Raw genomic sequence first — 115,343 nt, 5'->3', positions numbered from 1 at the left:
TGCCGCCTGCTCCACGCCAGGTTTATGCAAATGAGCCACACCGTTAAGCTTGCCAAGTATGGAGCTGCCCACACCCAGGCTGGCGTTAATACTGGCCGTCATGGACAGGTCAAGCAATACGCCCGCCAGCATGTCGTCGCGCCCATCGAGAGAGACACCTCCCGTTCCACCGATAAGGTCGGAGCGATTTTCACTCTGCGCGAGCCAGCGCGCGGTTTCACTGGTTGCACCACGCTGAGACAGCGCAAACACTGAAGCGCCTTTAGGCTGAGGGGTCCGGAACGCGTCGGCATGCATCGATATAAAAAGATCGGCGCTGTATTTGCGGGCCAGAATGGTGCGATTCCGCAGCCCGATATAGTAGTCTCCAGTACGGGTAAGCTTGGCGGTATAGCCCGGCTGTTTATTGATCATATCCTCAAGAATATGAGCCATTTTCAGGACGACATCTTTTTCCCGCGTACCCCTTGGACCGATGGCTCCCGGATCTTCTCCACCGTGGCCCGCATCAATAACCACGATCACGTCGCGCTTGCCGGCTGAGTTGTGGGTTACCGTTGGCTTGGTGGCTTTTTCCAGCCGGCTGCCACTTTCATCAATAAGATCAAGTACAAGGCGATGCCCATACTGCTGATTGGGCTCCAGCTGAAAGCTCCTGGGCTTGATATCGCTGGCAAGATCAAGAACCACTCGCAGATCGGTACCGTTACGCGTCGCACTGCGGATGCGCTTTACAGGACTGCCTGTCAGGTCAAGTTTCGCAAAGTCCGTTTTCAGTCGGGTGTTTTTCAGATCAATCACCAGGCGCGACGGGTTAGTCAGGGCGAACATGTTGTGATCGACCTTGCCCTCGGTATCCAGTACCAGGCGGGTATGATCTGGCGCCGGCCAGATGCGGATCCCCTCAACTTCAGTGCCAGCGTGAGCCGGCATGGTTACCGTCAGCAACCACAATGCCATCAGGGACACCAGGGTTGTCATTGTTTTCATTGTCAGCTCGAGTCTTTTCATACGGCTTGCCTGTTTATCCGGTTTCGGCCAATCAATGGCCCGGCCCGATCAGTTCCAGTTCATTCAAAAGTGACGCGCCCAATTCAGAACGCGCCCGGACAACTGCCGAACGGCCTTCGCCCTGATGTTCAAGGTGGATTTCGAGATCCGGTTGCGGCAAAAGCCCTTCACCACGTTCGGGCCATTCAATAAGACAAATGCTCTGGCCATTGAAGTAATCCCTGATACCCATGTATTCCAACTCTTCAGGGTCGCCCAGCCGGTACAAATCGAAATGATAGGTCGGCGGGGCCAAGTCTTCGTATGGCTCAACAAGCGTGTAAGTGGGGCTCTTCACCGCACCCTCATGCCCCAGACCTCTGATAACACCTCGGCTGAGAGTGGTCTTACCCATTCCAAGATCGCCTTCGAGAAATATCGTCAGCCCCTGGTCTGACTCTTTTGCCAGACGAGCCAGCTCACGACCCAGGCTTTCGGTCTCGGCCTCGTCTTTCAGAAACAGCCTGCGCTCGTTCCCGAAAATGCTCATTCCTCCTCCTCGCTGCCGTTGCTGACCGGCTCTGCTTCCCGGAAAACTTGCGGCAGTGCATCGATTACGTCCGTGGGTATCAATCCCATATACCCCTTGTCAGCCGAGGCTCTGCAGGCGGCTTCAAGATGCACCACAGCTCCCAAAACGGCAGCATGGACAGGTGAACCCGTCAACTGGGCATAAAGTGCTCCGACGATTCCTGACAACACATCTCCCATGCCACCTGTCGCCATCCCCGGATTACTGCCGCCGGCAACATCTACAACGTCCAAGCCCGATGCGATAATCGTCCCTGCCCCCTTGAGCAAGATCACACCACCGTAGAGGGACTGCAGCTTGTTAGCTGCCGCCATACGATCCGCTTCTATCTCCGGAACCAGGCAATTCAGCAACCTTGCTGCTTCCCCCGGATGCGGCGTCAAAATCTGATTACTGGCCGGCATTGCGACTCGGGACGCAAGCAGATTCAGGGCATCGGCATCCAGAACACGAGGCTTACCGCTTTCAACCACCTGCTGCAGCATTTGCTGGCCCCAGGCGCTCTGCCCCAAACCCGGCCCACATACCACTACCGTTGCGGCGTTCAGCAGTGCTGGCAGTTCCGAGCCATGAATCAGGCCGTGAACCATGATCGAAGGGCACCGCGCCAAGGCCGCCGTCATGTGCTCAGGGCGCGTTGCCAGTGAAACCAACCCGGCACCTGAACGCGCTGCAGCTTCTGCGGTCAGCAATCCGGCACCGCCAAACCCCCGGTCTCCGGCCACCACCAGAACATGTCCAAAGCGACCCTTGTGAGCGTTTGCCGGACGAACGGGCAACCAGTCGCGAACGGTAGGCCAGCGCCGAAGCATGGCTAACGGGCTCTCGCCGCTATCAGCGACGCTGGCACTCACATTGAGCGCTTCAAAAACCACGTCACCACACATTGCCGCGCCCTGCCCGGTATACAGGCCAGCCTTGCGACCGGTAAACGTGACCGTCATGGCAGCCCGCACCGCCTCGCCCTTAACAGCACCGGTGGTGGCGTTCAGCCCGGAGGGCACATCCACCGCCAGCACAGGAAGCCCGGAACGGTTGCACTGTGCAATCACTGCCGCAAATGGCTCTCTGGGCGCACCGGAGGCACCGGTTCCAAGCATTGCGTCAACAATCAGCTCTGCAGTCTCAAACAACCGCTCCAGCTCTGGCTCGCCGATATCCGCCAATTCCAGAACCTTTACACCATCCGCGACAGCCTTTTGCCAGGCTTTTCGGGCATCTCCGTCCAATTTCTCCGTGGGAGCAACCGCAACGCAGTGCACAGTAAAACCGTGCCGAACGGCATTTGCCGCTATCAAATACCCATCGCCACCGTTATTTCCTGCTCCACACAAGACCAGCAAGGGGCTCACACCAGGCCAGCGCACAACCAGCCGGCGAAATGCCGCGCGGGCTGCAGACTGCATCAGCTCAAAACCGTCAACGCCCTGTTGTTCAATTACATATTGATCAATGCGACGCACAGAATCGGCGGAAAACAGCGCATCTGATAAACTGCCTCCAGCGTGCTGTGGCATGAGCCTTTGCTCCCGTTACAGAAACCGGTTTAAGAAAATTGGCCAGCTACCTGTAAAGCATAGCAAAACCTTGGGAAAGGTCATAACTTAATCAAATTAAATCTCCGTACCCTCCCGCTTTAAAAGCTGGGTATAAACAACGGTATCTATGAGCAAGACTGACACTGACACACCTTCAGCACCGGAACTGGCTGATTTACCGGCACTTATCCGACAATGGTCCAGAGATCTCGGATTTTCGGATGCTGGCATCACGACGGCAGATACCGGTGAACATGCCCGGCACCTGCAGGATTGGCTGGACAAGGGATATCAAGGCGAGATGGCGTATATGGCCCACCACGGGGACAAACGCTATACCCCGAAGTCGCTGGTGCCGGGCACAACTCGTGTTATATCTGTACGCATGGATTACATGCCCACGCCTGACAGCCCGAAAGAAGCGCTCACTAACCGGGAAAACGCCTACGTCACTCGCTACGCTCTTGGCCGTGACTATCACAAACTGATCCGGAAGCGGCTGGCAACTCTGGCGAAGAAGATTGACGATGCGGTAAGCGGATATGATCACCGGGCCTTTGTAGACAGCGCTCCTGTGCTGGAGCGAGCACTCGCACAGAGGGCTGGCTTGGGCTGGATAGGCAAGAATAATATGCTGATACACCCGAAGGCAGGTTCCTTCTTTTTTCTTGGTGAAATATTCACCAGTGCGCCCTTGCCAGTCGACCCCGCCTTTGAAACCGACCACTGCGGCAGTTGTTCCGCCTGTCTGGACATGTGCCCGACCGATGCTTTTGTTGGGCCACGCAATCTGGATGCCAGGCGCTGCATCAGTTACCTCACCATTGAGCTCAAAGGCAGTATTCCGGAGGAATTGCGCCCTTTAATGGGCAACCGGGTGTTTGGCTGCGATGACTGTCAGCTCGTTTGCCCCTGGCAGAAGTTTCAAAAACCCACCCATGAGGATGACTTTCAACCCAGGCACGGCTTGAATAACAGTTCTCTGGCAGAGCTGTTTTTGTGGACTGAAGAGCAATTTCTGAAGCGAACGGAGGGCTCAGCTATTCGTCGTACGGGATATGAGGGGTGGTTGCGCAATCTGGCGGTTGGGCTGGGTAACGCGCCTTCGACGATTCCGGTCATTGAAGCTCTTAAACAGCGCGCGAACTATCCTTCGGATATGGTCCGCGAGCATGTTCAGTGGGCTTTGGCGCAACACGGTTTATAGTTTGAAAAAGTGCTCGCGGTAGTGGCGCAGTTCGTTGATTGAATCGCGAATGTCGTCCAGTGCCAGGTGACTGCCTTGTTTCTTTACGCCTTCCAGCACATCCGGGCGCCAGCGGCGGGCCAGCTCTTTTACGGTGGAGACGTCAAGGTTGCGGTAGTGGAAGAAGTCTTCCAGTTCGGGCATGTATTTCACGAGGAAGCGGCGATCCTGGCCGATGCTGTTGCCGCACAGGGGGGATTCGCCTTTTTCCATGTATTCTTTGAGGAAGGCGAGGGTTTGCTGTTCGGCTTCGGCTTCTGAGACTTTGCTTTCGCGGACGCGTTTGGTGAGGCCGCTTTCGCCGTGGGTCCGGGTGCACCATTCGTCCATGGCGTCGAGCAGGCTATCGGGTTGATTAATCGCGACAACCGGGCCTTCAGCCACCAGATTCAGTTCTGAATCGGTGATGATGGTGGCCATTTCGATGATGCGTTCTTTTTCCGGATCAAGGCCGGTCATTTCCAGATCAATCCATACCAGATGGGTGCCTGCAGACATTCTGCTTTCCTCATTCATCAAACATCGGTGGTGGGTGGGGCTGCCTTTCACCTACCGGGAACCGCTACAAGCACATCCCTGTGCACTTGACTCCGGCCATCCATGGCCTCCGACATTCCCGGTAGGTGAAAGGCAGCCCCACCCCGTAATTTGGTGTTATATCACGCATGAACCAGCCAGATTAAAGCCGATCAGGCTTTATTACCGTATGATGGCACAGCAACGTCACCACTTTCATCCGTGTTAACTGAGACCCTATGGCAAAACGGCAACTGAACAAGCAACAGCAATTCCGGATCAAGAAGGTTCAGGAGGAACGTGCGGCCCGCGCAGCTCGCAAGGAGAAGTCGGTTCAGGCGCAGGCTGAAGCCGGTGAACTGGGGCCTGAGCAGGAAGGGTTGATTATTGCCCACTACGGGCAACAGCTTGATGTGGAAGCCTTGGAGGGTGACCGCAAAGGCGATGTTGTGCGCTGCTTTGTTCGGGCGAATATTGATAGCCTGGTGACGGGTGATCGGGTTGTCTGGCGGCCTGGCAAGAATGAAACGGGTGTGATTGTTGCCCGCTGTGAGCGTGAGAATCTGCTGCAGCGGCCGGATAATTTTGGTGCGGTGAAGCCTGTGGCGGCGAATATTGATCACATTATTCTGGTGATCGCGCCGGAGCCGGAGCCCCATGACAATCTGATTGACCGGTATCTGGTGGCCTCTGAGATTACGGATATTCCTGCCGTTATTCTGTTGAACAAAACCGATCTGATCACCGATCAAAACCGGGAGCAGATTGATGCTCTGCTGGCGCGCTATGCGGAGCTGGGTTATGAGATTGTGCGCACGTCAGCGGTGCAATTCGATGGTGGACCTTCGCCGGAAGTTGAGGCGTTGGTGAAGGACAAAACCAGTGCCTTTGTGGGGCAGTCAGGGGTTGGCAAGTCGTCGATTATCCAGACGCTGATGCCGGATGAGGCGATTCGTGTGGGTGCGGTTTCTGAAAGCACCGGCAAGGGCGTTCATACCACCACGACGGCGAAGCTCTTCCACCTGCCTATGGGTGGCGATCTGATTGATTCGCCGGGTATCCGGGAGTTTGGTTTGTGGCACATGACACCACAGGAAATCGAGTATGGGTTTCGTGAGATTCGCGAGGTGATCGGCTACTGCAAGTTCCGTAACTGCCGGCACATGGGTGACCCCGGGTGCGCCATTGATGCTGCGGCTGAAGCGGGCAAGTTGAGTCCGCAGCGGCGGCGAAGCTTTCACCGCATTCTTCAGGATATGGCGGAACAGCAATCCCGGGGATTGAAAGCCGACTGAACGTCTACGCTCCACAGCCTACCAGTTCAGTTCACCCGGAGCAGGCTTGGCGCTTTCCTTTAGCCAGTCGCCGCTTTCAAGGTTTTCCATGGCTTCTTTCTGCTCTTCTTCAGAAGGCACCGTAAGATCAATCAACGGAGCGCCTTGGGCGCTGGCGCTGCTGTGGATACTGTTCACGGTTTTTTTGTTGAGCACGATGATTGAAATTCTGCGATTCACGGGCGCCGTGGGTTCGTCCTGATCAAACAGCACGGAATCACTCAGCCCCACCACTCTTGCAATCTGCTGGGCGCGCACTCCGCCGGCAACAAGGGCACGGCGGGCCGTGTTGGCGCGGTCTGCCGACAGTTCCCAGTTGGTATATCCCGGGCGACCGCCAAATGGTGTGGCATCGGTATGGCCCGTGATGCTTAGCCTGTTATCCACTGAGCCGAGCGTTTTTGCCAGTTCGAAAAGGATTTCCTGCGAGTAGTACTTCAGCTCTGCCTTGCCACTATCGAACATGGGGCGGCCGGAGCGGTCGACTATCTGGATTCGCAGGCCTTCGTCAGTAATGTCGATCAGCAACTGCTCTTTGAACTCCTGCAGCGTTTCGTTCTCCTCTATTCGCTGTTTCAATTCCTGAAACAGCTCTTCCATGCGGCGCTGTTCAAGTGATTCCGAGAGGGTGTCCACCACGTTGTCGCTGATTTCAATCTGGCCGGACTCAATGTTCGGGCTGGCTTCGTTAACCACGGAGGCGCTGCCTTCAAGATCCACCGGGCTGGGAGACCCGCCTTCAGTGAAGCCAACCGGGTCGCGAAAATAGCCTTCCACTGCTTTTATCTGTTCCGGCGATGCGGTTGCTGTCAGCCAGAGCACGAGAAAGAACGCCATCATTGCCGTCGCAAAGTCGGCAAATGCCACTTTCCAGGAGCCACCATGGTGGCCTGCGGCAATGACCTTTTTACGCTTGATGATTATCGGCTGCTGTTCCACAAGTACGCTCCGGGGTCAGCCTGTGTTATTTGGCACGCACATGATCGTTCAGTTCCTGAAACCCAGGGCGCTTATCTGTGGGCAAGGCTTTTCTACCAAACTCGATGGCCATTTGGGGTGCCTGCCCCGACACTGTGGCAACAATAGCGGATTTGACGCACTCGTAGGCTTTGAGTTCGTATTTCGCGGCGTGCTCCATGGCAATGGAGGTGGGCCCCACAAAGCCATACCCCATCCAGATACCCAGGAAGGTTCCCACCAGCGCCGCTGCCACACTCAGACCAATGCGCTCGGGCCCTTCGCTCAGGAAGTTCATGGTGATAACAATGCCAAGCACCGCCGCCACAATACCAAGGCCCGGCAAGGCATCCGCAATTTTATTCACAGCATGTGCCGGCTCTTCAAGTTCATGCTGGCGGCTGTCAATTTCGTTTTCCATCATGCCTTCAAGTTCATGGGTCGCCATATTTCCGGCGCTGATAATCCTCAGATAGTCGGTAATGAAGGCAAGCAGTTCTTTTGATTTCATAATTGCCGGATAGCGGCTGAAAATCTGGCTGGACTCGGGGTTGTCGATATCTTCCTCAATGGACATGACGCCCTGCTTGCGGGATTTATCAAAAATCTCATAGAGCATACTCAGCAAGTCCATGTAATAGGACTTGTTGAAGGGGGAGCCGGTCAGCAGGCGCAAAATGCCGGCAAACACTTCTTTCACGGTATGCAGCGGGTTGGCAATAACAAACGAACCGATGGCTGCGCCGAAGATAATGAGCAGCTCTGTTGGTTGCCACAACACCATAAGGTTGCCGCCATGGAGGACATACCCACCAAGAACGCTGGCAATGACAATAATCGAGCCAATAATAAGTAGCATGAGAAGAATGTACGCCTTTTTTTATTGAGGTAGCGGTCGGTGCCGGTCATGATCACGCATTTTCCGGTCTGATAATAGCAAGCCCCTGCAATATCCGCGAAACCGTGAAACAAATTCTATACATACCAGCGGCTGCACAACACTCTTGTCGCAGTATTTGGTAAACTTCCCGCCTTTGAGCGCAGAGGGTTCCTTTAAATGTTCGACAAGCTGTTTATCCTGAGCCAGTACGTAACGCCGCAACTTGCGGTTTCACGCCTGGCCGGTCGCCTGGCAGATAACGACCAAAACCCGGCGCTTAAAAATCGGGTCGTTAAATGGTTTGTGAAGCGCTATGGCGTGGACATGAGCGAAGCCGCCGAGCCGGATCCAACAGCGTATCCCAGCTTTAATGAATTTTTTACCCGGGCTCTGAAGCCTGGCATCCGCCCTGTTGCCGAGGGAGACAACACATTTGTAAGCCCTGTAGACGGCGCCATCAGCCAGCTTGGGCAGGTTTCCGGTGACCGGATTTTCCAGGCCAAGGGCCAGTCGTTCAGCCTGATTGAGCTGCTTGGTGGCGACACACAGCGAGCTGAAGCTTTCAATGAAGGCGTATTTTCAACGATTTACCTCTCTCCAAAGGATTATCACCGCATTCATATGCCGTTGGCAGGTAAGCTTCGGGAAATGGTTTACGTTCCGGGCAAGCTGTTTTCGGTAAATCCGGCCACTGCGGAGAATGTTCCCAATTTGTTCGCCCGCAATGAGCGGGTCGTTTGTATTTTCGATACGGCTGCCGGGCCTATGGCGCTGGTCCTTGTGGGCGCGATGATTGTGGGCAGCGTGGAGACTCCCTGGGCTGGAGTTGTAGCGCCTAACAGCAGTGGCGTGAAGGCGATCACCTATGAAGGCGAGAGTGCTATTTCGTTTGCTAAAGGCGAGGAGATGGGGCGCTTTCGCTTGGGCTCTACGGTGGTGATGGTTATGCCCAAGGGCAGTGTAAGCTGGGATGCTGAGCAGATTGCGGGAAAACGGGTTCGTATGGGCGAGGCGTTTGGTAAGGTTGGCGCTTGATCGCGCTTTCGCCTGCCTGAAACGGAGTCCAGCACTGCCGGAGACCTTACTCCGAAACACGCTGTGAATACTTCCCTGTACGCTCGGCTCCGCCTCCCACTGCTTAATGCTCCTGCGTCGCAGTGAGAGTCCTGGGTTGGCCGTCCATGGCCAACCCGTGAAGAGCTTGTCGCTCTTCACCCATGGCTTCGCACGGTTTCGGAGTAAGGTCTCCGACAGTGCCCCCGTCTTTTGTATAACTTTTAAGCTCGCTCTATTGGGAATGCCAGCACGTCTGCAATATCACGCGTGCCTGTTTTCAGCATTAACAGGCGATCCAGACCCAAAGCCACGCCGGCGCAGTCTGGCAAACCGCGCTCCAGGGCCATCAAAAAGGCTTCATCAACGTCCATTTCGGTTTTTCCAGCGGCTTTTCGCTGGCGGTTATCTGCTTCGAAGCGGGCGCGCTGTTCGTCTGCGTTGGTGAGCTCCCAGTAACCGTTGCATAACTCCAGGCCGTCTATATAGAGCTCGAAGCGATGGGCTACGTCGAAGCCGTCAACGTTGGAGATTCTGGCCAGTGAGGCTTGGGAGGCCGGGTATTGGTTGATGAATACCGGGGTTTCGGTGCCCAGATTGGGCTCGACGGCGAAGCCCATCAGTAAGTCGAGGCAGCCGTCGCGGCTGAGGTCTTGCAGCTGCTCGGGTTCGAGCCACTGCCGGCAGCGTTGGTGCAGGTCGCTTTCTGTTACCACAAAGGGGTCAATACCGGCCCAATCAATCATGGCCTGGCGATAGCTTGTTGCCTTTGGCCGCGGGCATTCCAGCCAGCCGCATACCAGGTCGGCGACTTCTGTCATCAGAACTTCATCGTCAAAACCCGTGCGATACCATTCCAGCATGGAAAACTCGGGGTTGTGGCGGCTGCCGCGTTCGCCATTGCGAAAGACCTTTGAGATCTGGTAAATGGAGCCAGAATCTGCGGCCAGCAGGCGCTTCATGTGGTATTCAGGGGAGGTTTGCAGCCAGCCGCCCTCAACGCCTTGAGCCGTTGATTTTGCGGGTATGCCGTCGAGGTTGGGCTCGGTTACGCCGCAGCGACCAAGTACCGGGGTTTCAACTTCCATAACATTGCGCTGGGCAAAAAAACCGCGCACAAAGGCTGATTGTTGTGCACGGCTCTTCAGGGCTGCCAGGGTCGCAGTGGGCCGCCAGTCAGGCTGATTTTTCATGCCTGGATCAGCTGCTTTTCACCCGGTTCATGTATTCACCAGAGCGGGTGTCGACCTTGAGTACTTCGCCAATGGTGATAAACAGTGGCACACTTACAACTGCACCGGTCGACAGGGTTGCCGGCTTGGAGCCACCCTGGGCGGTATCGCCTTTCATGCCCGGGTCGGTTTCGACCACTTCAAGCTCAACAAAGTTTGGCGGAGTGACTGTCAAGGGCGCACCGTTGTATAAAGTAACGGTGTATACGTCCTGTTCTTTCAACCACTTGATGGTGTCGCCGACGGCTTTTGCGTCCGCCGCGTATTGCTCGAAGGACCCGTCGGTGAGCATGAAGTGCCAGAATTCCCCGTCGGTGTAGAGGTATTCCATATCCTGGTCCATCACGTCGGCCGCCTCGAGACTTTCGCCAGACTTGAAGGTGCGTTCCCATACCCGGTTGCTCATCAGGTTGCGTAGCCTGACACGGTTAAAGGCCTGACCCTTACCGGGCTTTACGATTTCGTTCTCGAGAATAATGCAGGGGTCGCCATCCAGTAATACTTTAAGACCGCCGCGAAATTCGTTGGTAGAATAAGAAGCCATGAAATGTCCACCTGCCAAAATGCTGTTTAAAATTCAAAGGCCGCTATGATACAGCGAACCCCCGCCACTATAGAAGCCCGGCTTTCAGACGATGACAACCGGAGCTGGCAACAACTGCTTTCCGACTCGATAACGTCACCACGGGAACTGCTGGCGCGGCTGGGCCTGCCTCCGGAGATGTGGCTGGATGGCGCCGAGGCTGGCCATCGTTTGTTTCCTGTCAGGGTTCCCGAGCCTTTCCTGGCGCGAATGGAGAAGGGAAACCCCTCAGACCCATTGCTACGACAAGTCCTTCCGCTGGGCCTTGAGACTAACGTTGCCGAAGGCTTTGTTACAGACCCGTTGCAGGAAGACGGCGCGATACAAACCACGGGGCTGATTCGAAAGTATCGCAGCAGGGCTCTGCTAATGGTTACCGGGCAGTGTGCGATTAACTGCCGCTACTGTTTTCGCCGCCACTTTCCCTACGACGAGCAGCGCCTCAGCCCGGCCGACCGGCAGCGGGTGCTGGATGCACTTGCGGCATCCCCGGAAATCAATGAAGTCATTTTCAGCGGCGGCGATCCGCTGGCCGTGAACGACCAACTGCTGGCCCAATGGGCATCAGCCATCAGCAGCATCCCTCACATCCGCCGCATACGACTGCATACCCGACTCCCGATAGTGATACCGCAGCGAGTGTGCGATGCACTGCTGAAATGGATCAGCAGTACGCCCGTGCAGGTTGTAATGGTACTGCACGTCAATCACCCTGCGGAGATGGACCATACTACCCGACGTGCTCTGGGCTATCTTCGCGCAGCGGGAGTAACCCTGCTGAACCAGAGTGTGATCCTCAGGGGTGTCAATGATGATGCAGAGGTGCTGGAACAACTGAGTGAGACGCTGTTCGACGCCGGCGTGCTGCCCTACTACCTTCATGCGTTTGACCCGGTAGCGGGGGCTCAGCACTTTGACGTGTCCGATGAAGAGGCCCGCATACTGGTTCGCGAGTTACTGTCGAGGCTACCGGGATTTCTGGTTCCACGGCTTGTCCGCGAGGTTCCTGGAAGAGCAGCCAAGACGCCCATAGACCTGTATTCGGAAGCGCTTTAATCGTGTTTACGCAAAGCTGGCCTGATTTAACATGTGAAACATTGTCAACACGTCAATTTCTCGCTTTTCTGGACTGGCTTGCTACTTTAAAGTCCAGTACCGTCTATTTTGTAAAAAAATGTATTTACGGTGTTTTCCGGATGAACTGACACACCGAGCAATGTTTGTTGCGCTCGATGAGAGAGCCCGGAATACGAAACCTCGCTCTGATATTGGCGTATTTTCATGGAAGGCATGATCCTCAAACCAGATCTCCGTGTACCGGAGCAGAAAACAGCAAGTCTGTCGTTCTGCGATACAACGCCCAAGGCGTTCAGGGCCTGGATCAACCAGCTTCCAATGGCCAATATTGGCGAGGTGTCTCGCCAGCTTTACCACGCGATTATTGAACTCAACCATCTGTTTCTTGCACCCCAGAACCGCCTGCAGTTCCTTGAGCTGATTCGTGAAAAGATTCATTTCGTCTGCAGCGAGCTTTCCCGCCACTACCTTGGCCTTGCAGTGGCCCTGCCAGAAAAACAACGTAAAATTGCCAATCTGTCGCAAGCGCTCCAGCTGCACCTGGCCAGTGGTTACAAGTTGTGCCTCCTCGAAGTGCTGGACGATGGCGGGTTGGACAAAAACCGCAAATTGATTGCTACAGCCATCCATCGGGCTACCTCCGAGCTAGCCTCGACCATCCTGAGGTCTCACCAACTCTATTGCCCGAGCCCGGCGCAAAGCTGGCTGGAATGTCACCGGATGTTCCGCTTTGCCCACCGCAACAAACTTTCTGACATAAGCGTTGAAGACGACACTCTGAGGCAGAGGCAGACAAGCACTGTGGCGGCCAGCTACAAACGTCTTTTGCTTCTTGGCTGCGCCCGACCAAATCAGCTCAGACAGTCAGAACTGCTTCACGCATACGAGCTGTTCGAATCCTGGACTGAGCAAACCCGCTGTGGACCTGATATAGGGCAAGACACTCTTTTCGTTGTCAACATGGAGCGCGACAGCTCCCCGGTGTACAGAAGCCTTCTGGAAGCGAAGCCTGGTGATGAAAGCTTCGGATTTGACACCCGCGAGCTGGCAGCCACCATCTCTGAGAATCTCGATGCCCGGCTTCGCCAGCTTCCGGCACCCGGTACTCTGAAAATACCGGGCAATGTCAACGACACATTGCTCACTCATCTGAGCCAGGCACTCGGGATTCTGGCAAAGCGGAACTTCAACCGGATCGCTAGCCAGGGCTCCCTGGAAGTCTGCGTGGGGCTTTCCGCAGCGCATTATTTTATTGCGGGTGAGAAGTCGTTTACCGAGTTCGTGACCGGCAACGAAAACGGAGATGAGAACGAAGAAAACGTCTTTGTCCGCAAATCCCGCAAACGCGAAGATGCCTGGGCAGGTGCACCTGACGCATCGCCAAGCGATGAACACTTGCACTCCGCCGATACACCCATCAATTTTCGTGGCAGTTTCGGGAATACGCCAGCGCCGGCGACCGACAAGAACCGTCCCAGATCCCACACAACACTACTGGTGAATACCAGCCCAGGTGGCTACTGCGTCTCGTGGGAGACCAATGTTCCGCCGTCGATGCAGGCAGGCGAGATACTGGGAGTACGAGAGCAACGCTCTCATCCCTGGAGTGTCGCCGTTGTTCGCTGGATCCGGCAGGTCAAAAATCATAGTACTCAGATTGGCATCGAGCTTCTGGCACCTAGCGGCTCACCCTGCGGTGTGCGCCTGATCCAGAAAGTCGGCAACAGCAGTGAGTACCTGCGCGGCCTGATGCTGCCGGAGATCAGTGTCGTCAATCAGTCTGCCACCCTGATTACGCCCCGGCTGCCCTTCCAGCCCGGCAGCCGGATCTCCTTACTGCAAGATGGCAGAGAAGAACAGGGCCAATTATTGAAGAAGGTTTCTTCAACTGGCAGCATCAGCCAGTTCGAGTTGAAGCTTCACAACAATACGGCAGCGCCGACTGCCGCATCTCCGTCTCCATCACTTGCTACCAGTGAAGACGATTTCGATTCCCTGTGGCCATCTCTCTGAGCAGCTCCGGCGCCTTGGTAAATCCGCCGGAGGCTTGTTATTAAGCCTCAACCCCTGCATCATTCAGCGATAGTGACAGTCCGGTCTCGCAGTACCAGTTCACAGTTTCTTGCAAGATACTGTATTTAAGGCAGATTTTTTTCTGCCGGGGCCGGCTCAGCCAACCTGTATTATGAGACGCCTTAGGAATGCAGAAACAGAACGCCACCGTACACCTGCTGATCCTCGACCCTTCCCAGAATGATGCCGAATCCTTGGTAAGTCTGCTCAGAAATGCCGGCAAAGCCACGCGAGCGCATCGCATCACGTCCGAAGAGGACCTGGAAGAAGCGCTTAAAAATGGCAACTGGGACCTGCTTCTGGCCCGCGATATCGAGCAGGAATTTACTGCAGATAACGCCTTGGCCATGATCCGGCGCATGGATAAAGACATCCCGTGCCTGTTCCTCACAGAGCAAGAAAGTCGAGAAAGAACGGTGGCCGTCATGAAAGCGGGTGCCCAGGCCACGGTACAATCTGGTCATGACGATTTGCTGGTATTGAAAGCCAAGCGCGAACTTGCAGCGCTTGAGGATCGCCGCCGCCGCAGGGCACTGGAGTCGCATCTGCGTGAAGCAGAACAACGCTGCCAGCTGCTACTGGAAAGCTCCAAGGATGCCATTGCCTACATCAATGACGGCATGCATATCTACGCCAATCAGTCCTACCTTGAGTTTCTCGGCTACGACGACATTGATGACCTGATGTGCGTCCCCGTGCTCGATACGTTAACGCCGGAGAGTCAGACTGACTACAAGACATTCATGAAGTCTTTCGCAGAGAAGGGCCAAGATGGCATGACCATCAACTGCACTGCGAAGCGCAGCGATGATCATGAGCTGAATGTGACCATGTCGGTGTCCGGTGCAACCTACGATAGCGAAGTCTGTACCCAGATTGTGCTGCAACCGGAACACAGCGATGCAGAGCTGGAGGAGAAGTTACGCGAAATCAGCAGCCAGGATCTCCTTACGGGCCTGTATAACCGTCAGTATCTGATGAAAGAGCTTGAACAGGCCATCGCCAATGCCGGTAAAAACAACCAAACCGGCGCCTTGGCGTATATCGCTCTCGATAATTTTATAACCATGAAAGGCCAGGTAGGTATTTCCGGCGCAGATTTGCTGCTGAGCGACCTTGCCACCTTGCTGAAAAAAGAGGCCGCCGATGATCTGGTGCTGGCCCGCCTCAGCGATGATGCATTCTGTCTTCTATGCCTGCCCGGTGATGAAAAATCCATGACAACCCGGTGTGAGCAGATTCGCAAAGCCGTCGATGATCACCTGTTCGAAATCAACGGCCGCACGGTTCCATTGACCGTCAGTATCGGTGTTGCGTCTATTACCGAAAACTCGCCAAAAGCAGAAGAGCTTATGGCCCGGGCCCACACCGCATCGTCAGACGTACGCAAGCAGGAAGGCCAGGCTCAGGGCAACGGTGTCCGCGCCTACAACCCGGCAGATCACGAGACTCTGGATGACAGCAACTCCACCGAGGCAATACTGAAGGCGCTGGATGACAACCGTTTCCGGTTGCTGTTCCAACCCATCATCAACCTCCGTGGAGAGGGGGAAGAGCACTACGAAGCCTTCGTGAGAATGCTCGATCAGGATGACAAAGAAGTCTCGCCCTACGATTTTCTTCCGCCCATGGGGCCCACCGATACCGCCATCAAGATCGACCGCTGGGTTATCTTGCAAACGATCAAACAGTTATCAAGCCATCGCTCCAGGGGCAACGATACCCGCATGTTCCTCAACGTGACGGCTGAAACCCTGCAGGACAAAACCTTCACTCCATGGCTGAGCGTGGCCCTGAAGGCAGCACGTTTGCCCGGGGACGCACTGATTTTTCAGATCCGCGAGTGCGATGCGAACAATTACATGAAACAGGCCAAGGACTTCACCAAAGCCTTGCACCAGCTTCACTGCAAGGTGTCTATTGCCCAGTTTGGCTGCGCGCTGAATCCGTTCATTACCCTGAAGCACATTGATACGGATTACGTGAAAATTGACGGTTCTTTCACCGAAGAAATCCAGAAGAATGATGAAGCCAGGGAGCAGGTAAAAGAGATGGTGAAGAGCCTGCAGAGCGCCGGCAAGCTCACCATTATTCCTCTTGTGGAAAATGCAGCCGTTCTTGCGACACTCTGGCAGGCCGGCGTGAATTACATTCAAGGGTATTATTTGCAGGCTCCGGTACCGGAGATGAACTACGACTTCGGCGATAACTGAGTGCCGCAGCCAGAGAGTCCCACGGCATCAGAAGAGGCGCCGGCTCAGAAGCCGGCGTCTTTCAATCCCTGATTCGTTTCACTTTCGCGAAAACCGATCAGATAGAGAATCGCGTCCAGGCCGAGCGTAGAGATTGCGTGGCGCGCAGACTCCTTGACCAGTGGCTTAGCTCTGAAGGCAACGCCAAGGCCAGCCTGGCTCAACATAGGCAGGTCGTTAGCCCCATCGCCGACTGCAATGACCTGTTCCCGGGAAATGTGCTCTTTCCCGGCAATCTCCAGTAGCAATTCTGCCTTACGCTTGCCATCCACGATCTGGCCGGAAACCTCGCCAGTCACCTTGCCGTCGCGAATTTCCAGCTCGTTCGCATATACGTAATCGATGCCCAGCTTGTTTTGAAGGTGCCGGGCAAAGTAGGTAAAGCCACCTGACAGGATCGCAGTGCGGTACCCCAGTGCTTTCAGGCTCCGGATCAGGTGCTCCGCGCCCTCCGTCATTTTCAGCCGATCGGCAACCCGTTCCAGCACAGATTCATCCAGGCCTTTGAGCAGCGACAGGCGCTCAGCAAAACTCTGACTGAAGTCCAGTTCGCCCTGCATCGCGCGCTCGGTGATCTCTGCGACCTGTTCGCCAACACCGGCCTCCATGGCAAGCTCGTCGATCACTTCGGCTTCAATGAGGGTGGAATCCATATCAAACACTACCAGACGGCGGTTCCGCCGGAAGATGGAATCTTCCTGGAAGGCGATATCCACATTCATCTCACCGGCGATGTGCAGGAAGTCGGCTCTCAGTTGCTCAAGGTCCGAGGGTGTGCCGCGCACGGAAAACTCCACGCAGGCAATACCGTTACCGGCCGTGTTGAGTGAAGGTCTTGCCGACAGCCTGGAAATATTATCGATATTCAGGCCGTGACGGGCCGTGATCGCTGAGACACGGGCAATCTGCTCCGCCTTGATATCACGGGACAGCAGAGTAACGATGTAACAGGCGCGGTTACGTCCTTCGGCCCAGGTCTGATATTCCTCTATAGTAATCGGCGCAAACCTGACCTGAAGATCCAACGCATGCAGGCGGAAAAGCAGATCACGGATAACCGGGGAGGATTTCGACTCGTCGGGTATTTCTATCAAAATGCCCCAGGTCAGATGGTCGTGAATAACCGCCTGCCCTATGTCGAGAATCCGTACGTCATACTGCCCCATGATGCCGGTAATTTCCGACGTGAGACCGGGCTTGTCGCGCCCGGATACGTTAATCAGAACCAGTTCACTCACGGTCTGAGCTCTCCATCATCAGAACTTTCCTCTTCCTTTGCCCTTGCGGCAGAAGGAATAACATCAATGGCGTCCACACGCTGCAGTCCTCGCGGCAGCTTGTGCCCGCGCCGACCGCGCTCGCCCAGATAATGCTCAAGATCGCTGAACTGCAGACCCATCTTGCGCTTGCCCGCACGAATTTCCAACTGATCATCCTTGGCAAATACCGCCACGGCCACCACGTACTCCTCGCGGCTCTGCACCCGGGCAGAGGGAATGCTGATAATCTTGTTACCCTTACCCTTACTCAGTTCAGGCAGCTCGCTAAGGGGGAAAACAAGCATTCTGCCTTCGTTGGATATTGCCCCCAGATACAAGACGTTATCCGTAACCGGGACAATCACCGGCGGCATAATCTTCGCGCCTTTCGGTACGCTGACCACGGCCTTGCCGTTGCGGTTTTTGCTGATCATGTCCTCCAACGAGGTCACGAATCCGTAACCACCATCCGTTACCAACAACGTCTTGCGTGCTGGATCGCCCATCAGCAAACCGGAGAAGCTCGCCCCCGAAGGAGGGTTGATCCTGCCTGTCAGCGGTTCGCCCTGCCCCCGGGCTGAAGGCAGGCTATGGGCCATCAGTGAATACGCCCGGCCGGTGGAGTCGAGAAAAATTGCTTGCTGGTTATTGCGACCTCGAGCTGCCAGAGCAAAACGGTCGCCAGACTTGTAGCTCAGCCCGTCCGGGTCAATATCATGACCCTTGGCGGCGCGTACCCAGCCTTTGTCGGACAACACCACGGTAACCGGGTCATTGGAAACCAGATCGTTCTCACTGAACGCCCGGGCCTCTTCACGCGCAACAATAGGAGAGCGGCGATCGTCTCCGTAGGTTTCGGCATCTGCCTGCAGCTCGCTCTTGATCAGCTCACGCAAACGATCTTCAGAACCGAGAATCGTCTGGAGCTCGTCCCGCTCTGCCGCCAGCTCGTCCTGCTCGCCGCGAATTTTCATTTCCTCAAGCTTGGCCAAGTGCCGTAATTTCAGCTCAAGGATGGATTCGGCCTGATCCGGGGACAACCCGAACCGCTCCATCAACACCGGTTTGGGTTTGTCTTCAGTGCGAATAATATGGATGACTTCGTCGATATTCAGATAGGCAATCAGCAAGCCTTCAAGAATATGCAGCCGTGCAAGCACCTTATCGAGGCGATACTGCAAGCGTCGGGTTACCGTAGTGCGCCGGAACGCCAGCCATTCCGTCAACATCTGGCGCAGACCCTTCACACCTGGGCGGCCATCGTTACCGATGACGTTGATGTTAACCCTGTAGGTTTTCTCCAGATCTGTACTGGCAAACAAGTGCGCCATCAGCCCGTCGAGGTCGACACGATTTGAGCGCGGTACAATCACCAGCCGGGTCGGATTCTCATGATCTGACTCGTCACGGAGATCCGCGACCATAGGTAGCTTTTTGGTTTGCATCTGGTGCGCGATTTGCTCAAGCACACGGTTACCAGATACCTGGTGCGGCAAGTCTGTCACTACAATTTCGCCAGTCTCCCGCACCCAGCGGGCACGCATACGCAAAGAGCCCCGGCCAGTTTCGTACATCTGACGCAGATCTTTACGGGGCGTAATGATTTCCGCGTATGTCGGGAAATCCGGCCCTTTAACGTGCTCACAAAGCTGGTCGACAGTCGCCTCAGGGTCGTCCAGCAACCTGATACAAGCTGCCGTCACCTCTCTGACGTTATGGGGAGGGATATCCGTGGCCATGCCCACCGCAATACCAGTCGTGCCGTTCAGCAGCACATGGGGCAGCCGAGCCGGCAGCACAGAGGGCTCTTCCATGGTGCCATCAAAGTTGGGGGTCCAATCCACAGTGCCCTGGCCGAGCTCAGCGAGCAACACATCAGCAAAACGCGCCAGCCGGGATTCTGTGTACCGCATGGCCGCAAACGATTTCGGATCGTCTGGCGCACCCCAGTTGCCCTGGCCATCAACGAGCGGATATCGATAGGAAAACGGCTGCGCCATCAGCACCATGGCTTCATAGCAGGCACTGTCGCCATGCGGGTGGAACTTACCGAGCACATCACCCACAGTACGGGCAGATTTCTTGTATTTGGACGTGGATTTCAGGCCCAGCTCTGACATGGCGTAGATAATACGCCGCTGAACCGGCTTCAGTCCGTCGCCAACATTCGGAAGTGCACGATCAAGAATGACGTACATGGAGTAGTCGAGATAGGCCTTTTCCGTGTAGTCCCTGAGTGAAACTCGCTCAAAGCCTTCATCCGTCGTCTGAAACTCTGGCATGGATGCCTCTTTTGCCTGTATTGCCTGATTTTTAAGGAGTCCGTGATGCTACCCTGTGCGCCCGCAATAATCACGGGGCGGAGCAACGAGACATTATATGAAGCACCGAGCTTATACACCAACAACCTGCGGATTTATCGACTAAAACCGCACAACGGCGCCAGCCGCCCCAGATTCCAATAGCGGGATTCCCGCATGGCGGGCCGATAATTCGGGCCGTATGCTCAATGTTCGCAGTGAAGAAAGACAGTTTCCCCTCCAAACAAGCGGAACACTATGACACCAAATCTCAAAGCCTGCGGGCAAGCCATGGTTACGGCAATGGTGAATGCGGCACTGGCCGTTGCGCTAATGCTCCTTGTTGAGTTTGCAATCAGCGGCAACTTCCGGGTCCCGGCAACCTATCTCTGGGCAGGATTACTGGTATGGCTGGTCATTTTCGCTGCTCAGTTCTGGCGTCAGCGGCACCTGTGTCGCGCCTGTGATACGACCAAAGAGACAACCGGGGAAACAACCAGAACTTCACATTGAATGGGCCCTAAGGCCCGGGAAAGCAGATAACGACATCAGGTTCTGGCTTTCGCCAGAGAACCTGATCCGCGGAAGCAAGCCAGATTTACTGACGAATACCTTCAACAGAGATAATAATTTCTACAGTCTCGGACGCCTTTCCAAGGTTCATTGGAATGCCGAAGTCTTCAAGGCGCAGCTCAGTCTCTGCCTCAAACCCCATACGGTAGCCTCCCCAAGGATCCTTACCGTGGCCCAGCATCTCAACATCCAGAGTCACCTCACGAGTTACGCCACGCAGAGTGAGATCGCCGACGATGTCTGCTTCGCCTTCTTCGTCAACGACCACACGCTTACTCTTGAAGCTGGCTTCCGGATACTCACCCACATGCAGAAAATCTTCGCTTCGCAAGTGTTTGTCGCGCTCAGCGTGGTTCGAATCGACACTGGAAGTATCAATAGTCACGTTTACTGAGCTATTTTCCGGGTTGGCAACATCGTACGTAAACTGCCCATCAAAATCATTGAAGCGACCGTATAACCAGCTGTAACCCAGATGAGAGATCTTGAAAGTGATGAATTGGTGCGCGCCCTTATCATCAAACTCATAGGTTCCGCTGTGTTCATCAGCATGAACACCGCCGACCATGGCCAGTGAAACCGAAGCTGCAAGCAGTAGTTTTTTCATGATTGTCTCCTTTGACGAAAAATAAGAAACGCTCTGAGCCAGAGCGGCGTTAGGTAAGTCAATAATCCCGGTGCCCCGGGACCAGCATTCGACGCAGCGTAGCATCCCGGTCAATCAGGTGATGCTTAAGTGCCCCGGCAGCGTGAACCAGGGCAAGAACGATCACAGCCCATGTGCTCCAGTAATGCACCAGTCCTGCCGTATCCTCAAGCCCTTTTATCTGGCCGGTCACTGAAGGCACCTCAAACCAGTCGAATACGCTTACAGAGGAGCCGTCTGCCGTTGAAATCAGAAATCCGCTCACCGTCGCCACAAAAACCAGACCATACAGAAGCCCATGCGCCAACCAGGCGCTGATCGTCTCCCAACGCTTATGTCCGGGCAGTGGATCAGGCGATGTGGCGAACATACGCCAAACCAACCGGAACACCATCAGGCCAAACAACAAGACTCCGATACTACGATGGATGTCCGGGCCGCGACGGTACCAGTCGTCGTAATAAGACAGGTCAACCATCCAGAACCCCAAAGCGAAGGTTCCGAACACGGTCGCAGCAACAACCCAATGAATGACGATAGTCAGCCAACCGTAACTGACAGATGTATTACTTAACTGCATAGCGCCCCGTGCCTCTTTTCCTTGTATGCAACTCCCAAGCCGGAGTATAGGAAGCCAGCCTCCAGAAGGAAATCGGAATGTTTTGCCCTCCATCATCAGAAATTCTGATCATGTGTCCACAGCTTTCCTGCCATGTGCCTTTGGTCGCATACGGGTTTTACGGATTGTTAAAAACCATGGACCCGATAGACTTTGCCCATGCTTAACCGCCCCGTCGGGGGCCTCATTGAACGAGAGGACAAGACATGGAACTTGAATTCGACGAATCCGTTGTAATTCCAAGCAATAACTGATATTTCATGGCCCCTGCGGGGGCCTCCTTTCTCTCTAAACTCCCCTCGCTTCCTGCGAAAAACTGTAAACCACTTTCAGTTTCTTCATGAAACAGTGGCAATAGTCTCCTTTTTTTGGCAATCTCTCGCCAACTATCAGTTTACTCACGCTTTTCCGGTTTTAACAGTGACTGACCAGTAGCCGTTCAGGCGCTTGAAGTCCAAAGCATCTGATGCATTCGCTCAATGACTCAAAACTCACTATGCGTCATCTCCTCCCGGAAAAGCTACCAGACCCCGAAGTAGACCTTCTGTCGCCAATGCTGCACAGAAATGGCGATGTCTGGACTGCGGAGTTTCGCGGCCTGGTTCTGAGCACGGCGCTCCAGCCGATTTACAGCATTTCCCATAAACGGACGGTTGGCTACGAAGCTTTGATTCGGGCTCGAGACCCGGATAACGCCAATGTTCTGCCGATACATCTTTTTGAGCTGCCGTCCTCAGATGCCGAAGCCCTTCTACTGGACCGACTCTGCCGATATCTGCACATCCAGAACTACAGCGGCTCAGAGGATCAGCTCAACTGGCTGTTTCTCAACGTTTCCCCCCGGGTTGTAACCAGTGGCAGCCAGACAGATTCGTTTTTCGGCGAATTGCTGGCGAAAACAAAGCTGCCACCACACCGCATTGTTATCGAAATAGTCGAACAACCAACTGACGATGCTGATCGCCTGCGTGAAACGGTAGCCTATTACAAACAGCTTGGGTGCCTGACTGCCATTGATGACTTTGGCGCGGGTCACTCTAACTTTGAGCGAATCTGGAATCTGTCACCGGACATCGTGAAACTGGACAGGAAACTGCTGACCCGGGCCACAGACGATCGCAAAGCCAGACAGATACTGAACGGAATCGTTTCGCTGTTGCATCAGTCGGGGTGCCTGGTTTTACTGGAGGGCGTGGAGACCAGTGACCAGGCTATGATTGCCATTGATGCTGGCGTGGATTTTGTTCAGGGGTTCTACTTCTGTCGTCCCTGTACGGATCTGGCGCAACTATGCAACGCTCACACAGACTTCGACCAGCTGCTGCAAGATTACAAAGCCTGCCACCAGATAAAGCGGGACCCGACCAGACAATTGGTAGATTTTTTCGGGCGGGACTTCCATAAAGCAACCGAGCAACTGCAGAATGGCGTCACCATGGCCTTGGCCTGCACCACATTGCTGGCGCACCACACAGTTTCACGCTGTTATCTGGCAGATGACAAAGGTGTCCAAATTGACGACACACTGATATCCGACACAGGCACCCGAAGCCTGGACTTACGCTTCAAGCCCCTTGAGAGCACCAGCAAGGCGGACTGGTACCGGCAACAGTACCTTCGACAGGCTCTGGCCCAGCCGGGCAATCTCCACGTTACAGCGCCCTATCTCTGCGTAACCGGCGCCTACATGTGTGTCACTCTGTCACTGTGCTTTACTCATGGAAGTGAACTGCGCGTGCTGTGCTGCGACATTATTGCCAACCCATCCACCCCTCCTGTTACCCCGGCGTGAGTCCGTACACGAGAGAAATAACGGCAACAGATACCAACCCAATGAACACATTCATTGGCAAGCCAACCCGCACAAAATCCAGGAACCGGTAACCGCCAGGCCCGAATACCATCATGTTGGTCTGGTACCCCAAGGGCGTCGCAAAACTGGCGGATGCAGCCATCATCACCGCGATGACAAACGGCTCAGCCGCGACGCCCATGGTATTGGTCATCGATAACACCACCGGGATGACCAGAACGGCCGCCGCATTGTTCGTGATGACTTCCGTGAGCACAGAAACCGAAAAATAGATCAGAAAAAGTGCCAGCAACACGTCCCCATCACTGAGGCCAAGAATGGCGCCGGCAACATAGCTTGCCGCGCCAGTTTGCTGCAAGGCGGCACCCAAAGCGAAGGAAGCCGCAATGGTTAAAATCACGGGAACATCAACAGATTTCTGTGCCTGCCCTACCGAGCAGCAGCCACTCAGGATCATCAAGGCCGCGCCCAGCAATGCGGCATTCAACATGCTGAGAACACCGCAGGCGGCCAGCCCCACCAATACAACCAGCACGCCCCATGACAACCAGGCACGGTCATGCCTCGGGGTCTCGGTTCCCAAATCGTTTATAAGCAGAAAATCCTTGTTGTAGCGCTGCCGGCTCACAAATGCCGGCCGGGCTTCAAGTAACAGCACATCGCCAGGCTTAAGACGAATATTGCCGAGATTGCCGGAAACCCTGGCACCACCCCGAGCAACCGCCAGGACGACGGCGCCGTAGCGCTCGCGGAATCGGGCATCGCGAATGGTCAGGCCAAGCACTTCTGACTGGGGAGACAAAGCCGCCTCCACCAGGCAACGCTCTGCACGATCTTTGCTCAAGCTGGGCTCGTCTGCGTGCACGGATGGCACAATGCCGTTAATGCGCAACAGATCAGAAATTGCCTGGGTATCGCCCGCAAACACGAGCCGGTCACCGCCGCGCAGGCGCTCCTCTGAAGGTACTGCCGTTACCACGCTGCCATCGCGCTCAATCTCTACAAGGTAAAGTCGCTCCAACTCCCGCAGGCCGGCCTCACCGACAGCCTTGCCAACCAGAGGCCCGTCAAACGCAACCGCAACCTCCAGCGTAAACTCCCTCATGGAGCCAAATTTGTGCTGGTCTTCCCGGTTGGGCAGTGCTCTGGGCATAAACAGCAAGATGGCGGCAATACCAAGAATCGCGACTGGCAGCCCAACAGCGGTGATGGAAAAAATGGAAAGCCCGGCGTCGCCGGTCAATTGTTGGTACTGACCATTTACAACAAGGTTGGTGCTGGTACCGATCATGGTTAACGTGCCACCAAGAATGGCGGAGTAGCTGAGAGGAATCATCAGCTTGGAAGGTGCTATTCCGATCTTGCGGGACCAGGCGTGAACGGCCGGGATCATCGTGGCGACGACCGGAGTGTTGTTGAGAAAGCCGCTCAACAGGGCAACCGGGAGCGTAATCCGCGCCTGGGCAGAACGAACCGTTTTGGGGTTTCGAAGCAGGTGCCTCACCAACAGATCAACCCCACCGGAGTGGTGAATGCCCGCAGCCACCACAAACAGTGCCACAACGGTAATCAATCCGGTGTTGCTGAATCCTGCCAGCGCCTGGTCAGCTGAAATAATGCCACTGGCGCTCAGGACCACAAGCACACCCATCATAACCAGATGGGGCGCATATCGTCCTGAACTCATAAGTAATAGCGCGCTGCCTGCGAGGCCCAACGCAAACCAGCCTTGCCAATCCATCTGCGGTTTGTCCCGATCAGAAAACCGGCAGAGTAACGAGTTTATTGAATACTTAAAAAGAATAACGAATTCTTTTTATAGACTTATATCGAATATGATGTGAGCAGCAAACTTACCCTGCCACATCCGCCATATTACCGTAAGCCTCAAGCCACGACCTTCGGTCAGCCGCACGCTTCTTGCCAAGAAGCATATCCATCCGGCTATCAGTATCGTCGCCTTCTTCGATAGTCAGCATAACCAGACGGCGGGTATCCGGAGCCATGGTGGTCTCCCGGAGCTGGAGCGGGTTCATCTCACCCAGCCCCTTGAAACGAGTCACGGAAATCTTGCCCTTACGCTTTTCGGCTTCGATGCGATCAAGAATGCCCTGCTTTTCATGTTCATCGAGTGCGTAGAAGGTTTCCTTGCCCAGATCCACCCGGTACAGCGGTGGCATGGCAACAAACACATGGCCTGCCGCAACAACCGGCCGGAAATGTTTCAGAAAAAGAGCGCATAGAAGCGTAGCAATGTGCAGGCCATCAGAGTCTGCGTCAGCCAGGATACAGACTTTGTTGTAGCGCAGGCCGTCAAGCTTATCCGAGTTGGGGTCGACACCGATGGCCACGGCGATATCGTGGATTTCCTGAGACGCCAGAATCTCACCAGAGTCCACCTCCCAGGTGTTCAGAATCTTGCCTCGCAGCGGCATGACTGCCTGAAACTCGCGGTCACGGGCCTGTTTGGCGGAACCGCCAGCGGAATCACCCTCAACCAGAAACAGCTCGGAACGGGCCGTATCGCCACCGGAGCAATCGGCAAGTTTGCCGGGCAAGGCCGGGCCGGATGTTACCCTTTTGCGTGCTACCTTCTTACTGGCTTTGAGCCTGCGCTGCGCATTGCTGATGAACAGGTCCGCCAGCACTTCGGCCACGTCGGTGTGATGGTTCAGCCATAAACTGAAGGCGTCCTTGACCACTCCGGAAATGAACCCGGCGGCCTCCCGTGAAGACAAACGCTCTTTGGTCTGGCCGGAAAACTGCGGCTCCTGCATTTTGAACGAAAGCACATAAGCCGCACGCTCCCAGATATCATCGGGAGAAAGCTTCACACCTCGCGGCAGCAAGTTACGGAACTCGCAAAACTCGCGCATGGCTTCCAGAAGGCCAGTCCGCAAGCCATTTACATGAGTGCCACCCTGAACAGTGGGTATCAGGTTAACATAGCTTTCCATGAGCGCTTCACCGCCTTCCGGAAGCCACTGTATTGCCCAGTCAACCGCTTCCTGGTTACCGGAGAAACTGCCGGTAAACGGTTCCAGCGGAACCACCTCGACATCGACCAATGCCGAGCGCAGGTAATCCCGAAGCCCCTCTTCATAGAACCACTCGTCTTTCTCGCCGGTTTTTTCCTGAACAAAGGTCACGGTCAGCCCGGGGCAAAGCACCGCTTTTGCGCGCAGATTATGGCGTAGTCGGCTGACGGAAAAATTAGGGCTATCGAAGTATTTTGTATCGGGAGTGAACTTGATGCGGGTACCAGTGTTGCGCTTGCCAACGGTATCGATCACTTCCAGCTCGGACGCCTTGTCTCCGTTCGCAAACGTCATACGATGGAGTTCGCCGTTGCGCTTTATGGTCACATCAAGATGCGTAGAAAGCGCGTTCACAACAGAAACGCCAACGCCGTGCAGACCGCCTGAAAAGTTGTAGTTGGCCTGGGAAAACTTTCCGCCGGCGTGCAGCCGGGTCAGGATCAGCTCAACGCCCGGCAGCCCTTCCTCTTTGTGGAGATCAACCGGCATGCCCCGACCGTCATCCTCAACGCTTAGGGATCCGTCCGCATACAGCACAACATCAATCCGGCGGGCGTGACCCGCAAGAGCCTCATCGACACTGTTATCGATCACTTCCTGCGCCAGGTGGTTCGGACGACTGGTGTCCGTATACATTCCGGGGCGCTTGCGCACCGGGTCCAGGCCGCTCAGTACTTCGATGGCGTCGGCGTTATATTGTTGCTGGCTCATAGGCAGAAAGTGACTCCGCAGGTAGTAAAAATTCGTTCCCATAGCTTAGGGATTCGCCGCCAAAGATCAACGGCTGATTAGTGTTTGTGTGAACAGCAAAAAAACGGAGGGGCAATCAGAGCTTCACAACAAGATCCGACTCGCGGACACCCGAGACCCGGATTTCCAGCAAGCCGGTGGCCGGCACGGCAATTACGACACAGGGAGATGTGATAACTTGTGAAACCATTGTGCCCGGCACAGGCGCTCGCACGGCCATGGAAAGGCGCAAAATGTTGCCGCTTTGCTCCGACTCAGCCGAACCGAGGCTAACACTGTGCCCTCCCGTTGGTTTTTCTCCCAAAGTCACAAACAGCAGATGCTCCTTCGCCAGATCCACCTGCCGCAGTTGTTGAATCGCCATATTCTGAGCGGGCAACTCCAGCAACTCCTGCAATCGCTCCGAGGTGTGAACATACGCCAATCCGGGGCCGGTCAGCCCGCAATGTGCGGACTGGGTAACCTGGCGCGCCATGGGCGCGCTGGATTCTTTTTTCACTGGCTCGGAAGACGCACAGCCAACCAGCCAAACACACCCGACCAACAAAGAAACCAAAGGTAAGCCCGCCAATACCTTCCTGTATGCTGCAATCAACGCTCTGCTCCGATTGTTTTGGGTGCTGTGCCGCCATTGTCTTCCCCACTCTCTGGCTGTTGCTGAATCAGCCTGTAGCCTATAAAAGCAGGGCGAGGCAATACGCCGGGTGTAGCGGCAGATATTGAGGGGCGGGAATAACTGGTTGTCATCCGGACACCCGTGACCGGGTCTCCCTGCCTGATCGTGATTTCCTCCCGGAGCCCGGCTACCGGATACTCCGCACAGGCCTCTCCAGCATGACAAATCAGCCCATCATTATCCAGATCTGTGCCTGCAACGAGAATGTAATCGCCAGGAGGCACCTCATTCAGCATTCTCGGCATCTCACCGTCGTCAGGCAAAAATGAAAACTGATACTGCCCGTTCTCTGCCACTGCGCTGGTCTGAGCAACGGTTGTGTACCGATCACCAGTGGGCTCCGGATCGACCAAGAGCACGAAATGCCTGCCTGCATCACGGGCCTGCTGGTCTGTCACCCGCTGGCCGATAACCGGGATTTCGAGCCGACGCAACTCGTCACTTCTGTATTCGACAACAATGTTTGTCCGCTCGGATATACCAGCTTCCAAGGCTTCCGGTAGCAGAGTCACGCTGATGCCGAAATCAGTTCCAGAGTCCCCGCTGACCGGAGCTGAATCCAGTCTTAGCCATGGGGCCACAACGGATACGGATTCAATGATAATGTCACCGGGAGCGCTGCCATAAACACTCAGGCTCACGCTCGCAGACAGTTCCCCTTCCGTTGAAAGGCTCACAATGGAGGGCGACGCCGTTAAAAAATCCGATACGGTGGCTCCAGCCGCAGCCAAAGCCGACTTACCCGCATCCAGAAGTCCCCATCCCAACTCGGTCGACTTCGGGCAGGTCTCACTGCCACAGGTCAACTTCCCTGTCATCAGCATGTTATTCAGTTGTTCATAATTGAGTGCCGGGTTGAGACTCTTCATCAGCGCAAATACCGCCGACACATGGGGCGCGGCCATCGACGTTCCCTGTAAGCCAATATAGGTTTCCTGAACTGTGCCATTTACCAGGGCTGCACTGGAGCTGCTGACCAGATCACTGCGACCGTCGGCGTTACCATCACGACTGGCATCACCGCCAGGCGCTGCCACGTCAATCCAGTCACCATAATTTGAATAGGATGCCAAAACACCTGCACCATCCACCGCGCTCACCGCAAAGACTTTGTCGAATGCAGCAGGGTACGAAGCAAGTGTGGAGGCAGAATTGCCCGCCGCGGCAACGAAGACAATGCCCCGACTGGTTCCATAACTGATGGCATCCTGTAGCTGCTGCAAAAACGGAAGGCCACCGAGACTCAGATTGACAATTTCGGCCAGAGGCTCTCCATCCGACGGCCCCGCAACCCAGCGAAGAGCCGCGAGCAGATCGGCGGAAGAGCCTGTACCGCCCTCTCCCAGAACCCGAACGGGAAGCAGCGAAGATTTGTAGGCAATACCTGCACCACCCGCACCGTTCACCGCTGCCGCGATGGTTCCCGCTACATGAGTGCCATGAGAAACACCACTGCCAACCACATTCCCGGGGTCTGAAGGATTGTTGTCCGGGCCCGGCACACCATCGTTATCAAATTCTTCTGATACGAAGTCCGTGCCTTCAGGCAAAGGCTGAACCACATTGGCATTCAATTCGCTGTGCCAGTTCCCAGGCGCCCCGAAAAGGCCTGTATCCATAACAGCAAGGGTAACGCCACTTCCGCCGCCCGGGGCTATCTGCCATGCAATCGGGGCATTCAACAGTTCATAGTGCCATTGCTGGCCGACGGAGGGGCTGTTATAGAGGGGTTCGTCCAGAGGCGTTTGCATGGCGCGCATTTTGTAATTCGGTGTGGCAGAAGCAATTTCCGGGCGTCTATTCAGTGTTCGAATCCACGCCAGGGTCGATTCTTTTGATTGCGCCTGGCTGCTTCGGGCCATTTGGGATGGCGCCTTCATCAGCCATACACCCGAAGCCAGCTCCTGTTTTGGTTCCATAAGGTGCAGCGGCATTGTTGAGCGCATCGACACCGAGTCTTTATAAGCCTTGAGCACGACAATTGCCTCAGCGTCGACAAAATCATGATCCGGCCACTCGAATGCCATCGCATGAGCACTGTCAGCAGCGGATGTAGAGAGGATATAGAGCATCGGAGCCGCGCCAACCGCCCTGACCTGCAACGTATACGCACCCGCAGTCTCGGTATCCGGTAATGAAACCCGAATCGGATCCACCTGGTTATTAGTCGCAACTGTTTCAATGACACGGCTACCACTCAACAACGACAAAATCAGCGGCGAAAAACCCTGGTTTGTTGAAAACGGCTGGAGATAAACATTCTGCCCTTCACGCAGAGTCATTGAGAAGGTATCAACAGGATCAGCCGGATAGTTGTTTCCAGGAAATTCGTCCCGATCAGGGTATGTCCCGTCGCTGATGCTGACGTAACCCGCCAGAATGAACTCCTGTGGCAAAAGCTGCGGACTGCCCAGAGGGGATGCGCTCAACGCAAGAGTATCGGCATCGTCTGCATCTACCCGGGTTCCGGTTTCAATGTCGATAATGCCCGAAAGAGCAATATTGGCCGATGCTGGCTCGCTCCCGCCAGAGCTACCACCACAACCATAAAGTGAAGCAACCACCGCCAGTACGGAATACCTGAAAACAGTCGCAGCCCGCGAGTTAGCCGTCATCCACAATAGCCTCTGTGTTTATACAAGGAACAAATATACGCCATGCACTTTACAGCCAAATGTTAAGAAACACCCGAACACGCAAGCCCGGGCACTGAGAAACAAAAAGCCGCCCCAGGGAAATTCCGGAGGCGGCTTTAACTATAGAAGATAAACCCTAGATCGCGTAAAACATCAGCGGCACAAAGGCCACGAGCAACAGTGTTGGCCCCATCACTGCCAGGGGCAGAAGCAAACGCTGGTAACGGTGCCAAAAGGATCCCACACGCTCCGCCGCAAGCACTTCGCTTTCCCCGACAACTTGCCGTGTGAGCAGGTGGTTCAGTGCCACAGGCGGGCTCAGATAACCCAGTTCAAACGCCACCAGGCAAACAATCCAGAAGTGCAGTGGATCAATGCCCAGCTGGATCGCGGGCTGGGCGATGGTTGCAGAAACCAGAATGACCGCACCGAAAGGATCCATCACCATACCGATGACCGTCAACATAACCACAATCACCAGCATCGCAAACCATGGGCTGGTCAGATCTTCCGGAAACAATGCATGAACAATATCGGAGCGCTCAAGAATGCCACCCAGACAAATAGAGAAGCCGATAAGCGCCAGCAAGGCACCAATATGCACAGCAGAATCACTGGCTGCGGCGCAGCTCCGGCCCCAGAAGGCCTGGATTCGGGTTTCATTGCCCTCACGGTTGCTGCTGCCTGCATCCAGGAACACCAGAGCCAGCATCACCAGCGGCAGGATCAACGGTGCACTGTATTCGTTGAATGACAGGCCAAGTACAGCATAGATGGCGAATATCACACCCACGGCCAAGGCCACATACGGCACCAGTGGCTTGAGCTGGCGCAGTGATGCGTTCAGGGCGCCCGGAGCCGGGCGTGGCCGCCAGTTGCCTTCTGTTTTGCAGACAATCAGCGAGAACAGTGAGGCAGACATAATAAACACCCAGAAGCCCCAATCGTACATTTCGGTAGTGGTGACTTCCTTGTTCAGGGCGGCAACCACCACAATCAGCAGGCAGGGGTTGAGCACCACGCCAAGGCTTCCAGACATAGCGGTTGTCGCAAGCGCCAGCTGCCGCCCGGCACCTGCCCGGCGCAACTCATCATAAACCACGCCACCAACGGCAAGAATGAAAATACCGGAGGCGCCGGTGAAGGCCGTCGGAAATGCGGTAGCAAATATAATGACCGACGCCAGCATGGGCGCAGGCAGGTTGTAAGGCTTGATGACGTTCAGCAGCAACTCGGGCAAGCGAGTCTGCTTCAGTACCATCCCCACCAGAACATAGAGCCCGATATTGATAAACATTGAGGACAGGTTGGACATCATGCCGAAGTAGATAGCGAGGCCAGAGGCGTAGCCATCCACGAAGAAAAAGTAGCTCATGGCAATGAGGCCCATCACACAATAGAGCGGTACCACCAGGCCAGAGGACAACGACAACCCGCCTGCTCTTATGTGCTTCGGAACATTCAGAAAACGTAGGGCGTTAATCACCATGAAGAGCCCGAATACGCCAGTCCAGGCATACTGGAGCGTTGTTGTTGTCTCGGCGCCGGGAGAGCTGGCCAGGCGCCCCAGATAGGCGTGCATGGAGAACACCATCAGGCCATTCACCATGAATTGGACGGCCTGGCTCAGGCGCCACTCTGACCGGTTTCTGGGCAACCGAAGAGCTATGTGATCTGTATCAAACGCTGCAACCGCAGCTGCCATCGCAAAGATTGCAATAAACAGATACTTGGTCAGCCCTATGTTATCCAGCAGAAATGTCGCCAACCCCTGCTCAACGCTTTTAAAGGCGCCCAGTGCAGGCGTGGCCTGCTCAGCGTTCTTCTGATACGCAACATGCTTCTCCGCGCACAGTGCAAGATTCCGCTCCAGAGAGGTGCGAATGGCTTCCGGGTTTGGAGGGGAGTCGAACAGATCGTCCGGATCAGGCTTGTAAGCCTTTACCCGCTTGCGGACTTCCGCGTCTACGTCCATGTCCAGACGACAGGAAGGTTCTGTAGCGTCCGGGTTCAGCAGGTAATAGTTTGGCCATGCCTGCTCGCCAACCCAGAGCAGGCGGGAATGAAATGAGTTGCCCATACCCAGAAGCAGGGTAAAGAGCAGCAGCAACAGCAGAATGGCCCCGTGCACTTTATGCACGGGGTAAAGCGTTCTTGCGGCCGGGGCAGTCAGTGCTCGCCAGTTCATGTGCTGTCCGCCCTGTTATTCCCTGTTTTCCGAAGTGCACTCCGAAGCAGACGGGTTACTCGCGCAGCGGATCTTGCTCAACAGACCCAGCATTTTTGGATGATACACATCGGGCGCGCCTTTAAGGCCATCGCGCATCTCGATCCGGTTCTGGCGAAACATCTCCTGATACCCCTGAATATCCTTTTCCGGAATGCGGATCCACTTGTCTTCCGGAATGGCTTCTTCCTGCTTGTTAATCAGGTTCATGGCCTGGGGGTACATACCCCAGGCAACCTGCCGGGCAGCCTGGGCGGTGTCATCGCCCAATACGTCATCACGGACAATGACCTGCACAGTGAGCTGGGCCAGGGGGTAATTTACAATCCCGCCCTTATCACCCAGGCCCTTGTATAGCTCGAGTGCTTCATATGCAAATGCCGGGGCATAGGCGGTATCAACAGAACCGTTATTGAACTTGCCGGCAAAGTTGGTGATATCCGAAGGCACCACCGTTGCCTTCACGAAGTTGACCATGTGAATGGCGTCTTTCTGATAGTCCAGGGTAGCCATGCGCTTGCCGGCAAGTTCGCCTGCCGTATCAATGCTGCGATCGTTGACAAAAAGGTAACCTGCGCCGATTGGCACAATGCCGATTACTTCATAGCCGTCCTGCTTCATAAGAGGTGCGGCTTTAGTCTGGGCCAACGTTGCCAGAAGTGTTTCGAGATCGTCGTAAGTAGGAAGCGCGCCAACAGCACTAACGCTTCCTGTGAAGCGGTTAAATGGGCGGGTGCGGAGATCGGTTGCGGCAACAGCGTCGCACTGGCCGGCGTTGAAATCGCCCACGGCAACGCCTTCATCGGTGTAGGGTTTGAGATCAAAGTCCACACCGTGAGATTTCATCTCCAGCGCGTAGTCTTTAACCATGTTGAACATGTCACCGTTCGCACCAATCACATCAAACACACACATTTTTACGGTTTGGGCCGACGCCAGAGGGGCGAGGGCGGCGAGCGTCAGGGCGGTGAGGGATTTGCGGATCATAACGACCTCCGGGTCATTTTTGTGGTTATCGTGAGTTCATCGCGCGGTCGGGCAAAGGCGCCGTGGCCGTCATCTCATAGCAAATCGTCCAGGCTCATGGTTTCAACATTTTCGGTGTTGCGTTCCGGGCTCATTTTTCCGAAAAACGCCTGCGGCGTGCGATAGCCATACTCAGCAGTCCAGTATTTGTCTGAGGAGAAGCGGATTACGTGTCCGGCTATGGTGTCGACCAATCGGTATTCGTCCCAAACTTCAATGGTGCCTTCAGCCTCCGCAAAGCGACGGATAACATCCGCCAACACATCCCGGCGACCGAAGGTTTCGGCAGCAACAGCTTCGACTGCCAGAGAAGCCCGGATACCTGCGCTTGCGCCCGTTGCAGAGCTTTTTTCAAGCACCAACCAGGGATCGGGAGACAGCTCAGGACGGGTGTCTGGCAATAGCAACCAGACCAGAGCACGAACGGCATTGGGCAAGCCGCCCATTTTTTCATTGTTAACACAGGTTGCAGCACGCTCCGCCTGGGGTGCGATATTGCGAGGTATCCCTGCACGGGCACCGGAGTTGGCATCATTTACAACCGCCTGCATCCCCGTCAACAAACCCAGCAGGAATGTCATCTCATCCTGCTCACTAAACAGAAACGGGCATTCAATAGGCTCTTTGGAAGGATCAAAATCGTAGGCTGCCATGGCTCTGCGGAATGCCAACAGGCGACGTTCAGCGGTGAGAGCATAAAGGCGCTTGGATCGTTCGCGGGCGTCTTTGGCAGCTGGCACATTGCCTTCAAAATCTGCGCGCAAGTAGACCAGCTCAGTTTCCCATGCTTTATATTCCATGCAGTTGGCGGCCAGCAGCATCAAAAGCGACCCGGTGGTATCCGGAGCATCGTTAACCCGTGAAAAGGAATACAGCAAAGGGTCGATGCCCTCCCCAAGCGCGCACGCCATTTCAGGGTCAGACATCTGCAAGACATAAGGTGTGGCTTCATCTTCGGAGTATCCCGCAAGAACAGCCCCGGTGGTTTTATAGATGGGGTTGGCGGAACAGCCGGCAAACAAGGCTGCCGCTGCCAGTAAAACCAGTTTACTGCGTACCGTCATCAGGCGGCCTGCATGAGCTACCAGTATGGACATCATAATCACCCTGCTTTGCATTGTTTTTATCGGCGTGGAACACAGGTAGTTCTGTCATTCCGGAAGCAAGGGTGCGTTGAAAGCCGTTCTGCAAAAATGGCTCGTTTGCCATTGTGGTCATGCCAATCAGGCCAATGGTCTAAAATGGAAGGCGATTTTCTGGAAAATCTTGATCTAAAACAATAACTTTAAAAGGAAAATAAAAACCGGCACTCGGTCGATGCGTTTATTACGGATAGGTTACCGATGGATCCTGTAGGCTGAAATCCAGCCGCTCAGGGCTGGCTCAGGCCCAGCATTGCGACCACCTGATCGGTCAGTCCTTCCCGGGTAAGGCCACCGCGCTCCGGCCGATACCAGGTTACGGTCCAGCTCAAAGCACCCGTCAGCATGCGTCGCACCACAAACGGATCGGCAACCAAAGCGCCCTCCTCTTTGAGAGCGCCAAGCACGTCCAGCCACAAGGCCTCATAGATATCACGAAGCTTCAGCACCTCTGCCTGGGACACTTCAGAGAGGCTGCGCCATTCAAAAACCAGAACCGCCATAGCCTCGCCAGTCTGGCCGTTAATCGATTCCAGTTCGGCACTGACCAATGCCCTCAGTTTGTCACGATTGGAATCAGCCGCCTCCATGGCTGCCTGCATGACCGCCGTGTTGAGCCTGATGGTTTCAACCATGACCGCTTTGAGTATTTCTTCCTTGGTGCGGAAATGGTGAAAAAGGCTACCCGACTGAATACCCACAGCAGCCGCCAGATCCCGAACCGTCGTGCGCTCATAGCCTTTCTCACGAAACAACCTCGCCGCTTCGCGAAGCAAACGACCCCGGGCGCTCTCCGGATCTGAAACCAGGTTGTCGGCAATGAGGGTCTGAAGAATTTGGTCTTGATTCACGGGTAGATCCAGCGGCTTGAAAAGAACCACCATTCTACCTGAGATTTACCTGTTTACAAACCAAGCGCTTGCTTGGTATGGTTTGGTTTATGGATCAATAATTGGCTTGCCCCTAAGCATGGAGCAAGTGCCAGTAAAAACAGGATGCTTAAACATGGCTGATTCCTCGAAAACTGTTCGTATCGGTTGTTCGTCCGCATTCTGGGGCGACACCGAAACGGCCGCCTCGCAGCTGGTTCACAAAGGTAATATTGACTACCTGGTTGCCGATTATCTGGCTGAGGTCACCATGTCGATCATGGCTGGTCAGAAGATGAAAGATTCCAGTCAGGGCTACGCTCGGGATTTCGTTGAAACCGTTATGGGACCACTGCTTGCCGATATCAAAGAAAAAGGCATTCGAGTGCTGACCAACGCGGGTGGCGTAAACCCGGTGGCCTGCCGTGATGCCTTGCAAGCGCTGTGTGAAAAGGCCGGCGTAGACATGAAAATTGCCTTGGTACTCGGGGATGACCTGCTGCCTAAAAAACAGGCATTGAGCAAAGCCGGTATTGCTGAAATGGCCACGGGTCAGCCCATGCCGGCAATGATGGTTAGCCTTAACGCCTACCTTGGAGCCTCTGGTTTAGCAGCAGCTCTGGATCAAGGCGCCGACATTGTTCTTACAGGCCGAGTGGTAGACAGCGCTTTGATACTCGCTCCACTGGTTCACGAATTCGGCTGGGGCTGGGCGGATTACGACGAACTGGCGCAAGGTAGCCTTGCCGGCCACCTTCTGGAGTGCGGCGCACAGGCTACGGGCGGTAACTTTACCGATTGGGAAAACATCGCTGAAGGCTTCGCCGACATGGGCTTCCCTATTGCCGAGGTAAGCGCAAATGGTGATTTCGTTATTACCAAGCCGGAAGATACCGGTGGCCAGGTAAGCCGCGGCACCGTCGCCGAGCAACTGGTTTACGAAATTGGCGACCCCCGGGCGTACTTCTTGCCGGATGTTACCTGCGACTTTACGGATGTGAGTTTGGAAGAAAGCGGGCCAGACCGTGTAACCGTTCGCGGCGCACGAGGCTTGCCGCCAACTGACAGCTACAAGGTATCCGGTACCTGGCCAGACGGTTTCAAGTGCACAGCAACCTTCCTGCTTGCAGGCATGGATGCCCCGAAGAAAGCCCAGGCTGTTGCAGAAGCGATTCTTACCAAAACATCCCGGTTGTTTCAGGAACGCGGCTTGCCCGATTACACCGAAACCAGCATCGAATTGCTGGGTACTGAAACCACCTACGGCAAGCAAGGGCGTGGCCAGGGCAGCCGGGAAGTTGTCGTAAAGATCAGTGCTGCACATGCAAAAAAAGGCGCTCTTGTCCTCTTTTCCCGGGAGATCGCGCAGGCCGCTACCGGCATGGCACCCGGTTTGACGGGCATTGTGGGTGGCCGACCAACGGTCTGGCCCAAGATTCGGCTCTATTCCTGCCTGGTACCCAAAAGCGAGGTTACGGTGTCTGTTGATCTGAACGGTCAGGTAACACCGGTTGATGTTAATCCGGCCGGTGGATTCCAGCCTGGCCAGATCAAAGACCAACCCGAAATCCAAGGCGCATCGGTTACCGACACCACGGTGCCCTTGATTGATTTAGCCTGGGCGCGCAGCGGTGACAAGGGCGACCACAGCAACATTGGTGTTGTAGCGCGCAAACCGGAGTTCGTTCCGTTTATTGCGGCTGCATTGACCGAAGAAGCTGTTGCCCAGTGGATGTCCCACACATTAAACCCTGAGACTGGCAAGGTTACTCGTTGGACGCTGCCAGGGTTCCATGCGTTTAATTTCTTGCTTGAACACAGCCTGGGCGGGGGCGGTGTTGCCAGCCTGCGTATTGATCCGCAAGGCAAGGCGTTTGCCCAGCAGTTACTGGAGTTTCCGGTGCCAGTGCCCTCCGGGCTGGTTAACGCCTGAACATTGAACAAGGTTTTTAAACTATGAGCTATCAATCTGTTTTTCACCCCGACCTATTCAAGGGTCAGACATTTATCGTAACCGGCGGCGGCTCCGGTATCGGCCGCTGTACCGCCCACGAACTCGCTTCTCTGGGCGCCAGGGTTGCGCTGGTCGGTCGGAAAGCAGAGAAAGTTGAATCCGTAAAAGCAGAGATACTTGAGGACGGCGGCATAGCCTCGGCGCATGTTTGCGATATCCGTGAAGAGGAGTCTGTAAAAGCCACGGTGAAGGCAATTATTGCAGAGCATGGCGGCCTGAACGGCCTGGTCAACAACGCCGGTGGCCAGTTCCCTTCCCCCCTTGCAGGCATCAATCAGAAAGGCTGGGAAACCGTGGTGCGCACCAACCTCACCGGCGGCTTTCTGATGGCAAGAGAAGCCTACACCCAGACGCTATCGAAAACCGGCGGCGCCATCGTGAATATCGTGGCCGACATGTGGGGTGGTATGCCGGGCATGGGGCATTCGGGCGCGGCTCGGGCAGGCATGGTGAATTTCACCCAAACCGCTGCGGTGGAATGGGGCACGTCCGGCGTTCGCGTGAATGCCGTCGCGCCCGGATGGATTGCTTCCAGCGGCATGGACAACTACCCCGAACACATGAAGCAATGGATTCGCAGCCTCGGCGATAACGTTCCTATTAAACGCATGGGCACTGAGTCGGAAATAAGCTCGGCCATCTGCTTCTTGCTGAGCCCGGGCGCCTCCTTTGTCAATGGCGACTGCCTGCGCATTGATGGCGCAGCGTCACAGGGTGGGCGCGTATGGCCGTTTCCCAAGGCCAAGAATAACGAGCCTTACAACGGTTTTCATCGGGCAGTCACACCCAAAGTGCTCAGCGAGGATTGAAAAATTTTTATGCAAACACTGGAAACCAGCGTTAATCCGCAGTCTGACGAGTTCCGTGGCAACACCGAGGCCATGAACGCACACATCCAGACCTTCCGGGATGTAGAGCAAAAGGTGCTCGACCTGGCAGAGGCCGCGCGGGAAAAGTTCACCAAGCGCAAAAAACTTCTGCCCCGGGATCGCATTAACCGCCTGCTGGATCGTGGTACACCTTTCCTGGAGCTTTGTTCACTGGCCGGCTACAAGATGCACGATGACAAAGACGGCAGCATGGCCGGTGGCAACATCATCGCCGGTATTGGCACCGTTAGCGGCATACGCTGCCTGGTGGTTGCCAGCAACAGCGCCATCAAAGGCGGCACCATCACGCCGGCAGGTCTGGATAAAACCTTGCGCCTGCAACAGATCGCCAAAGAGAACAAATTGCCGGTAGTCTCCCTGTCCGAGAGCGGCGGCGCCAACCTTAACTACGCCACGGATATTTTCGTGCAGGGCGCCCGTGGCTTCGCCAACCAGGCGCGGATGTCCGCTGCCGGGCTACCACAGGTTACCGTGGTACACGGCAACGCCACCGCCGGCGGCGCCTACCAGCCGGGCTTGTCGGATTATGTAATCGCTATCCGCGGCCAGGCAAAAATGTTCCTGGCCGGCCCACCATTGCTGAAGGCCGCAACCGGCGAAATAGCCGACGATGAAGAACTCGGCGGCGCAGACATGCACGCACAGGTCGCCGGCACCGCCGAGTACCTGGCCGAAGACGATGCCGACGGCATCCGCCAGGCCAGAAACATCATGGAAGCCCTGCCCTGGAACGAACAGCTCCCGCCACAGCGTGAGCTGAAATGGGACGAGCCTCTTTATGCGGCTGAAGAGCTCTTGGGCGTAATCCCGTCTGATTCCAAAAAGCCCTACGATGTGCGCGAAATTCTTGCTCGCATCGCCGACGGCTCAAAGTTCATGGACTTCAAGAACGAGTTCGACGACCAGACCGTATGCGGCACCATCCGAATTGAAGGCCATTGCGTCGGCATCATCGGCAACAACGGCCCGATCACCCCGGCCGGAAGCGCAAAAGCCGCCCAGTTCATCCAGCTCTGCGATCAGGCGGGCACGCCACTGCTGTTCCTGCACAACACCACGGGATTCATGGTGGGCACGCATTCCGAGCAGAACGGCATCATCAAACACGGCTCCAAAATGATTCAGGCCGTTGCTAACTGCCGGGTTCCAAAAGTCGCAATCGTGATCGGCGGTTCCTATGGTGCAGGTAACTACGCCATGTGTGGCCGCGGCCTGGACCCGAGATTCATCTTCGCCTGGCCTAACAGCCGAACCGCCGTAATGGGCCCGGCCCAGGCTGGCAAGGTAATGCGCATAGTGGCGGAGGACAAGCAACGTCGCAGCGGCATAGAGCCTGATCCGAAAACCCTGGATTTTCTGGAGCAGGCTACAGCCAAGAAGCTGGAAGACGGTTCCACTGCCCTGTTCGGTACAGCACGGCTATGGGACGATGGCCTGATCGACCCAAGAGACACCCGGCGCGTAGTCGCACTGGTTCTCGACGTGTGCCGCGAAGCCGAAATCCGTCAGTTGCGGCCTAATACATTTGGCGTGGCCCGCTTCTGATCGGGTTTTGGCTTTAGTGAGGCCCGCCTCATGGGTTGCTTGTTTGTGTGGGGGCACCGTCTGGGAGGGCGTGTCCAAAAACCGCTACAAGCACGTCCGTGTGCGCTTGTTTCCGGCCATCCATGGCCTCCGACATTTTTGGACACGCCCTCCCAGACGGTTCAGCGAAACCACGAGTTAACTCATTTGAAGAGCATGCTTAGGTAACAAAACACGAAAGTTGAGAGCCATGTGACAAGCTTGAGTGCAAGTGGCGCTCATCAAATAAAAATTTCTGAACGTAGCAATAAATTTGAAGACATGGGTGTGGGTGCGGGATTTCCTTCCAGAAAATGTTGGAGGCCATGGACGGCCGGAAACAAGCGCACACGGACGTGCTCGTAGCGGTTTTCTGGAAGGAAATCCCGCACCCACACCGCCCAGGCCAAAGAACGTGCACCAAAACAAAGAAAGCACGAACCAGATACCAGGAGAACAACAAGTGAAATTCACAGCCGAACACGAAGCCCTGAGAAAAACCGTCCGCGATTTCGTGCAGAAAGAAATTAACCCCCATTGCGACGAATGGGAAGAAGCCGGCCAGTTCCCCATTCACGAACTGTTCAAGAAAATGGGCGACCTCGGTTTGCTGGGCATTCAAAAGCCCGAAGAATACGGCGGCATGGGGCTCGATTACAGCTACAACCTCGTAGCGGCTGAAGAGTTGGGTATGGCTCACTGTGGTGGCGTACCTCTGGCCATCGGCGTACAGACCGACATGTGCACACCTGCCATATCCCGCTTTGGTTCTGACGAACTGAAGCGCACCTTTCTTGCACCGGCCATTGCCGGCGACATGGTGGGCTGCATTGGCGTAAGCGAAGTGGGTGCCGGTTCCGACGTAGCTGGCCTGAAAACCAACGCAAAAAAAGACGGCGATGACTACATCATCAACGGCTCGAAAATGTGGATCACCAACAGCCCACAAGCTGATTTTATCTGCCTGCTGGCGAACACCAGTGACGACAAGCCGCACAAAAACAAATCACTAATCGTGGTTCCCATGAACTCCCCGGGCATCACCTTCAGCCCGCATTTGAACAAGCTGGGCATGCGCTCCTCGGAAACCGCCCAGATCTTCTTCGACGACGTTCGTGTACCCCAACGCTACCGCATCGGCGCCGAAGGCACCGGTTTCATGATGCAAATGCTGCAGTTCCAGGAAGAACGTTTGTGGGGTGCCGCCAACGTCATCAAGGCGCTGGAAAACTGCATTGATCAGACCATCGAGTATTGCCGCGAGCGCAAGACCTTCGGCACACCGCTGATCGACAACCAGGTCATTCACTTCCGCCTGGCCGAACTGCAAACCGAAGTAGAAGCTCTGCGCGCCCTGACCTATCAGGCTTGTGAACTGCACATCGAAGGCAAGGACGTCACCAAACTCGCGTCCATGGCCAAGCTGAAAGCCGGCCGCCTGGGCCGTGAAGTGACCGACAGTTGCCTGCAGTACTGGGGCGGCAACGGCTTTATGTGGGACAACCCTGCATCCCGTGCGTTTCGGGATGTCCGTTTGGTGTCTATTGGCGGCGGTGCCGATGAGATCATGCTGGGGATCATTTGCAAGCTTATGGGGACTTTGCCTGGCAAGCGCAAAAGCTGAACTTAGGTGCAAGACCGACACCCCGGCATGGCTGTTCAGGACACGCCCACAAGTACATCCATGTAGGGCTTGAATCGGGCCATCCATGGCCCTCAACAGTCCTGAACAGCCATGCCGGGCCGCCAGCCCCGTACAATATTCTTGGAGTCGTTTTATGGAAACCTTGCCTCATTGCGAAACACTGCTTCTGGAAAAACAGGGGCCAGCCCTGCACATCACCATCAACCGGCCAGACTCCCGGAATGCCATGAGCCTGCAAATGGTGGCGGAGCTGTCCACGATCTTTACTGAAGTGGAATCCGATACCAGCATACGCGCCGTGGTGATCCGTGGTGCAGGCGGCCACTTCTGTGCCGGCGGTGATATCAAGGACATGGCCGGCGCCCGAAACCAGAAAGCCGGTGAAGGCGAAACCGACCCCTTCTACCGCCTCAACCGCGCCTTCGGGCAGATGATTCAGCAGGTAAACGAATCCTCCAAAGTCGTCATCGCCATCACCGAAGGTGCTGTTATGGGCGGCGGCTTTGGACTGGCCTGCGTATCCGACGTCGCTATCGCCGGCCCCACAGCCAAATTCGGCATGCCGGAAACCTCCCTCGGCATTATCCCGGCCCAGATCGCTCCATTTGTTGTTGAACGCATAGGCCTGACACAGGCCCGTCGACTTGCACTACTTGGATTAAGAGTCGGAGCGGAAGAAGCCTGTGCGTTGGGAATCGTTCACCAGGCGGCAGCATCGGATGAAGAACTTAACGACATGCTGACTCATGCACTGGAACGCATTCGCCACTGCGCCCCCAACGCCACGGCAGAAACCAAAGCCCTGCTCCATCGGGTTGGGCACGAATCCATGAGCGGATTACTCGACAGCGCTGCGGAAATGTTCACAGCAGCCGTCAGAGGCAGCGAGGGAACCGAGGGCACTATGGCGTTCATGCAAAAACGTGCTCCTGCATGGGCAGACACGAACAATTGATGAAGGAGCGCTTGGGTGTTGGGGAGTTTTCAGAAAATGTAGAGGGCCATGGATGGCCCGAAACAAGCGCACATGGATGTGCTCGTAGCGGTTTTCTGGAAACTCCCCAGCACCCAAGCGCGGACTGGCACGAATTTAAGAGACCAGCACAATGCTAAAAAAGTTACTAATAGCGAACCGGGGCGAAATCGCCGTCCGCATTATTCGTACCGCCAAAGCCCTCGGATACCGCACCGTCGCCGTCTACTCCGAAGCAGACGCCCACGCCATGCATACCGAACTGGCAGATGAAGCCGTTTGCATAGGCCCAGCACAAGTAGCGGCGTCCTACCTGAACGCCGACGCCATACTCGATGCCGCACGCAAAACCGGCGCGGATTGCATCCACCCCGGTTACGGCTTCCTCTCCGAAAACGCCGGCTTTTCCGATGCCTGCAAAGACGCCGGCATCGTGTTTGTAGGCCCGCCAGCCAGCGCCATTGAACTCATGGGCAGCAAGCGACGCTCCAAAATCGCCATGCAAAAAGCCGGCGTACCTGTTGTGCCCGGTTACGAGGGCGACAACGCCCGTGACGACGAGCTCATTGCCGCCGCAGCGGACATCGGCTACCCACTGATGATCAAAGCCTCCGCCGGTGGCGGTGGCCGGGGCATGCGCCTTGTAAACGATGAGTCCGAGCTAGCAGACAACATAAAACGCGCCCGTTCCGAATCCAAACAGGCCTTCGGTGACGACGAGCTCATTCTCGAAAAAGCTGTAATCGAACCTCGGCATGTGGAAATACAGGTCTTCGCAGACCGCCACGGCAACGCCGTCTACCTTGGTGAACGTGACTGCTCAATACAGCGCCGCCACCAGAAAGTCGTTGAAGAAGCGCCCTCCCCCTTTGTAACCCCGGAACTCCGGGCCGCCATGGGCGAAGCCGCTGTAAAAGCTGCCTTGGCCTGCAACTACGAAGGAGCGGGGACCGTCGAGTTCCTTGTGGACAAAGATCGTAACTTCTACTTCCTGGAAATGAACACGCGCCTGCAGGTAGAACACCCGGTTACCGAACTGATCACCGGGCAGGATCTGGTGGCTTGGCAACTGACGGTTGCCGAAGGCCTGCCACTGCCGCTGGCTCAGAAAGACATTGAACTGAACGGCCACGCCATCGAAGTCCGGCTCTACGCCGAAGACCCATCCAATGGTTTCACCCCGCAAACTGGCCCACTGCATATCTTTCAGCCGGCAGAAGGCGAAGGCCTGCGCTATGACACCGGGGTGCGTTCCGGTGACGAAGTAACACCACACTACGACCCCATGCTCGCAAAGGTCATCGCCTGGGGCGAAAACCGGGATGAAGCCCGCCGCCGGCTGATCCGCGCGCTGGAAGACACTACTGTTTTTGGCGTCACAACCAACCGGTATTTCCTGAGCCGCATCATCGCAGACAGCACCTTTGGTGCCGGCGAGGCCACCACGGCATTCCTGCAGCAGGCCTTCCGCGAAGACCCATCGCTGCAGCCAGCCAAACCGCAAATCCGCCAGCTCGCTCTTGCAGCCTGCGTACTGGCCCATGGCACTGCTGGCCAGGAAGCCTGGAGCAACGCACCGGCTACCAATACGCCGATGAAGCTCGATACCGGCGACGAAGTTGTTGAATTGTTGGTGCAAAGCAGCGGTAACAAGCTTTCCTGCCGCCTGGGCAATGAGCAGCATGAAATGACGGTTACCTGTTTACAGAACGGTACCTTATACATTATCGACAACGGTATCCGTCAGTGTTGCCAATATCACCGCAGCGGAGATTCCCTATATTTACAGGCGTTCGGAGAGTCGTGGTCAGTCACTGATCTTACTCATCAGCCGGCCGCTGGAGCCAACGGCACGGGCGGCGGGCGCATTCAGGCCTCAATGGACGGCGCCATTATAGATGTTCTGGTAGAGCCCGGGCAGACGGTTCGCCAAGGAGAAACCCTTGTCATACTGGAAGCCATGAAAATGGAGCACCCGGTAAAAGCCGACTGCGACGGCGTTGTTAGCCAGGTTCTGACCAACAAAGGCAGTCAGGTGAAACGCAACCAGTTGCTGGTGGAAATTACCACCGATGAAGCATCCGAACAGGAGCGCAACAAATGAATACCCTGAACAAGAAAACCGTATTTATTACGGGCGCCAGCCGTGGTATCGGCCGCCAGATTGCGCTCGCCTGTGCCCGTCAAGGTGCAAATATTGTTATCGCCGCAAAGTCCGACACACCGCATCCAAAACTACCTGGCACCATTCATACCGTCGCTGAGGAAGTTCGTGCAGCCGGAGGCCAGGCGCTGCCTTTGGTGCTCGACGTTCGCGACGAAGAACAGATCAAACAGCGTATTGATGAAGCAGCCAAACACTTTGGCGGCATTGACGCCCTGATCAACAACGCCGGCGCCATTCGCCTGGCCGGTGTCGAGAAGCTGAAGGTCAGCCGCTTCGACCTACTGCACCAGGTCAATGCCCGTGCGGTGATGGCATGCAGCCAAGCCGCTTTGCCCTGGCTCAAACAGTCCGAACGCGGCCACATCCTGAGCATGTCGCCGCCACTGAATATGGATCCCAAATGGTTTGCCCATTTTGGACCTTACACATCAACGAAATACGCCATGACCATGATCAGCATCGGTATGGCTCAGGAGTTCAAGCGTTACGGCATCGCAGTGAACACCTTATGGCCTAAAACCGTCATAGCGACTGCCGCGATTCAGCACGAAGCCGGAGGCGAACAGTTAATGGCGCAAGGCCGGAAGCCCGACATCATGGCCGACGCGGTCGTAAGCATCCTGAACCGGCCAGTCGACGAAATGACAGGACAGAACCTGATTGACGAAGACGTACTTCGTGAAGACGGCGTAACTGATTTCGAAAGTTACCGATACAAAGCCGGTGACAAACCCCTTTTGCCAGACCTTTACCTGGACTAGCCTCAAGGCAAGGTTATTCCGGGGCCCTGATTCACCTATAAAAATACTTACGGAAAGACCATGAGCCAAGATAACGTTACTGCGATGGATATCGTGCGCAGCCTGCCGGGAATATTCAAACGATTCCCGGCGATTGCCAAAGGCTATTATTACTACTCAATCAAGGATGCGCGTAAAACCCTTACCCTCGGAACCCTCGTTGAGAACAACGCAGAAAAGTATGGCGAAAGGCCTGCGATTCTATTTGAGGATCGCAGTATCACATGGGGCGATTTCAATGCCTGGTCGAATCGCATCGCCGGTTACTTTCAGGCTCAGGGGCTGAAAAAAGGCGACTCCATCGCCGTCTTCCTGGAAAACCGCCCGGAAGTTCTGGCCGTGGTTGCGGGCGCTGCCAAGATCGGCGTTGCCTGCGCCATGCTGAATACATCACAAAAAGGCAAGGTGCTGGAGCACAGTGCCAAGCTGGTCAAACCGAAAATGGTCGTGGTTGGTGAGGAATTGGTACCTGCATTTGATACTGTAAAAGCGAGCCTTGGGCTCAACCACCCCACACCTTTTTTGTTTCTCCCCGACACCAACACACTCAATGCCTTCGGTGACGCACCCACTGGCTATGCAAACATGGCGCAACAGGTCTGCACTTTCAACAGCGACAACCCCGTTCTGAGCGATCCTCCGAGAACCGGAGATACAGCGATTTACCTGTTCACCTCCGGTACAACCGGCTTGCCGAAGGCTGCACCGGGATCCCACAACAAATTCCTGAAAGCTTACGGTGGCTTTGGTTTGATGTCTCTTTCAATGACACCGGAAGACGTCTTCTACTGCACTCTGCCGCTATACCACGGCACAGGCCTTGTGGTTTGCTGGGGCTCAGTGCTGGCCGGCGGTTCGGCTTTTGCCCTGCGCCGCAAATTCTCCGCCAGCGCCTTCTGGGATGATGTGCGCCGTTATGATGCAACGGTTTTTGGCTACATCGGCGAGCTTTGCCGCTACTTGCTCAACCAGCCGCCAAGCGACCAGGACCGCAACCATCGCGCCACCAGAATGCTTGGCAACGGCCTACGCCCCTCTATCTGGAAAGAGTTCAAAGACCGTTTCGGAATTGAAACCATCGCGGAGCTTTATGCATCCAGCGAGGGCAATATCGGCTTCAGCAACTTTTTCAACCAGAACAACACCGTTGGCCTGTCCACGGCGCCTTACAAACTGGTGAAATTCCACGATGGCACTCGTGATCCGGTTCGGAACGAAAAGGGCGTGATGCAGGAAGTGGCCAAGGGCACACCGGGGCTGCTGATCGGCGAAATCACGAAAAAATGGTCGTTCGAGGGCTATACCCAAAAAGAAGCCACGGAAAAATCCATCCTGCGCGATGCATTCAAAACAGGCGACGCCTGGTTCAACACAGGCGATGTTTTGAGAGAAATAGGCTGCCGCCACCTGCAGTTTGTGGATCGAATGGGGGACACGTATCGCTGGAAAGGTGAGAACGTTTCAACCAACGAAGTGGAGAACATCCTCGACGGCTCCGGAATGGTCGAAGAAGCCATCGTCTACGGCGTGGAGATCCCGAAAACCAACGGCAAAGCGGGTATGGTGACGCTGGTACCGAACAGCGAAACCTTTGATATCGATAAGCTGCTTGGTTTCCTGCGGGACAACTTGCCGGCTTATGCGGTTCCGGTGTTTGTAAGGGTCACCCAAGCCATCGAGAAAACGGGAACCTTCAAGTACCGTAAGGTGGATATTCAGAAAGCCGGTTACACTCTAGAACGGTCTGATGAGGAAGTCTTCGCTTGGTTGCCCAAAACCGAGGGTTACGTTCGGCTGACCCCGGAGCTGGTTTCGGATATTGATTCCGGACAGTTTAACTTCTGACTTTGGTGTTGCCGGCTGGTTATGACCCTAGCCTTTTAGATCGGGGTTAGCCATACAGGGCGGGTCTTCCCAAAAACCGCTACAAGCACATCCGTGTGCGCTTGTTTCGGGCCGTCCTTGGCCCTCTACATTTTTGGGAAGACCCGCCCTGCATGGCTTTCAGAGTTTAGAGTAGTAGTCCTAAATCACAAAAACTTCTTCTCAAGGCCATCGTATTACTAGCGATAACTGAAAGTTTAAATGGTGAGAGTGGGCGGCCCCTCCCAAAAATGTCTGCGGCCATGGATGGCCGCAGTCAAGCGCACATGGATGTGCTCGTAGCGGTTTTTTGGGAGGGGCCGCCCACTCTCACCTACTCCAAACCATCAGGCTACAATCAGAAGGCCACTCAAGAACCGATTTTAAGCACCACCTTCCCAGTAGCACGCCGCTCAGTCAGGGCACCTAATGCCTTGGCGTAATCCTCAAACTCGAAGACTTCGCTGATTTGCGGGTCGATTCTGCCTTCGGCATAAAGCTTCATCAGCGCCATCATGTTCTGGGCACTCGCTTCCGGCTCGCGCTGGGTAAAGCTGCCCCAGAACACGCCGACAACCGAACAGCCTTTCAGCAGCGTCAGGTTCGCCGGGATTTTGGGGATATCGCCTGCAGCAAAGCCAACAATCAAGTGGCGACCGTTCCAGGCCATGGCACGCAGTGCCTGCTCGGTGAAATCGCCACCTACGGGATCGTAGATTACATCCACGCCTTTGCTGTTAGTCAGGCGCTTTACCGCCTCTTTCAAAGGTTCTTCGGTATAATTGATCAGTTCATCCGCACCAGCGGCCTTGGCAATTTCGAGCTTCTCCGCTGAACTGGCTGCGGCGATAACGCGAGCGCCCATCGCCTTACCCAACTCTACCGTTGCCAGGCCAACGCCACCGCTGGCACCCAGAACCAGGAGGCTTTCGCCTGGCTGGATGTTCGCGCGTTGTTTAAGCGCGTGATAGGACGTGCCGTAAACCATGGTGAACGCAGCGGCTTTTTCATCGCTCATGCCTTCTGGTATCGGCAACAGGTTGTGCTCGGGCACGATCACTTCTTCAGCAAAAGCGCCATAACCGGTCAGGCCCGCAACACGGTCACCGACTTTAAAACGGGTTACCTGGTCGCCCACCGCGATAACTTCGCCCGACATTTCTCCGCCCGGGGAGAATGGCATGGTCGGTTTGAGCTGATATTTGCCTTCTATAATCAACGTATCGGGGAAGTTCAGGCCCGCTGCTTTCACGCGGACTTTAACACCGCGACCTTTGGCCTCTGGGCTGGGTACATTTTCAATGACCAGCGTTTCAGCCGGGCCATATTCCTTACAGAGAATCGCTTTCATGGGGACTCCTTTAATGAAATTCTGTTGTTATTGAATCACGCCAAGCTAAACAGACTCGGCTCATGAAGCAAATAAAGAACCTTTATCCATATTAATAAACGCCACTTATACCTCGCTCATTCCGGGCACAGGCACAGAGATGAATCGAATGCGGTTTTCCGCTATCCTTCGCGTTTCTGATCCGAGCCGCTCAGAAGCCATCCAATGTCCTTTCAGGGTTGATCATGCTCGACATTGTTTACTCGCTTGAAATGATTGGAATTGTTGCCTTCGCTATATCAGGCATGGTGGTTGCTCGCTCCAAGAACATGGATCCAGTCGGTGTTTTTACCATCGCGTTTATTACGGCCCTTGGCGGTGGAACACTGCGCGATCTTATCATGTCAAACCACCCGGTTTACTGGATCAAGCACGAAGAACAGCCCATCCTGATTCTCGCGATGGCGATTGTTTTCAGCTACTGGAAACGCTCAGAGCGTATTCGCGAATCCTGGATTGTTTTCCCGGACGCCATTGGGCTCGGCACTTTCTCGATACTGGGGGCGCAGTTGGCTCTCGACATGGGCCACTCCTGGTTTATTGCCTCTCTGCTCGGCGTGATGACCGGTACATTTGGAGGAGCCCTACGCGACACCCTCTGCAACGAAGTGCCGTTCATCTTCCGCAAGGATCAGATCTATGCATCTATTTCATTTGCCGGTTGCTGGCTCTATTTCCTGTGTCAGTGGACTCTGCGAAGCGAAGCCTTGTCGCTGACGATTGGTTTGCTTTTTATTATTATCGTACGGATGGCAGCGGTGCGTTTCGATATCCGCTTGCAGCGCGACCCGACGCAACACTGACGGCGCTGAGACTTCAATCATCTCTTGGCCTTGGGGCCCTCAACCAGTAAGATTACCGCTTTTTCACGCAGCTCTTTTTCAAGTAGCTTTTTCAGCTTGGCTTTTTAGTTTAACTACAGACTCCCAAACCCCACACTCTGGCATCCTGAGAGGCAGACACCCGTCATGCTCGAACGACTGTTCCAACTCCAGGCCCACGGCACCGATGTTCGTAAAGAACTGGTTGCGGGCATCACCACCTTCCTGACCATGGCATACATTATCGTGGTCAACCCAAGCATCCTGTCTTCAACAGGCATGGATTTTGGGGCAGTTTTTGTCGCCACCTGTCTGGCAGCGGCCATCGGCACTCTGATCATGGGCCTCTGGGCAAACTATCCAATTGCCCTGGCACCGGGCATGGGCCTGAACGCCTTTTTCTCGTTTACCGTTGTGGGCAGCCTTGGGTACAGCTGGCAGGTTGCGCTTGGCGCGGTCTTTCTCTCTGGCCTGATCTTCTTTTTGCTGAGCATATTCAAAATTCGCGAATGGATTATAAACAGCATTCCCATGTCCCTGCGCTTCGGAATTTCCGCCGGTATCGGCTTTTTCCTGGCACTGATCGCCCTGAAAAATGCGGGCATCGTAGTGGACAACCCCGCCACACTGGTTGGCCTGGGTGAACTGAAGTCTGCCGAGAGCCTGCTGTTCTTTGGTGGATTTGTTCTGATTTGTGCCTTGTCATTCCGCCGCATAACCGGTGCCGTCATGATCGGAATTATTGCTATAACGGCCATCGCGATGATGCTGGGCATGGTGGAATATAAGGGCTTCGTCTCCGCGCCGCCAAGCCTTGCGCCCACCTTTATGCAACTGGATATCGCCGGTGCGCTGAATGTCGGCATGATCAGCATCGTGTTCGCGTTCCTGTTTGTGGATCTGTTCGACACCTCAGGTACGCTGATCGGCGCCGCTCAACGCGGCGGCCTCCTGGACAAAGACGGCAAGCTACCACGCCTGGGCCGCGCATTGATGTCTGACTCTGTGGCCACCATGTCTGGCGCAGCCCTGGGCACCTCAACCACCACCAGCTACATTGAGTCCACCGCAGGTATTTCTGCCGGCGGGCGCACCGGCCTTACCGCTGTGGTTGTAGCCTTGCTGTTCCTTGCTTGCCTCTTGCTTTCACCCATCGCCAGCATTATCCCCGCCTACGCTACGGCGCCTGCGCTGCTTTACGTGGCAGTGTTGATGGCCAGTGGCCTGAAACTGATAGACTGGGACGACATTACAGAAGCCGCACCAGCCGTAGTAACTGCGCTGATGATGCCCCTTACATTCTCTATTGCCAACGGAATTGCGCTGGGCTTTATCACTTACGCTGTGATCAAGGCTCTGAGCGGACGCTGGTCAGACCTGAACGTGAGTGTTGTGGTGATCGCCATCGTTTTCGTTCTGAAATTCATGTTTCTGGACGCAGGTTAAGCTGCACTCAGAATGAGAGCCTGACTTTTATGGATTACTTTTCTCAAAGCATCAAGCAAGCCATCCGCACAGTGCCGGACTGGCCCAAGCCCGGCGTTGCCTTCCGGGATATCACCACGGTTCTGCAGGATAAAACCGCGTTCCGGAAGCTGATTGATGCGTTCGTTCACCGCTACCACGGCCACGATATTGACGCTGTGGCTGCGGTGGATGCCCGCGGATTTATCATTGGCTCAGCATTAGCTTATGAGCTCAATGCCTCGCTGGTACTGATACGCAAAAAAGGCAAACTGCCGTTTGATACCTTGGTGGAGGACTACGAGCTGGAATACGGAACGGCCTCAGTAGAGCTACACCAGGATGCGTTCAAACCCGGCGACAAAGTGATACTGGTAGACGACCTGATCGCCACCGGTGGCACCATGTTGGCTGCGAGCCGGCTGATTCGCCGTATTGGTGCTGAAATTATCGAAGTTGCTGCCATGATCGACCTTCCCGATCTTGGCGGATCTAGCAAGCTGCAGAAAGAGGGTCTGAAGGTCTATACTGTATGCTCGTTTGAGGGCGAATAGAGGCTTCGCCCCCAAATTCTGAATTAGCGACGAGAGACTACTTCGAGAGCAATGGGAGGTCGCCATGGATCAATATCAGCACCACTGGAAAGACGGCACACCGGTGCATCTGCCATTGGGTAAGATCGTTTGCGTTGGCCGCAATTACGCGGAACACGCGAAAGAGCTCAACAACCCGGTGCCTGCCGAACCTCTGCTGTTCATCAAACCCGCCACCTCGGCAGCCCATGTAACCCGCCCCTTGGCGTTTCCGGCCAATCATGGCCAAGTGCACTTCGAAACCGAATTGGCGGTGCTGATAGGCAAACCTTTAACCAATGCGTCTGCCAGCGAGGCTCAGGCTGCCATCCTCGGTTACGGCCTGGCGCTGGATCTGACCCTTCGGGATCTGCAAACTCAGTTGAAAGATAAGGGACACCCCTGGGAGCGGGCCAAAGCCTTCGATGGCGCCTGCCCCCTGTCTCCGTTTGTGGCCGCGGAGCGCTTTCGCAACGATCACATTACCTTCAGTCTGGATATCGACGAAAAGCGTCAGCAAAGCGGTGATACCCGGGACATGCTTTTCCCGATCATTCCGCTGCTAGCTCATATAAGCAATCACTTCACGCTGCTGCCAGGCGACGTGGTGCTCACAGGCACCCCCAGCGGCGTTGGTCCATTGCACTCAGGGCAAACCTTGTCACTGCAACTGGAGGATCAGTTGTCTGTCTCCACCAAAGTGGTTTAACGTGGGCTGTTACAATCTTTCTATCTGAAGAGCACGTATAGTCAGGCATGGCAAAAAAACCGGTTACCTCACGCAGTGGTCGTTTCTTCAAGCTTGCCGGCATGACTGCCTCAGTGGCAGGGCAATACGCCGGCCAGAAAGCCCGCAGCATGTTCAGCAGCGAGAACGACGACGGCGCCCGCAGCGAAAGCTATACCCGCATGGCCAACCGCATTACCGACACGCTCGGCGAAATGAAAGGCGCAGCCATGAAAGTGGGCCAGATTGCGTCCCAGACTCAGGACTTCCTGCCCCGGGAGTTTTCGGATGCTCTTCAGAAGTTGCAGAAAGAAGCGCCGCCCATGCCCTTCGAGATTATTCTTGAGCAGGTCGAAACCGAGCTTGGCAAGCCGGTAGGCGAACTGTTCGAATATCTGCAGGAAACGCCCTATGCCGCAGCGTCCATAGGCCAAGTTCACCGCGCCCGGTTGCACGACGGCACGGATGTGATTGTCAAGGTGCAGTACCCGGGCGTGGACGAGTCCTGCGATTCCGATCTGAAGCAATTGCGCCTGGCTCTCAAGCTTGGTGGTCTGCTGAAAATGCCAAAGGAATCGGTTGACCAGTTGTTCGCAGAGATTCGCGAGCGCTTGCGAGAAGAGCTGGATTACGAGAACGAAGCCCGCAACATTGAGCTGTTCCGGGAGTTTCACAAGAATGATTCCTGGGTGGTTATTCCTGCCGTGATCCATAGTCACTCTACCCGCCATGTGCTCACTCTGGAGCTGGAGGAGGGCGATCACGTCAGTGAGGTTACGCCGGAGCGCTATGACCAGGCCACGATCAATCTGATCGGCCATCGCATGTTTACTACCATGGCAGATCAGTTATTCCGTTTTCAGTGTATCCATGGTGATCCCCACGCGGGTAACTTTGCATACCGTCCGGATGGCAGCATTGTGGTGTACGATTTCGGCTGCATCAAGAAGCTGAAGCCGGAGATTGTTGTGGCTTACCGTAATGCGGTTACCGCAGCTCTGGCTCAGGATTACAAGGCGCTGGATTCGTATCTGATTGATCTGGGAGCTCGGGTCGGGAGTCAGCCAGCTATAGATGAGGCTTATTACGCCATGTGGCGGGATATTCTCGTTGTGCCGTTTGATTCTGAGCAGCCTTATGATTTTGGCGAATCCAGTATTCACAAAAGTGTTGCTGCCAAGACGAGCACGGTGTTCAAGTATCTGGAGTCGTTCAAGCCGCCGGTTGAGAGTATTTTTATTGACCGGATGATTGCGGGGCATTATTGGATGCTGAAACGGCTAGGGGTTCAGGCTGCTTTTGGTGAGGAGCTTCGTCGGTATCTTGCGGAGTCGCTCTGATTTCTTGCTTCGGTGCTGACGGCAGTGTCAGGGTCTTAATTCCAAAACACGCTGTGAATACTTCCCTGTACGCTTGGCTACGCCATCCATGGCTTCGCACAGTTTTGGGAATAAGACCCTGACACTGCCTATCTGGCTCAGCTGTGCACTGCCGATACCTATCTCGCCAAGAAGTTTGCAATCCACTCAGCAACGCCCTCTCCTGCGCCTTTGCGGATAACCCTTGCACGAGAAACACCGGGAGCTTCACCCGGATCTATCACCGTAATCGGTACGTCTCTCTCCACTTCGTGAATCAGTCCAGCAGCCGGATAAACCTGTAGCGAGGTGCCTACAATCAGCAGGTCGTCTGCGGTGCGGACGATGTCGGCTGCCGCCTGGAGCATTGGGACTTCTTCGCCGAACCAGACGATGTGCGGGCGTAGCTGCTGGCCGCACTCGCATTGCTCGCCCAGCTGGATGTCGCGGTAGCCAATGTCGTAGATCAGTTCCGGGTTAAACGAGCTTCTGGCTTTGGTGAGTTCGCCATGCAGGTGAACTACTCTGCTGGAGCCACCGCGTTCGTGTAGGTCGTCTACATTCTGGGTGACGATGGTTACCCTGTGGCTCTGTTCCAGTTCGGCGAGCAGGCGATGGGCGCGGTTTGGCTGGGCGGTGGCGAGTTGGCGCCTGCGTTCGTTGTAGAAGCGCAGCACCAGTTCCTGATTGCGGGCGAAGGCTTCGGGGGTGGCAACGTCGTATACGCTGTGTTGCTCCCAAAGCCCGCCGTTGTCACGGAAGGTGGAGAGGCCACTCTCGGCACTGATACCAGCGCCGGTGAGTACTACGATGTGCCTTTGCATCAGTCGAAAATCTTGCCGGGGTTGATGATACCGTTGGGGTCAAATACCTGTTTGATCCCTCTCAGGTAGGCTATTTCTGCTTCGCTGCGAGTGTACTGCAGGTAGGGCTTTTTGGTCATGCCCACGCCGTGTTCGGCAGAAACGCTGCCCTGGTATTTCTCGACGATTTCGAACACCCACTTGTTAACCTGTTGGCACTTTTCGAAGAAGTCTTCTTTTGCCATGTCCTCCGGTTTGAGGATGTTAAGGTGCAGGTTGCCATCGCCAATATGGCCGAACCAGATGATTTCAAAATCCGGGTAGTGTTCTGCTACCAGCTCATCGATTTCCTGTAGAAACCCCGGAACTTTGGAGACCACAACGGAAATATCGTTTTTGTAGGGCGTGCGGGGCGCGATGGATTCCGAGATGCGTTCGCGCAGCTGCCACAGGTTCTGGGCCTGGGTTTCGCTCTGGCTGATAACGCCATCCAGCACCCAGCCATTTTCCATGCACTGCTCGAACAGGTTCATGGCAGCGTCCATTACCTGATCAGACGTCGCTTCAAACTCCAGAAGCGCGTAGTAAGGCGCTTCGGTTTCAAACGGAGCCTGCACCTGGCCGTGGGCCAGAACGTGCCCCATGGCCTGGTGCGAGAAGAACTCGTAGGCGGTCAGATCAAGGCCGCCCTGGAAGGTTTTGAGCACGTCCATGGTATTGCCCAGGTCATTAAGCCCGAGCACCAGCACGGTCAGGTTATCTGGCTGGCGTGAGAGCTTCATGGTGGCTTCGGTGATAAACCCGAGTGTACCTTCGGCGCCGATGAACAGGTGGCGCAGATCATAGCCAGTGTTGTTCTTTGCCAGATCCTTGTTCAGATCAAGGATGTCGCCTTTACCGGTAACCACTTTCAGGCCGGCTACCCAGTCGCGGCTCATGCCATAACGAATGACCTTGATGCCACCCGCGTTGGTTGAGAGGTTACCGCCAAGCTGGCTGGAACCGGCAGACGCAAAATCGACCGGGTAGTACAGGTTGTTCTCTTCCGCAAAATTCTGCAGTTGTTCAGTCACTACGCCGGCCTGACAACGAACCAGGCGATCGCTGGCGCTGAAATCAAGAATCTGGTTCATGTTGTCGAAAGCAACAACCACTTCCCCGTTGGCGGCCACCGCTCCAGCACTCAAACCGGTACGTCCACCAGAGGGAACCAGCGCAACCCCGTTTTCGTTGGCGAATCTGACCAGCGCCTGAACCTGTTCAGTGGTTTTCGGTAGCACGATGGCCAGTGGGTTGGGCGCATAGATTCGCGTCCAGTCTTTGCCGTAACTCTCGAGATCAGCCGGGTCGGTCAGTACCTTTCCGGGCGCCTCGCCAGTGGCTACAAGCTCTTTGAGGGAAGCAATGATCTGTTCGGATTTCATGAATGCATCAGTCTCGTCAGGGTTGGGCCGGCTGCTCCGGATAAAAAGTTCTCGGTTCAATTGATCCAGGCGAACCGGCGCGCTGTGAAAAGTTGCTTTTATGGTATCATACCGCCCCTGTTCTGTGAGCCAGGCCCGACGATCACTGGCTGCAGGTCATTTCTTGCCACGAAAGGTTCGGAAGCAAAGCCCATGTCAACGAAGTCCCTCGAAAAGAGCAAAATTCGGATTCTGCTGCTGGAAGGCGTGCATCAATCCGCCCTGGACACCCTGAACGCCGCAGGCTACACCAACATTGAGTACCTCAGTCACTCTCTGGCCGAGGAAGATCTTATTGAGAAGATCGCCGATGCGCATTTTGTAGGCCTTCGATCGCGCACTCAGTTGACCGCCAACGTGTTTGAGGCTGCCAAAAAACTGGTTGCCGTGGGCTGTTTCTGTATCGGTACCAACCAGGTGGATCTGCAGGCGGCGACCCGTCGTGGCATCGCTGTATTCAACGCGCCTTTCTCCAATACCCGCAGTGTTGCAGAACTGGTTCTGGCACAGGCTATCCTCCTGCTCCGTGGTGTTCCGGAGAAAAATGCCAAGGCACATCGTGGTGACTGGCAGAAATCGGCCAAAGACAGCTACGAGATTCGGGGTAAAAAACTGGGCATCATCGGTTACGGCAATATCGGGACCCAATTCAGTGTTCTGGCGGAAGGCCTGGGCATGGACGTGTACTTCTACGATGTGGTTTCCAAATTGTCCATCGGCAATGCAACGCAGGTAGGCACCATGCAGGAACTGCTCAACATAGCGGATGTTGTGAGCCTGCATGTGCCGGAAACACCGGCCACCAAGTACATGTTCAAAGCAGAGCAGTTGGCTCAGATGAAGCCGGGCTCTATCCTGATGAACGCCTCAAGAGGCACGGTTGTTGATATTGACGCTCTCTCAGACGCTCTCAGAAGCGGCAAGCTACTGGGTGCGGCGATTGACGTATTCCCGGTTGAGCCCAAATCCAATACTGAGGAGTTTGTTTCTCCGCTGCGCGAATTCGACAACGTTATCCTGACGCCGCATGTAGGCGGTTCCACCATTGAAGCTCAGGAAAACATCGGGCGTGAAGTGGCAGAAAAGCTGGCCATGTACAGTGACAATGGCACTTCGGTGTCTTCTGTTAACTTCCCGGAAGTGGCACTGCCTTCGCATCCGAACCAGCACCGCTTGCTGCACATTCATGAGAACGTGCCGGGCGTGATGTCTGAAATCAACCAGGTGTTCTCCGAGAACGGCATTAACGTTTGCGGCCAGTACCTGCAGACCAAAGAAGACATTGGCTACGTGGTAATTGATGTAGATAAAGCCTACGGTGAACTTGCCCTGGAGAAGTTGCTCCAGGTGAAAGGCACCATTCGTGCTCGCGTACTGTTTTAAACTGTATGCGGCAATAAAAAACCGGAGCTTGTGCTCCGGTTTTTTATGTCCGGCAAAGCCGGGACGAGGATTTGTTAACAGATTACTGCATCGGGACCAGAGTCAGCTCTACGCGACGGTTCTGCTCCCGCCCTGCAGCAGTGTCGTTTGAAGCAATCGGATAACGTTCGCCATAACCGACCGCACGGGTGCGCTTGGGTTCAATGCCCTGGTTAAGGAGAAAGTCCCGCACAGAGCCAGCGCGGCGCTCACTGAGCAGCTGGTTGTAACTATCAGCACCGGAACTGTCTGTATGACCCTCGATCTGGATGATGGTCTTGTCAAATTCTTTCAGCACCAGAGAAACAGACTCCAGCGTGCTTGTAAAACCACCCCGGATTGAGGTCTCGTTCAGATCAAAGGTGATATTACCGGGCATGACAAGCTCTATCTCGTCGCCGTTACGAATAACCCGGACACCCGTGTTTTTCAGCTTATGTCTCAGCTCTGCTTCCTGCCGATCCATGTAATAGCCAATGCCTCCACCAACAGCTGCGCCGCCCGCTGCACCAATCAATGCGCCTTTGCCACGGTCGCTTTTGCTTGAGGTTGCTGCGCCTACAGCTGCGCCACCGATGGCGCCGATAATGCTGCCTTTGGTTGCATTTGAGGTTTTCTCTTCGTCGGTGTAAGGGTCATATGTCATACAGCCGGCGAGACTCATGGTCGTCACTGCTAATGCGAGCATTGTTTTCTTCACAGCATTCTCCTGTGGTTAGTTTTTTACAGACGTTTTTGCAGCTTCAAGTCTTCAAACTCTGCGGCCTTGTTGTCACGACGCATCAAGAGTTCTCAGGGACGTCTGCTGTTGGACGATCGAAGGTGTCGATAATTGTATTGAACACGGTGGCCTGTAGATCCTTGGCTTCGTTCACCAAGTGGTGACGACCGTCGGCGATTCGGACTTCCTCTACCGATGCAAACTTGTTGCGGATAATTCTGAGATTGTGCTGCCAGTCTACCGTCTGGTCTTTTTCGCCTTGAACCACCGTGACCGGAAAGTCTACAGGGCGGGCCGATTCAATGTGCGGTATCCAAATACGCAGCGCGCTTACCCAATCAACATGCACAGCTCTCGCCTGCAGCGGATCATGCTCTTTCAGAAAGCGCAAAAAATGTGTGTTACCACTGTTTGCGGAAAATACACGCTGCCAGCGGCTGATAAACGGCTTTACCATCGTGTGCAGGACTCTGGCACCAAGCCAGCCTGCTGGCCGGACCAGCGGCGCCAACAAGACCACTTTGCGAAATTCAGACGTTTCCCTGGAGTGGTGATTCGACAGCAAGTAATCAATCAGAATGCCTCCTCCCGTGCTCTGGCCAACAGCAAACCATGGCCCGCGAATTTTGTCCCGGACATGGGCAAGGACTTGGGACAATACGCCCTGGTACTCCAGGAAACTGCCAATTGCCGCCGGTGTCCCACTGGAAAGCCCGTGGCCCGGCTGGTCGTAAGCCAGCACGTCGAAGCCAGCCCCGATGCAGCGGTCAATCAACTGGCTGTACAAGCCCACGTGATCAAAATAACCGTGCAGAATGAACACCGTACCACGCTTCGCTCGCTGCTCTGGCAACCGAAAGTAATGCACCATAACTTCATGCCGGTCCGCCGTTACGTAGCCTTGGTGGTACTCAACCTCGGGATGTTCAACCCAGAGATCAAGGCCATAAAAACGGCAATAGGCCACCATTTCTTCGCTAAGCCCTTCCCGTCCACCCGGGTCAAAAGGCTCAAGCCGATCCAGCAGGGATCCACGATCCCAATCGGGTATTTCTATGGTATCTGTTTTCCAGTACACGTAGAGTTAAACGCCTGTCATGAATAGATAATACGAATTACGATGCTCAATCCTAACCCATAGCGGAGTCATAACACAGATGTTGCAACATCTTCTTGAAACCGGGCTGCGCCAGACCATGAATCGCCTGGTGAAACCGGCTCTTCATCCCAAGGTACCGGTTTCCGTTCAACGCACACTGATAAGGCAGGCATACCGGAGCTCTGTTCCGCCCCGTGACTGCCGTTTTCAGGCAGGCACACTGGCGGGCAAGTCTGTCATCAGGAGCTCGTTCGGCCAAGCCACACGCGGTGTTGTGCTGTATCTTCACGGCGGCGGATATATCATCGGCTCCGCCGCTACCCACAAAGGTCTTACCGGACATCTCGCCAAAACCAGCGGCTGCATGGTGGTTACTCCGGATTACCGCCTTGCACCGGAGCACCCTTTCCCGGCTGCATTGGACGATGCAGAAACAGCCTGGCATGCGCTGATTGATGAAGGTTTTGCACCTGGGCAAATTGCCATTGCCGGTGATTCTGCAGGCGGCGGGCTGGCCATTGCGCTGGCATTACGGTTGCGTGACAGCGGTCAGCCTTTGCCGGCTTCCCTTACGGTTTTTTCACCCTGGGTGGATCTGACCCAGGTAGCGCTGTATTCACCCGAATGTGAGCCAGTGCTGCAAGCACGCTGGACAGCCAAAGCTGCGAAACTTTACGCCGGTCAGGAATCTCTGCGTAACCCGCTGATTTCACCGATTTTCGGCAACCTTGAGGGTTTGCCCCCGATATTGATTCAGGTTGGGAGCCAGGAAATTCTGCTTAACGATGCTGAGCGACTCGCAAGCGCAGCCACAAAGGCCGGGGTAAAAACTCGCCTTGAGGTGTTTAACAGCCTTTGGCACGTTTTCCAGGTTCACAGCGGTCAGCTGGACAGAGCCACTGCCGCAGTGCAAACCGCTGGCGGGCATATCAGAGAGCATCTGGCAGACTGAGCTCCCCGAGCACAAGCGCCTCTTTGCGTTGTCTTGGCCATTGCTTGATGTGCCACTCCAGCTTTGATGCCCGGCTGCGGTCGCCGGCCGGCGAACTGAACACCAGCTGCAGCGGGCCCTTTCCCCTCAGGCTTCGCGCGCCTTTGGGCGCGCCGGCCTGATGTTCAGCAAAGCGGCGGGGTACATCGGTGCTAATACCGGTGTAAAGCGCACCGTTGGCGGTTCGGATAATGTAAACAGACCAGTCACTTGCCATCGGTCAGCATCTGCTCCCTTGCCTTCACCTTTTTCTGCTGCAACCAGAGGCCTGCCATGATCAACACCAGGCCGATGTAGGTCGACGGCAGGATCTGCTCTCCAAGAATAAAATAGATAAACACGAGAGACAGGAAAGGCGAAATGAAGATCAGGTTGCTCACTCTGGAGGTATTTTCCGCCTTTTTCATGGCATAGGACCAAAGCACAAAGGCGATGCCCATCTCGAACACACCTACGTAAACGGCCGCCACCAGTGAGCCTGTTAGCGGGAACGCCAAGCCTTCTGTCCACCAGCAGATCAGGGCAATCACCGGTAGGCCAAACAGGAAGTTCAGAAACAGCCCGACCACCGGGTCCCGGGTATCGCGGGTAGCAATAATCCAGTAGGAGGCCCAGACAAGCGTACTGCCGATTGCCAGTGCGACGCCCAGCGGATCTGAGAAGCTGAGAGTAGTCACGGCGCCACGAGTGGCAATCACCACAACCCCGGCATAACACACCAGCCCGGCGACAATATCCAGCTTGCGCAGGCGATGCCCTAAAAAGGGTACCGACAGATAGGCCAAAACCAGCGCCCAGGTATAATTTAACGGTTGTGCCTCCTGGGCAGGCAGCCGGTCAAAAGCGCCGAACAGCAGAAAGTAATACAGGCAGGGATTGATCAACCCCATACCAAACGACTGGATGTACTGCTTTTTGCGCAGCGAAAACACCAGGTGCCAGCGCTTCTGCAACAACAGAATGCTGCCGATAACCAACACAGACGAGGCGCAGGCAACCAGCAGCATTTGCACCGGTGCCAGATCCGCGAGCGCCAGTTTGAAAGCAGTGGCCACCGTAGACCAGAGCAGAACCGTGCCCAGTCCATACAGCATGGCTGTTTTCTGATTTGTCATTACGGCTCCCCTTTCAGCTCTCGTGCACCGATGCTTTCAGGACTGGTTTCATCATTGTTTTCGCCCGCCGACTGACCCGTTGCCAGCCACCGATACAAGGTGCGTCGGTTAATGCCCAGAATCTGCGCTGCTCGGCGTTTATTGCCGCTAACCGCCTGCATCACCTCGCGCACATAGTCTTGCTGAAGGTGCTCCAGTGTCGGCCATTCGGAGATATTTCCACTGGATCGGGGCCCTTCGGGACTCACCGATCCACCCTGACGCTTCCTGATCCGCTCAGGCAGGTGATCAGGCTGAATGGTATCGCCCTCACAGAAGGTAACCGCCCTCTCGATTGCGCTACCCAGCTCGCGGACATTCCCCGGAAACGGATAATCCATCAAAGTGCGGGAGCTTACCTCACTGAGTTTGAGAAATCCGCGCTGATGCCGCCGCGCCGCCTCCCGTAAAAAATGCATTGCGAGCAGATCGACATCATCACCCCGCTCCCTGAGCGGCGGAATACGCAGGCTAAGGGTTTCCAGCCGATAATAGAGATCTTCCCGAAAACTTCCCTCTCGTACGGCCTTGAGCAGATCCACATGGGTAGCGGCGAGGATTCGCACATCCACCGGCTCTTCCTGGTCCGCACCCACCGGTTTGACCATGCCCTCCTGCAAGACCCGCAGCAGCTTCGCCTGCAAGGCCAGGGGCATTTCTCCAATTTCATCGAGCAACAAAGTGCCGCCGTGGGCTTCTGCGAACAGGCCTTTGCGGGCCTGACGGGCACCGGTAAAAGCACCCGCCTCGTGACCGAAAAACTCACTTTCCATAAGTTCGCCGGGGATGCCAGCGCAATTAACGGCCACAAAAGACCCGGAGTTCCGCCCGCTGGCCTGGTGAATAGCTCTCGCGACCAGCTCCTTACCGGTGCCGCTTTCGCCGCAGATCAGCACTGCGGCTTCGCTGCGGGCGATCTGCCGGATTTCAGACCGAAGCCGAACCATGCTTTCATGTTCACCAATGAGACCGAGAGATTCATCCTCGCCTTTGTGCGCAAGAAACTGCTGCAATTGCCGGGTGAGGTCGGCCTGAGCCAGCAACCGACGTATTTTCAGGCGTAGATGGTCAGTGGATAACGGCTTGGTCAGAAAATCATCCGCCCCGGCTTTTAGCGCATCAACGGCCTGATCCACGGTTCCGAACGCGGTAATAATGATAAACGGCAGGCTATGCCCGTCAGTCTGAGCTGCCTTGAGAAGCTCCAGGCCATCTCCATCCGGCAGACGAAGGTCAGAAACAACCAAGCCCGGTGTTTCTTCAGCAAGCAGCCGGCAGGCCTCGTTTACCGTACCGGCGCGGGTTACGCGATAGCCATCCAGCTCGAGCTCTTCGCTTAACAAAAGGCTCAGGCTGGCATCGTCTTCCAAAAGCAGAATCGTTGCCTGGTGCTCGCTCATTCCGCTACCTCCACTGGCCAAAACAGGCTCATCCGGCAGCCGCCCGCTTCGTTGTTTCCGATTTCAATCCGACCACCGTGCTCTTTCAGTACGCTGCTGACGACCGCCAGTCCAAGCCCCGTGCCCTCTCCCGCTGGCCGGGTGCTGTAAAAAGGCTCAAACACAGACTTCCGTTTTTCTGCCGCTATGCCCGGGCCATCGTCATCTACCCGCACCTCCCACTCGTTACTGCCGTGATGCAGCGACAAAATAACCTCAGAACGGGCGGCCTGGCAGGCATTGCGCACTACATTAAGACACGCTAATTCCAATCTCACGGGTTCCGCCCTGATCCTGGCGTCCGCGTCAAGGCCCTCGCTCAGCAGGCGTTTGCCTCGACATTTCTCGTCCTCAGCGGCACGACCCAACACATCTCTGAGTACTGCAGCAAGACTGATTGGCCGTCGTGAATCCGGCACATGCCGGAAACAATCCAGAAGCTGCTGAATAATCATGGTCATACGCCCTACCTGATCGCTTATATCCTCCAGATGACGGCGCTGCTCTTCGGTGAGCTCGTGACGCGCCAGGATATTTGCGCGACCCTGAATCACGTTCAGGGGTGCACCAAGCTCGTGCGCGACACCCCCGGCCACACGCCCGATCATGGCAATTTTTTCCTGATATTCCAGGCGCTCAGCCAGCTCGCGTTCTTTGATCACACGGTGTTGTATTTCCTCTTCTGCCCGGGCCATGCGCTCACCCATGTCCCGCACACCACCATATATCTGCCGCAACTCACGGGGGCCGGATGGATCCGCACCAAGGCGCCAGTGCCCGGGAGCCAAACCCGCCATAGTGCTCAATAGCCGGCTTACATGCCGGCCCACAGCACCGTAATGCCCGAGCACCACCACCAGAATGATCGTGATCGCCAGAGCAGACCAGATAGACACCGCCCACAGGCGGATTGAGGCCAGAAGCTCATGGAAATCACTGCGTCTGCGGGTTATCTGCAGCAACCCCTGTATACGACCGTCTGCGGCTACCAAAGGCGTAAAGTGCGAAAACACGGATTGCCCATCCACCCAACGAAACGCTCCTCCAAGCTCGCCGCTGTTGATGACCTGCTCCGCACTGGCGCTGTTCCCCACATCTGTATCAGCCAGGCCGAGGCTGGCGATTCGGGCACCATCCTTGTCGAATACCGATGCCCCCGACACACGACCAATCCGGAAAATCGATTTCAGGGAATCGCCCATTACCAATTCGTCTTTCTCCTGCATCGCCCGGGAAAGCGGGCCGCTGGCCGCGCGGGCAACCAATTCGAGATCTTCCCGCAAGCGATCATTCAAGGCTCTTTCTACGGCGCCAAACCCCAGATAAATGGCAAGCCCGCTAATGACGAGCAAAGGGACAACAATGCTCAATACCAACGTTAACTGTATCGATCCAAAAACCTGGCCGGCATTTCTGAGGGAGGGTTTCATTCTGGCTCCAGCGACATAATTGCCACACATTTCTGCCACATGTGGCATTTCGCCACAACCCTCATTACGTGAGATTAACCAATAAATAAAGTCAACCTTATGTTTTAAAAGGAAATTATCTAAAAACAAGAGACTGGCACGGTGTTTGATTAGTGCTTGGTGTACGCAAATGAAACAGGAGAAGTCGACTATGAATATGAACAAATTACTCGTATCCATTACCGCATCCATTGCCCTGCTGGCCACCGCACCCACCATGGCGGAGCAGACTCAGCAAAGCCCGGCAGCCACCGATTCCGCCGGTTACTCGAACCCCGCCGCAGCTGGCACTCAGAAGACCGACTACAACGACGCTGAGCTGAAAAAGTTCATTACAGCACAGGAAGGCATTACCGAAGTGCGCGAAGAGTACATCGAGAAAATTGAAGCAGCGGATTCCCAGGAGAAGGCCCAGGAACTGCAGATGAAAGCCAACGATGAGATGGTATCGGTCATCGAGGATTCAGGCATGGACATCCCGACCTATAACGCCATCGCGACGGCCTACAGCAGTGAGCCGAAAGTACGTAACCGTATTGAAGCGCTGATGTAAACGCCGGTCGAAACCGGACAAGCTGTTCGTCAGTTTTAGCCCCGCCAAGCGCGGGGCTTTTTTTATAGAGCCTTAACAAACCGTAACTGCAAATCTCACTGGCAGTTGCCATACATTAGTTTACCCATTGAGCACATCTCGCCCCTTGACAGCAATCTGGTTCAGGAGGACTCCATGGAAGCGGAAGGCCGATACCCCCTATTGGTCGTTATTCTCACCCTCGCACTGCTCCACCTTGGCGGCTGTCGTTACCCCAACGATGTCGCGGACACAACGGAGCGTGTAACCGCGGGGACTCTTCGCGTTGGCGTTGCACATAATCCACCCTGGGTGATAACAGACCACGAAGGCACAAAGGAACCTGCGGGAATAGAGGCCGACTGGGTGCGAGATCTGGCAGAAGCCTTATCGGCAAAAATAGAATGGCATCACCAACCTCAGCTTGAACTACTCGAATCTGTTGCCAAGGGCAATCTGGACATTGGAATCGCCGGTCTGGTGAAAACAGCCCAGATAAGCAAAATGGCAGCACTAACACGCCCCTATACCCAGACAAGCCACCATCGTTCGGATGGAAATATAGTTAACGAACCACATGTTTTGGCGCTTCCTCATGGGGAAAACGGCTGGATGATGACCGTTGAACGGCTGTTGGAAGCGCGCCCACCGCGAACCGATGTCTGGCTTGCCCCGAGCGAGCAGGGGGCGCAATGAACATACGCCGCACCTACCGTATCCCGGAAAACCGACAGGTTGTTCTAAATAAGCTCATCAAGCTGCAGTGGGTTAACTTTTTTTTCCGGTTATCAATCGTTGCGGCCATCTATTTTGCGATGGGCAACAGTCAAGCCATGAAAGCCGCCTGGCTTGAAGACATTCTGACCTTGGGCCCGCCCCTGGCATTTCTGATTGCAATGCACATACAGAAGCGGCCGCCCGACAAGTCCTACCCTTATGGCTATCACCGCGTTAACGTTATCGCGTTTCTGTTCACAGCTTGCGCGTTATTCGCATTGGGACTCTTTTTGCTGGTTGATTCCACAACCTCTCTTCTGGAAGCCAAACCCACCTCCATTGGTGCAGAAACCTTCTATGGACACACACTTTGGGCCGGATGGGTGATGATCGCTGCACTTGTATACAGCGCAATCCCGCCGTTTATTCTTGGGCGCATGCAGGAAAAACTCGCCCGCCATGCCCACGAGAAAACGGTAATGGCAGACGCGAAAATCAGTAAAGCCGACTGGATGACCGCGGTTGCAAGTGTAATAGGTATTCTCGGGGTTGGTATGGGGTTATGGTGGGCAGATGCTGCAGCTGCGCTGATCATCGGGCTGGACGTAACCCGCGACGGCTATACCAACATACGGGAAGCCGTTGGGGATCTTATGGACCGACGACCGCACTCATCAGAAACCGGAAAGCCAGAGGAGTTGCCCGCCCTTCTTGAACAACAGCTAATGGCACTGGACTGGGTAGAGCGCGCGAGCGTGCGCCTGCGAGAGGAAGGCAACGTGCTCAGCGGTGAGGCGTTTGTTGAGCCAGCCTGTGACAAAGACCTGACCAGCAACATAGTCCAGGCGCAACACTTGGTCGAAAACACAGACTGGCGCATATCCGAAGTCGTCATAATGCCGGTGACTGACCTTACCCGGGCCTCGGATTAGTCTTGATCTCTTACCCAGCGGTCTCCTTCTTTATGATATTCCTGCTTCACTGCTGCCCACGCGACTTTGTGAGCGGTTTCCTCGCGTCCTGAGTCGCCCCGACGATCATCGGGATCACTGTATTGATCCCACGCCGAGTTAAACGCTTTGCGATAGATTTCCTGAGCATGAGCGGGAAGATTGTCGGTGACCTGGGCTGGTAGTTTCGATTTACTTGAATACGGCATAAATATCTCCCTGAATGAGAGGTTGGCTACGCTAACCGTGCCTGCGCACTCCACCAACATAATTAACAATCTTTGCGACGGCCTTCAACGAGTAAATAATGACAGCAACCTTAAGGATTCTTCACAACCACTCCTGCCACTATTATTCGCTCTGGACTTATTCCCGTAACTGACGCTAACGCGAGCGCCGACCATTCGTATCGTGAAATGAGCCATTTTATGCCTCACAATTCTGATCATCCGAAGCAAGAGGGCCTGGCCTGCTTGAAGACCAGGTCATGCGAGAGAAACTCTTCCATTCGATCACGAGCGCATTCCAGTTGTTTTTATTCAGGACGCAATGGAGTTTCCGGATCTGGTTCACGTCGTAAAAGAGACACTGGAAATCGAAAAAGGGGCTTCAGTCGGTAGTCCGGAACGAAGCGGTGAAGATCAACGGTGTGGATCCCGATTTTCATCGCCGCGATATGTGGGACGCTATCCAGCGCGGCGATTATCCTGAATGGGAATTGGGCGTACAGATTTTTGATGACGCCCTGAACATTCGGAAGAACAGCTCGTCGAGCTTCGCAGGGCGCAAACTTGGGGTGTTCGCCAGCGAAGGCATCGACGTAAAGATCTGTGATGCTTTTGGCCATTGCAAGTTCATCGGCTATAACACGGCTGCTGAAACTTTGCTGAAAAGCGCTGGCCTTGCTGACAGCAAGGAGGCCGGATTTCGCGACCAGCTTTAATCTACAGCGACCGGTACCGAGACAAACTTGACGCCCTGGCGAGCCAGCTCAGCAGAACCACGTGCCGTAAGTTCGGAAATAAACTGGAACTGATCTTTGGGATCAAACGGGTAGGCCTTGAGCCGATAGTGCATACCCCAAGGCTTGTTGAAAACAATCACCAGCACAGGTCGCCAGGTTTTTGTACGCGGGCTGGTGAAGGCTACGTCCCTGAGCAACTCACGGACACGGCTGACATCGTGGTTCGCCTCAAGATGAAAGTCTGCGACGCACATCAGGTTATCGGTGCCATCGTTGCCGTTGGCGATCAAGGAGTTCCATAACTTGTTGTGAGGGATGATCACAACCGTGTCATCCGGGGTGACAATCTCGGCCGCACGTGTGCCTATAGCCCGCACTTCACCGTATTGTCCATCCACTTCAATCCAGTCTCCGGGGCGATAAGGCATCTCATAAAGTGTGACAATGCCGGCAATCAGGCTGTTTGCGTAATCCTTGAAAGCAAAGCCTAGCGCCAGAGCCAGAGCGCCAAAAATGGCCACCATGTTTTCAAATGATGGCTTCACCAGAATCGGAACGACGATCACAATCGTGGCGAGAATAATTAGCAGCCGAAGCAGAGGCACGGATGCCAGCAGGTAAAGGCGCGGCTTGCCGCCAAGCTTTTCGGCAACGCGGGGAAGCACTTTTTGGACCGCCACCATGATCAACGAGGCGATGACGATAACAAGCACGGCCTGCAGCAGCGCCTGCCCTGTTATGGAGGCGAAAGCATCCTTGATTCCAAGATCATCGATCATAATCGCTCCTAGAACTGATCAACCGGAAATCCCCAACTCTGCAGGTGGCGCCTGACAGTGGGATATCCGATAGGTGTTACTCGCCAACGTTCATCGGACTGTTCCCAGACAACCAACTCAGCCCGCTTTAACCGTGACAGCACCAGGCTCAGCTCGTACGTGGAAACACCCGTAACCACTTCCAATGAGGCCATATCAAGGCCGTTGTGCAGCAACAATCCGTGCAGCACGAAGCCGGTGACACTCTCCTTGCTCTGGGGCATGGTCGGAAGGCTCAGCCTCTCCAACGGCACAACCCAGCAATCCGCCGTTTGGCTTTGCTTTTCGGTCTTTTCATCGGCATCTTCCAGCTTGGTGTCATCATCTGGTCGCGCCCGAAGGGATCGCTGCCAGATTGCCAGGGCTACGCCGGGGTTACCGCGAGAGGTGGCGGCCAGGTCTCGCAGAAAGTTGCTGTATTTGCGCTTTTTACTGTCTTTATCTTTTTCATTTTCGTCTGTTTCGGCCAAAGGCAACACATAGTAGCCATCGCCCGTCATCCTTGCGATCACGGTTGACTTACCGCTACCCGACGCCAGGTACGTGAACCAGGCTCCCAGCCGCTCAGCATCCATGGGCCCCGGTGTCCAGGGCGACATCTGGGCGTTCTCAAGATAATGCCCCCAGTATCGCCAGCACCAGCTCGAGCACCCCACTATACCCACACCCGTATCGCCATTCGCGATCCGACGAAACAGTTCCTTTACCAGTGCCAGGCCTGAAAGGCGACGCAGCCAGAAATCAGCAAGCTCGGGAATCACCCAGGGGCGTGATAAATCCTGCCGATCCCACCACTCATTTGCTTCATGATCGTCAAATGACAGCGCATCTGGCGGTGAAATGATGGCCCATTCTTCTCCACCACTTTCGATCGAGCCTGACTGCCCAGGCTCTGGGAATCTCGCGAGTGCCTGCTGCACTCCAGAAAATGGCGGCGCCACCAGGAATGCGACTTCCCGGCTAAGTGAGCCCTCGGTGCGTGCGCGCTCGAGGCCACACGCGATGGCTGTCGCCTGGTCAGAATAATCCGGCTCTGGTGCCAGACGTTTCCGCTGAGCGGAAGATAGCTCGGGCAACTCATCCATGCTTTCAAAAGGCTCTTCTGCCTGAGACACTTCTGCCTGCAACTGCTTGAGGGCATGGCCAATTGCATCCTTGAGTGAGCGCCGCACAGATGTTTGCGGCAGTGTCCACTGCTCAGCGGGCACTAATCCGCCAGGAAGACATGGGTCGGCTTTGTTCTCGTTGTTTTTATCCTTCAAAAAACAGCTCCTGCATGACCAGTGGCTACCCGATCTACTCGGGCACCAACCAGCTGTGTTCGTGAGAAAGGCCCAGCGCAGACTCTTCAGCAATATCCTCAATCATGGCAGAAAAACGATCGTCAAACCCCCAGGGCGGATTAACAACCAGCAGGCCGGAACCGGTCATCCCTCGCTCAGGGGGCGTTTTCAGATGGACTTCGCTACACCACACCTTGCGAAGAGAGCTGCCCTTCACTGCTTGTTTCAGAGTGATATGTAGAGCGCTGGCAAGCACCGGATACCAGACGAGATAAACACCATGGCGACACTTCTGCCAGGCTTTGAGCAAAGTCTCGGCAACATCAGAATACTCGGATTTGACCTCGTAGGAGGGGTCAATCAACACCATCAGCCTGGGTTGCGCAGGGGGCAGCCGCCTCAACAGCCCCTTCAGGCCGTCTTCGTGCATTACTCGCACCCCCTGCTCAGCGGCCCAACCGGCAAGCTGACCACTTTCAGTGGGGTGCAATTCAAACGCTGTCAATGAATCACCCGGGCGAAGAAACTGGCGAAACCAGGCGGGAGATCCGGGATAAACTGCCAAACGGCCACCCCCCGCGTTGAAGCGCGACAGCACCTTCATAACCGGCTTCCAGTCTTCGGAAATCAAACCGTTACGGCTGGCCCAGAGTTTTTGCACGCCAGAATCGGCTTCCGCGGTTTTCCGGGCTCGCTCGCTTTCAAGATCGTAGATAGCGCTACCAGCGTGGGTGTCAAAGCCCGCGATAGCCGAAGACTTTGACTGCATCATGACAAGAGCAAGCGTCAGCGCCGCGTGCTTCTGGACATCAGCAAAGTTCCCGGCGTGGAAGGCGTGAAGATAACTCAGCATAAATCGGCTCCCTGTAAACAGGAGCTATTAAGCCCGAGCGCACGTCGTCAGTGCAAGAGACCCTCAAAAAAACGCTCCCTGATTCAACGCAAAAGCACTCTTGCGTTGTGGCGCTTTAGTCAACATAATTGCGAACGATAATGCATCCTATTACCATACTCGTTCCTGGAAACCCGGAGTTCTCAATGAAGACAATGTTTCGACTGGCCCCTCTCGCGCTCACTATTGCCGTCTTGACGAGTGCTGGCTGCGCCAACACCACCTCGTCTGATTCAGCATCCTCAGAGCCCGCCACCAAAACGTCGGTTGTAGAGCACTACGCTGACGTAGCGCATGCCGGATACGAGGACGCCCTGATCACTGCCAAAGCACTGGACAAGGCTACCGACCGGCTTATTTCCAATCCTACAGAAGCCAATATGAAAGCGGCCAAGGAAGCCTGGCTTGCGGCCCGCGTGCCCTACCAGCAAACAGAAGTTTTCCGCTTCGGCAATGCGGTTGTGGATGATTGGGAGGGACAGCTGAACGCCTGGCCTCTGGACGAGGGACTGATTGATTATGTACAGGCTGATGACTATCAGTATGAACTGGGCAACGCGGGCGCAACCGCGAATATCATTGAAAGCGAAAACATCAACGTAGGTGGCGAAACTCTCAATGTATCAAACCTCACGCCTGAGCTCCTTGCGGGTTTGAATGAAATTGGCGGCTCGGAAGCCAACGTTGCTTCCGGCTACCACGCCATTGAGTTTTTGCTCTGGGGCCAGGACTTGCACGGCTTTGAGCTGGGCAACGGCGAACGGCCTGTAAGCGATTATGCCACCGGTGCCGATTGCACCAACGGCAACTGTAACCGCCGGGGCGAATACCTCGACGCCGTAACCGATCTTCTGGTTTCTGATCTGGAGTGGATGGTTGCACAGTGGGCACCGGGTGGCTCTGACAACTACCGCAGCCAGCTTATGAATGCCGACGCCAACGAAGGCGTGCAGAAAATGCTGTTCGGCATGGGTTCCCTGTCGCTGGGCGAGCTGGCCGGCGAGCGCATGAAGGTGGCCCTTGAAGCCAACTCCTACGAAGACGAGCATGACTGCTTCAGTGATAACACCCACAACTCTCACTATTACAATGGTCAAGGCATCCAGAACGTGTACACCGGTACCTACCGCCGCGTAGACGGTAGCCTGGTAACAGGTCCATCCCTCTCTGACCTGGTAGAACAGAGCAACCCCGAGCTGGATGCTCGCCTGAACGCGCAACTGGATGCCTCAATGAAGGCTCTGGGCGTGATGAAGGCCAAGGCCGAATCAAGCCAGAACCCCATGCCGTTTGATATGATGATTGCACCAGGCAACGCCAAGGGTGCAAGCGTTGTGAACGGCGCGATCATGGCACTGGTTGAGCAGACCGGTTCCATTGAAAAGGCGGCTCGCCAACTGGGCCTTGAAGCCCTGTCGCCAGACGACGCCGGCCATTCTTTCTGATGCCAAGCTTGAAATAATGATCAAAAAACGACTAATAATCGCATTGCTGGCGTTTCTGGCCTGTATCACCCTGCCAGTTCACGCTGGCCGCCACGCAGGCTTCCCGTTACAGGAGTCACCCAATACCGGAGGAGACGGCACGGTCGAGCAGTTCGACACTAATGCCTACTCCCTGCCCCAGGGCAACCTCTCAATGACCAAGCGCCTGGACTTCAGCGTTGGCAACAGTTTCTTCCGCAACCCCTGGGTAGAGGCACCGGCCAGCACCACAGCTCGGGACGGTTTAGGTCCCCTGTTCAACACCAACTCCTGCCAGGGGTGCCATATCAAAGACGGTCGCGGGCACCCTCCCGGAATCGATGAACCGCCTGTCTCGCTGTTCCTGCGCCTGGCGGTTCCAGCAGACCCCGAGGCTGACGCCGAAATTCTGCTTACCCATGGCTTCAAGCCGGCGCCTGTATACGGCAGCCAATTGCAAACCGCTGCCCTGCCCGGAGCCAAACCAGAAGCCGACATGGTGCTGACATGGAATAGAGTAACCAAAACCCTGGATGACGGCACCGAGGTGGAGCTGCGAGAGCCCGTATATCAGATAGAGAATCCCAATTATGGCCCTCTGCCCGGCGATCTTCTGATCTCTCCCCGGGTCGCACCACCCATGATAGGCATGGGGCTTCTGGAAACCATTCCAATGGCCGATATTGAGGCTTTGGCTGATCCGCAGGATGCAGACGGCGATGGCATTTCCGGAAAGCTGAATCAGGTATGGGATCTGGCCACCAACCAGACAACACCCGGCCGGTTTGGCTGGAAAGCCGCCGAACCAAACGTACACCAACAAAGCATGGGCGCATTTGCCGGTGATATGGGGCTGACCTCCAGCCTGAAGCCGGCCACAGACTGCATGCCAGAGCAAGCGTGTGATCGCTTTCCCGACGGTGGCCAGCAGGAAGTCAGCGACAAGATCGCAAACTTTGTCACCTTCTACGCCAAGAGTTTGGCTGTGCCGGCACGACGCAACATGGAAGATCCTTCTGTGCAGAAAGGCGCCCAACTGTTTAACGAGACCGGTTGCGCCGGGTGCCACACCCCCCGGCACGTCACAGGAACAGACGCAGAGCGCCCGGACTTGAGCAATCAGACCGTCTGGCCTTATAGCGACATGTTGTTGCACGACATGGGGCCTGCTCTTGCCGATGGCCGCGATGAGTTTTTGGCGAATGGCAACGAATGGCGCACACAGCCGCTCTGGGGCATTGGCCTGGCCCAAACCGTCAATCCGCAAGCCGGGTTCCTGCATGACGGGCGAGCGCGAACTCTGGAAGAAGCCATACTCTGGCATGGCGGCGAAGCCGAACCAGCGGTGGCACGCTTCAGTCAGTCCAGCGCCGATAATCGTCGGGCTCTGCTCGATTTCCTGAATTCACTTTAAAGGAGTCCGATATGAAGCGGCTGACTCTAACGCTATGCCTCGCCTCAACTCTGACCACCGCTCCACTGATGGCAGCCAGCACCAACAGTTCACATAACCCGGGCACTGACTATCGGAGACAATGGCACAGCGATATTCTCACCGGCTACCAGAGCTTGGCGACACAAAGCCAAACCCTGGCGAAGCAGGCAGAGGCTTATTGCCAGGCCCCTTCACCCGAAGCGTTTGAGCAGGCCAAACAGGCTTGGCTGGAGGCATTCCTTGCGTGGCAGAAAGTGCGCTTTGTGGATTTCGGGCCCGTAGAGCAGGATAATCGCGCCTGGCAATTCCAGTTCTGGCCGGATCCGAAAAACCTGGTGGCCCGCAAAGCCTCCTACCTGCTCAAAGATGATGCACCGATTACACCTGAAAAAATCAGCGAATCCGGCGTCGCAGTGCAGGGCTTTCCAATGGCGGAGTACCTACTGTACGACCAGGCATTCAACAACAGCGAAAGAGCTCTGCCAGCAGATCACACCTGTAAATTACTGGCAGCCGTAACCCGTCATATCGCAGACAATGGCGAAACGCTGGCTCACGACTGGAAGGCTTTTCAGAACAACTACATTGGCAGTGACCAGTACACTGACACAACGATTCGTGCTGCCATGGCCGGGCTGGAAATTCTTGAAGAGCGCCGCCTGGCCACGCCCATGGGGTTGCGCGGCAACGGCAAGCGTTCGGTATACAGCGCCGATGCATGGCGCAGCGAGGCCAGCCTGATTGCTGCTGACGCCAGCGTTCAGGGCCTCAACCAGCACTTTTTGCCGGCTTTCTCAAAGCTTCTCAAGGATCGGGGACAAGCGAGCCTGGCTGAGAATATCGATCAGCAGTTTAATGAAGTCCTCGCCAACTTCCCGGAGCTTGACCGCCCGATGGCGCCGCTACTGGCTGACGATAAGGCTTTCAGATCCTTGCAAAACCTTTACATTGACGTGACTCAGCTAACCGCGCTGGTGAACGACCGTGCGGCCGTTGAGCTCGGCGTCGTGCGCGGTTTTAATTCCAGCGACGGAGACTGAGGAAAGGCCCATGCCTGAACTGACACGCAGAAGCCTTATCAAAACAGCCTTTGCTGGCAGCGCAGCTCTTACGCTATCCGGTTGTAACATACTGCCCCGAAAAGCCGGCAGCGAAGGCCCGCAACAGTACACAGGGGCGATCGGTCTGCCTGATGGCAGCTTTGCCGTAGGAGCCACAGCGCCGGATGGCACAATGCTCTGGAAATCCCCGGTACAAACCCGCTGCCACAGTGGCTGCAATCGCCCGGGCACAGCGGAGGTATTGTTCTTTGAACGCCGGCCCGGCTGGGCGTTCTACGTTCTCAACAGCAAAACGGGCGAAAAGTTCCACCGCATTGAAGCCGCAGAGGGCGAACACTTTGTGGGCCATGGCGTGTTTTCAGCAGACGGCCGATTTCTGTACGCCCCGGTTAACCGCTATGAACCCGGAGAAGGCATCATCGCGGTGTACGACAGCCACATGCAATATCAACGGGTGGATACCTTTGAGTTGGACGGCACCGGACCGCACCAGATCACACTGCACCCCGACGGCCAAACGCTTATCGTGGGGCTGGGAGGCATTCTCACTCACCCGGATTACGACCGCATCAAGCTCAATCTTGACACCATGGAGCCTGCGCTGGTCTTGATGGATAGACACTCTGGCGGGGTTCTTGCCCGCTTCCAGCCATCCCACCACCAACTCAGCACCCGACACGTGGATGTCGCGCCAGACGGTACAATCTATGCCGCTTATCAATACCAGGGCCCGGCCCATGAACTTCCGCCGTTGGTCGCCAGGTACCGCAACGGGCGCTATGAAGAGATCAGCTTTGGTGAATCTGTTCACCAAGAACTGGGTAATTACATCGCCAGCATAGTCGCACACCCGGAAAATGATCTGGTTGCCATTGCCTCGCCGGTTGGAGGTACAGCACTGATCTTTAACAGCCGAACAAGCGCTGTAATTGAGAAGGTCGCCATCGCAGACTGTGCCGGCGTTGAAGCACTGGCGGGGGGCGACTTTCTGGTTTCCTCAGGCCGTGGCAAGCTGGTTCGAATGGGCAAGAACAAGCCGGCGGCAGAGATTGCCAGAATGTCGGTTCGGTGGGATCATCATCTGGTGTAAAAACCGCTGATCTGCATTCCGGGGTTCAGGGGTGCCGGCCCGGCTGGTATCCTTGGCTATCCATTTCCCGGAGAACGGCGGCTTGTCCCAGCAACAGACACCCTTACAGAAAAACACCTCTTCACAAGAGAGCGCCCAGGCAACAACCGACACCCTTGAGCGATCTGTTGACCGGCTCTACAGCCTGATCGCAAACGAGGAAGACGCCCGGGTCTGCAGAGACATTCCTGCGGAAGCCTGCCAAGTGGTGCCACGCAACTTTTTCCTGATTCTGGCAGCCAACGTACTGACCAAGCTGGGCGATCTGCTGATCAGCCCCAAAACGGTGCTCGCGTGGCTGATGAGTGCCATTGGAGCACCAGCTTTGGTGGCCTGGCTTGTTCCCATTCGGGAATCCGGCTCCATGGTGCCCCAGATGCTGATCGCGGCTTGGGTTCGCCGCAAACCTGTGCGCAAATGGTTCTGGACAATTGGCAGTTTTGGCCAGGCAGTCAGTGTTGCGGCCATGGCTGCTAGCGTCTGGTTTTTTGAGGGCTACAGCGCAGGTGGCGGCATCATTGCAGCGCTGATTGTGTTTTCCCTGTCGCGGGGGTTCTGCTCCGTGGCCATGAAAGACGTTCAGGGGAAGTGCATCCCGAAAACCCGCCGGGGCAGACTCTCCGGCCTTGCCGCCACCATAGGCGGCACCGCAACGGTTATCCTGACGGTTCTGCTGTTTTGGGAGCGCGACGACCCTTCTCTGGCATTTTACAGCCTGTTGCTTCTGCTGGCGGCCGCGCTCTGGGTCATTGCCGGGCTGCTGTTTGCTGGCGTGGAAGAATACGATGGTGAAACCGGCGGCGGTGGCAACGCCCTCACCGAAGCCTTTCAAAGCCTGTCGCTTCTGCGCGATGACGCGCCTTTTCGCAACTTTGTTATTACCCGCGCCCTGCTGCTGTGTTCGGCCCTGGCATCGCCCTATTTTGTGGTACTGGCTCAGAAAGAATCGGATACGGGTTTTATGCTTGGGGTGTTTCTTCTGGCAAGCAGCCTGGCCAGCTCCGTATCCGCAAGTTTCTGGGGCTGGATGGCAGATACCTCCAGCCGGCGGGTGATGATCCGTGGAGCCGCTATTGCCAGTGCAGTGTGTTTGGGTGTTGGCCTGACCGCCATGTTTGCCGGCACAGGTGTCGGCAACGGCTGGTTCTACCCGCTGGCATTCTTCGTGCTGAACATTGCCCATGCAGGCGTGAGACTGGGCCGAAAAACCTATCTGGTGGACATGGCGGGAGGCAACAAACGCACAGACTACACGGCCGTCAGTAACACCGTGATCGGCTTTTTGCTGCTTGCGACCGGCGGTCTGACCGCGCTGCTCTCACTGATCTCAAACTCTGCGGTGATTGTCGTGCTCGGATTGATGGGACTGGCCGGAACCCTCAGTGCCATTCGGCTCAAAGAGGTAACCGAGGGCTAAACCGCCAGCCTCTGAACAAGCGTTTCAGGCGGGTGCCTTGCCATCATTCAGTGCCAGGGCACCTTTCACAATGCGGTAGATGACCCATATGGCAATGCCCATAAGAATGAACCATCCGATAATAATAAAACTGGTCACAACACCAATAATCGTCCACAACAACCCTATCCAGAAGGTACGAATCTGCCAGCGAAAATGTGGCTCAATCCAGGTGCCGGCAACGTCGTCCAGCTTGACGTAATTGATGATCACACCAACCAGCCCGGTAATGCCTCCCAGAAAAAAAGACAGTCCCTGAAGGATATAGACCACTACTGCCAGGTTACGCACCGGGTCAGAGCGGCGCGACAACTCATTCGTTTTTGCGTCGGCAGGAATGAATTCCGAGTCAGCCAAGACCTGTCTCCTTTTTCTGTGTGAGCGACCAGTTTAACACAGCCTCTGAAGCAGCTATCAAACCCTGGGAGTCAGTGTTTATCCGGACGATACCCAAGCCGGAACCCGCCCCAGTGACGGCCATTCACATACACCGGAACAGACAGATCGTGCATCACTTCGCCTGTGTCGCGTCGGTATGTTTGCAGCAACATATTCTCTTTATGGTTACCACAACGAATGGCCGTACGATCTCTAAACAGGCGCTTGCTTCGGCTGCGCATGAGATCAACTTCTGGCTCACCGGTTTCTGGGTGGGCGAATTCGCGATTATGAGTGGGTATATAACCATCCGGTGACTGAACTGCCGCATACACCAGAGCGGAGTGCGAGTCTTTTACCTGTTCCTGAACTACAGGTAGATTCTTATCGGTAAAAGAGTCAAAGCTGCTCGTATACTTGGGGGGGTGAGTGCCCTGAATCGGCGTTCTGGCTTTGTCAAACAGCTTGCTTTCAGTCAGCTTGCCATCGCGAATCGCCTGTTCAAACAACTGACCGATCTGAGTGGCGCCATTTCGCGCCTGATCGTAGAAGAACCTGTGGTAACTGGAGCCACTGTTCAGTGCAAACGCCGCGTTGGCAACTTCCGCGAGCTCCATCAGGGTACCCGCTTGCTCTGCCAGCGAGGTAACACTGTTATCACTCTCTGTGATCTGATCCCTGACGGTTTCGATGGCTGTGAACACATGGGCCAGGCTAACCTCGTTGGCCTGATCTATCTCGGCAATGCGTGCTACCTGTTGCTGAACCCGGTCTGACTGATCGCGTATCTGGTCGAGCCGTTCACCGACGGTCTCCACCGATGTAAGCCCGTCCTCGACGCTGCGGGCAAGATCTTCAATTCGGGTGACTATCAGCGCAGTATCTGACCGGATCTCCTGCAGCGTTTCAGCCACCTCGCCAGTGGCCTGGGCGGTGCGGCCGGCCAGCTGCCGGACTTCATCTGCAACAACCGCAAAACCGCGCCCCTGATCTCCGGCACGGGCGGCCTCAATGGCCGCATTAAGGGCCAGCAGGTTCGTCTGCTCTGCAATACCCTGAATGGTGGCGGTTACACCCTGAATCTTGTTGGATTTTTCATTAAGCTCCTGGATCAGGCGAAGATTTTCACCGGACTGCTGATGCACCACCCGAATGCTGTCGATTGCTGAGGTGAGTGCGTGCCGCCCTTCCGTGCTGGCCTGGCTATTCTGCAGGGCCATGGTGGCTGCATCCGTAGCCTGCTGTGAAGATTCTCGAACGGTTTCAGTAATCTGCCCGGCATAGTCTGCCATCTGCGCGGTTTCCTGGACCTGGAGATCAAGGCGCAACTTGAGCTGATCCGCCGCATAGGAAACCTGAGCGGCAGAAATGGCACTTTTATCCGCACTGCCAGATAGCGATTTGACCAACTCCTGGCCGGATTGAGCATCTGCAAGTAACTGCTGACACCGGGAATGAAGAGGGTGATTTTCTTCCAGTGTTCCATCCGTCAGCGCGGCCAGCCCGCGGTCTACCGGCTCAAGAACCCTCATGACCAAAAATAAGGCCGCAACAATAAGGCCTATGATCAGCCCGATGAGCAGTGATGCCGCATCCAGACCCAGAGAAGGTGCCATCAGAAAGCCTGCAACCGCAAAAACAAATGCGATTGCGCTCCCAAAAAATATCGTTGCACGGTCAAGCAACCCCATAAAAACCTCGTCGTTGTTATTATTTCTGATAGGTACACGGTGAGACGGCCAATTTAGAGACTAGAGAATTGAAGCGGTTTAATAACTCATACTTTAGTTGACTTATGTATCTTAACGGCCAGGTCGGGCGCTTCTTAAACAAAAAACCGCAAACCCTGCAAGCCTTTTCATCTGGCCACCAGGTTTGCGGTTTTCAGGAAAGTTGGCTTGGGCTCAGGCGCCAATCACACCTTTGTCATCGCGAGCAACAATAACAGTAGCATCCCGTGGGTGGTCACCTTCGCTGCCAAAGGGCCAATCCATGGCCGGGTGCTGAATATTCACGAACATGGTTCTGACATCCGGCGTCGTTACAACACCGGTTACCTCACAACCCTTGGGTCCCACGAAGAATCGCCGGATATCCCGGGTAACGGGGTTGGCCGCGAGCATCATGTTATTCTGATAGGGTGCGGCGTCAGAGCCATCTGTCTGGATCCAGAGGCGGCCATTGTAGTCAAACCACAAGCCATCCGGGCTGTTGAAGATGTTGTCATCGTTCAGCTCTACAGCAACCTCCCCATCCACAATTGTTTCTGTGCCCTGCTCTCCGGCAAAGACAAAGATATCCCATTGAAAGCCTGTTGCGGCAAAGTCGTCATTATCCTCGCTCCAACGGATAATGTGGCCAGTGCGGTTTTCAGCAATGGGGTTCGCCGCATCAATCTGGTCCTCGGTGCGCTGGGAGTTATTGGTCAAGGTAAAATAGACCTCACCCGTATTCGGGTCTACAGCGCCCCATTCCGGGCGATCCATAGGTGTAGCTCCTGCGATATCTGCTGCCAACCGTGTATTCAGCAGAACATCCGCCTGACTTTCAAAGCCGTCAAACAGAACATCGCCAATCTGTGAGCCCTGTGCAGCATCAACATTGGCCAAAAAGGCGGAATCGTCAAGCGTTAGAGGTAACCAAATGCCGGAACCGTCGTCGTTAAAGCGTGCTACATACAAGGTGCCCTCATCCAGCAAATACCCGCTGGCGGTCGCTGCGTAATAGGGCCGCGAGGAGACAAACTTGTAGATGTACTCAAAGCGCGAATCGTCACCGGAGTAACAGACAACGGGTTTGCCTTCTTCTACCGGCGCAAAAATAACACCTTCGTGTCCAAATCTGCCGAGAGCCGTGCGCTTCTGCGGCTTGCTCTCAGGTGTGAACGGATCAATTTCAACCATATACCCGTAGGTGTTGGCCTCGTTACGATAATCGTCTGTTGCGTTCGCTGCATTGGGTGTGATGTTGAACCGGACATATTGGTCGTCCCCACCTTCGGCAAGTTCCCAGTCGTATCGGGTGGCACCGCCAACACCATGGCGGGTCTGTTCCCGTGGTTGCGTTGGCGAGCCGTTTGCGAAGTAACCATGCCAGTTTTCCTCAGCCGCAAGGTAGGTTCCCCAGGGCGTCGGGCCCATTGAACAGTTGTTCAGCGTGCCCCGCGTCTGGGTGCCGTTCTTGCTGAAACGGGTCGAGAGTTTCTGATAACCGCGAACCGGCCCGCGGATATCCATCTCTGTATTGCCCGTAACCCGCCGGTTGAAGGGGCTTCCGAATACAACGTCCCAACTACCTGCGCTGTCTTGCTTTATATGAACCACAGATACGCCGTGCGCAGCCACTTCCTTACGCACCTCGTCGGCAGGGCGCATGCCAGTTGGATTATAGGTAGGGCCATCGGGGTGCAGAGCAGCCTGATTGATGTATTCATGGTTCATCACCAGCAGCCCTTCGTCAGAGCGATTGCCGCCAGCCTTGAAATCAATCGGGAAGAAATGCATTCCGTCATGGTGCATGCCTATCTGTTGTTCCTGATCTGCTCCGGAGTTGGATGCGTCTGCTCTGAACATTGGATAAGAGCCGGTGATCGGCGTCCCCCAAGGCAAGAAGGGCTTGGCTGAGTACCCTGCAGGCACAACAACCGTGTTTGCCGTGGAAACGGCTATAGCCTCAAAGCCAAGATCAGTCGTACCGACATCGGGGTTTATGCCCCCATTACTGCCGCCGCTCTTGCTGTCGCTTCCACAGCCTGCGAAGCCGACACCCATAATGCTCGCCAACGCAGCGCCAACGCTGCCTTTCATCAGGGTACGACGATGCATCCGAGTCGCCAGGACTTCGTGGAACGCCCTGTTGCCGGAATGGTTCACAACGGGTTCGTAATCGGGGTCCAGGTAGTTGGAATCAAGGTTGTGCTTGGCCATGTTATGTCTCTCTTTGTCTCTCTTGATAGGCAACAAACGGATGTTGTCGAGAGGACAGTGTCGGCGGGAGACATGACAGTGCGGAGACAATAAAAAGACAAAACCGTTAATCTTTTCGGAGAAGATTAACGGTTATGGTGTGCTCTGGGCAGGGGTGCTCCGACACGTATCAAGCGCGCCGGAGCGGATAAGCGATTATTTGGTCGCTTATTTGGTTACCTCGTCATAACCTTCTTCAATGGAGTCGCCTGCTTCCTCAGCGGCATCGCCCATTTCCTCACCAGCGTTTTCGGCGCCTTCTTCCATTTCGCCAATTACGCCTTCGTCTTGGCCGGTGGCTTCTTCATAGGTTTCTTCAATCGAATTGCCTGCATCGTCCACCATTTCTTCAGCGTTATCTGCAGCCTTCTCGAAATCAGCTCCTTCATTGTCTTCGGAGCTACAAGCAGCAAGGCCCAGGGTCAAAAACATAAGAAGCGCGCTGAGAGTAAACTTGTTCATAACATATCCCTCTGTTGGTAAGCGTTTGGAACCGTGTACAGGGTAAGGCCATGTCCGGCGCCATACAATTACCTGCTGATTACCCTTTATTTAACCAAGCGCGCTGGAGATCGGCTGGCCCTCGAGCATAAGCACTCTATCGAAGGGCAACATGGTCCCTCGACCAAGGAGGATGAAGTCCTGTCCGGCCCGGCTGAAAATATCCCGCACGACATCATGAACTGTGCAAATCTGCCCCGCACCATCGCGGTATACAACCTCCACAAGCTGCGCCTTGAACTCGTATTCACGGAGCCGGTCCAGGATCTGTCCGGACGTTGCAGAATTCAAATTATCAGAAGCTGTCATTGCCTGTTCATCCCTGTGTTTATCTTTTTTGTGCTGAAATTCTGGCTCACATTTTCCGACTCTGCCAGTTAATTGCTTTTTGTCATTTCGAGCCAACTCTACGATTGTTTTTCGAATTTGTTGCATTGATAGATTGTCCGACATAAATTCAGTTTGCGCGTTCCGCAATGGCGCATACAGAAATGGAGAGAAATCATGAATGCCAAAACTCATGACAACCTGGATTCGCAAACGTCAGCAACTTCGGTAGGTAAACCCGCAGCCTCTGTAAGCGGCATCGAAAAGTGGAAAGATCCGAAGCGTTACCTTTGGCTACTGGGCCCTGCCCTGCCTGGCATTGGTTTGGCGGCGCTAGCAGGCTATGCGGTGGCACCGAAGAAGCTGAAAGCCCTTGCCTGGACTGGTCCGGCTCTGGTTCATGGCATCATTCCCGCCCTGGATCGCGCTATTGGAGAGGACAAAAGCAACCCACCGGAATCTGCGGTTGCTCCGCTGGAACAAGACAAGTATTACAGCCGTATCGTGAAAGCGTTTATTCCTTCCCAATACGCGATGACAGTTTTGGGCGCATGGCTGGCCAGCCGAAAGAATACGCCGATAGAGGACAAAATCGGTTTAACATTGACCGTTGGCGCCATCAATGGCGTTGGCATCAATACCGCTCACGAGCTGGGTCATAAATCCAACAAGCTCAATAAGCTGATGGCGATGGCAGCGCTTGCACCTACGGGCTACACCCATTTTGTTGTTGAGCATAATTTTGGCCACCACAAGCGGGTAGCGACTCCTGAAGATCCCGCGAGCAGTCGCATGGGTGAGAGCTTCTGGAAGTTTTTACCACGCACAGTGTTGGGTGGTATGAAATCTTCGGTGAACATTGAGAGGGCGCGCCTGGAGCGTAAGGGCAAAAGCTTCTGGAGCCTGGAAAACGAGCTGTTGCAGGGCTGGGCAATGAGTGCCGGGTTCTTCGGGGCGACTACGTTGGTCTGCGGGCCAAGGGCAGTTCCTTTCCTGGCTGCGCAAGCGGTTTACGGCGCGAGTTTGCTGGAGAGTGTGAATTACATTGAGCACTATGGGCTGCTGCGCCAAAAGGACGATAACGGAAAGTACGTGCGCACTCAGCCGGAGCACAGCTGGAATAGCAATCACATTGTGACGAACCTGTTCCTGTATCAGTTGCAGCGTCATTCTGATCATCACGCCCATCCCCAGCGCAGCTACCAGGCGTTGCGGCATTTCGAGAAAGCTCCACAGTTGCCCGGCGGTTACGCATCCATGCTGCTACCGGCTTACGTGCCCCAGTGGTGGTACGAGACCATGGATAAGCGGGTGATTGATCACTATGAGGGCGATCTGAGCAAGATCAATTGGGATCCGGATCGCAAGGCGGGGTTGGTGGCCAAGTATGCGGATTACGCTGCTGAGGTGGCTGCCAAGGCTGCGGCGCGTCGGGAGGAAGCTTCTGGCTCGGCTTCGGAGAAGGCTGCTTAGTGTTCAGCATCAAAACTCTCGAGCCTGTAGCCTTCAGACTTAGGTGCGGGCCACCGGTGGGCCAAGGTTCTCAGGACACGCTGTAAATCGTCCCTATACGCTTGACGGCAGCATCCTTGCTGCCGACAGTCCTGAGAACCTTGGCCCACCGGCTGCTTGAAGTCTGGTGTGCCTGCCTTATTTTCCTTTGAATACTGCAGTTCGTCGTTCAAGGAAGGACTGAATGCCTTCTTTAACATCCTCGCTGGCCATCACTGGTTGCAGATCCGGGAACAAGCGCTGTTTTGCTGCTTCTTGGCCCTCGCTTACTGCGATTTTGGAAGATTTCAGACTGCCACGAACGCCCAAGGGTGCGGCACTGGCTATCTTCTCCGCAATTTCCAGAGCGACATTGAACTGCTCACCCGGCTCGACCAGCTCTTGTATCAGACCCCACTCGTACGCTTGCTCCGCCGTCCATTCGTCGCCGGTCAGCAGATAACGCTGAGCGTTACCCCAACCGATTTCACGTTGCAGGCGGATGGTGGCGCCACCGCAGGCGAAGATGCCGCGTTTGACTTCCAGCTGTGCAAAGCGGGTTCCTTTAGCCGCCACGCGGATGTCTGTGTTTAACATCATCTCGACACCACAGGTAAAGCAGATGCCCTGTGTGGCGAACACCACCGGTTTGCTCAGGCCGTCGCCGGTTATATGGAACGGATCCAGCTCGCCTTCACCCGGCTCGATACCTTTGCCGTTTGCAAACACACCCGCCCAATCGTCCAGTTGCAAACCGCTGGTGAAGTGGTCACCTTCTGCGTACATCAGGCCCACTCTCAAATCGTCATCGTGTTCCAGCTGGTAATAGGCCGCAGCAATTTCGTGGTACATGGCCCGGTTCATGGCATTCATTTTTTCCGGGCGGTTTAGCCCGATGAGCAGGATATGCCCTTTCTTTTCAACATCAACCAAAGCCATTAGAACCACTCCGCCTTCATATTCAGACAAGTGTCATCCATATTCCGCAACAATACCAAGTCCTGAGCCACCGTCGGGAGCTCCCAGTGGAAGAAGTACTGGGCGGCCTGGAGTTTGCCCTGATAAAAGTTGCGTTCGTCATCGCTGTTAGCAGAAGCCAACGCCTGGGCCGCGGCGTTGGCTTGGCGCAACCACATCCAGGCAACGATGATATGGCCGAACAAGTGCAAATAGCAGGAGGCGTTGGCGAGGCTTTTGTCCACCTCGCCGCTCATGAGGGACTTACCCAGGTTCTGGGTCACTTTAACAGCCTGCTGCAAGGTTTCACTCAATGACAACGCCCACTGCTGGCTGCGGTCGGTGGTTGCAGCTTCCAAATCTACCTGCATTTCCTTCATCAGTAACTGCAAGCCAAGGCTTTGGTCCTGCCAGATCTTGCGGCCGAGCAAATCCAGGCCCTGTATGCCAGTGGTGCCTTCATGAATGGGGTTCAGGCGGTTGTCGCGCCAGCACTGCTCAACAGGGTACTCGCGGGTATAACCCGCACCGCCATATACCTGAATGGCCAGGTCGTTGGCTTTCGGGCCGTGTTCGGAGGGCCAGGTCTTGATCACCGGGGTTAGCAAGTCCAGCAGCTTGCCAGCTTCAGCGCGTTTCTGTTCATCCGGATGGGTGTGTTGGTCGTCCATCAGACGTGCGCCATAAAGGCAAAGTGCCAACCCGCCTTCGCTGTAGGCTTTCTGGGCCAACAGCATTCGGCGCACATCGGCATGGTCGATGATTGGTACTTGCGGGCTTGCCGGGTTCTTTTCGGAAGCCTTGCGACCCTGCAAGCGGTCTTTGGCGTATTCCAGGCTGTGCATGTAGCCACGATAGCCAATTACTGCCGCGCCAAAGCCTACGCCAACACGGGCTTCGTTCATCATCTGGAACATGTACTTCAAACCCTGATGAGGCTCGCCCACCAGATATCCGTGACAAGGCGCATCGTCACCAAAACTGAGCGCGGTAGAGGTTGTGCCACGGTAACCGAGTTTGTGAATCAAGCCGGCGAGGCTTACGCCGTTGCGATCCGTGGGGTTGCCCTCACTGTCTACCCGGAACTTGGGAACGATGAACAGGGATATGCCTTTTACCCCGGCAGGAGCGCCTTTAATTTTAGCAAGCACCATGTGAACGATGTTCTCGGTGATGCTCTGCTCGCCACCGGAGATGTAGATTTTTGCGCCTTTGATCAGGTAGTGGCTGTCATCCGTTGGCGATGCGGAGGTGCGAATGTCCGCCAGCGATGAACCAGCGTGTGGCTCGGTTAGGGCCATGGTGCCACTGTATCGGCCGCTGAGCATGTTGGGCAGGAAGCTGGTTTTCTGTGTCTCGTTGCCGAACACGCGAATGAGGTTTGCAGCCGCAGTGGTCAGGAACGGATAACCTGCAGTGCCTGGGTTAGCGGCTGTGAAGAAGCCGTTACAGGCTGCCATAACGGACTCCGGAAGCTGCATGCCGCCCAACTCGTAATCATAACGCCCCGCAATAAAGCCGGCTTCGGCGTAGGCATCAAAGGCGTCTTTCACTTCAGGCAGCATTTCCACTTGGCCGTTAACGAATTTGGGTTCGTCTTTGTCGGCCGCACTGTTGTGGTTGGCGAACTTCTCTCTGGCCATTTTGTCAGCGGTTTCGATGACGGCATCGAAGGTATCGCGGTTGTGCTCGTTAAAGCGATCACGGCTGAGCAGGCTTTCGGTATCGAGAACTTCGTAGAGCTGGAACGCCAGATCACGGCGGTCTATCAGGGTATCGGTCATTTATGCAGCTTCCTGGTGATTGGCTGTAGCTATCTTTGGGTTACCTACAGGCTCTCACAACCGGGTTTTCCTGGGAACCGGCGTTTATGACATAATCATGGTTAAAATTGCCACCACATTGACTGACACCCGCATCACCCTATCTCGGAGTTATAGCCCGGAGACTCAATGCAGAAGGTATTTATAATTGGCTTTGACGGCGCTTTGGCCAGCGCTATAACAGGCGTGATTGATTTGTTTCGCCTGGCCGGCGTAACTTGGGCCCGTATTCATGGTGAGCAGCCAGTGCCGCACTTCGCCACCCGACTGCTGACACGTAACGGCGACCCTTGTAAGTGTATTAACGGCATCACCCTGCTATCAGATGGCAGCTGGGAAGAACAGGAGACAGACACTGCTGATCTGGTGATCGTGCCGACGATCGGTGCGCCGATTGATCAGGTTCTGGGTTCAAACCCGGATCTGATTGGTTGGCTTGGCCAGTTCAATAGCCTGAACACCAGCTCTGCTGGACAGGTTCGAGTAGCCAGCAACTGCACCGGGGCGTTTCTTCTGGCGCAGGCAGGCTTGCTGGACAATAGAGAAGCCACGACCCACTGGGGTTTCAGCAACGATTTTCGCCAGCGTTACCCGCAAGTGAATTTGAATCCGGAGAAGCTGGTGACCGTCGACGGGTATGTCGCTTGTGCCGGTGGCGGTATGGCTTGGTGGGATCTGGGCGTACATCTGATTGAGCGCCATGCCGGTGCCCAAGTTGCCCGGGAATTGACGAAGGCGTTTGTTATCGACGCTGGGCGCAATAGCCAGGCACCGTACAGCGCACTTCAAACCAGGCGGTATCATTCAGATCCGGTGATTCTGAAACTACAGGACTGGCTGGAGGAGCATTATTGTGACGCTGTAAACCTGCAATCTCTTGCCGCTTTAAGTGGACTGACTACGCGTTCGCTGATGCGACGATTCAAGCTGGCCACTGGAGACACTCCAACGGGGTACCTTCAGGCCATAAGGGTGGAAGCTGCACGCCGGAATCTGGAGAACTCCCGATTGCCAATAGAGGACATTACACAGTTGGTAGGCTATGAGGATGTCAGCTCTTTCAGCCGTTTATTCCGCAAACAGACCGGGCTTGCTCCCGGCGCCTATCGGTCACGGTTCGGTCGTTAGCGATAGCCGTGACCGCTTGGCCCGGGTTATGCATCGGATTACCGTGACAGCCACTGGCTGGACGTTTTCGTAAAGTATACTGACAGGTGTCACGTTGGAGAAAAATGCCATGAACGCACCCGTTCAACAGACCCGGGTTGAAGTTCTTAACCGGCTGTACACATTGAAGCTTGAACAGATCGAGCAGGCCAACCAGCAAGGTAACGATCTGCGCAATCAGGTGCTGGCTGCCGAAGCTGACGCCATTTTTAAGGCTCTGAAATCGGCCAAATGATCGTCCGACGACCCAAAAGGCGCTGCCAGAAAATAGCCTGATAGTGCCCTTTCACGTCACTTTCATTACCACTTCGGCGCTTGATCAATCACAAGTTGACTTGACCTGCGAGCCCGGGCACGTATCATCAGTTTCCAGGTTTCAACAACGGAGCAACCATGACCGCAAGGTCCTTCGGCTGCAAGCAGATCAATCGCCCCCCTATTACCGCTGATATCGCGCGGCATCGCGGGCGTCTACCTTACTTCCCAGACCCGCCGGCTTCTCGCTGATCCAACTCTTGGCACCCGTCATTATCGCCTCCAGGTGACTTATGCACGGCAGCCAACCGGAGACTAGACTCAAGGTCATATGTCATCCCCATTCATAATAAAAGAAATTCGCTAACGAGGCTGCGATGTCGCTACCGCTGGTTGTATTACTGCCGTTTCTGGGGGCCATAGCCGCCCCCCTGTTTGCCCAGGGAGGGCGAACGGCTATCGCAATAGCATCATCTGTTCCTGCGCTGATTGCACTGGCGGCGCTGTTTCCACACTGGTCTGTTCTTTCAGCGGGCGGCACTGTTCTGCACAGTTACGACTGGCTGCCGGCGCTCGGGCTCTCTTTCAGTTTTCGCCTTGATGGTCTGGCGCTTTTGTTTGCGCTTCTGATACTGATCATCGGTCTCCTGATCATTATTTATGCCCACTACTACCTCAAAGCCAAGGAAAATGTGGCCAAGTTTTACTCCCTGCTCCTGTGCTTCAAAGGCTCGATGCTGGGCATAGTGCTATCCGGCAACCTGTTGCTGATGCTTATTTTCTGGGAACTCACCAGCCTCACCTCCTTTTTGCTGATCAGTTTCTGGACCCACAAGCAGGACGCACGACGCGGTGCCCGGATGGCTCTGGCGATAACAGGAGGCGGCGGGCTCGCGTTGCTGGCAGGCATACTGCTCCTAGGTAATATTGTTGGCAGTTTTGAACTTGATGATGTTCTTGCCGCTGGCGATCAGATTAAAGCTCACGCTTTGTACCCGGTCGCACTGACTCTGGTTTTGCTTGGCGCCTTTACCAAATCAGCCCAGTTCCCGTTCCACTTCTGGCTCCCCCACGCCATGCAGGCACCCACGCCAATCTCGGCTTACCTGCATTCGGCCACGATGGTAAAAGCGGGCATATTCCTGATGGCGCGCCTTTATCCAGCTTTGGCGGGAACCGAGCAATGGTTCTACATGGTCAGCTTCACCGGCATGGCCACTCTGTTGATTGGCGCTTATATCGCCATGTTCAAACACGACCTGAAAGGCCTGCTCGCTTATTCAACCGTAAGCCATCTGGGCCTGATCACTTTGTTGCTGGGTATGGGCACCCAGCTAGCCGCCGTCGCCGCGATATTCCACGTGATCAACCATGCCACCTTCAAGGCATCGTTGTTCATGGCCGCCGGTATCATTGATCATGAAACAGGCACTCGCGATATGCGCCGCATCAACGGGCTCTGGCGCTATATGCCCCATACAGCCACGCTGGCCATGGTTGCCGCCTCATCTATGGCGGGCGTTCCTTTGCTGAACGGATTCCTCAGCAAAGAAATGTTCTTTGCCGAGTCCCTGCAGCTCAACCTTCCTGGCCTTTGGGCCTGGCTGCCGCCTATTATCGCAACACTGGCGGGCGTATTCGCGGTTGCCTACTCGGCGCGCTTTATTCACGATGTTTTCTTTAACGGAAAACCTGTGGACCTGCCCATATACCCGCCTCACGAACCACCGAGGTACATGAAATTTCCGGTGGAGATCCTGGTGTTCGTCTGCATCATGGTCGGTGTGTTCCCGACCATTTCCGTAGGGCCGCTATTGTTCTCTGCAGCATCTGCCACACTCGGCGGTGATGTACCCGACTACCAGTTGGCCGTTCTCCATGGCTTTAACCTGCCATTACTGATGAGCTTTCTGGCCTTCTTCGGTGGTCTGCTGATGTACAGCCAGCGTCAGCGCTTTTTCGACTTTCATGCCCGTTTCCGGGAAATTGACGGTAAGGCTGTATTTGAAGCCGTGGTTTCAGAGTTCGTAGACTTGGCTCATCGCTTTACTGCCTGGATCGAAAATGGTTCTTTACAGCGCTATGCCATGCTTCTGGTGGTGAGCGTGATTGCTGTCGCTGCCCTGCCGCTTGCAAAGAATGGGCTCTACATTGGTGAGAGCGGTCTCAGCCCAGTGGACTGGCCCACGGCGATTGCCGCAGGCATGCTGATTGTCTCTGCGCTGGCGACAGCGCTCTGGCACCGGGAGCGTTTCTACGCGCTGGTGCTCCTGAGTGTTGTTGGCCTGATTGTGGCGCTAACGTTCGCCCGTTTCTCTGCACCGGATCTGGCCATGACTCAGCTCTCGGTGGAAGTGGTCACCATTGTTCTGTTGATGTTGGCGCTTTATTACATGCCTTCATGGACACCCCTCGAAAGCTCGAGAATACAGCGGGTTCGCGACATTCTGATCGCTGCGGCCGCAGGTACCGGGATGACCCTGATCACCCTGGCCATGCTGACTCAGCCATTCAGCTCCATTTCCGAATTTTTCCTGGAAAACAGCAAGCCAGGCGGGGGTGGAACCAACGTGGTTAACGTGATCCTGGTCGATTTCCGTGGTTTCGATACCCTGGGTGAGATTACCGTGCTGGCCATTGCAGCACTTGGCATTTACGCCATGCTGAAAAACACAGCACTCACTCCACCGCCAGGAGACGGTCTGGGCCACCCCTGGACCCGGGACCATTACCCCTTGATGCTCCGGCAGATTGCCAGGCCCATGCTGCCGCTGGCGCTTATGGTGTCTGCGTATATCTTCCTGCGCGGACACAACCTGCCCGGGGGCGGCTTTATTGCAGGCCTCATTACCTCGGTGGCACTGATACTTCAGTACATCGCCAGCGGCATGATCTGGACACAGGATCGTATTCCATTCCGTTACCACAACGTTATTGGTCTCGGATTGCTGTTTGCGACCATTGCGGGTGCGGGAAGCCTGGCCTTTGGATACCCCTTCCTGACATCCACCTTTGGCTATATCACCTGGCCCTTCGTGGGCAAATTCGAAGTAGCCTCGGCTCTGGTGTTTGATCTGGGCGTATATATGGCGGTAATTGGCGCTACCCTGCTGGCATTGGTCAGTATTGGCCGGCTGTCGCCTCATTCGGCCATCAAGAGTAAAAAGGAGGGCGTGTAATGGAACTGGTTTTCGCACTGGTTATCGGTGCCCTGTCGGCATCTGGAGTTTATCTGCTGCTGCGCGCCCGCACGTTCCCCGTCATTATGGGGCTGACACTATTCTCTTATGGCGTAAATCTCTTCCTGTTTGCCACCGGGCGCCTCGCCACCGGTCAGCAACCGGTTATCGGAACCACTTCGAGCTACTCTGACCCTTTACCTCAGGCACTGGTGCTCACAGCGATCGTAATTGGTTTTGCCATGACGGCGTTTCTGGTTGTTCTTGCCCTGCGTAACCTGGCGGATAACGAAAACGACCATGTGGATGGCCAGCGTGAAAAACCGGCACCCTCACCGAAACACGAACAGGAGGTAAGCAGTAAATGACCCACTGGCTTATCGCTCCGATTCTGATTCCGCTGCTCGGTGGTATTTTGCAGGTATTCATGGGCTATGCCCCTATCAGCCTGCGCCGGACTCTGGCAATCGCCACAACGGCGCTGATGCTGGTGTCTGCTATTGTGCTGCTTGCCCTTGCCAGCGATGACAGTTATCGCATCTATGCGTTTGGCAACTGGCAACCTCCCTTCGGCATTGTTCTGGTTCTCGACCGGCTGGCGGCATTGATGCTCGCTCTGACAGCGGTTCTCGGCCTGTTTTGCCACATTTATGCCAGCGGCGGCGCCGATGAAGGCAACCGGCAATTTCATACCCTGTTTCTGTTCCAGCTGATGGGCCTGAATATTGCCTTTCTGACCGGCGACCTGTTCAACCTGTTCGTTGCCTTTGAGGTTCTGCTTATCGCCTCATACGGGTTGCTCATGCACGGCGGTGGCACCACTCGCACGGTGCCCGGGCTTCACTATGTCGTTCTGAACCTGGCGGGTTCCGCCCTGTTCCTGATCAGCGTAGGCATGATTTACAGCGTTACTGGCACCCTGAACATGGCAGACCTTGCAGTAAAAATTCCGCAAGTAACCGGCAGCAACCTGAACCTGGTGAAGGCGGGCGGCATGATGCTACTCGTTGTTTTCGCTTTGAAGGCCGCTATTCTGCCACTGTGTTTCTGGCTGCCCAAGGCTTATGCCAAGGCCACCGCTCCCGTTGCTGCGCTGTTTGCAGTTATGACCAAAGTGGGCATTTACGCCATCGTAAGAATCTACCCGCTGATCTTCGGAGAGGGTGCCGGAGAACTTGCAAATCTGGGTATGGACTGGCTCTTCCCGCTGGCCCTGATAACGCTCAGCATGGGTGTTATAGGGGCACTTGGTGCCGACAGTCTGAAAACCCTTGTAGCTTGGCAGGTTATTATTTCTGTAGGGACTTTGCTTGCACCCATTGCACTTGGCTCGGTGGCTGGTTTGTCGGCCGCCCTGTTCTATCTGGTCAGCACAACCTGGACGGTAGCCGCTTTGTTTCTGGTTTCCGAACTGGTCGCCAACCAGAGAGGCAGTGCCTCTGACAGCATCGTCACGGCACCGAAAATGCGGCACCGAACGTTCCTTAGCGTGCTGTTTCTTATTGGAGCTGTGGCCGCTGCCGGCTTACCGCCCCTGAGTGGCTTTTTCGGCAAGCTGCTGATTCTCCAATCGGTTGAGCCTGGTGTCGAAATGGCATGGCTATGGGGTGTGATGCTGGTGGGCAGCCTTCTTACGCTCATTGCCTACAGCCGCGCGGGCAGTATCGTTTTCTGGTGGAACGTGGATGGCCACCTGGAAACGCCAGAACCGATGAACAATCGGGTTTCGATCTCCACTGGCATTTTGACCTGCCTCACCATGCTCATTGTTGCCCTTGCGGGGCCCCTGAGTGACTACACCCATGCCACGGCTGAGCAGTTATACGACAACCAGGGCTATATTAATATCCTGCAAACGCCTGTGCATATTCCGCAGAATCCTTTGGTCGGGGAGATAAACTGATGTTTGACCGCCTGAGTTTTCCTCAACCCTGGCTCAGCCTGATTCTGTTCACTACATGGCAGATTCTCAGCGATGGCGTATCAGGTGGCAGTGTGGTTCTCGGCCTGATTCTGGCCTGGCTGATTCCTCAGATGACTCACGGGTTCTGGCCCGAGCGCCCCGCCTTTGTCAAAACCTGGCGTATGCCGGCCTACATCCTGCGAGTACTGAAGGATATTGTAGCCGCCAGTTTTTCTGTGGCCTGGCTGATCCTCAGTCCCCGCAAACCACGGCCGGCGTTCATCAATTACCCCCTGAAGCTTGAACACCCGCTGGCCATATCCATTCTCGCCAGCACCATTTCACTCACTCCCGGAACCGTCAGCGCGGATGTAAGCGATGACAAGAAAACTCTGCTGATCCATGCGCTGGATGCCACCAGTGATCAGGAGGTTATTGACACTATTCACAACCGCTACGAAAAGCCGTTGATGGAGATGTTCCAATGATCACTATTGCCTTGAATCTCGCCATTGCCATGGTGACACTGGCCGCGCTACTCAACGTATACCGCTTGATCAAAGGGCCGGATGAGCCCGACCGGGTTCTGGCAATCGATACGCTCTATATCAATGCCATTGCCCTGATCATTCTGCTCGGCATTACGCTGGGAACGCGTATGTACCTTGAGTCTGCCCTGTTGATTGCAGTTATGGGATTCGTCAGCACGGTAGCCATGGCCAAGTACCTGAAGCGGGGCAGCGTCATTGAATAACAACCCGACACATACGATCCGCCATTATCGGCCGATACGCAGAGGAGACCACTCATGAGCCCATTTGCGGAGTACGCCATCTCAGCCCTGTTGATATTTGGTGGTGCATTTACGCTGGTTGGTGCGATTGGCCTGGCCAGACTGCCGGACTTTTACACCCGGTTGCACGGGCCAACCAAAGCAACCACCGTTGGCGTCGGTGCCATCATGCTGAGCTCGGTTATCTATTTCAGCGCCATGGGCGAGGATATCGGCATTTCCGAAATCCTGATCACGGTCTTCCTGTTGATGACGGCCCCTGTGAGTGCCAACATGCTGGCTAAAGCGGCCATGCACATTGGTGTGAATACATTGGAAAGTACTAAAGGCAACCCCTGGGAGCAGTAGATCATCCATGCTGCCACATTCTCCGGCGCCTTGGGAGTAGCTTTTCAAGCTTCCGGCTCCACTCAATTTAAGTCAGATTTAGCCAACTTCTCAGACAAAACCAACAACCGGGAAAGAGGATTACAGACATGGTAAAGACACAAATTTTACCTGCGGCGAAAAATGCCCATCAATACCCTCTGCTGATCAAACAGCTGCTGCTTTCGGGGCCAAGATATTCTCCTGATCAGGAAATCGTGTACGCCAACCGCAGCAAATACACTTACAGCGATCTGGTTGAGCGCATTCACCGCCTTGCCAACGCCCTTTCCGACGCTGGTGTTAAACCAGGCGATACGGTCGCGGTTATGGACTGGGATACGCCCCGTTATCTGGAATGTTTTTTCGCGATCCCCATGATGGGTGCCGTGCTGCACACCATAAACGTGCGGTTGTCACCGGACCAGATTGTTTACACCATGAATCACGCCGAAGACGACGTGGTGTTGGTGCACGACGATTTCCTGCCCATCCTGGAAGGTGTTCGTAGCGAAATCAAAACGGTCAAAACCTATATCCAGCTCAGTGATGAGAAAACGGCAAAAGACACGCAGCTTGATACATCAGGCGAGTACGAAACACTCCTGGCCAATGCAACCGCCAAGTTCGACTTCCCGGATTTCGACGAGAACAGCGTCGCAACCACCTTCTACACCTCCGGTACCACCGGCAACCCGAAAGGCGTGTTCTTCAGCCATCGCCAACTGGTGCTCCATACTCTGGCAATGACCGGGTCGCTTTCCGCCTACGATGAAATGCCACTGCTGCGCTCATCGTCAGTGTATATGCCCGTGACACCCATGTTCCACGTTCATGCCTGGGGCGTTCCTTACGCAGCCACCATGATGGGTATCAAGCAGGTATACCCCGGCCGCTATGAGCCGGAATTGCTGGTTGATCTGATCAAGGAGCACAAGGTGTCTTTCTCACACTGTGTTCCAACGATTATGCAGATGTTGATGGGCACAGAGTCCATTAAAACAGCAGATCTGAGCAACTGGCAGGTACTGATTGGTGGCAGTGCCATGACCAAAGGCCTGTGCGATGCAGCCGCCAAACTGGGCATCCGCATGTACACCGGCTATGGCATGTCGGAGACCTGCCCGTTGCTCAGCGCGACCCATCTGAAGCCGGAAGATCTGGACCTGCCGCTGGAACAGCAAACCACCAAACGAATCAAGACTGGCATTGCGGTACCTATGGTAGAGCTGGAGATTGTTGACCCTTCCGGCAACCCGGTAGCCCATGACGGCGAAGCCAAAGGTGAGGTGGTTGCACGAGCTCCCTGGCTCACCCAGAGTTATTTCAAGGAACCCGCCAAGGGTGAGGAGCTTTGGGAAGGCGGCTGGTTGCACACCGGGGACGTTGCCTCCATCGAGCCAAATAACACGCTCACCATCAAGGACCGCATCAAGGATGTGATTAAAACAGGCGGCGAGTGGCTTTCCTCCCTTGATCTGGAAAACCTGATCAGCCAGCACCCGTCTGTAGAAGGCGCTGCCGTTGTAGGCATTCCGGACGAAAAGTGGGGAGAGAGGCCCCATGCGCTCATCACATTGAAGCCAGGCGAGAAGGCAACGCTGGAAGATATACAGAGCCACCTGCAGAAACATGTTGATAGCGGTGAGATCAACAAGTGGGCGATCCCCAACCAGATTGACTTTGTTGAAGACATTCCGAAAACAAGCGTCGGGAAGATCAACAAAAAGCTGATTCGGGACCAGTTGCAGTAAGCCAGATTGATCCTGACCGCTCTCTCTTGCGGTCAGGATCAGCAGCAACATAGATTATGTCGGCAAATTACCCGAAGTTATTTCAGGTTTGGCCGGTTTGGACCCGCCATTGAGCGGCGTAAGCCCCGTCCTTTTCCAACAATTCTCTATGAGTGCCCACCTCCACCACCTTGCCGTTGGCGATGACGGCAATTGAATCGGCATCAACGATGGTAGAAAGACGGTGTGCGATCATGATGACGGTGCGATTGTGCCCAATGCTTCGCAGCGAACGCTGAATAGCGGCCTCAGTTTCGTTATCCACGGCGCTGGTGGCCTCGTCCAGCACCAGAATAGGCGAATCCTTCAGAAGTGCGCGGGCTAGAGATAGTCGCTGGCGCTGTCCACCAGAGAGCCGCACACCCCGTTCACCTACTGGAGTGTTCAAACCTTCCGGTAATGCCTCGATAAATGCCCAGGCTTCTGCCGTGCGCGCGGCCTCGATGATCTCGGCATCGGTCGCCTCGGGGCGACCGTAGACCAGATTCTCCCGGATACTGCCTTCGAACAGGTAGACGTCTTGACTCACCAAGCCAATGGATTCGCGAAGGGACTGCAAGCTCACGGACCGGATGGGCTGGTTATCAATACGGATGTCCCCACTCTCAGTCTCGTAAAACCGCAGCAGCAGCTTAATCAAAGTGGATTTACCCGAACCGGTGGCACCGACAAGCGCCAGAGTATTACCAGCCGGGACGGTCAGTGAAATCTGATCTATTCCGGCGTTACTGGTGGGATAGTGAAAACTGACATCGCTAAAAGTCACGGCCCCGTTCACTGGCTGCCTCAGAGTTTTGGTGCTTTGATCCTTGATATGGAGTGGCTCCGAAAGCAAGTCGAGAATGCGCCGAGTGCTGGCCATGGCTCGCTCAAACAAATTGATCACCTCAGCCATACCGGTCAACGGCCATAGCAGTCTCTGGGTCAGAAACACCAACACACCATAGGCACCCACATTCAGATCGCCTTTCAGCGCCATCATGCCGCCCACCGTGAACGTGGCCAGAAAACCCGACAGAATCGCCATGCGGATAATGGGAATAAACGCTGAGCTGATGCGGATGGCCCGGCGATTCGCATTCACATAGGCAGTGCTACTGGCCTTCAGGCGAGCCGCTTCGCGATGCTCCGCGGTAAAACTCTTGATGGTGGCAATGCCACCGAGGTTCGTGGTTAGACGGCTGGAGAGGTCGCCGACCTTCTCTCGCACATCGGCATAAAGCGGCCCGGCTTTACGCTGAAAATAGAAAGCCCCCCAGATAATTAACGGTATCGGCATGAATGCCAGCACCGCGATGAGTGGCGACAATACGAAGAAAACTGCCCCGACGGCGACCACCGTTACCAGCACCTGAATCATGGCGTTGGCGCCGCCGTCCAAGAAGCGTTCAAGCTGGTTGACATCATCATTCATCGTGGCCACCAGTTGGCCAGAACTACGAGACTCGAAAAAACCCATATCCAATTTTTGGACGTGCTCATAGGCATCCTGACGCAGGTCGGATTGCAGCCGCTGGGCCAAGTTGCGCCAGAGAATCTGATAAAGGTACTCGAACAGGGATTCGCCTGCCCATATGAAAAAAGTAAGCACGCCCAATACCAGAATCTGATTCAGCGATTCTGTGATTCCCAGCGAAGCTACGAAACTGTCTTCCTGATTGACCACCACATCTAGCGCAATACCAATCAGTATTTCCGGCGCGATATCAAACAGCTTGTTAACAACAGAGCATGTAGTGGCCGCGACGATCTGGCGACGATAACCACGAGCATAGCGAAGCAGGCGGGCAAACGCCGTGAAACTACTGGCAGCACTGATTTCTGCGGACATGTAATCCCTTACGAAGGTCTTGATGGAGCTGGAGCACGACCGGCATGTGGAAACGAAGCGGGCCGCTGGCTATGTCATTTGCTGCTGACGGAATTGGCGGCTGAGTTGCCAGGCACTGGCTTGGGACTCATAGCAACGCCACGTCAAGCCACAAACAATGATGAGAATTATAATTATTTAGACTAAATCAATCCAGTTTTGCATGATCCTGGTATCCAGACGCTATCCATCCGATAGTGTGCCTGTTGCCCGAAGCAGACCATTTTTGTTTTTCACCGTATAATCGCCCGCCTCATACCTTTTTCAACTCACTGCTACAGAAGAGCCTGACTATCATGATGTCGAAACTCCGCAACTGGATTTCCAGCCCAAACGGTGTGCGCAAAATTATGAACGTTTACGGCCCTTACGCAGGCGCCGGCGTTAAAGTAACCCACATTGCGGATGACTACAGCTCAGCGTCGGTGGAAATGAACCTGCACTGGTACAACACCAATTATGTGGGCACTCACTTTGGCGGTTCGCTCTACAGCATGGTTGACCCTATATACATGCTGTTGCTGATGAACACCCTGGGCAAAGACTATATCGTGTGGGACAAATCTGCCTGCATTGATTTCATCCGCCCCGGCAAAGGCCGCGTTACAGCGCACTTTGAGCTGACAGATGAGAGGCTTGAAGAAATCCGCACAGCCACTGCGGGTGGCGAAAAAATGCTGCTACAATGGGATGTGGACATTGTTGATGAGAAGGGCGAACTGGTCGCACGGGTTAACAAGGTGCTTTATGTCAGAAAAAAACGTTAACCCCGGGGTTTATCAGCCACCGGAGCGCTTTACAATCCAGCCCTTCTGCTCCAGAAGTGGAACAAGCAGATCCCTCTGGTCACCCTGGATTTCAACAATGCCTTCTTTTACCGTGCCACCAGTACCGCATTTTGCCTTGAGTACTTTGGCGTAGGCTTTAAGCTCTTTCTCATCCATGGGGATGCCGGTAATCAGAGTAACGCCCTTTCCTTTGCGCCCCTTGGTCTCGCGGCTTACCCGAACAATGCCATCACCTTCCGGGCGTTGAGCCTGGCGGCAGGTGCAGTCTGAAACCGGGTTGCGGCATTCGGGGCACATTCGCCCCTGCTCCGTTGAAAACACCAACCCGCCTGTCGATCGCTTCGCCATTTTTCCTCCGTGTGCAGGGCCTCTGGAGCTATGTCTCAAAAGGGCCCCGTTTTTTTCAATCGAGATCAGGAGGGTATTTGGTGAACATCTCCGCAACTACTTCATCAATCAGCTTTCCACGCTTTTCGGGAGACTGGTTTTCATTGAGGTAGCGGCGACTGGCTGCACGCCAAATGACTTCCTTTGAGCTTTTATCAACCAGCTCGACCACCAGCTTGCCTTCTTTTACTTCACGTGCAGGAGGCGGAGCCGAGAGCCCCCAGCCAAAGTTGCCGGTGCCGAAGCCCAAACCAAGACCCACGCCCGACTGCTCGATGCGTTCTTCTTCCACAATTTTCCAGTTCACCAGAAGATCGGCTTCCGGTTCTGCTACCTTGCGCAAAGCTTTACGGCTCAGCTCGCGCTCAACCGCGCTTTGAACCCGGTTTCCATCGAGCGTCATAAACGAAGATTCATCGGGTTCCGATGCAAAGACCCAGGTTGAATAATCGTCGAATTTTACGGCGGAGTTGTAATCAGTCACCACGTTACTGGCGCACCCGGTCATTACCAGTGTCACCAGTGCTGCCATCAGAAGACGGGCCATTATCTACTCCTTAGGTTTCTTGGAATTCTCATACGAGTATACGCACAAGGCACCTGAACGATGCGATTTTACCCAATCAGTTTTCAAAATTGTAATCCAGTTTATGAGCATCACAAAAGGCGCGGAAGGTGTTTGCCAGATCTTCCGGAACCAGGACCCGAGCGGTTACCGGAGTGCCGTAGGCGACGGATTCCAGTTCAACCGAATTTACATCACACCAGTGTCGCAGTGGCTGCTCATCGGCAAAGCCCATTGTGACGTTTGCGGGACAAACCGGCTTCTGGAAAACCCTACCCACTTCTGACAGCACACTTTCAGCCGCGCCGGCGTAGGCCCGCACAAGCCCTCCGGCGCCCAGTTTGATGCCACCGAAATAACGTATCACCATAACCAGAACGTCGCCCATATCCTTATGCTGAATCACATTGAGAATTGGCTTGCCTGCGGTGCCGGAGGGCTCGCCGTCATCGTTCATGGCGGCTTCCGCTGCAGAGCCCGGGCGTCCGATCTGATAGGCCCAGCAGATATGGCGCGCATCGGGGTGATCCTGATGCGCCTTCCCCAGCCAGTCTTTCACCTCATCCCGGGTACTCACGGGCGCAACCCACGCAATGAAGCGGCTTTTCTTCACCTCTGTTTCGCGCTCAAGGTAGCATTCAGGTATCGGATAATCCTTTTTCATGGGCTGGCCTGTAGTTTCATTAATCGGCCGTAAATACCGGTAAGCGGGTTACGACCTGTAAACCGCCGCTCTCACTATTGTTGGCAGCAATCTCGCCGTCATGGGCCAGAATGATGTTTTTTGCGATCGCCAGCCCTAGCCCCCAACCTTCGCCTCCCCGGGACTTGTCACCCCGGAAAAAAGGCTCAAAGAGGTGGTCGAGGATTTCATCTGCGACACCAGGGCCCTCATCCTCTATCGTCAGGCTTATCCAACCGCCAGACACGGTGAGCGCAACATGAACCACCTTGCCCGGCGGCGTATAATCCAGAGCATTCTGCAGAATATTATCAAACGCCCGCTGTAACAGACCGGCATCGCCCAGCACAGATACGCCAGCGCTTTCGGGCATTGAGACCAACTTGCAATCCACACTCCGATGCTCTGCATACTCTGCCGAATCCCGTAATACATGATTCAGCAAATCCACAGGCCGCAATGGCTTCCTCGCTATATCGCCACCCTGCCCGGTCACCCGGTACAGCGTCAGGATTTGTCCCGTCATGGTGTCGAGGCGCTCGTTCTGGCGGAGAATGCTGGCCATCAGCTCTCCTTCTACGCCGCCTTCACTGGCCAGCTCAATGGCAACACGCTGACGCGCCAACGGCGTGCGCAAATCGTGAGATATGTCTCGCAACAGATGTTTTTGCCGCTCCAAAAGCGTGCAAAGCTGGTCTGTCATCGCATTAAACGCCGTTGCCAGCTGCCCTACCTCGTCCCGTCGGACTGCTATGCGCTCATCGACCCGCAATTGTGTATTCCCACCGGCGATAGCCTGTGCGGTGGTTTCCATATGCCTCATGGGCCGCGATACAAAACGCGCAATCAGCCAGCAAGCCAGAGTGATCAGAGCAAATGCCAGCCCCATTTCCATCAGTCGGAAAACTTGGGGTTCCAACCAGCCCTCCCCGTGCATTTTGGGCCAGGCAATCAGGCGGTACCCGTCACCGACATTCACAATGGCCGGCTTTTGGCGATACCACCCGGATTTAATCCGGGATCGAATGGCCGCAGGCAAGCGGTCGTCATCCTCAGAATCAATCACCATCAGGTGCAGCCCCAGCTCTTGGCCCTGGGACTTCAGAAACCTCTGAGCGTCCCGGCGCCCGCGGGTCTCAAGGATGGACGCCACCTCAAACCCGAGATCCCGCAACTCAAGCTGACGCTCGATACCAGCACGCTCACGATCCAGCAAAAAGCTGGAGACCAGGCCACTCCCTATCATTGCAGCAGCCATAGCCAGCCAGATCAGCAGAAACGTCCGCCAGAAAAGGGGCACCATCAGCCGGCGTGTCATACCGGCACCCGATAGCTGTAACCGAGACCGCGCACGGTTTCAATTCTTGGGGGGTCCTCGTTGCCCAACTTCTTGCGAAGATTACTGATGTGCATGTCCAATGTCCGGTCAAAGGCTTCCAAACGGCGCCCCAGGGCCCACTGCATCAAGTCTGTTTTACGCACCACACTGCCAGCATGAGCGAGTAGCACCTGCAGAATTTCGTATTCGGTGGCTGTCAGTTCCAGCGGTTCGTTATTCTGGTAAATGCGACGATGATCCAACTCAATTCGCAAGTCGCCATAGTGACTGGCTTCCTCCACTTTCGCCTTCTGATCCCAGGCGATCCGGCGCAATATTGCGTGTAGACGGGCTGCCAGCTCACGGGGATTACAGGGTTTGGGAATGTAATCATCCGCACCAACTTCAAGCCCCACAATGCGGTCTGTTTCATCACCCCGAGCGGTCAGCAATACGACCGGCAAATGAGTTGCTGCGCGTAATTCACGTAGCACCTCAAGGCCATTGAAATCGGGCAGCATAATGTCCAGCACGACAATATCGCAATGCTGTCCGAGTGCCAGCGCCAGACCATCCTTACCATTGGCAGCTTCACGCACGGTAAACCCCTGGCCACTCAAATAGCGGGCAAGCAGCTCACGGAGCTCGTTATCGTCTTCTACCAGAAGAACTCTGTTCTGCATGGCCTGTCTCAATCCGTATTAAGGTAAATGATGTGTGCACGCTGTCGTTGCCGAAGTCTAACACGGGCCCCGAAACCTGCTGAGCCAGGCCCGCGCCCCTTTGCAGAACCTTTACATACCCTTGACGCTCGTTTACCAGAAGCCCAAGTACCATTGGGGTGAGTCATGCTTTTGCCGCTAATGGCCAAGCAACACCTTCACCGAAAGAGGAAATACCATGAACCAACGTAAATCATCGATTCTCGCCGCCGGCATTCTGGCTTCCGCCCTGTTTGCAGCCAGCCCTGCTTTGATGGCAGGGGACCATGGCGACAGGCAGCATGGTAATCAGCGCGATATGACTGAAATGTGCGACAACATGCACGAAGGCAAAGGGCGCTTTAACAAGGCAGAACGCCAGGAAGAAATGGCCGAGCGGCAGGAAGCCATGGCCGAGCGTCTGAAACTGAACGATGAACAGCGCGGAATCTGGAACGAGATTCACGAAGAAAGGCGCCAGCAGCACGACAAGCGTATGGAAAAAATGCAGAAAAAGATGAAAAAACGCTGCGATCAGCTGAAGAAGTGATCACGGGCCTGGTTTTGACGTAAGGTATCGGGAGCGATCGAGGAGTACGCCCCAGCTATGTCAGAACCCGCTATTTCAAACATAACTCTTGAAGCCTGCCATTCCCTTTCCGATATCCCCCGGGAAACTTGGGAGCGGCTGGCAGGCATTGACAATCCGTTTTTACGCTACGAGTTTTTCGAAGCGCTGGAAAGCTCCCGTTGCACCAGCGAGAATACCGGGTGGAAGCCCTGCCACATTGTGTTTCGCGTGGAAGGCGAAATTGCCGGCGTCGCGCCTGCCTACCTCAAATCACACTCCATGGGCGAGTATGTATTTGACTGGGCCTGGGCAGACGCATACCGCCGCTACGACATGGAATACTACCCCAAACTCCTGATAGCTGTGCCTTTTACACCTTCCCAAGGGCCACGGTTGCTGCTTGATCCGCAATTGCGAAATGCACTCAGCCCCCGCCAGATTCACAACCTTCTGGACACCCTCATCGGCCACCTTGGCGCTCACTCGTGGCACCTTTTGTTTCCCAGTGAAGAGGATCAGCAACTGCTCCAGAAGGATGAGCAGCTACATCGCATTGGCTGCCAGTTCCACTGGCACAACCAGGGCTACGGGTGCTTCGAGGACTTTCTGGGCCAACTCACCTCACGCAAGCGAAAATCCATTCGCAAGGAGCGCCGTCAGGTAGCTGAACAAGAGATTACCTTCACCCGTTTCCATGGCGGGAATCTCCCCGATCACGTTCTTGCAGCTTTCTATGTGTTCTATCAGGCCACTTACCTGAAACGCGGGCAGCATCCCTACCTTTCGCGGCGGTTCTTTGAGCAAATACAACAGACCATGCCCGAGCATCTGCATGTAATCATGGCCATAAAAGGCGGAGAAATGATTGCGGGCGCACTGTTTCTGAGCGGGAAGAACACACTCTATGGTCGTTACTGGGGTTGCCTTGAGGAGTACAACCACCTGCACTTCGAAACCTGTTACTACCAGGGCATTGAGCTGGCCATTGATCTCAACCTTCAAACCTTCGACGCAGGTGCGCAGGGCGAACATAAACTGGTGCGCGGCTTTGAGCCGGCGCTCACGCATTCATGGCACGGAATCGCTCACCCGGGATTTCACGACGCGATTGAAGCTTTCACCCGGGACGAGGCGGAACAGGTGATGGGTTATTACGAAGACGCCAAAACGGTGTTGCCATACCGGCAGAACGACGGAGCCTGATAAGCCACCCTTCGGGTGCCATTCGGCTCCGCATCCACATCAGCTTTCCTTAACCCGAAAACCTATTTTCAGTGAAACCTGATAGTGGCCAACCTTACCATCAACTATGTGTCCACGGGTTTCCGTTACCTCGAACCATTCCATATTGCGGATGCTCTTCGCAGATTCTGCGAGGGCATTTTCAATCGCACCCTCAATGCTTTTCTCTGACGAACCGACAATTTCAACCTTCTTGTACACGTGGTTATCGGACATAACAAAGCTCCTTGTACTCGGTGGTTTTCAACAAAAGCCTATAAGACAAGCTGCTGTCCGGCAAATCCCAGAAGCCAAAATATTACATGGCAGGCTGCAGGTTGCTCGGCTAAGCTTAAAAAAAGGGTTTGCAGACAGGCTTTCGTGGACGCCAGAAAGTTGATATTGAAGCAATTATCTGAGCTAATTCGCTCAATTCCACGTATCACTTTGTTCTCGATTTTTAAGCAATAGAGTCACCTTCATGAGAGCATCAGATGCCCGCTGATACCGAGACTGCCGCCATTACCGATGATCAGACATCACAAATAGAAACGTATTTAACTGACATTGCGCAAGGTGTCAGCCGACTACTTCCTGAGTCTGCTCAATCAAGCTGGCAACTTATTTTGCAGCACCCGATATTGGGCGCCCTGCTAATTGCAGTTGCCTCCTACATTATTGCCATTTCTTTCAGGTCATTACTGGCTGGTCTTGTAGGCCGAATCACTGGCTTAACACGACCTTCAGTTGACGACGCCGTGATGAAAGATTTGCGCAAGCCCATTTTTAACACGATCTTTTTTTTGGGTTTATCGCTAGCGATTGTTGTGGCTAACCTGCCTTTAGGCGGGGTGACACTGATCAAATTATTCTTATCATTTATAACCGCCAGCTGGATGGGCGCTGTTATTAAAATATCAACGCTGGCGCTACAGGCACTGAGCCGGGAAAACCGTTTTCATCTGGTTGATGCGCGCACCGTGCCACTGCTAGATCTGACCAGCAAACTGCTCAGCATTATGATCGGCAGCTATGTACTTTTGATAATCTGGGGGATAAACCCTGTAGGTTGGCTAGCGTCAGCTGGAATCGTCGGCCTGGCCCTCGGGTTCGCGGCCAAAGATACACTGGGTAATTTATTTTCCGGATTTTTTATAGTTGCCGATGCGCCTTATAAAATTGGAGATTACATCAATCTGGATTCTGGTGAGCGCGGTAAAGTCTGTGCAATTGGTTTGCGCAGCACCCGCCTGTTAACCCGTGACGATGTAGAGATCACTATCCCCAACGGGGTTATTGCGAACGCTAAAATTATTAATGAAAGCGGTGGTCCGCTAAGCCTGAGAATTCGCATCGTAGTCGGGGTAGCTTACGGCTCTGATGCTGATCAAGTAGTCCAACTATTATTAAAAGCAGGAACAGGGCACAGCGAGGTGTGCAAACTTCCAGAGCCAAGAGTCAGATTACGTGGTTTTGGCGCCTCAAGCCTGGACTTCAATTTAATGTGCTGGATAACCAAACCGGAAGACCGCGGCCGGATTGCACACGAACTGCACATGACCATCTACAGATTATTTAATGAGCATGGCGTGGAAATCCCTTACGCCAAGCGGGACTTGTATATCAAGCAATGGCCCAAGGACAACTCCCCAAAATAATAAATCAATGCAACCGGGTTTATCACTCAAAAGAAATATCGAACAAAGGCAGCCGCGAGGATACCTGCCGCAATGGCTGGCAGCGGTTTCTTGATGGCAAGCATGGCAACCCCAGTAACCATGAGGGCCGCAAGCGCGCCCGCATCACCGCCAAATGCCATGGGCACGATGATGGCGATGAGCACGGAGCTGGCCATTGTGTTGATAAAGCTCTCAATGCGCGGGCTTATCCGCACGTAGGACATGATAAACACGCCCCCGAACCGGGTTACCAAAGTAACCAGCGACATGATCAGAATCAGCGCCAGAACGCCGGTTGTAGTAGTCTCGATGGTCATACCGGCGCCTCTGCATCTTCATCCACTGGTTTGTTTTCGAGCCAGAAAAGGCCAACTAAACCGCCTGCAAGAGCCCCGGCCACCACATGCGTGTTAGCGGGTAACCACTTCCACGCTGCCAGCGAAGCAACGGCTGCAAGCGCCCAGGCAACCAGCACTCGCGGGTTTTTCTTTCCGCCCAGCGCCATCGCCAACAGAAAGCAGCCCAGCACCATGTCCATTCCCAGGCTTTTCGGATTCTGTAAAAGCCCACCGAAATACACGCCAAGCCACGTCCCCACAATCCAGGCCAACCAGAGCACGAGCCCGCCGCCCAGAATCACCTCGAGGTTACGCCTGCCGCTTTGGTATTCCTGGGCCGATACGGCCCAATTTGCATCCGTAAGAAGCAGCATCAGGCCGTAGCGTTTAGCGGGAGAAACATCCTTCAGTATGGGGTACAGCGAAGCCCCCATCAGCAGATGCCGGGAATTGATAGCAAATACGACGACCATAACGGGGATAACCGAGACTTCAGCCCCCCACATATCAATTGCAGCAAACTGCGAGGCACCGGCAAACACCAGCGTACTCATCAGTATAGATTCAAGAGGGCCCAGTCCCTTTTGCACAGCGGCAAGACCGAACGCGGCGCCAAATGCCACCACAAACAGGGAAATGGGAAACATCCGGATAAGTTCGGAGCGAACCTTCGCGGCCTGAAACTGGTAGGGATATACGTTGCTTATCATCTACGCAAGCTAAGGAAGTTTTAGGGAAACGCGTATAGGTACTTTCCGAGGTCAGGTGCAGCCGGTACCGGTTAATTCTCTGGGGCCACTTCTGAGTCTTCCACCAGCCGCGCCCGGACACGAGGTAGATATTCCGGATACTGGTTCTGAACAAACTTTACCAGGCCCTCCCGTACAGCACACCGTAGATCCCAGGCCTGGCTGGAATCCGGGGCGCCCATCAGGAAGCGTATCTGCAAGGCTCGTTCGTTGGAGTCAGTAACCTGCACCGTCTCAGTCTTACCGTCCCACTGTGACGCCTGCCGGAGCAGGCGCGCAAACTCCTCACGTAAAGGCTCCACCGGTATGCCGTAGTCCAACCACAAAAAGACCGTGCCCAGCAGGTCCGCCGTATTCCGCGACCAGTTCTGAAACGGGTTCTCTATAAACCACTGCAGTGGCACGATCAGCCGCCGCAGATCCCAAACCCGCAACACCACATAGGTGGCGGTCACTTCCTCGACCCAGCACCACTCACCCTGAACATGGAGCACGTCGTCGATGCGGAACGGCTGAGTCAAAGCAATCTGCATGCCTGCCAGCAGGTTACCCAGCACCGGACGGGCCGCAAAACCCAGAACAATGCCACCAATGCCTGCAGAGGCCAGCAAGCTTCCGCCGACATGGCGGACCCCATCAAAGGTCATCAGGGCGACTCCCATCCCCACGATCACTATCAGGATATTGAGGCCACGAACAAGAAACCGGGTTTGCGTTTCAACTTTCCGGGCACGCTTCCATTGGCCTTCCAGTACCGGATTGAGCGTAACAATCACCTCACCGATGGCCGAGGTGCAACGCACCGCCGCCCAGGTTAGCGACAGTATCAACAGTAGCGTGGCGAGGTGCTGGAGCTCCGATAGCAGGGGAAGATCTTCGGGCGCGGTTTCAAGAACTCCGTTCAGCACCAACAGACACACAACAACGCCCAAAGCGCGCGCGGCGGCATCGAGAAAGATACGGGGAACGGCCTTGGAGCGGGTAAATCGCCGCGTCAGTGCCAACGCAAGCCGATAAGCAGTGTAGGTTGCCAGCAGCGCCAGTAACGCAGACGCCCCCGGCAGCAGCCATGCTGTGAGGCCGGCTTCAATAGACTCCAACATCCTGTACTCCCGGGGATAAGTCTTGATCCTTCAAATTAGCGCATGACAACAGCTGGTGGCAAAAGAAAGTCGTTCCCGGCTTTTTGAAATCACCAGAGCCAGCCCAGACGCCAAATCTGCAATTGACCTCTCCGCCCAGAGCGATTAGTTTGTATCCAGCCCGACCCCACAAGGGCAATCCCCTTCGGGAGACCCGGGCACCTGAAATCAAACCGCCGGCCACAAGCCGGACGACAAAAACAACACCGCCACTGCCGCCGAGATCCGGCCGAGTGGAGAGGATTTCAAAATGTCTGTATCTGCACGTCTCCAGGACGTCTTGTGCAATGCACAATCACGCCCAACTGTTAAGACCATCGCCTTTCATTTCCGCTGGTTTGAGTCCATCACAACCAGGGAAGAGGGGTAATCCGCATGAACGTATTCAGCCATCCCGAATTTGATAACCACGAACATTTATCCTTCTTCTGCGACCCAGAGACCGGGCTAAAAGCCATTGTTGCCATACACAACACTTCCCGTGGGCCCGCTCTGGGTGGCTGCAGGATGTTCCCTTATGCCAGCGATGAGGAGGCCTTGCGCGACGTATTGCGCCTGTCACGGGGTATGACGTACAAGTCAGCGCTTGCCAACCTGGAATTGGGCGGCGGCAAATCGGTCATTATCGGCGATCCACGCAAACAAAAGACTGAAGCCTTACTGGAAGCCATGGGCACACACCTGGAAGGCCTTGGCGGCCAGTACATTGCGGCCGAAGATTCCGGCACCAGCGTACCCGACCTGAAAGTGATGGGCCGGCATACCAAGCACGTTGCCGGTATTGTCGAGCGCACTGCTTTTGACGGCCAGCCCAGTAACGGTGACCCTTCACCCACCACAGCCTATGGCACATTCGTCGGCCTGAAGGCGGCAGTGAAACACAAGCTCGGCCGCGACGACCTGACGGGGTTGAAGGTGGCTATCCAGGGTATCGGGAACGTGGGCTATCGCTTGGCACGACACTTGAAAGAAGCTGGCGCAGAACTTTGGGTGTACGACATTCACCAAGAGAATATGCAGCGTGCGGTGGATGAGCTGGGCGCTCATGCCGCCTCGGCTGACGACATTCTGTTCCTGCCGGTAGATGTGGTCGCACCCTGCGCCATGGGTGCCGTGCTAAACGACGACAGCATTCCCCGCCTGAAAGCTAGCGTCATTGCAGGCGCGGCCAACAATCTCCTGCAACGCCCGGATCACGATCAGGCACTAAAAGACCGCGGCATTCTTTATGCCCCGGATTTCGCTATTAACGCCGGCGGTATCATCGATGTTTTCTACGAGCGCACCGGGGCCTCTCCGGAAGCCGTGCGAGCCCACGTAGAGGGCATTGGCCAAACGCTTTCCGAGATCTTCACGCGCTCGGATCGTAGCGGCATGCCAACCGGCGCAGTTGCCAATATTCTTGCCGAAGAGCGCTTCCGGAAACATTCCACCGCAGCTGAGATAGCGCGCGAGCAGCGCATCAACGCGGGATAACGAACAGCATTTGGTTTACGGGGCTATGATTAATTCATGGCTTCCGCTCTTACAAACAAAAACAAGCATCTACAGGAGACAATCATGTCTGAATCAAACACACCGGTTTCAGGAGCACTGGAAGGCTCGAACGCCAACCGGGGGCTCTGGTCCTCACGCCTTGCATTTATTCTTGCGGCCACTGGTTCGGCCGTTGGATTGGGTAATATCTGGAAATTTCCCTATGTTACCGGTGAAAACGGTGGTGGAGCCTTCGTACTGGTATACCTGCTGTGTATCGCTGCGATTGGTCTGCCCATCATGATGGCTGAGGTGCTCATTGGTCGCCGCGGCGGCCGCAGCCCGGTTAACAGCCTCAGAGCCATTACCGGGCACGACAAGCTGAACCCGGCCTGGCGCATGGTCGGCGCAGTCGGGGTGATCGCCGGCTTCCTGATTCTCTCATTCTACTCGGTGATCGGTGGCTGGGCTGTATCCTATGTAGGGACAGCCGCCAGTGGAGAGCTGACCGGCCAGTCTGCGGAGGCCATTGGTGCCATCTTCTCTGACCTTCTGGCGGATCCGCTCACGCTGCTGATGTGGCATACCCTGTTTATGGCGCTGGTGATGCTAGTGGTAGCAAAAGGCGTTCGCGCGGGCCTTGAGCGGGCCGTCAGCATTCTTATGCCGGCCTTGTTCCTGCTTTTGCTCATCGTTGTCGGCTACGCCATGACCACCGGTGAGTTTGGCCGCGCTGTGACTTTCCTGTTCCAGCCAGACTTCTCCAAACTCACAACCTCCGGCATTCTGGTCGCCTTGGGCCACGCCTTCTTCACTCTGAGCCTCGGCATGGCGGTGATGATGGCTTACGGCTCCTACCTGCCTAAAGGTGTGTCCATCGCCAAAACCTCCATTGCCGTTTGCGTCATCGATACCGGTGTGGCTTTGCTGGCCGGCCTGGCCATTTTCCCGATTGTCTTCGCCAACGGCCTTGAGCCCGGCGCCGGCCCCGGCCTGATCTTTCAGACCCTGCCGCTGGCGTTTGGCCAGATGCCCATGGGCAGCCTGTTCGGAACCCTGTTCTTCCTGTTGCTGATATTTGCCGCTTGGACCTCCGGTATTTCGCTGCTGGAGCCCATTGTGGAATGGCTGGAGGAACAAAAAGGAATGACCCGCATCACCAGTACGTTAGGCGCAGGTTTCGTGTGCTGGGCGCTGGGCATTGCATCAATCCTTTCCCTGAACCTGTGGTCGGGTTTCGCGCCACTGGGGTGGATTGGCATGCTCGAAGGTAAAACGATATTTGATCTGCTGGACTTCTTTACTGCCAACATCCTGTTGCCGCTGGGCGGCCTGCTGGTTGCCGTATTTGCCGGCTGGGTAATGTCACGCAAGGCGATGGAGGATGAGCTGGCGCTGTCAGAGCCCATGTTCCGCCTCTGGTACATTACCGTACGTTTCATTACGCCGGTGGCCGTGGGTGCAGTATTTATCTACAACTTGTTCGGTTCTTGAGCTATGTCAAATTTGAAAACGAGGTGTAAAAACCGGGGAGTTCCGACGTAGACTTCAAATATGTTTGAGCTATATCGCAGTGTATGATGGGGCGTTGTTGATCTAAGGAGAGGCCCTATGACCACTCGCCCCGTCAAGGATCCATCGGCCCCCAAATGGTTTGCACTTGGGGAGGACGAGGTTTTCAGGAATGTGGGCTCAGGCCTTGATGGCCTGAGCCCCACAGACGCAACAGAAAGGCTTAACCGCACCGGGCCGAACCGGCTACCCGAAGTTCAGCCCGACGGCCCGCTACGCCGATTCCTCAGACAATTCCGCAATGTCCTGATCTATGTACTGCTGGCCGCCGCAGTGGTAACAGCCGCGCTTGGGCATCTGGTCGATACCGGTGTGATCCTGGCCGTCGTGCTGGTCAACTCAGTGATCGGCTTCGTACAGGAAGGTCGTGCCGAGCAGGCTTTGTCGGCAATTCGCAACATGCTGGCTCCAGAAGCAGAAGTACTGCGTGACGGGCGCCGGGCGACGGTGCCAGCCGAGGAACTGGTACCGGGGGATATCGTACTTCTTGACGCCGGCGACAAGGTGCCCGCCGACCTTCGATTGGTTGCCGCCAAGGGCTTACGTATTCAGGAAGCGGTTCTGACAGGTGAATCCGTTCCGGTCGACAAGGTGACAGATCCTGTCGCCGCAGACGCACCCATTGGCGACCGACACTCGATGGCCTACAGCGGTACCCTGGTCGCCGCCGGCACCGGGCGTGGCGTTATTGTAGCGACAGGAGCCGAGACCGAAATCGGGCGAATCAGCGGGTTGCTGACCAGCGTCGAGACAACAACCACACCACTTCTCCTGCAGATGGAGGTCTTCGCCCGCCGCATTACCGGCGTCATCCTCGTACTGGCCGCGATGATCCTCGCCTTCGGGTACGGCGTGGCCGGCATGAGCTTTGGTGACGTCTTTGTCGCCGTGGTTGGCTTATCGGTTGCTGCGATCCCTGAGGGGCTGCCGGCAATTCTCACCGTAACACTCGCCATCGGCGTGCAGGCGATGGCACGGCGCAACGCGATCGTGCGCCGACTCCCCGCGATCGAGGCTTTAGGCTCTGTCTCGGTCATCTGTACAGACAAGACAGGCACGCTAACCCGCAACGAAATGACGGTGACCAGGGTCGCCACCGCAAGGCAAAGCTTTTCTGTAACCGGCACAGGGTATACACCCGATGGTTCCATTATGCTCGACTCCAAGGAGGTCGAATCAGGAACCCATCCGCTCCTGAGCGATCTTGCCCTTGGTGCCATGCTTTGCAACGATGCAGAACTGAAGCAAACGGAAGCTGGCTGGACCGTTCAAGGCGACCCAATGGAGGGCGCCCTGGTCGCCTTTGCCTGCAAAGCCGGCCTGGTGACAGGTGATACCCGCCCTGCCAATCCGCAAACTGACGCGATTCCCTTCGACGCCCAGCACCGGTTTATGGCGACACTGCATCATGATCACAACGGCCAGGCAACAATCCACGTGAAGGGAGCTCCCGAGCGTATCCTGGCCATGTGTACCCGCCAGCATGAGGACGAAGACGGGGCCACCCCCTTAGATGCCGAATACTGGCGGCGTGCTGCGTCGGAGATTGCAGCTGAAGGCCAGAGAGTTTTGGCCATCGCCACAAAGCACGCACCGGAAGGCGCTCAGACACTGTCCTTCAGTGAAGTGGAAAACGGGCTGACCATTCTGGGACTCGTCGGCCTGATAGATCCACCCCGTGAAGAAGCTATTACCGCCGTAGCCGAGTGCCAGGCAGCGAGCATCCGGGTCAAGATGATTACCGGCGATCATGGCGGCACCGCCCTGGCAATTTCTCGACAACTGGGGCTTGAGAATACCGAGGAAGTTCTGGAAGGTGCCCAGATTGACGGGCTGAGTGCCACAGAACTGCAAGAGAGCGCCGCGCGCATCGACGTGTTTGCGCGTACCAGCCCCGAGCACAAGCTGCGCCTGGTCGAAGCATTGCAGGCTGATGGACTCGTCGTGGCCATGACTGGCGACGGGGTTAACGACGCGCCGTCGCTAAAACGCGCTGATATCGGCATCGCTATGGGAAAAACCGGGACCGAAGCGGCCAAGGAAGCGGCCGAGATTGTGCTGGCCGACGACAATTTTGCCACCATTGCGGCCGCCGTTCGAGCCGGCCGAACTGTTTATGACAACCTGCGAAAAGCCGTCCTCTTTCTCCTGCCTGTCAATGGCGGTGAAGCGATGGCACTCATTGCAGCGCTTCTTCTGGGCCTGACGCTGCCCATCACGCCGGTGCAGATCCTGTGGGTTAATATGGTCAGCTCGGTTGTTCTGGCCATGGCCCTGGCCTTTGAAGGAGCGGAACCCGGCATCATGCAGCGCCCGCCTCGCCCTGCCTCAGAGGATATTCTGTCGCGCTTCGTCCTATGGCGCGTGGCATTCGTGTCGATTCTCCTGTGCTCAGGCATTTTCGGGATGTTCATCTGGGCCCAACAGCAAGGCGCAAGCATCGAAGAAGCACGCACGATCGCAGTCAACACACTGGTGGTGATGGAGATCTTCTATCTTTTCTCTGTGCGCTTCCTCAATACCACCTCGCTGTCGCTCAAGGCCGCACTCGGAACGCGGCCGGTGCTTATCGCCATAACCGCAGTCACCACGTTACAGTTCCTGTTTACCTACGCTCCGTTTATGGAAGCCTTCTTCGATACCCGGCCTTTGAGCGTTCCCCAGGGCTTGGCTATCGTCGCCGTAGGGCCTGCACTGCTTGTGATTCTTGAAATAGAAAAACGTGTTCTGCGCCACAGGATGCACCGTCCCCGCACCCCAGGGCAGCCTTCAAAGACTGAAAGTAAAAGAGAGACATTGTGACCGAAGCGCTTCAGGGCTACATGTTCTACGAGTTCGCTGCGCTGCTGGTACTGGCCGCTAGTGTAGGCTTCATCGGACTTCTTCTGCGCCAACCATTGATTGTGAGCTTCATTGCGGTGGGCATAGTTGCCGGCCCCTCTGTGCTGGATATCGCCCGCTCGGATGAACAAATAGACCTCTTGGCCGAGTTGGGAATTGCGGTTCTGTTGTTCCTCGTCGGGCTCAAGCTGGATTTCAATCTGGTACGCACGCTGGGCCCTGTGGCACTGATTACGGGGTTGGGGCAAGTAATATTCACAACGGTCTTCGGCTTCATCATCAGCCTATTACTTGGCCTCGATGCTCTATCGGCTATATACGTAGCCATCGCTCTGACGTTTTCGTCGACCATCATCATCGTCAAACTGTTGTCTGATAAACGTGAGATCGACTCGCTCCATGGCCGCATCGCGCTTGGCTTTCTGATTGTGCAGGATGTCGTTGTTGTGGTTGCGATGATCGTATTGTCTGCTATCGGCGTGGGAGCCGGTGAAGATGCTGTGCTGACCGATGTCCTGGTCGTTCTTGGTTACGGCCTGGCCATGCTTTTCGCGGTGGCGCTATTCATCCGTTATGCTGCCAATCCGCTGGTCGACCGCCTGTCGCAGGCTCCGGAATTGCTGGTGTCATTTACCATCGCCTGGGCCGCACTGTTAGCGGCGATTGGGCACTATCTCGGCTTCGGGAAAGAACTCGGCGGGCTACTAGCGGGTGTTTCGCTGGCCTCCACGGCCTACCGTGAGGCGATTGCCGCACGCCTCACGTCGCTGAGGGACTTTCTGTTGCTATTTTTCTTTATCGCGCTCGGAGCTTCCCTGGATCTGTCAGTTCTGGGAGCCAGCGTAGGGCCGGCCATTGTCCTGTCGCTTTTCGTGCTGATCGGGAATCCGCTGATTGTGCTGATCATCATGGTCACGATGGGCTACCGCAAACGTACAGGCTTTCTTGCGGGCCTCACGGTGGCACAGATCAGCGAGTTCTCTCTCATTTTCATGGCGATGGGCGTGACTATCGGCCATGTCAGTGACCAGGCGCTCGGCCTGGTAACACTCGTGGGCCTTATTACTATCGCCGCCTCAACCTACATGATCACCTATTCGC

At 55.3% G+C, this 115,343-nt stretch carries 99 protein-coding genes and 1 pseudogene (2 of these 100 only partly in view); 50 read left to right on the top strand and 50 right to left on the bottom strand.

Features of this window, described 5'->3' with window-relative positions:
• The 3 genes from FFI90_RS01065 to FFI90_RS01055 form a co-directional block, all read right to left on the bottom strand.
• On the bottom strand, positions 1 to 981 hold the 5' portion of the coding sequence (locus FFI90_RS01065) for an N-acetylmuramoyl-L-alanine amidase (protein ID WP_144777168.1). The gene continues 360 nt to the left of window position 1, outside the view; 981 of the gene's 1,341 nt are visible here — the first part of the coding sequence; it begins with the start codon at positions 979 to 981; its stop codon lies beyond the left edge, outside the window.
• Between the two features lie 61 nt (positions 982 to 1,042).
• On the bottom strand, positions 1,043 to 1,540 hold the full coding sequence (gene tsaE / locus FFI90_RS01060; protein ID WP_144775704.1) for a tRNA (adenosine(37)-N6)-threonylcarbamoyltransferase complex ATPase subunit type 1 TsaE: 498 nt from the start codon (positions 1,538 to 1,540) through the stop codon (positions 1,043 to 1,045).
• Positions 1,537 to 3,099, bottom strand: a complete 1,563-nt coding sequence (locus FFI90_RS01055) for an NAD(P)H-hydrate dehydratase (protein WP_144775702.1) — start codon at positions 3,097 to 3,099, stop codon at positions 1,537 to 1,539. Before FFI90_RS01055 ends, tsaE begins: the two co-directional genes overlap by 4 nt.
• Positions 3,100 to 3,247: 148 nt before the next feature.
• Here FFI90_RS01055 and queG point away from each other — a divergent pair, with 148 nt between their 5' ends.
• Positions 3,248 to 4,327: a tRNA epoxyqueuosine(34) reductase QueG gene (gene queG / locus FFI90_RS01050; protein WP_144775700.1), complete on the top strand. Its 1,080-nt coding sequence runs from the start codon at positions 3,248 to 3,250 to the stop codon at positions 4,325 to 4,327.
• Here queG and orn read toward each other — a convergent pair.
• Positions 4,322 to 4,864, bottom strand: a complete 543-nt coding sequence (orn, locus tag FFI90_RS01045) for an oligoribonuclease (protein WP_144775698.1) — start codon at positions 4,862 to 4,864, stop codon at positions 4,322 to 4,324. The two genes, queG and orn, sit on opposite strands and share 6 nt — an antisense overlap.
• Positions 4,865 to 5,121: 257 nt before the next feature.
• Here orn and rsgA point away from each other — a divergent pair, with 257 nt between their 5' ends.
• Positions 5,122 to 6,177 carry a small ribosomal subunit biogenesis GTPase RsgA gene (gene rsgA / locus FFI90_RS01040; protein WP_144775696.1) on the top strand — a complete coding sequence of 352 codons (1,056 nt, stop codon included), beginning with the start codon at positions 5,122 to 5,124 and terminating at the stop codon, positions 6,175 to 6,177.
• 18 nt (positions 6,178 to 6,195) lie between these two features.
• Here rsgA and motB read toward each other — a convergent pair whose 3' ends face one another.
• Both motB and motA read right to left on the bottom strand, forming a co-directional pair.
• Positions 6,196 to 7,155: a flagellar motor protein MotB gene (motB, locus tag FFI90_RS01035; protein WP_144775694.1), complete on the bottom strand. Its 960-nt coding sequence runs from the start codon at positions 7,153 to 7,155 to the stop codon at positions 6,196 to 6,198.
• Between the two features lie 25 nt (positions 7,156 to 7,180).
• The gene (gene motA / locus FFI90_RS01030; RefSeq protein WP_144775693.1) at positions 7,181 to 8,032 is read right to left on the bottom strand and encodes a flagellar motor stator protein MotA; all 852 of its coding nucleotides are present in this window, start codon (positions 8,030 to 8,032) and stop codon (positions 7,181 to 7,183) included.
• 198 nt (positions 8,033 to 8,230) lie between these two features.
• Between motA and asd the strand changes: the two genes are divergently transcribed.
• Positions 8,231 to 9,088: an archaetidylserine decarboxylase gene (gene asd, locus FFI90_RS01025; protein WP_144775691.1), complete on the top strand. Its 858-nt coding sequence runs from the start codon at positions 8,231 to 8,233 to the stop codon at positions 9,086 to 9,088.
• A 242-nt stretch (positions 9,089 to 9,330) separates the two neighbouring features.
• Here asd and epmA read toward each other — a convergent pair whose 3' ends face one another.
• Together epmA and efp are read right to left on the bottom strand one after the other, a co-directional pair.
• Entirely contained in the window at positions 9,331 to 10,299 is a 969-nt protein-coding gene (gene epmA, locus FFI90_RS01020) for an EF-P lysine aminoacylase EpmA (protein WP_144775689.1), read from the bottom strand.
• Positions 10,300 to 10,306: 7 nt separating this feature from the next.
• On the bottom strand, positions 10,307 to 10,882 hold the full coding sequence (gene efp / locus FFI90_RS01015; protein ID WP_144775687.1) for an elongation factor P: 576 nt from the start codon (positions 10,880 to 10,882) through the stop codon (positions 10,307 to 10,309).
• Positions 10,883 to 10,927: 45 nt separating this feature from the next.
• On the opposite strand from efp, the gene epmB reads away from it, so the two are divergent.
• The 3 genes from epmB to FFI90_RS01000 all read left to right on the top strand — a co-directional run bounded on the left by epmB (position 10,928) and on the right by FFI90_RS01000 (position 16,284).
• A complete protein-coding gene (epmB, locus tag FFI90_RS01010; protein WP_144775683.1) occupies positions 10,928 to 11,977 on the top strand; it encodes an EF-P beta-lysylation protein EpmB in 1,050 nt (349 codons plus the stop codon).
• A gap of 225 nt (positions 11,978 to 12,202) precedes the next feature.
• Positions 12,203 to 14,011, top strand: a complete 1,809-nt coding sequence (locus FFI90_RS01005; RefSeq protein WP_144775682.1) for a GTPase — start codon at positions 12,203 to 12,205, stop codon at positions 14,009 to 14,011.
• A gap of 188 nt (positions 14,012 to 14,199) precedes the next feature.
• Positions 14,200 to 16,284 (top strand): EAL domain-containing response regulator, encoded by a 2,085-nt coding sequence (locus FFI90_RS01000; protein WP_144775680.1) that lies wholly within the window; start codon positions 14,200 to 14,202, stop codon positions 16,282 to 16,284.
• A gap of 44 nt (positions 16,285 to 16,328) precedes the next feature.
• Here the strand turns inward: FFI90_RS01000 and serB are convergent, their stop codons facing one another.
• Both serB and parC read right to left on the bottom strand, forming a co-directional pair.
• On the bottom strand, positions 16,329 to 17,561 hold the full coding sequence (serB, locus tag FFI90_RS00995) for a phosphoserine phosphatase SerB (RefSeq protein ID WP_144775678.1): 1,233 nt from the start codon (positions 17,559 to 17,561) through the stop codon (positions 16,329 to 16,331).
• Positions 17,558 to 19,864 carry a DNA topoisomerase IV subunit A gene (gene parC, locus FFI90_RS00990; protein ID WP_144775676.1) on the bottom strand — a complete coding sequence of 769 codons (2,307 nt, stop codon included), beginning with the start codon at positions 19,862 to 19,864 and terminating at the stop codon, positions 17,558 to 17,560. Before parC ends, serB begins: the two co-directional genes overlap by 4 nt.
• 276 nt (positions 19,865 to 20,140) lie before the next feature.
• Here parC and FFI90_RS00985 point away from each other — a divergent pair, with 276 nt between their 5' ends.
• Positions 20,141 to 20,395, top strand: a complete 255-nt coding sequence (locus tag FFI90_RS00985; RefSeq protein WP_144775674.1) for a hypothetical protein — start codon at positions 20,141 to 20,143, stop codon at positions 20,393 to 20,395.
• Positions 20,396 to 20,480: 85 nt separating this feature from the next.
• On the opposite strand, the gene FFI90_RS00980 is transcribed toward FFI90_RS00985, so the two are convergent.
• Both FFI90_RS00980 and FFI90_RS00975 read right to left on the bottom strand, forming a co-directional pair.
• Positions 20,481 to 21,062 carry a YceI family protein gene (locus FFI90_RS00980; RefSeq protein ID WP_144775672.1) on the bottom strand — a complete coding sequence of 194 codons (582 nt, stop codon included), beginning with the start codon at positions 21,060 to 21,062 and terminating at the stop codon, positions 20,481 to 20,483.
• A gap of 58 nt (positions 21,063 to 21,120) precedes the next feature.
• Positions 21,121 to 21,681 carry a cytochrome b gene (locus FFI90_RS00975; RefSeq protein ID WP_144775670.1) on the bottom strand — a complete coding sequence of 187 codons (561 nt, stop codon included), beginning with the start codon at positions 21,679 to 21,681 and terminating at the stop codon, positions 21,121 to 21,123.
• A gap of 535 nt (positions 21,682 to 22,216) precedes the next feature.
• Between FFI90_RS00975 and FFI90_RS00970 the strand changes: the two genes are divergently transcribed.
• On the top strand, positions 22,217 to 23,512 hold the full coding sequence (locus FFI90_RS00970; RefSeq protein ID WP_144775668.1) for an EAL domain-containing protein: 1,296 nt from the start codon (positions 22,217 to 22,219) through the stop codon (positions 23,510 to 23,512).
• On the opposite strand, the gene FFI90_RS00965 is transcribed toward FFI90_RS00970, so the two are convergent.
• The 8 genes from FFI90_RS00965 to FFI90_RS00930 form a co-directional block, all read right to left on the bottom strand.
• The gene (locus FFI90_RS00965; RefSeq protein WP_144775666.1) at positions 23,499 to 25,274 is read right to left on the bottom strand and encodes an SLC13 family permease; all 1,776 of its coding nucleotides are present in this window, start codon (positions 25,272 to 25,274) and stop codon (positions 23,499 to 23,501) included. The genes FFI90_RS00970 and FFI90_RS00965 overlap by 14 nt on opposite strands.
• Positions 25,275 to 25,386: 112 nt before the next feature.
• A complete protein-coding gene (gene parE, locus FFI90_RS00960) occupies positions 25,387 to 27,282 on the bottom strand; it encodes a DNA topoisomerase IV subunit B (RefSeq protein WP_144775664.1) in 1,896 nt (631 codons plus the stop codon).
• A gap of 115 nt (positions 27,283 to 27,397) precedes the next feature.
• Positions 27,398 to 27,916: a protease complex subunit PrcB family protein gene (locus tag FFI90_RS00955; protein ID WP_144775662.1), complete on the bottom strand. Its 519-nt coding sequence runs from the start codon at positions 27,914 to 27,916 to the stop codon at positions 27,398 to 27,400.
• A complete protein-coding gene (locus FFI90_RS00950) occupies positions 27,913 to 30,612 on the bottom strand; it encodes a S8 family serine peptidase (RefSeq protein WP_144775661.1) in 2,700 nt (899 codons plus the stop codon). Before FFI90_RS00950 ends, FFI90_RS00955 begins: the two co-directional genes overlap by 4 nt.
• Positions 30,613 to 30,769: 157 nt before the next feature.
• Entirely contained in the window at positions 30,770 to 32,821 is a 2,052-nt protein-coding gene (locus tag FFI90_RS00945) for a TRAP transporter large permease subunit (RefSeq protein WP_144775659.1), read from the bottom strand.
• A 15-nt stretch (positions 32,822 to 32,836) separates the two neighbouring features.
• A complete protein-coding gene (locus tag FFI90_RS00940) occupies positions 32,837 to 33,847 on the bottom strand; it encodes a putative solute-binding protein (RefSeq protein WP_144775657.1) in 1,011 nt (336 codons plus the stop codon).
• A 74-nt stretch (positions 33,848 to 33,921) separates the two neighbouring features.
• On the bottom strand, positions 33,922 to 34,986 hold the full coding sequence (locus tag FFI90_RS00935; protein ID WP_144775655.1) for a hypothetical protein: 1,065 nt from the start codon (positions 34,984 to 34,986) through the stop codon (positions 33,922 to 33,924).
• Between the two features lie 272 nt (positions 34,987 to 35,258).
• On the bottom strand, positions 35,259 to 35,879 hold the full coding sequence (locus tag FFI90_RS00930; RefSeq protein WP_246123261.1) for a TetR/AcrR family transcriptional regulator: 621 nt from the start codon (positions 35,877 to 35,879) through the stop codon (positions 35,259 to 35,261).
• A gap of 154 nt (positions 35,880 to 36,033) precedes the next feature.
• Between FFI90_RS00930 and FFI90_RS00925 the strand changes: the two genes are divergently transcribed.
• The 8 genes from FFI90_RS00925 (at position 36,034) to FFI90_RS00890 (ending at position 47,794) form a co-directional block, all read left to right on the top strand.
• Positions 36,034 to 37,830, top strand: a complete 1,797-nt coding sequence (locus tag FFI90_RS00925) for an acyclic terpene utilization AtuA family protein (protein ID WP_144775651.1) — start codon at positions 36,034 to 36,036, stop codon at positions 37,828 to 37,830.
• A gap of 23 nt (positions 37,831 to 37,853) precedes the next feature.
• Entirely contained in the window at positions 37,854 to 38,720 is an 867-nt protein-coding gene (locus FFI90_RS00920) for an SDR family oxidoreductase (protein ID WP_144775649.1), read from the top strand.
• Between the two features lie 9 nt (positions 38,721 to 38,729).
• Positions 38,730 to 40,346 carry an acyl-CoA carboxylase subunit beta gene (locus FFI90_RS00915; RefSeq protein WP_144775646.1) on the top strand — a complete coding sequence of 539 codons (1,617 nt, stop codon included), beginning with the start codon at positions 38,730 to 38,732 and terminating at the stop codon, positions 40,344 to 40,346.
• 481 nt (positions 40,347 to 40,827) lie between these two features.
• The gene (gene atuD / locus FFI90_RS00910) at positions 40,828 to 41,988 is read left to right on the top strand and encodes a citronellyl-CoA dehydrogenase (RefSeq protein ID WP_144775644.1); all 1,161 of its coding nucleotides are present in this window, start codon (positions 40,828 to 40,830) and stop codon (positions 41,986 to 41,988) included.
• Between the two features lie 154 nt (positions 41,989 to 42,142).
• The gene (locus FFI90_RS00905; protein ID WP_144775642.1) at positions 42,143 to 42,964 is read left to right on the top strand and encodes an enoyl-CoA hydratase/isomerase family protein; all 822 of its coding nucleotides are present in this window, start codon (positions 42,143 to 42,145) and stop codon (positions 42,962 to 42,964) included.
• A gap of 151 nt (positions 42,965 to 43,115) precedes the next feature.
• Complete coding sequence (locus FFI90_RS00900; RefSeq protein WP_144775640.1) at positions 43,116 to 45,086, top strand: acetyl/propionyl/methylcrotonyl-CoA carboxylase subunit alpha; 1,971 nt, start codon at positions 43,116 to 43,118, stop codon at positions 45,084 to 45,086.
• Positions 45,083 to 45,910, top strand: coding sequence for an SDR family oxidoreductase (locus FFI90_RS00895; protein ID WP_144775638.1), 828 nt, complete (start codon positions 45,083 to 45,085; stop codon positions 45,908 to 45,910). Before FFI90_RS00900 ends, FFI90_RS00895 begins: the two co-directional genes overlap by 4 nt.
• 60 nt (positions 45,911 to 45,970) lie before the next feature.
• Entirely contained in the window at positions 45,971 to 47,794 is a 1,824-nt protein-coding gene (locus tag FFI90_RS00890; protein WP_144775636.1) for a long-chain-acyl-CoA synthetase, read from the top strand.
• Between the two features lie 388 nt (positions 47,795 to 48,182).
• On the opposite strand, the gene FFI90_RS00885 is transcribed toward FFI90_RS00890, so the two are convergent.
• On the bottom strand, positions 48,183 to 49,163 hold the full coding sequence (locus tag FFI90_RS00885) for an NADPH:quinone oxidoreductase family protein (protein ID WP_144775634.1): 981 nt from the start codon (positions 49,161 to 49,163) through the stop codon (positions 48,183 to 48,185).
• A gap of 224 nt (positions 49,164 to 49,387) precedes the next feature.
• Here FFI90_RS00885 and FFI90_RS00880 point away from each other — a divergent pair, with 224 nt between their 5' ends.
• The 5 genes from FFI90_RS00880 (at position 49,388) to FFI90_RS00860 (ending at position 54,126) form a co-directional block, all read left to right on the top strand.
• A complete protein-coding gene (locus FFI90_RS00880) occupies positions 49,388 to 50,005 on the top strand; it encodes a trimeric intracellular cation channel family protein (RefSeq protein ID WP_144775632.1) in 618 nt (205 codons plus the stop codon).
• A 165-nt stretch (positions 50,006 to 50,170) separates the two neighbouring features.
• Positions 50,171 to 51,469: an NCS2 family permease gene (locus tag FFI90_RS00875; RefSeq protein ID WP_144775630.1), complete on the top strand. Its 1,299-nt coding sequence runs from the start codon at positions 50,171 to 50,173 to the stop codon at positions 51,467 to 51,469.
• Between the two features lie 29 nt (positions 51,470 to 51,498).
• Complete coding sequence (locus FFI90_RS00870; protein WP_144775629.1) at positions 51,499 to 52,041, top strand: adenine phosphoribosyltransferase; 543 nt, start codon at positions 51,499 to 51,501, stop codon at positions 52,039 to 52,041.
• A gap of 64 nt (positions 52,042 to 52,105) precedes the next feature.
• Positions 52,106 to 52,768: a fumarylacetoacetate hydrolase family protein gene (locus tag FFI90_RS00865; protein WP_144775627.1), complete on the top strand. Its 663-nt coding sequence runs from the start codon at positions 52,106 to 52,108 to the stop codon at positions 52,766 to 52,768.
• Between the two features lie 47 nt (positions 52,769 to 52,815).
• A complete protein-coding gene (locus tag FFI90_RS00860; protein WP_144775625.1) occupies positions 52,816 to 54,126 on the top strand; it encodes an ABC1 kinase family protein in 1,311 nt (436 codons plus the stop codon).
• A gap of 158 nt (positions 54,127 to 54,284) precedes the next feature.
• Here FFI90_RS00860 and FFI90_RS00855 read toward each other — a convergent pair whose 3' ends face one another.
• Together FFI90_RS00855 and FFI90_RS00850 are read right to left on the bottom strand one after the other, a co-directional pair.
• Entirely contained in the window at positions 54,285 to 54,968 is a 684-nt protein-coding gene (locus FFI90_RS00855; RefSeq protein WP_144775623.1) for an SIR2 family NAD-dependent protein deacylase, read from the bottom strand.
• Positions 54,968 to 56,371: an FAD-binding oxidoreductase gene (locus FFI90_RS00850; protein WP_144775621.1), complete on the bottom strand. Its 1,404-nt coding sequence runs from the start codon at positions 56,369 to 56,371 to the stop codon at positions 54,968 to 54,970. Before FFI90_RS00850 ends, FFI90_RS00855 begins: the two co-directional genes overlap by 1 nt.
• A gap of 192 nt (positions 56,372 to 56,563) precedes the next feature.
• Here FFI90_RS00850 and serA point away from each other — a divergent pair, with 192 nt between their 5' ends.
• A complete protein-coding gene (gene serA / locus FFI90_RS00845; protein WP_144775619.1) occupies positions 56,564 to 57,793 on the top strand; it encodes a phosphoglycerate dehydrogenase in 1,230 nt (409 codons plus the stop codon).
• A gap of 82 nt (positions 57,794 to 57,875) precedes the next feature.
• Here the strand turns inward: serA and FFI90_RS00840 are convergent, their stop codons facing one another.
• Both FFI90_RS00840 and FFI90_RS00835 read right to left on the bottom strand, forming a co-directional pair.
• Positions 57,876 to 58,532 (bottom strand): YiaD family glycine zipper/OmpA-like lipoprotein, encoded by a 657-nt coding sequence (locus FFI90_RS00840; protein WP_144775617.1) that lies wholly within the window; start codon positions 58,530 to 58,532, stop codon positions 57,876 to 57,878.
• 82 nt (positions 58,533 to 58,614) lie between these two features.
• Complete coding sequence (locus FFI90_RS00835) at positions 58,615 to 59,631, bottom strand: alpha/beta hydrolase (RefSeq protein WP_144775614.1); 1,017 nt, start codon at positions 59,629 to 59,631, stop codon at positions 58,615 to 58,617.
• Between the two features lie 79 nt (positions 59,632 to 59,710).
• On the opposite strand from FFI90_RS00835, the gene FFI90_RS00830 reads away from it, so the two are divergent.
• Positions 59,711 to 60,604, top strand: a complete 894-nt coding sequence (locus FFI90_RS00830; RefSeq protein ID WP_144775612.1) for an alpha/beta hydrolase — start codon at positions 59,711 to 59,713, stop codon at positions 60,602 to 60,604.
• Here the strand turns inward: FFI90_RS00830 and FFI90_RS00825 are convergent.
• From FFI90_RS00825 to FFI90_RS00810, 4 genes are read right to left on the bottom strand one after another with little or no spacing between them, the layout of a single operon-like run.
• Positions 60,582 to 60,860 (bottom strand): GIY-YIG nuclease family protein, encoded by a 279-nt coding sequence (locus tag FFI90_RS00825; protein WP_144775610.1) that lies wholly within the window; start codon positions 60,858 to 60,860, stop codon positions 60,582 to 60,584. The genes FFI90_RS00830 and FFI90_RS00825 overlap by 23 nt on opposite strands.
• On the bottom strand, positions 60,850 to 61,758 hold the full coding sequence (locus tag FFI90_RS00820; RefSeq protein WP_144775608.1) for a DMT family transporter: 909 nt from the start codon (positions 61,756 to 61,758) through the stop codon (positions 60,850 to 60,852). Before FFI90_RS00820 ends, FFI90_RS00825 begins: the two co-directional genes overlap by 11 nt.
• The gene (locus FFI90_RS00815) at positions 61,758 to 63,197 is read right to left on the bottom strand and encodes a sigma-54-dependent transcriptional regulator (protein WP_144775606.1); all 1,440 of its coding nucleotides are present in this window, start codon (positions 63,195 to 63,197) and stop codon (positions 61,758 to 61,760) included. The genes FFI90_RS00820 and FFI90_RS00815 overlap by 1 nt, the downstream gene beginning before the upstream one ends.
• A complete protein-coding gene (locus tag FFI90_RS00810; RefSeq protein ID WP_144775604.1) occupies positions 63,194 to 64,666 on the bottom strand; it encodes an ATP-binding protein in 1,473 nt (490 codons plus the stop codon). The genes FFI90_RS00815 and FFI90_RS00810 overlap by 4 nt, the downstream gene beginning before the upstream one ends.
• Before the next feature lie 190 nt (positions 64,667 to 64,856).
• Between FFI90_RS00810 and FFI90_RS00805 the strand changes: the two genes are divergently transcribed.
• The 3 genes from FFI90_RS00805 (at position 64,857) to FFI90_RS00795 (ending at position 66,925) form a co-directional block, all read left to right on the top strand.
• The gene (locus tag FFI90_RS00805) at positions 64,857 to 65,258 is read left to right on the top strand and encodes a DUF4168 domain-containing protein (protein ID WP_246123259.1); all 402 of its coding nucleotides are present in this window, start codon (positions 64,857 to 64,859) and stop codon (positions 65,256 to 65,258) included.
• A gap of 174 nt (positions 65,259 to 65,432) precedes the next feature.
• Positions 65,433 to 65,972 (top strand): substrate-binding periplasmic protein, encoded by a 540-nt coding sequence (locus tag FFI90_RS00800; protein WP_144775602.1) that lies wholly within the window; start codon positions 65,433 to 65,435, stop codon positions 65,970 to 65,972.
• Positions 65,969 to 66,925, top strand: coding sequence for a cation diffusion facilitator family transporter (locus FFI90_RS00795; protein WP_144775600.1), 957 nt, complete (start codon positions 65,969 to 65,971; stop codon positions 66,923 to 66,925). The genes FFI90_RS00800 and FFI90_RS00795 overlap by 4 nt, the downstream gene beginning before the upstream one ends.
• Here the strand turns inward: FFI90_RS00795 and FFI90_RS00790 are convergent.
• Entirely contained in the window at positions 66,922 to 67,152 is a 231-nt protein-coding gene (locus FFI90_RS00790) for a ChaB family protein (protein WP_144775598.1), read from the bottom strand. The genes FFI90_RS00795 and FFI90_RS00790 overlap by 4 nt on opposite strands.
• 371 nt (positions 67,153 to 67,523) lie before the next feature.
• Between FFI90_RS00790 and FFI90_RS00785 the strand changes: the two are divergent.
• A pseudogene (locus FFI90_RS00785) lies at positions 67,524 to 67,682 on the top strand (catalase); the annotation flags it as partial.
• Positions 67,683 to 67,882: 200 nt separating this feature from the next.
• Here FFI90_RS00785 and FFI90_RS00780 read toward each other — a convergent pair.
• Genes FFI90_RS00780 through FFI90_RS00770 form a run of 3 tightly spaced genes read right to left on the bottom strand, consistent with a single transcriptional unit; the run spans position 67,883 to position 70,861 of the window.
• Positions 67,883 to 68,686 carry a mechanosensitive ion channel family protein gene (locus tag FFI90_RS00780; RefSeq protein ID WP_246123257.1) on the bottom strand — a complete coding sequence of 268 codons (804 nt, stop codon included), beginning with the start codon at positions 68,684 to 68,686 and terminating at the stop codon, positions 67,883 to 67,885.
• A gap of 8 nt (positions 68,687 to 68,694) precedes the next feature.
• Positions 68,695 to 69,987, bottom strand: a complete 1,293-nt coding sequence (locus FFI90_RS00775) for a hypothetical protein (RefSeq protein ID WP_144775596.1) — start codon at positions 69,985 to 69,987, stop codon at positions 68,695 to 68,697.
• Between the two features lie 34 nt (positions 69,988 to 70,021).
• Positions 70,022 to 70,861 carry a 23S rRNA (adenine(2030)-N(6))-methyltransferase RlmJ gene (locus FFI90_RS00770; protein WP_144775594.1) on the bottom strand — a complete coding sequence of 280 codons (840 nt, stop codon included), beginning with the start codon at positions 70,859 to 70,861 and terminating at the stop codon, positions 70,022 to 70,024.
• 194 nt (positions 70,862 to 71,055) lie between these two features.
• Here FFI90_RS00770 and FFI90_RS00765 point away from each other — a divergent pair, with 194 nt between their 5' ends.
• The 5 genes from FFI90_RS00765 to FFI90_RS00745 all read left to right on the top strand — a co-directional run bounded on the left by FFI90_RS00765 (position 71,056) and on the right by FFI90_RS00745 (position 77,405).
• The gene (locus tag FFI90_RS00765) at positions 71,056 to 72,345 is read left to right on the top strand and encodes an imelysin family protein (RefSeq protein WP_144777165.1); all 1,290 of its coding nucleotides are present in this window, start codon (positions 71,056 to 71,058) and stop codon (positions 72,343 to 72,345) included.
• A gap of 16 nt (positions 72,346 to 72,361) precedes the next feature.
• Complete coding sequence (locus tag FFI90_RS00760) at positions 72,362 to 73,777, top strand: di-heme oxidoreductase family protein (protein ID WP_144775592.1); 1,416 nt, start codon at positions 72,362 to 72,364, stop codon at positions 73,775 to 73,777.
• Positions 73,778 to 73,788: 11 nt separating this feature from the next.
• Positions 73,789 to 74,838, top strand: coding sequence for an imelysin family protein (locus FFI90_RS00755; protein ID WP_144775590.1), 1,050 nt, complete (start codon positions 73,789 to 73,791; stop codon positions 74,836 to 74,838).
• A 10-nt stretch (positions 74,839 to 74,848) separates the two neighbouring features.
• Positions 74,849 to 75,949: a DUF1513 domain-containing protein gene (locus FFI90_RS00750; RefSeq protein ID WP_144775588.1), complete on the top strand. Its 1,101-nt coding sequence runs from the start codon at positions 74,849 to 74,851 to the stop codon at positions 75,947 to 75,949.
• Positions 75,950 to 76,133: 184 nt separating this feature from the next.
• Positions 76,134 to 77,405, top strand: a complete 1,272-nt coding sequence (locus tag FFI90_RS00745) for an MFS transporter (RefSeq protein ID WP_186317926.1) — start codon at positions 76,134 to 76,136, stop codon at positions 77,403 to 77,405.
• A 24-nt stretch (positions 77,406 to 77,429) separates the two neighbouring features.
• Here the strand turns inward: FFI90_RS00745 and FFI90_RS00740 are convergent, their stop codons facing one another.
• From FFI90_RS00740 to FFI90_RS20240, 5 genes are all read right to left on the bottom strand, one after another.
• The gene (locus tag FFI90_RS00740; RefSeq protein ID WP_144775584.1) at positions 77,430 to 77,801 is read right to left on the bottom strand and encodes a DUF4870 family protein; all 372 of its coding nucleotides are present in this window, start codon (positions 77,799 to 77,801) and stop codon (positions 77,430 to 77,432) included.
• A gap of 71 nt (positions 77,802 to 77,872) precedes the next feature.
• Entirely contained in the window at positions 77,873 to 79,513 is a 1,641-nt protein-coding gene (locus tag FFI90_RS00735; protein WP_144775582.1) for a methyl-accepting chemotaxis protein, read from the bottom strand.
• Between the two features lie 213 nt (positions 79,514 to 79,726).
• Positions 79,727 to 81,748: a PhoX family protein gene (locus FFI90_RS00730; protein ID WP_144775580.1), complete on the bottom strand. Its 2,022-nt coding sequence runs from the start codon at positions 81,746 to 81,748 to the stop codon at positions 79,727 to 79,729.
• Between the two features lie 207 nt (positions 81,749 to 81,955).
• Entirely contained in the window at positions 81,956 to 82,249 is a 294-nt protein-coding gene (locus FFI90_RS00725) for a hypothetical protein (RefSeq protein WP_144775578.1), read from the bottom strand.
• 90 nt (positions 82,250 to 82,339) lie between these two features.
• Positions 82,340 to 82,810 (bottom strand): hypothetical protein, encoded by a 471-nt coding sequence (locus FFI90_RS20240; RefSeq protein WP_246123254.1) that lies wholly within the window; start codon positions 82,808 to 82,810, stop codon positions 82,340 to 82,342.
• On the opposite strand from FFI90_RS20240, the gene FFI90_RS00715 reads away from it, so the two are divergent.
• Complete coding sequence (locus FFI90_RS00715) at positions 82,793 to 84,088, top strand: alkane 1-monooxygenase (protein ID WP_144775576.1); 1,296 nt, start codon at positions 82,793 to 82,795, stop codon at positions 84,086 to 84,088. The two genes, FFI90_RS20240 and FFI90_RS00715, sit on opposite strands and share 18 nt — an antisense overlap.
• Positions 84,089 to 84,265: 177 nt before the next feature.
• Here the strand turns inward: FFI90_RS00715 and FFI90_RS00710 are convergent, their stop codons facing one another.
• Positions 84,266 to 85,045, bottom strand: coding sequence for a crotonase/enoyl-CoA hydratase family protein (locus FFI90_RS00710; protein WP_144775574.1), 780 nt, complete (start codon positions 85,043 to 85,045; stop codon positions 84,266 to 84,268).
• Positions 85,045 to 86,847: an acyl-CoA dehydrogenase gene (locus FFI90_RS00705; RefSeq protein WP_144775572.1), complete on the bottom strand. Its 1,803-nt coding sequence runs from the start codon at positions 86,845 to 86,847 to the stop codon at positions 85,045 to 85,047. Before FFI90_RS00705 ends, FFI90_RS00710 begins: the two co-directional genes overlap by 1 nt.
• A 168-nt stretch (positions 86,848 to 87,015) precedes the next feature.
• Here FFI90_RS00705 and FFI90_RS00700 point away from each other — a divergent pair, with 168 nt between their 5' ends.
• From FFI90_RS00700 to FFI90_RS00665, 9 genes are all read left to right on the top strand, one after another.
• Positions 87,016 to 88,014, top strand: a complete 999-nt coding sequence (locus FFI90_RS00700) for a GlxA family transcriptional regulator (protein WP_144775570.1) — start codon at positions 87,016 to 87,018, stop codon at positions 88,012 to 88,014.
• A 109-nt stretch (positions 88,015 to 88,123) separates the two neighbouring features.
• On the top strand, positions 88,124 to 88,288 hold the full coding sequence (locus FFI90_RS20055; protein ID WP_186317893.1) for a hypothetical protein: 165 nt from the start codon (positions 88,124 to 88,126) through the stop codon (positions 88,286 to 88,288).
• Between the two features lie 397 nt (positions 88,289 to 88,685).
• Positions 88,686 to 91,487 carry a monovalent cation/H+ antiporter subunit A gene (locus FFI90_RS00695; RefSeq protein WP_144775568.1) on the top strand — a complete coding sequence of 934 codons (2,802 nt, stop codon included), beginning with the start codon at positions 88,686 to 88,688 and terminating at the stop codon, positions 91,485 to 91,487.
• A complete protein-coding gene (locus FFI90_RS00690) occupies positions 91,487 to 91,855 on the top strand; it encodes a Na+/H+ antiporter subunit C (RefSeq protein WP_144775566.1) in 369 nt (122 codons plus the stop codon). Before FFI90_RS00695 ends, FFI90_RS00690 begins: the two co-directional genes overlap by 1 nt.
• Complete coding sequence (locus tag FFI90_RS00685; RefSeq protein WP_144775564.1) at positions 91,852 to 93,390, top strand: monovalent cation/H+ antiporter subunit D; 1,539 nt, start codon at positions 91,852 to 91,854, stop codon at positions 93,388 to 93,390. The genes FFI90_RS00690 and FFI90_RS00685 overlap by 4 nt, the downstream gene beginning before the upstream one ends.
• On the top strand, positions 93,390 to 93,878 hold the full coding sequence (locus tag FFI90_RS00680) for a Na+/H+ antiporter subunit E (RefSeq protein ID WP_144775562.1): 489 nt from the start codon (positions 93,390 to 93,392) through the stop codon (positions 93,876 to 93,878). Before FFI90_RS00685 ends, FFI90_RS00680 begins: the two co-directional genes overlap by 1 nt.
• Complete coding sequence (locus tag FFI90_RS00675; RefSeq protein ID WP_144775560.1) at positions 93,875 to 94,144, top strand: K+/H+ antiporter subunit F; 270 nt, start codon at positions 93,875 to 93,877, stop codon at positions 94,142 to 94,144. The genes FFI90_RS00680 and FFI90_RS00675 overlap by 4 nt, the downstream gene beginning before the upstream one ends.
• A 54-nt stretch (positions 94,145 to 94,198) precedes the next feature.
• Positions 94,199 to 94,531 carry a Na+/H+ antiporter subunit G gene (locus FFI90_RS00670; RefSeq protein WP_144775558.1) on the top strand — a complete coding sequence of 111 codons (333 nt, stop codon included), beginning with the start codon at positions 94,199 to 94,201 and terminating at the stop codon, positions 94,529 to 94,531.
• 128 nt (positions 94,532 to 94,659) lie between these two features.
• A complete protein-coding gene (locus tag FFI90_RS00665; protein ID WP_144775556.1) occupies positions 94,660 to 96,303 on the top strand; it encodes a fatty acid--CoA ligase in 1,644 nt (547 codons plus the stop codon).
• A gap of 82 nt (positions 96,304 to 96,385) precedes the next feature.
• Here the strand turns inward: FFI90_RS00665 and FFI90_RS00660 are convergent, their stop codons facing one another.
• On the bottom strand, positions 96,386 to 98,173 hold the full coding sequence (locus FFI90_RS00660) for an ABC transporter ATP-binding protein (protein ID WP_144775554.1): 1,788 nt from the start codon (positions 98,171 to 98,173) through the stop codon (positions 96,386 to 96,388).
• 335 nt (positions 98,174 to 98,508) lie between these two features.
• Here FFI90_RS00660 and FFI90_RS00655 point away from each other — a divergent pair, with 335 nt between their 5' ends.
• Positions 98,509 to 98,979 carry a DUF4442 domain-containing protein gene (locus FFI90_RS00655; RefSeq protein WP_144775552.1) on the top strand — a complete coding sequence of 157 codons (471 nt, stop codon included), beginning with the start codon at positions 98,509 to 98,511 and terminating at the stop codon, positions 98,977 to 98,979.
• Between the two features lie 12 nt (positions 98,980 to 98,991).
• On the opposite strand, the gene FFI90_RS00650 is transcribed toward FFI90_RS00655, so the two are convergent.
• From FFI90_RS00650 to FFI90_RS00630, 5 genes are all read right to left on the bottom strand, one after another.
• The gene (locus FFI90_RS00650; RefSeq protein ID WP_144775550.1) at positions 98,992 to 99,348 is read right to left on the bottom strand and encodes a translation initiation factor Sui1; all 357 of its coding nucleotides are present in this window, start codon (positions 99,346 to 99,348) and stop codon (positions 98,992 to 98,994) included.
• A gap of 55 nt (positions 99,349 to 99,403) precedes the next feature.
• Positions 99,404 to 99,934, bottom strand: coding sequence for a DUF4136 domain-containing protein (locus FFI90_RS00645; protein WP_144775548.1), 531 nt, complete (start codon positions 99,932 to 99,934; stop codon positions 99,404 to 99,406).
• A 76-nt stretch (positions 99,935 to 100,010) separates the two neighbouring features.
• Positions 100,011 to 100,616, bottom strand: a complete 606-nt coding sequence (locus tag FFI90_RS00640) for an IMPACT family protein (protein WP_144775546.1) — start codon at positions 100,614 to 100,616, stop codon at positions 100,011 to 100,013.
• Between the two features lie 19 nt (positions 100,617 to 100,635).
• On the bottom strand, positions 100,636 to 101,952 hold the full coding sequence (locus FFI90_RS00635) for a sensor histidine kinase (protein ID WP_144775544.1): 1,317 nt from the start codon (positions 101,950 to 101,952) through the stop codon (positions 100,636 to 100,638).
• A complete protein-coding gene (locus FFI90_RS00630) occupies positions 101,949 to 102,635 on the bottom strand; it encodes a response regulator transcription factor (RefSeq protein ID WP_144775542.1) in 687 nt (228 codons plus the stop codon). Before FFI90_RS00630 ends, FFI90_RS00635 begins: the two co-directional genes overlap by 4 nt.
• Before the next feature lie 217 nt (positions 102,636 to 102,852).
• Here FFI90_RS00630 and FFI90_RS00625 point away from each other — a divergent pair, with 217 nt between their 5' ends.
• Positions 102,853 to 103,203, top strand: a complete 351-nt coding sequence (locus FFI90_RS00625; RefSeq protein ID WP_144775540.1) for a hypothetical protein — start codon at positions 102,853 to 102,855, stop codon at positions 103,201 to 103,203.
• Between the two features lie 57 nt (positions 103,204 to 103,260).
• The gene (locus FFI90_RS00620) at positions 103,261 to 104,427 is read left to right on the top strand and encodes a GNAT family N-acetyltransferase (protein ID WP_144775538.1); all 1,167 of its coding nucleotides are present in this window, start codon (positions 103,261 to 103,263) and stop codon (positions 104,425 to 104,427) included.
• Between the two features lie 39 nt (positions 104,428 to 104,466).
• Here the strand turns inward: FFI90_RS00620 and FFI90_RS00615 are convergent, their stop codons facing one another.
• Positions 104,467 to 104,682, bottom strand: a complete 216-nt coding sequence (locus FFI90_RS00615) for a dodecin (RefSeq protein WP_071266904.1) — start codon at positions 104,680 to 104,682, stop codon at positions 104,467 to 104,469.
• Positions 104,683 to 104,939: 257 nt separating this feature from the next.
• Between FFI90_RS00615 and FFI90_RS00610 the strand changes: the two genes are divergently transcribed.
• Complete coding sequence (locus FFI90_RS00610) at positions 104,940 to 106,103, top strand: mechanosensitive ion channel family protein (protein ID WP_144775536.1); 1,164 nt, start codon at positions 104,940 to 104,942, stop codon at positions 106,101 to 106,103.
• Positions 106,104 to 106,129: 26 nt separating this feature from the next.
• Here FFI90_RS00610 and FFI90_RS00605 read toward each other — a convergent pair whose 3' ends face one another.
• From FFI90_RS00605 to FFI90_RS00595, 3 genes are all read right to left on the bottom strand, one after another.
• Positions 106,130 to 106,441, bottom strand: a complete 312-nt coding sequence (locus FFI90_RS00605; protein WP_144775534.1) for an AzlD family protein — start codon at positions 106,439 to 106,441, stop codon at positions 106,130 to 106,132.
• Positions 106,438 to 107,172, bottom strand: a complete 735-nt coding sequence (locus FFI90_RS00600; protein ID WP_144775532.1) for an AzlC family ABC transporter permease — start codon at positions 107,170 to 107,172, stop codon at positions 106,438 to 106,440. The genes FFI90_RS00605 and FFI90_RS00600 overlap by 4 nt, the downstream gene beginning before the upstream one ends.
• A 71-nt stretch (positions 107,173 to 107,243) precedes the next feature.
• A complete protein-coding gene (locus FFI90_RS00595) occupies positions 107,244 to 108,314 on the bottom strand; it encodes a mechanosensitive ion channel family protein (protein WP_144775530.1) in 1,071 nt (356 codons plus the stop codon).
• A gap of 414 nt (positions 108,315 to 108,728) precedes the next feature.
• Between FFI90_RS00595 and FFI90_RS00590 the strand changes: the two genes are divergently transcribed.
• The 4 genes from FFI90_RS00590 to FFI90_RS00575 all read left to right on the top strand — a co-directional run.
• A complete protein-coding gene (locus tag FFI90_RS00590) occupies positions 108,729 to 109,829 on the top strand; it encodes a Leu/Phe/Val dehydrogenase (RefSeq protein ID WP_144775528.1) in 1,101 nt (366 codons plus the stop codon).
• Between the two features lie 84 nt (positions 109,830 to 109,913).
• Positions 109,914 to 111,323: a sodium-dependent transporter gene (locus FFI90_RS00585; protein ID WP_144775526.1), complete on the top strand. Its 1,410-nt coding sequence runs from the start codon at positions 109,914 to 109,916 to the stop codon at positions 111,321 to 111,323.
• A gap of 117 nt (positions 111,324 to 111,440) precedes the next feature.
• On the top strand, positions 111,441 to 114,203 hold the full coding sequence (locus tag FFI90_RS00580; RefSeq protein ID WP_144775524.1) for a cation-transporting P-type ATPase: 2,763 nt from the start codon (positions 111,441 to 111,443) through the stop codon (positions 114,201 to 114,203).
• A protein-coding gene (locus tag FFI90_RS00575) for a cation:proton antiporter (RefSeq protein ID WP_144775522.1) crosses the window boundary here: on the top strand, positions 114,200 to 115,343 show its 5' portion. The gene runs 575 nt beyond the window's last position; only the first 1,144 of its 1,719 coding nucleotides appear in the window; its start codon is at positions 114,200 to 114,202; its stop codon lies beyond the right edge, outside the window. Before FFI90_RS00580 ends, FFI90_RS00575 begins: the two co-directional genes overlap by 4 nt.

The organism is Marinobacter maritimus, assembly GCF_007671675.1.
Lineage (GTDB): Bacteria > Pseudomonadota > Gammaproteobacteria > Pseudomonadales > Oleiphilaceae > Marinobacter > Marinobacter maritimus.
The sequence above is the reverse complement of the archived record's forward strand: the minus strand, read 5'-3'. Positions and strand labels throughout refer to the sequence as shown.

Excerpts from the sequence above, each read along its gene's own strand:
- tsaE (WP_144775704.1), bottom strand. The coding sequence starts at position 1,540 with ATGAGCATTTTCGGGAACGAGCGCAGGCTGTTTCTGAAAGACGAGGCC.
- FFI90_RS01055 (WP_144775702.1), bottom strand. The coding sequence starts at position 3,099 with ATGCCACAGCACGCTGGAGGCAGTTTATCAGATGCGCTGTTTTCCGCC.
- queG (WP_144775700.1), top strand. The coding sequence starts at position 3,248 with ATGAGCAAGACTGACACTGACACACCTTCAGCACCGGAACTGGCTGAT.
- orn (WP_144775698.1), bottom strand. The coding sequence starts at position 4,864 with ATGTCTGCAGGCACCCATCTGGTATGGATTGATCTGGAAATGACCGGC.
- rsgA (WP_144775696.1), top strand. The coding sequence starts at position 5,122 with ATGGCAAAACGGCAACTGAACAAGCAACAGCAATTCCGGATCAAGAAG.
- motA (WP_144775693.1), bottom strand. The coding sequence starts at position 8,032 with ATGCTACTTATTATTGGCTCGATTATTGTCATTGCCAGCGTTCTTGGT.
- asd (WP_144775691.1), top strand. The coding sequence starts at position 8,231 with ATGTTCGACAAGCTGTTTATCCTGAGCCAGTACGTAACGCCGCAACTT.
- epmA (WP_144775689.1), bottom strand. The coding sequence starts at position 10,299 with ATGAAAAATCAGCCTGACTGGCGGCCCACTGCGACCCTGGCAGCCCTG.
- efp (WP_144775687.1), bottom strand. The coding sequence starts at position 10,882 with ATGGCTTCTTATTCTACCAACGAATTTCGCGGCGGTCTTAAAGTATTA.
- epmB (WP_144775683.1), top strand. The coding sequence starts at position 10,928 with ATGATACAGCGAACCCCCGCCACTATAGAAGCCCGGCTTTCAGACGAT.
- FFI90_RS01005 (WP_144775682.1), top strand. The coding sequence starts at position 12,203 with ATGGAAGGCATGATCCTCAAACCAGATCTCCGTGTACCGGAGCAGAAA.
- FFI90_RS01000 (WP_144775680.1), top strand. The coding sequence starts at position 14,200 with ATGCAGAAACAGAACGCCACCGTACACCTGCTGATCCTCGACCCTTCC.
- parC (WP_144775676.1), bottom strand. The coding sequence starts at position 19,864 with ATGCCAGAGTTTCAGACGACGGATGAAGGCTTTGAGCGAGTTTCACTC.
- FFI90_RS00985 (WP_144775674.1), top strand. The coding sequence starts at position 20,141 with ATGACACCAAATCTCAAAGCCTGCGGGCAAGCCATGGTTACGGCAATG.
- FFI90_RS00980 (WP_144775672.1), bottom strand. The coding sequence starts at position 21,062 with ATGAAAAAACTACTGCTTGCAGCTTCGGTTTCACTGGCCATGGTCGGC.
- FFI90_RS00975 (WP_144775670.1), bottom strand. The coding sequence starts at position 21,681 with ATGCAGTTAAGTAATACATCTGTCAGTTACGGTTGGCTGACTATCGTC.
- FFI90_RS00970 (WP_144775668.1), top strand. The coding sequence starts at position 22,217 with ATGCGTCATCTCCTCCCGGAAAAGCTACCAGACCCCGAAGTAGACCTT.
- FFI90_RS00965 (WP_144775666.1), bottom strand. The coding sequence starts at position 25,274 with ATGGATTGGCAAGGCTGGTTTGCGTTGGGCCTCGCAGGCAGCGCGCTA.
- parE (WP_144775664.1), bottom strand. The coding sequence starts at position 27,282 with ATGAGCCAGCAACAATATAACGCCGACGCCATCGAAGTACTGAGCGGC.
- FFI90_RS00950 (WP_144775661.1), bottom strand. The coding sequence starts at position 30,612 with ATGACGGCTAACTCGCGGGCTGCGACTGTTTTCAGGTATTCCGTACTG.
- FFI90_RS00945 (WP_144775659.1), bottom strand. The coding sequence starts at position 32,821 with ATGAACTGGCGAGCACTGACTGCCCCGGCCGCAAGAACGCTTTACCCC.
- FFI90_RS00940 (WP_144775657.1), bottom strand. The coding sequence starts at position 33,847 with ATGATCCGCAAATCCCTCACCGCCCTGACGCTCGCCGCCCTCGCCCCT.
- FFI90_RS00935 (WP_144775655.1), bottom strand. The coding sequence starts at position 34,986 with ATGATGTCCATACTGGTAGCTCATGCAGGCCGCCTGATGACGGTACGC.
- FFI90_RS00925 (WP_144775651.1), top strand. The coding sequence starts at position 36,034 with ATGGCTGATTCCTCGAAAACTGTTCGTATCGGTTGTTCGTCCGCATTC.
- FFI90_RS00920 (WP_144775649.1), top strand. The coding sequence starts at position 37,854 with ATGAGCTATCAATCTGTTTTTCACCCCGACCTATTCAAGGGTCAGACA.
- FFI90_RS00915 (WP_144775646.1), top strand. The coding sequence starts at position 38,730 with ATGCAAACACTGGAAACCAGCGTTAATCCGCAGTCTGACGAGTTCCGT.
- FFI90_RS00905 (WP_144775642.1), top strand. The coding sequence starts at position 42,143 with ATGGAAACCTTGCCTCATTGCGAAACACTGCTTCTGGAAAAACAGGGG.
- FFI90_RS00900 (WP_144775640.1), top strand. The coding sequence starts at position 43,116 with ATGCTAAAAAAGTTACTAATAGCGAACCGGGGCGAAATCGCCGTCCGC.
- FFI90_RS00895 (WP_144775638.1), top strand. The coding sequence starts at position 45,083 with ATGAATACCCTGAACAAGAAAACCGTATTTATTACGGGCGCCAGCCGT.
- FFI90_RS00890 (WP_144775636.1), top strand. The coding sequence starts at position 45,971 with ATGAGCCAAGATAACGTTACTGCGATGGATATCGTGCGCAGCCTGCCG.
- FFI90_RS00885 (WP_144775634.1), bottom strand. The coding sequence starts at position 49,163 with ATGAAAGCGATTCTCTGTAAGGAATATGGCCCGGCTGAAACGCTGGTC.
- FFI90_RS00880 (WP_144775632.1), top strand. The coding sequence starts at position 49,388 with ATGCTCGACATTGTTTACTCGCTTGAAATGATTGGAATTGTTGCCTTC.
- FFI90_RS00875 (WP_144775630.1), top strand. The coding sequence starts at position 50,171 with ATGCTCGAACGACTGTTCCAACTCCAGGCCCACGGCACCGATGTTCGT.
- FFI90_RS00870 (WP_144775629.1), top strand. The coding sequence starts at position 51,499 with ATGGATTACTTTTCTCAAAGCATCAAGCAAGCCATCCGCACAGTGCCG.
- FFI90_RS00865 (WP_144775627.1), top strand. The coding sequence starts at position 52,106 with ATGGATCAATATCAGCACCACTGGAAAGACGGCACACCGGTGCATCTG.
- FFI90_RS00860 (WP_144775625.1), top strand. The coding sequence starts at position 52,816 with ATGGCAAAAAAACCGGTTACCTCACGCAGTGGTCGTTTCTTCAAGCTT.
- FFI90_RS00855 (WP_144775623.1), bottom strand. The coding sequence starts at position 54,968 with ATGCAAAGGCACATCGTAGTACTCACCGGCGCTGGTATCAGTGCCGAG.
- FFI90_RS00850 (WP_144775621.1), bottom strand. The coding sequence starts at position 56,371 with ATGAAATCCGAACAGATCATTGCTTCCCTCAAAGAGCTTGTAGCCACT.
- serA (WP_144775619.1), top strand. The coding sequence starts at position 56,564 with ATGTCAACGAAGTCCCTCGAAAAGAGCAAAATTCGGATTCTGCTGCTG.
- FFI90_RS00830 (WP_144775612.1), top strand. The coding sequence starts at position 59,711 with ATGTTGCAACATCTTCTTGAAACCGGGCTGCGCCAGACCATGAATCGC.
- FFI90_RS00825 (WP_144775610.1), bottom strand. The coding sequence starts at position 60,860 with ATGGCAAGTGACTGGTCTGTTTACATTATCCGAACCGCCAACGGTGCG.
- FFI90_RS00820 (WP_144775608.1), bottom strand. The coding sequence starts at position 61,758 with ATGACAAATCAGAAAACAGCCATGCTGTATGGACTGGGCACGGTTCTG.
- FFI90_RS00815 (WP_144775606.1), bottom strand. The coding sequence starts at position 63,197 with ATGAGCGAGCACCAGGCAACGATTCTGCTTTTGGAAGACGATGCCAGC.
- FFI90_RS00810 (WP_144775604.1), bottom strand. The coding sequence starts at position 64,666 with ATGAAACCCTCCCTCAGAAATGCCGGCCAGGTTTTTGGATCGATACAG.
- FFI90_RS00805 (WP_246123259.1), top strand. The coding sequence starts at position 64,857 with ATGAATATGAACAAATTACTCGTATCCATTACCGCATCCATTGCCCTG.
- FFI90_RS00800 (WP_144775602.1), top strand. The coding sequence starts at position 65,433 with ATGGAAGCGGAAGGCCGATACCCCCTATTGGTCGTTATTCTCACCCTC.
- FFI90_RS00795 (WP_144775600.1), top strand. The coding sequence starts at position 65,969 with ATGAACATACGCCGCACCTACCGTATCCCGGAAAACCGACAGGTTGTT.
- FFI90_RS00790 (WP_144775598.1), bottom strand. The coding sequence starts at position 67,152 with ATGCCGTATTCAAGTAAATCGAAACTACCAGCCCAGGTCACCGACAAT.
- FFI90_RS00780 (WP_246123257.1), bottom strand. The coding sequence starts at position 68,686 with ATGATCGATGATCTTGGAATCAAGGATGCTTTCGCCTCCATAACAGGG.
- FFI90_RS00770 (WP_144775594.1), bottom strand. The coding sequence starts at position 70,861 with ATGCTGAGTTATCTTCACGCCTTCCACGCCGGGAACTTTGCTGATGTC.
- FFI90_RS00765 (WP_144777165.1), top strand. The coding sequence starts at position 71,056 with ATGTTTCGACTGGCCCCTCTCGCGCTCACTATTGCCGTCTTGACGAGT.
- FFI90_RS00760 (WP_144775592.1), top strand. The coding sequence starts at position 72,362 with ATGATCAAAAAACGACTAATAATCGCATTGCTGGCGTTTCTGGCCTGT.
- FFI90_RS00755 (WP_144775590.1), top strand. The coding sequence starts at position 73,789 with ATGAAGCGGCTGACTCTAACGCTATGCCTCGCCTCAACTCTGACCACC.
- FFI90_RS00750 (WP_144775588.1), top strand. The coding sequence starts at position 74,849 with ATGCCTGAACTGACACGCAGAAGCCTTATCAAAACAGCCTTTGCTGGC.
- FFI90_RS00735 (WP_144775582.1), bottom strand. The coding sequence starts at position 79,513 with ATGGGGTTGCTTGACCGTGCAACGATATTTTTTGGGAGCGCAATCGCA.
- FFI90_RS00730 (WP_144775580.1), bottom strand. The coding sequence starts at position 81,748 with ATGGCCAAGCACAACCTTGATTCCAACTACCTGGACCCCGATTACGAA.
- FFI90_RS00725 (WP_144775578.1), bottom strand. The coding sequence starts at position 82,249 with ATGAACAAGTTTACTCTCAGCGCGCTTCTTATGTTTTTGACCCTGGGC.
- FFI90_RS00715 (WP_144775576.1), top strand. The coding sequence starts at position 82,793 with ATGAATGCCAAAACTCATGACAACCTGGATTCGCAAACGTCAGCAACT.
- FFI90_RS20240 (WP_246123254.1), bottom strand. The coding sequence starts at position 82,810 with ATGAGTTTTGGCATTCATGATTTCTCTCCATTTCTGTATGCGCCATTG.
- FFI90_RS00710 (WP_144775574.1), bottom strand. The coding sequence starts at position 85,045 with ATGGCTTTGGTTGATGTTGAAAAGAAAGGGCATATCCTGCTCATCGGG.
- FFI90_RS00705 (WP_144775572.1), bottom strand. The coding sequence starts at position 86,847 with ATGACCGATACCCTGATAGACCGCCGTGATCTGGCGTTCCAGCTCTAC.
- FFI90_RS00700 (WP_144775570.1), top strand. The coding sequence starts at position 87,016 with ATGCAGAAGGTATTTATAATTGGCTTTGACGGCGCTTTGGCCAGCGCT.
- FFI90_RS20055 (WP_186317893.1), top strand. The coding sequence starts at position 88,124 with ATGAACGCACCCGTTCAACAGACCCGGGTTGAAGTTCTTAACCGGCTG.
- FFI90_RS00695 (WP_144775568.1), top strand. The coding sequence starts at position 88,686 with ATGTCGCTACCGCTGGTTGTATTACTGCCGTTTCTGGGGGCCATAGCC.
- FFI90_RS00690 (WP_144775566.1), top strand. The coding sequence starts at position 91,487 with ATGGAACTGGTTTTCGCACTGGTTATCGGTGCCCTGTCGGCATCTGGA.
- FFI90_RS00685 (WP_144775564.1), top strand. The coding sequence starts at position 91,852 with ATGACCCACTGGCTTATCGCTCCGATTCTGATTCCGCTGCTCGGTGGT.
- FFI90_RS00680 (WP_144775562.1), top strand. The coding sequence starts at position 93,390 with ATGTTTGACCGCCTGAGTTTTCCTCAACCCTGGCTCAGCCTGATTCTG.
- FFI90_RS00675 (WP_144775560.1), top strand. The coding sequence starts at position 93,875 with ATGATCACTATTGCCTTGAATCTCGCCATTGCCATGGTGACACTGGCC.
- FFI90_RS00670 (WP_144775558.1), top strand. The coding sequence starts at position 94,199 with ATGAGCCCATTTGCGGAGTACGCCATCTCAGCCCTGTTGATATTTGGT.
- FFI90_RS00665 (WP_144775556.1), top strand. The coding sequence starts at position 94,660 with ATGGTAAAGACACAAATTTTACCTGCGGCGAAAAATGCCCATCAATAC.
- FFI90_RS00660 (WP_144775554.1), bottom strand. The coding sequence starts at position 98,173 with ATGTCCGCAGAAATCAGTGCTGCCAGTAGTTTCACGGCGTTTGCCCGC.
- FFI90_RS00655 (WP_144775552.1), top strand. The coding sequence starts at position 98,509 with ATGATGTCGAAACTCCGCAACTGGATTTCCAGCCCAAACGGTGTGCGC.
- FFI90_RS00650 (WP_144775550.1), bottom strand. The coding sequence starts at position 99,348 with ATGGCGAAGCGATCGACAGGCGGGTTGGTGTTTTCAACGGAGCAGGGG.
- FFI90_RS00645 (WP_144775548.1), bottom strand. The coding sequence starts at position 99,934 with ATGGCCCGTCTTCTGATGGCAGCACTGGTGACACTGGTAATGACCGGG.
- FFI90_RS00640 (WP_144775546.1), bottom strand. The coding sequence starts at position 100,616 with ATGAAAAAGGATTATCCGATACCTGAATGCTACCTTGAGCGCGAAACA.
- FFI90_RS00635 (WP_144775544.1), bottom strand. The coding sequence starts at position 101,952 with ATGACACGCCGGCTGATGGTGCCCCTTTTCTGGCGGACGTTTCTGCTG.
- FFI90_RS00630 (WP_144775542.1), bottom strand. The coding sequence starts at position 102,635 with ATGCAGAACAGAGTTCTTCTGGTAGAAGACGATAACGAGCTCCGTGAG.
- FFI90_RS00625 (WP_144775540.1), top strand. The coding sequence starts at position 102,853 with ATGAACCAACGTAAATCATCGATTCTCGCCGCCGGCATTCTGGCTTCC.
- FFI90_RS00620 (WP_144775538.1), top strand. The coding sequence starts at position 103,261 with ATGTCAGAACCCGCTATTTCAAACATAACTCTTGAAGCCTGCCATTCC.
- FFI90_RS00615 (WP_071266904.1), bottom strand. The coding sequence starts at position 104,682 with ATGTCCGATAACCACGTGTACAAGAAGGTTGAAATTGTCGGTTCGTCA.
- FFI90_RS00610 (WP_144775536.1), top strand. The coding sequence starts at position 104,940 with ATGCCCGCTGATACCGAGACTGCCGCCATTACCGATGATCAGACATCA.
- FFI90_RS00605 (WP_144775534.1), bottom strand. The coding sequence starts at position 106,441 with ATGACCATCGAGACTACTACAACCGGCGTTCTGGCGCTGATTCTGATC.
- FFI90_RS00600 (WP_144775532.1), bottom strand. The coding sequence starts at position 107,172 with ATGATAAGCAACGTATATCCCTACCAGTTTCAGGCCGCGAAGGTTCGC.
- FFI90_RS00595 (WP_144775530.1), bottom strand. The coding sequence starts at position 108,314 with ATGTTGGAGTCTATTGAAGCCGGCCTCACAGCATGGCTGCTGCCGGGG.
- FFI90_RS00590 (WP_144775528.1), top strand. The coding sequence starts at position 108,729 with ATGAACGTATTCAGCCATCCCGAATTTGATAACCACGAACATTTATCC.
- FFI90_RS00585 (WP_144775526.1), top strand. The coding sequence starts at position 109,914 with ATGTCTGAATCAAACACACCGGTTTCAGGAGCACTGGAAGGCTCGAAC.
- FFI90_RS00580 (WP_144775524.1), top strand. The coding sequence starts at position 111,441 with ATGACCACTCGCCCCGTCAAGGATCCATCGGCCCCCAAATGGTTTGCA.